Consider the following 115343-nt stretch of genomic DNA (forward strand, 5'->3'; position numbering starts at 1 on the left):
TGGAGCAGTTGGTGCATGGTCTTTTCTGCGACGGATGCAATAGTTGCTAAGATACAGAATTGGCTAAATAGGCAATAAATCATGACAGATTAATTAAATATTAAGCAACTTGACTCTTGGGAATAGCCTTTCTATATTTGGAAACCGCAACACAGATAGACCAGTTCGTCTAGGGGTTAGTACGTTAGATTTTCATTCTAGAAACAGGGATTCGATTATTCACTAATTAATAGTGTTCACGTTTCGTGAATACTATGGGGTAACTCCGTACCATAGTGGAAATTGACTTAGCCTTGTCGGATCGTTCTTCGATCGTTTTAGTGTCGCATTTCGCTGACGAGTGAAGAACAATCGAAGTGTGACTGAACAATGACTGGCTCTATGGCAAACAAACTGCGGGAAAAAGTAGTTATTGGATAGAAGTGAGGCGCTAGTGTGCCAAATAACTATGAATTGGCTCACCAAAGGTAAGCTAGGTAGCCGTCGATTTTATGGTTAGTGTGCAACGGGAACGTGTCTTCGCGCTATGGCGGAGAGGTTTCGACGGGCGACGAAAGCGTTTAGACCTACGTCTAAGTGATTCAGACGCGAGGGGAAATGGCTTGGACAGTCGGGGAAATGGAATACACCAGTCACTGTGTGGTTCCGCACTGTGGCGGAGAGGTTTCGACGGACGACGAAAGCGTTTAGACCTACGTCTAAGTGATTCAGACGTGTGGGGAAATCATTTGGACAATCGGGAAAATGTAGCGGAATGGTATCTGAGTGATTTTGCTATGTGGCGAAATAGTAAAGCTCGTCGGGGGATTCGTTCCGCCATAGCGCGAAATGTGGGTCTTTACGACATTGGCCCGGAGCTTTGTTGCTCACAGGATTCGTTATGTGAATGAAAAAGGTTATAAAAACCTCTTTTCTTACGAAAAAAATGGGGTGATAATTTTTTAAATGCTTATTTTACTAAATGTTTTTGCATTTATTTATTTCGTCCGATAAATATTCGTTTTCTTTTTTTTAGTTGGATGTAGACTGTGATAAATAGAGTCAGATTTTTGTAGGTCACTTGATAGATTAGTGAGTTTTAAATCAGGATAATATCTCCATAGGATTTGTTTGACAAATTTCAATTCTAATCCGGTACTACTAATGAATTCATCGTCTTTTATCAAAATTTCATCTATAATGAAAGGAACAGAAGGAGCATCTAGTAGTATTTTATTGTACTCACTATTTCTAGAATGCTTCATTTTTAAGAACTCGCGAAAATCTTTTGGAACAGTTTGTAGCTCGGTCGTAAATTTTCTAAAATCAGCAATAAAAAAATCGCATGCTTTTTGAATTGTATTTGGAGCAAATTCATAATTCTTTTCTCCAGCTAAAATGTATTCAAGCCATCTTTTTGAAACTTCTAATATGTTTGCAAATACTTCGATAGTTAATCCACTTTTTTCAAAATGATTCTTGATGTTTTCAGACGTTATTTTAGCATTGTAGGCTTTCATAACTACAAAAGAATACTCAATATCAATTAATAATCCGCAAATAGTTTCTTTTTATTAATTAATTTTGTTATTTTTGATTATTGATAATCAGATCAGTGTCTGATTATAGGTGTTGAGTACAAGAGTCTCTCGTGCAAATTCCGAGTTTTGCTAAGAACGAGACAGTAGGTCTTCAATGCCCGTAATGATATTTTGTGTATTTTTGATGCACACTATAGCGTTATGGGCCCTATTGTTTGTCGGTTCTATGGCCCTCGGAAGCCTGCACGGCGATAGCATAGGGCCTAGCTATAGTTTTTTAAGAGACTCGTTTAAATTAAAACTGCGAGTTATGAATTCTCAAAAACAACAATCAAAGAACATCATCAGCGCTCCCGAGTAGCTCGGAGGCGAGGTCATTGATATGACCATCCTATCTTGAAGCACGTGACGCCAATTAAATAACCTTGTATGAACTCTTTCAAACGTGCTTAGGTAAATCCAATTTCATTTTATTTTTTAACTGTTGAGCGTGGTGCTTGAGCCATAGATTTCTAGAGTCTATCGTACTTAACCATGCTGAACGACCAATCCTAATTAGCATGCAAGAAACTTGCAATAGGGAGAGCTATGTGCTGTCCCCAGGGGAAGAACTGCCTTTGTTTATGGCTGTTATAATATGTGTTCCGAGTAGTCACGGAAAACATATTATAACAGCTTTACAAGAACTAAGTTTAAGAGAAATCGAGTTGGAGCAGGCACAGAGGTGCCTAGGTGTAGCTTTGCTCCATCCTCAATTGCCACTTGGGCAAGAGGGAAGCTATTATTCATTATTGATCCACGCAGAAGGCGAGGGGAGTGCATTTACTGCAGTGGTGAAAAATGACCGTGCAGATACACTGCGTATATCGCTAGTCAACATGACGGTCTATGCATGCTACTTGTATGCATTATGTTATGCTTGGCTTAATCGATATGTTGGAAGCTTAAAGGGACGCAAGGAGGTAATTATAGATGTGGATGCAACGGATGATAGTACCTATGGAAAGCAGCAACTGTCCATGTTCAATGGGTATTACGGCCATTTTATGCTCAATGAACTATTTTTTCATGACGGTCAAACTGGGCAAATTATATTACCGGTTCTACGTCCAGGAAATAGCAATTCCACTAAGTGGTACGTTGGAATACTTAGAAGAGTAGTAAAGAAAATACGAGCTAGCTATCCAGAAATGAAAATTATAATCCGCACCGATAGTGGTTTTAGTTGCGCATCATTTTATAAACTTGTAGATGCTTTTACTCTTTATTTTGTAACTGGCCAAGCCGGCAACCCTGTATTTAAAAAGAAAAGTAGAGCGAAGCGTTCGTGCTGTTAAACATTTATATGTAGATCGAAATATAAAGCATCAGCACTTCGTATCTTTTGCTTACCAAGCTGGCACTTGACATAAAGCCCAAAGGGCTTATACCAAGGTAGAGATTACAGGTAAAGGACTGAACGTACGTCACTTTATCAGTAACCTAGAAGGCCAAGATGCAAGGGAGATTTACTTCGGTTTTTATGTAAAAAGAGGAGATGCTAGTGAAAATAGGATCAAAGAAGTAAAAAACATGTGCTTTTCAGACAGGTTATCTAATCACGGTTTTTTCGCTAACTTCTTCCGTCTTTTTCTTAGCTGCTTGGCTTACGAGATGTTCTTGCAATTGAAAAACAGAATCCAAAAAACAAAATCAGAAAAGGCTAAGAGGTGGCAAGTCAGCACAATAAGAACACATCTCTTAAAAATAGGCGCTACCATAAAAATTACTAAAAGACGAATATACTATCAATTATCCAAGGCCTTTGTTCATCAAAATTTATTCCGGGAGATAATTAATTGTAATCTTACCCTAACTAGCTACACCCAAAACTAAAAAATTCCAATCAGTGACCTCCTCCCAATTTCAGGGACATTGGAAAGTAGAAAAATTTGCTATTTTGACCTGATTTTCAATAAACATTTGAGGTGTTAAATCCCCTAAACAGCTATGGGGTCTGAAGGTATTATATTCGTTTCTCCAGTCTTCAATTTTCTGCTTGGCATCCTCCAACGAAAGGAACCAATTGGTGTTTAAGCATTCGTCTCGGAAGCTTCCGTTGAACGACTCAATATACGCATTATCCGTTGGTTTTCCAGGTCTTGAAAAGACAAGTTCAACTTTTTGTTCGTAGGCCCACCGATCCATTTTCTTTGAGATAAACTCTGATCCGTTATCCCCCTGAATTTTCTTTGGTTTAACTCCTTTAAACAACCTCAGCTCTTCCAGAACTTCTACAACCTGATAACCTTTTATCCCCTGTCCAACATGGATTGCCATGCATTTACGACTATAATTATCCACTATAGTTAAGCAGCGGATTTTCTTCCCATCGAACAGTGCGTCTGCTACGAAGTCCATGCTCCAGCAGTCATGTAAATTGGAAAACGAAGGTCTTTCAGAACGATTAGAGGCTGCTCTGCAGCGTCTCGGGCGTTTACTCCTTAAATTCAGACCTTCTTCCTTATAGATCCGATATACACGTTTATGGTTATCAGGCCAACCTTCACGACGTAAAAGAATATAAACACGCCAGAGACCATAACGCACGCGTGTTTCGGCTATATTACGTATCCTTAAGCGTAATGGAAGATCTTCGCGACGGTGGGCTTTATAGTACCAAACAGAAGTACTTAGTAGTGATACTTCGCATGCTTTCCGCAATGAAACCCGATAGTCCGCAATTAATCCCTTCACTATTTTTCTGCGTTGGGAAGGTCTCAATACTTTTTTTTAACACATCCTGTAACATCTGCTTATCCAAACTCAGATCGGCGACAAGTTTCTTCAATTGGATATTTTCTTCTTCAAGTTGGCGTAGTTTTCGGAGTTTAGAAATCCCAAGCCCTCCGTACTTCTTCTTCCAATTATAAAATGTAGCCTCGCTGATACCCATCTTACGGTAGACTTCCTCCACCCTGGTGCCCGTCTCGGACTGCTTGATCGCAAAGGTAATCTGAGCTTCGGTAAACTTCGATCTTTTCATCGTTTTTCCTCCTATTTAAAATTAGTAATTCTATCCTGAATTCTCTACTTTTAAATGCTCCAGTTTTTAGGGGGGAGGTCATAATCAGTACGCTTTTAAGAGAAATCTTAAAGGCTATGGGATACATATATCTTGTGCTCAAAAAAGTTATTTTTAGGGTAAAATCAATGTCTTAGACAAATGAAATTATACTTGAAAACATTGTTTGAAACTCAGAATCTATTGGAAAAAAGCATCCCAGAAATAATATCACCTAAAAACTAGGTTAGCAAAATAGGCGTGAATAATGAGGGTTAAGAAGTTCTTCGGTATTGAACCCACCAACGGCTCTTTTTAGGTAAGACCGCACTGTATTCTTACTCATTCCTAGACTGCGGGCAATTGTCTTTATGCCATTGCCGTCCTGATACAATCTAATTAATTGTTTTATCTGACTCATTTGTTTTGGTTTTCCAACCATCAGTTATCCAAATTATTTGATCACTAACTAACAAAAACTACTCGCAAAGGGGTCAGTATGCGCCAGCATATCCACCTAACTTCCGCACGCTCAGTTATAAGTCAAATTCTCTAGATATAAATTTTAAAGATTGTTTCTTTTTCTTTGGCTCTATTTGTTTGTTATAAAATACAAAGTCATCTATTCCTAGTTTGTACCTTAATTCTTCAATCTGTTCACGAAATAAGGCAATATCTCCATAGATTTCATTAAAAGAATTGACGGATTCCTTTTTTTTTATTAAACTCCATTTATCATCTATATTTATAGAACTTTTGAAACAAGCTCCGGCAAAGGCCAGACTAATCTTCGGGAGAACATTTAAGCGTTTTATATAAACTTCTCTTATTTGGTCAATCTTTAGAGCCATGGATTCTATTGTAAGATGTGGTGTATGAAAGAATGACAAACAGTAATTTAATCTCGATAACTGATAATCTTGGATTTCTTGTGGTAATGTAGTGCTTAAATACCATAGCTCAGGGAGTCTGCCGTCAAATGGAGGGATTAAAAGTTCAGGTCTACTTTTAATCTCTTCAGAAGAGTGGCGATAATATTCCATTAATTGTTCAAAATTATGATTAAATTTTTGGGACTGTAACAGTAGGCCATTTGTCGATCCTGGAGCTAAAAGACGTTCAATCTCGGGCTCTATTCCTCCTTTCGCCAGTCCAAGATGAATCCTGTCTGGAAACAAACTGCTAAGCATCTTATAATCTAACAAAGTCTTATAAACATTTCGATAAGACAATAATATTCCAGCTGTACCAATTGATATTCTATTTGTAGAGCCTGCTAACAGTGGTAAAAGAATATCAGGATTATACCACTGCGATCTCGCTAAATAATGCTCGCCTATCCAAAATCTTGAAAATTTATATTTATCAGCTTGTTGTGCATAAGGAATAATGTCATTGACAATGCTTTGTATCCCACTAAAAGATCCTAATTCCAATATACTGAGTGTTATTTTTCCCATAATTTTTAGATAGCTTCATTTGTAATTTAGTTCAAACAGATTAGTTAATATCTTAGTAAGGATTGAAAGTGTTCGAAAGATCCTCCCTCACTATATAGTAAAATATATTTGCTTGCTTTGAATTTTTATAAATATAATAAGTATTTCAACAAATTTATATTAAAGAAAAGGCGAATATTTGATACGTATTGCTTCTTAAATATTTGCCTTACATCAATTAACTACATAAAAAAAAAGAGAATACTTATCGTTATAATCAAAAGGATCAATCCATTCCCTTTTTAGTTTTCTCCAAAGGGTTTCGGCTACATTCAATTCCAGAAAATAAGTAGGCAGATTGAAAAAATAAAAATCTCTTTTGCGCCAACATTCAAGACGCTCTTTTACTTTTTTTCAATGATGAACTGAAGCATTATCCCAAACCACACAAGTTGGTTTATTGATTTCCAATGGTAAATTCTCGAAAAAATCAAATAAAAAATTAATGTCAATATTTCACTGAGTTACTCAAGAGTCATATTCGTTATCCAGACTTATGACTCCCAAAACGTTGACTTTAAAACCCTCTTATATAGGAATACATACCTATTTATCTGGAAATTTCTAACCGTAAGGAACATAATCTTCGCTACTAAAATGGCTCTCATCTCCATTATACAGATCGATATTCTGATTCTTTGAGAGCTTTTCCAATTCCAAAATCTGCTCTTTTTTAATTGCATATAAAACGGTATTGGCACTCCCCTGGATATTGTTTTTATGCATTTGTACCGTGCGTCAAAGCATTTAAAAACCGCTGAAGTGTGATGTTTGAAAGCTGTATCCCACCTCTTTTTCTATTGTCAGCCTTAGCCACAGAGAGTCTTTATCTGTTACTTTTTACTGTTTCAATCACTAAATCCGTATCGTTTTCTTTGCTCAAAATGGACTTTCTTCCTCAAAAAGATTGTATCCGAATACTCTTAGCATTGAATTTTGCCGTCCAATTATTGACGCTCATCGAACAGATTTTTAAAATATCGCGAACTTTCTGAGAACTTTGCTCTTCTGATTTCAATAAAATCAATTGGTAACGACTTCAAAAGAAATGATTCTTATCGCTCCGATAAGTTTTTTCTAACTTTCTTTTTAATTCTTCGTCCAAAATTGACCGATTGCTTCTACCCATTCTAAAATACAAAATTCTCTAATATATTTTAGAGGAAATACTTGAACTAATTAAGTTAAATGTATTTTGAAAGACTATTAATGAAATATTTTTTCATTTCTTCGATTAAATTCATTATTTTCAAAGCAAGATTAAAATTTATTGAAAAATTAATTATATGATTCCAAAAATATTACATCAAATTGTTGGTAAAAAGTCTTCAGATTTGGTAAAGGAATGTATGGAAAGTTGGAGAAAGCTAACTAACTATGGCTTCGAAATAAAATACTGGGATGATGATAAATTGCTGGAGTTGATTGAACTTAGATACCCATCTGTTCTCAATACTTTCAAATCTGCAAGAAATCACGCAGAAGCGGCAGATATTGGGAGATACATTATCGTTTATAATGAAGGTGGATATTACTGCGATTGGGACATAAATTTGAATGATAAAGATCAATTTCTTGAACTTGTACAGCAAACACCTTCAGGATATTTATTATTAGATCCAATCAATAACGTCCCAGCTGCCGAACATTTTTCTGGAACTAAAAATGAACCATTTCTTCTATCTGTCATCAACGATATTGTTGAAACTTTTAATAGAGGAGAACAGGATCTAATGTTTACTCCCCAATATTCTGGTCCGTATAGGATGCTAAACTCTTTATTAAGACATAAGAATTCTTTACAGGATCTTCTAAACGTAAAAGAGGTGTTCGAATATGATTACATAGAAGCAAAATCCGCGATCGAATTCCAGAAATCAGGAATAATGACTCATTATTGGGAGCATTCGTGGTTTTAAGTAATACGCTGTCAAAAATCATTCCTTTTGTTTTTTTTAATATAGATATTTTGGTCTATGGATTTGTCCGTTAATACTTAAATAGTCCGAGGGACTAAAAATATTCAAAATGATTTAAGTGAAGATTACGAGTGACTTATAGCTAAATGAGAAACCTTTCTCTGTGTTGAATAAATAATTATTTCACTGACAAAAATAAAAATAATAGACATGATATTTCATCCTTCCGGATTAAGACAGGTTACTTTTGAAAGTAATGAAAAAGAAATTCAATTCCTAAGAACTCAATGGAAATTATATATGACTAATGTTCCAGATTATCCTAAATTTAAATATCGAGGAAAAGGAATTGTGTATACTGCAGGGGGAATTACATATACAATTTGTGCCTGGGTATCAATTTCTAGTCTAAGAAGCCAAGGATGTTTTCTTCCGATAGAATTGTGGTATATGGGTAATGAATTATCTACAGAAATGATTTATTTGTTTAAATCTTTAGATGTTGAATGTAAAAATTTTCATGATTATGGCGTATTCGAAGCGAAAGGATTTATTCTTAAGCCACTTGCGATTCTCTATTCAAATTTCGAAGAAGTACTCTTTTTAGATGCGGATAATATTTGTTATGGATCTCCTGATACGCTATTTGAAGATAAAAAATATAAGGAATTTGGAACAATTTTTTGGCCGGATTATTGGTATACTGGCGAAGATAATCCTATATGGAAAATAGTAAATTCTCCATACGATCAAATACATGAACAGGAAAGCGGACAAATATTGATTAACAAAGCAAAATGCTGGAATGCACTGAATCTTTGTATACACTTCAATAAATTAGGTGATGAATATTATTATAAAATGATTCTCGGTGATAAGGATACTTTTAAATTTGCTTGGATTGCTCTTGAAACAGAATTTTACATGGTTGAATATTATCCTGATTCTTGTGGTATAGTTTCTGAGGACGGAAATTTTTATGGAAATACAATTGTGCAATATAATTCAGAAGGAGAATTGTTTTTCCTCCACAAGAACTTATTAAAATGGGATATAACACTTGACTATGAAATTACCTGGCAACAAATCAAAAGTTTTAAACACGATGCGGAAATACAGCAAACTATCTTTGTTAAAAATAATACAGGTTTGATATCGCTTGATTTAGTTGGAGATGTTGAACTAATAGATTTCAGGGAGAATTATGGGACAATTGAAGATAATTGCAATGTGCATTTAAGAAATTTGAGAAACTTGCCCGAATTTTATCGTTTTGTCCAATATTCTCACTTTGCTACAAGACGATATTTGAATGGAATTAAATCTTAACAAGCAGATGCGATATTTTTCTAATAGGAATTAAATCCACAATTTACTAAATCATACATCTCATAGCGTTTTAAAGCTTTGAGATGCTTTTGGATACCATTTATAGCAGGAATCTAAATTTTAAATCTATAAATTTAAAGACTTAGTGAACGGTATTTTATTGCGAATAATTTTTTCACCTAGGTACTGCTCCTCTCGATTAATATTATGATCGTTATTAGGATGGAGTCTATATTCATACAATACATTTTCAATAAATCGTATTCTGTCAAAACCAGCAATTTCCATAAGTGGAAATAACAAAGCCATGTCATATGGCATTTTCAAAAAGTCTAATTTCGAATTTTTCAGATGTATAAAGTTTGGATCTAGTCTTTGAAATTCTTTAAATAGTTTATAGCGAAATGTCCGTAAATGTGACACTTTCCATTCACTTTTTCTTAACGTAGAAAAATCCTCAATAGAATACGCATTTCCTTCACAAATATAATTACCTAGGACTCTCACCGAACCATAAGTAAATAACAACGATTTATCATTGTATAGTTGATTAAGTATAGAAAACACATAATCGTGGGGAAGTTTATCATCAGCATCTATCAAACAAATAATATCGTCATCATCAAAGTCTTGATTTAAAAGTGTATCAACTATGCCCTTAAGGGCAAACTGTCGTATTGTACTTTCATTTATAGAAAACCTGGAATCCGTTATATAATTGCGTACCCCGCCGTCTGTGGAAGCGTCGTCTATAAGATGAACTTTAAAATTGGAATACTTTTGTTTTACAATAGAAGAGATATATGGCTCTATAAATGTTGAGACGTTTCTAAAAGGTGAGATAACATGAATTTTAAACTTTTTAAAATTGTGGGAATTATGCGCTAAAATAGCGATTGAATGCGGAGCGAGATTTTTGCAAAATGATAGCCAATCCTGGTTTTCCAGATTATCTATATGTTCTATTAGTGAAAGGGCGAAATTGAAAATAGGCCTAGTCAATATAAAAGAAGAGATCGATTTGATATCACATACTACTGCAATATTTTCATCAATCGATAATATCGACCCATATTCCACATCTATATAATATAGGTATATCTCTTGATCAACCAGATTAGTAATGATATCCTCCCAAGAAATCGACTTGGACAAGTTGTTTTCGTCATCATTTACTTTACAAAAAATAACGTCTTCTTCCATATCAATTGCCCAGAGAATTGAAGATTTCAATTTATGAAGAATAGTTCGCATATTTTTTTGGTTTTGCCTCTCTTTGGATGGAGAATTAATAGCAGAACAGTTTAATTTAACTATTGGAATCATCTTATTATTTAATTTTGTAGTGGATAAAGTATGCTGGTTTCAACATTTAGGTTAACCTAATACGCCTTTAGAATTCATGAATTCTAAAGTGAAAATTTTCTACCAAAGAGTGAATTTAAAGAGTAGGGTTTTTTAAGTAGAAATAATATAAACTATTTTGATATTGTATTTGTCTTACACTTACTCAAAACAAACATATGAATTCCGTTGCTAAATTAAAAGCTTTTTCTTCGCAGAGAAAAGATTGAAAATGGTTTTATGATATCTCATAATTACAATACCTTTATAAGAATATATTAAATAATCATAAGAACAAAGTTTTTTGTAGTAAATTTTGTTAATTAATGTTAAGAATACATTCGATTGATATACTTAATAATAAGATTCTATAAAATATTATACCTTTGGGATTATTTTAAGATGTGCTTTTACTAGAGATTTAGACTGACTGTTATGAAACTCGATCTTTTATTTTTAATCCCAATATTACAGTACAAAAGATTGTTAAAGTCAAGTGGTTTGAAATTACCCATAGAGGGTCAATCAATAATTTTTTAGAATATTATAACCCTTCTCCTGCAAACATAACTTTACCAAAGAACTTTGCTAGAAATAAATTATATGCAAAAAATAAAAATGATGAACAAAATTTTACTGCTGATACTTCTTAGCTGCGCTTCAATACAAACAACATTCGGACAAACGGTCAAGCATAGTTTAAAGGGGAAATTGTCGAACAATAATATTCCAATTTCTTCTTCTACAATTAAACTTAAGAACTTATTAAATGAGCAATTAGTTAATGGTGCCACTTCGAACGAAGAAGGTGATTTTAGTATCGATGGCATTTTATCAGGACAATTTTTACTTAGTATATCGTCTTTAGGATTTAACGAATATACGGACACTTTAAAATTCTTAGGAGATATTGATCTAGGCACAATTAATCTAGATGAAAGTTCAGAATATATTGATGAAGTGACGGTTTCTGTAAATCGTCCCAAATTTCACAGAGAAAAAGACAGATTAATTATGGATCTCTCAAAAGAGATTGTAGGAGTAAGTTCTCTCGTTTTATTGAATAGGCTACCGGGTGTTTTTGTACTTGGAGAGTCGATTTCAATAAAAGGAGTCTCGGGCGGGCGAGTTATGGTTAACGGTAAATTAATTAACTTGTCTGGTGAAGATCTCATGCAATATCTTTCAAGTCTACGTTCAGAAGATATAGAATCAATCGAAGTGATATATCAGGCTTCTGCAAAATATGACGCCAGTGGCAGTGGGGGAATAATTAATATAAAGCTGCGAAAAAATATCGAAGAAGGGCTGAGTGGTCGGATAGGTCTAGACTATTCAAATGGAGTAGGTAAATTTCCTGGATACTCTCCTTCAACTTCCTTTCAATATAAGAGGGGAAGATTTTCAACGAATTTAAACCTATCTTATTTAAAAGATAAGCAGTTTGAAAAATTAGACCAAAGTAGAAATATGCTTGATTCTTCGTTCTACCTTGCGAATAATTATGATGAATCAATCTATAGGAAAAAAAATATCAGGTTTTCAACTAATTATGCGATCAGCGAAAGAATTAATATTGGAATTGAATATACTGGAATGTTTAGTGAGCTAAGGGATACATTATCTTCAAATTCGCAATTACAGATGAAGGATAATATTAATTCTTTAGGTATCTTTTCGAGCTTGTCAAAAACAAATTTCTCCAATATAGGTTTAAATTACACTTGGGAGACAGATAGCTTAGGGTCAAAATTACAAATATTGAGTGATTTTGTCTATAATGGAAAAAGAAATAGAAATGAAACTATGAGTAGTCACTATCAGAACGAAACACATCTCTCTGATACTGCTTTTGTATTTTCAAATCCAAATAATGTTAAAATTATAACTGGAGATTTAAAGTATGATAAGATAATAGGTAAGTCATCAGTTTTATCTTTGGGATCTAAAATATCAAATACTAAAATTGAGAATAACAATTCCTACGAATTTCCAAATCTTAATAAAGCAGATTATAGTGAATTAAACTTTACTTATAATTACAATGAACTTATAACATCTGGTTACCTATTGCTAGAAACTAAATTTAAAGGAATTGATTTTAATCTAGGTGTAAGGATGGAAAATACAGAAGTAAAGGGTAAGGTTTCTGGAGCCAATCAGGACACGTCGATAACATCATCTTATTTAAACTTCTTTCCTTCATTTAGTAGTCAGTATGAGTGGGGAGAAAATGCTAAAAATGTCCTGATACTATCGGCCAATAGAAGAATAGACCGACCTTCGTATCTGGAATTGAATCCTTATAGATATTTTATCGATAATTATACGACTCAAACTGGTAACCCATATCTGACTCCGCAATATACCACATCTGCTGATTTAGGATATCTTTTTAGGCAACGCTATTATCTCTCATTAGGAGTTTACAAAACGAAAGATATTATGAATCAAGTTTTTATTACTAATACTAATGATGCAACGATGCTTATAACAAAGCAAAATGCTGGTGAAAAGAATGGAATGAATTTGACTTTAAGTATACCACATGACTTTTTCCCTTGGTGGAATTCATATAATAATTTTCAACTAAATAGGGCAAAGGTAAATTCATCTAACTTTTCATTTCTAAACAATTCATTTTTAATACAGACCAATCATGCCTTTTCCTTTCCGAAAAATTGGCAAGCGTCTTTGAATGCATTTTATACCAATGGAATGGTTGAAGGTAATATTGTTACTGATGATATTGCAAGTGTAGATTTAGCAATACAAAAGCGGACATTTAAGGATAAACTGCTTATAAAGGCGTCCGTAAGCGATTTATTTTATACCAGTGGTTATTCTGCAACTAGTCTCTATAATAACGATGTAATAAAAATAAAAAAGAGACATCAATCTAGGGTTTTCACAATTTCCTTATCTTATAATTTTAATTTCGGTCAGATTTTTGAATTTAAAGATGTAACCAAAAGCAATGATGATGAAAAAAATAGATTATAAAAGTGGAAGGCAGTTTTATAAATCTCATTCAAAGTTACGGTCAGTAAACGTGTGCCTATATCAGTGTAAATTTATTAAGATGAGCTACGCAATGTTCGGACATCGCTAAATAATTTACAAATGAAAATTATTGTATCAAAAAAATTACAACATTAAAGTTAATAAATTTTCATTTTTTGTTTTTAGGAATTTATGCTTTAATGCACCTATAGGACTTTAAAATTGCTTATTTCTTTATTATCAATAATAAATAGATTAAATGTGTGGAAAATAATCTCAGAGAATATAAATATTTTTTCTATATTAGAATAATCCACAAGATTAGTGGTAAGTAATATAATTATTTCTAACATTTAAATTTATCTTATGAAAAATCAAGAGAAAAAAAAGCTTGTTCTAAACAAAAGAAAAATTGCAAATTTGTCTAATGACGAATTAAGCAACTTGTACGGTGGTAATGCTGCTCCACAAAAGATAAGTATCTATACTTCAGCGATTTCTATTAACCCTAGAACAACTAGTAATAGATGCTAATTGAACTGTGAAGAATATCGTCATGTTTCTGTTGTTATAATTGCAACATGACGATATTTTCTAGTCCTTACCCATTCCTTCTTATTATGCCACTTGAAAATCAATTAATAGTTGATTATTTCTTAGATTTAGTCTGTAGAGCTCCATTAACATTTTCATCTAATTTATTAGATGGAAATGGATTAACGGCAGTTAATCTTTTGCATATTTCTGAATATTTAGACAGTAAAGAGCTATATAATTTTGGATTTGAATTGTTTGAATTGTGCATTTCCCGAGAGTTATCAATTTCAGCAAAGCATAGTTCTCCTCTTTCATTTCTTAACGGTAATATTGGGATTTATTTTGCTATTACCCATTTAATTTCGAACGAAACCATTGATTTTGATTTAATATCGTTGAACAAGCCCATCATTGATAAGATTCACCATTACATTGATTCCAAAAGTATCACTGATCGAGATTATCAAGGTTTGGCATATTTGATCCATGGATATCACAACTATGCTATGTTAAATCAAAGTTTGGCTGTTAAAGAGCTTGCAGATAAAGCAAAACAAATTTTGTGCCATAAAAATAGTAAGGGATATACGGATTTTTCCTTTCCTTTGAAACTAGATATATGTAAAATTGATTTGCCGAACTTCCATTTTGAAATTTTACAGTTTGCGGCTCGCCAATATCAAACGAATATAATAGACCTTAATTCAAAAAAAATAATCACAGAAATTTTTCAAAAAATTTTCGGTTGTGATCTGTTTTTATCAACACAAGATAAGCTGTTTTATTTAAACCAAATGATTTTAGCAATCTGTGGTAAGAGTAGTTCTTTCGATTTTTTGTATTGGAATGCTTTTTTAGAGAGTGTTACTGATCAAAAGTACCTTAATATATGTCAAGAAAAAGAATTTTCCTCTTAGCTTCAGTAGGTCTAGGACAAGAATATGGATTAAAGACATATTTTAAAACTTTGACGAACGAGGCTCGAAAATATAGATCAAAGATTGAATTAATCATAATAAATATTAAATTCAGTGACTGTTTAGAACCTATTGAAATAAATATACAAGAAAATATAAACCATGTAGTTTTTCCTGTGCTATGTTCAGAAGCTGATTTTTGGGATGAACCGATTTATTCAAAAGGTTTTTTGGCTTGGATGGACAATGAGTTTTCGATCAAAAGCAATGATATCTTCCATTTTAATTCATTTTCCGCGTTAGATATTGCTTTTCTGCTAAAGAACGAATGTGGAGTAAAAATCATCTATACAGTTCACTTCTCAACATGGAAAAGTTATTTTAAAAACGAGAAAGAACTTGAATTAAATTGGATTAAAGCTTCCAAAATTGAAAGAAGACAATGGCATTATCTAGAGATTGAGAATCAAATGCTAGAATTATCTGATAAAATCGTTTGTCTTTCAAAAGAAACTGAGAGGATTTTATCTAGTGTATTCAAAATTGATAAGAAAAAACTTTTACATCTGCCAAATTTCCTCCCGATAGAAGCTCAGAAATTTGCTAATAATCCGTTATTGAAAAGCTTAAGTCCCGATGCCAAAATTATTTTGTACTGTGGAAGAATGGACGATGATAAAGGAATTAGAGAATTGTTTGAAGCGTGCAATAATTTATTTGTCACAAAAAAAAATTGTACTCTCCTACTTGTAGGTGGGGGAGATATCAGTCATCTATTAGGCAGTCTTCCAAATCTATGGGAGCGTTTAATCTATACAGGTTATATTGCGGATAGAAACGTTTTGGAAACTATAATTGCTCTTGCAGATATTCAAGTCCTAATTTCAAGGCACGAGCAGAGCAGCTTCACACTTTTGGAGGGATTGAGAAGTAAAAATGCGATGATAATCAGTGCAATCCCTGCATTCGAAGATATTGATGATAGCGTTTGCATGAAGATAGCAGAAAAGAAATCCGGTTCAATGGCGAAACAATTGGAAGAAAAGCTCAATATCCTTTTGGAGAATACTGATTTGATGGAGGAATTGGGACATAAAGGATATTCTTTCTTTATAGAAAATTTAACAGCAGATAAAAATTTTCCTGTTCTTTGTAAATATGCTTATGGAGTCCGAGACTTGGTCGATTAAACTAATGATTTTAATAAAACAACGATTATGAGAAGATTTAGGCACTATGGAAAAGCTATATTACGCGTTCCGCTAAATAGCTTCCTATTAAGTAATAATTTATTAGATTACAGTGATAATAAACTTTTCATGGAAGGTGTATATCTTTCTAGCAAAGAGTTTTACAAGATGATCGCTACCAATACTCATACAGTCAATGGTAATGAGGGAAATAGTCAGACTAGACAATCTTTGTTAAAATACTGGAATCGGAGCTGTACCCGCTGCACTCCCTTTGGAACGTTTGCTTCTACATCTATAATTGATATACTCCCCACAGAAACTCGTATTATCCTTGATCCTCAAAAGCGATATCGAAGATCTCGGATTGATATGGAGTACTTATTCTCTATTATTGAATCACTTCTACAAACTATTGAGTCTAAAAGAAACATTAAATGGTATATCAATGACAGTCTTTATAGAGGGACTAATTTTCTTCGATATATTGATTGGCATGTGAAAAATAATAATCGGACATATGGATTAAATACTGTAGAAACAACTGATTATCTTGACTTTATTATAGAATTGGCTGCATCAGGTTTAAAACTTGATGAATTAATTAATGCACTGAAAATAAAGTATGATTTACATTCCGAAGAAATTTGGGAATATATTGATGAATTGATTAATGCGAAGATCCTTGTTCCAGAAATCGGGGCACTGGTAATTCAACCTACCCCTTTCTATTTGCTAGAGAAAATAATACAAATAATACCGGATGATCAAGGGAAAAATGCAATTAAACAGTTGCTTGATATCCTCAAAAAACTGGAATTTAATGCAGAAATTGACGATTACGAAAATATCAACAATATTTTAAGAGACATTTCGCCAGATTTAGGAAAAGTCGAAAATACGATTCAGACCGATATGTTCTTGCGTGTTGAAAATGGATCATTGAATGAAAACGATATCGGTAAGATTATGACCCAAGTAGAGGAAACCATGGCCTTTTCAAAGGATTACAGATCATCCACATTGGATGAATTTATGAGACGGTTCACGGAACGGTATGAAGATAAAGAAGTCTCTTTATTACATGCATTGGATTCGGATATTGGGATAGGTTATGGAGCTCTCTCAGATTTAGCTATTGGCAGTTCAGATATTTTAGACAATCTTCCAGTTTCTTATCCTACAGTAGAGGGAGGTTCCGAGTCTGCTATCGATAAATTTGTAATTAAAAAATTCAATGACTTTCTGAATGGGAGCGATAATATCATAAATATCCGGGAGGATGAACTTAAGGAGTTAGAATCTGAATTAGATAAAGGTAAAAGTCTAGATAGTACTTACATAATGGGTACTTATTACCTCGAAAAAGAGCAAGGGTTCAAATTTGACCTAACATCGATCGGCGGATCATCAGGAGCAAATTTGCTTACTAGATTTTCTTATGGAGGTAAAGATTTTTTGGAATTAATAAAACAGATCACAGAAAAAGAATCTGAATTTATAGAAAGTCAGAATGCCTCCAATGCTGAAATCGTTCATCTACCTGATTCTCGTTTAGGTAATATTTTAATGCGACCGTCAATCAGAGATTTTGAAATTACGTTTTTAGGTAATTCAACCTCAGATGAAAGCATTAAAATCAAACTTTCCGATTTATATGTTAGTGTTCGCAATGGTACAGTGTTTTTGAAAAGTAAAAAGCATAATCGTTATATTGTTCCTAAATTAACCAGTGCACATAATTACCAATATAAAAGTCTACCGTTTTATAAATTTTTATGTGACTTGCAACAACAAAATAGATCTATTCCAATAGTTTGGGACTGGGCTATCCTATCCGATAATCGATACTTACCAAGAGTAGAATACAAAAATTTAATTCTTGCCAAGGCTAGATGGAAAATTATTTTTGAAGACATATTCGTTGGTAGGTCTACTTTCCCAGAAGTAAACGTGCAAAAACTTAAAGATTTTATTGTTACTGCAAATATACCAAAGAAAACTTTACTAGTTGAGGGTGATAATACTTTACTGCTAGATTTTGAAACAGAAGATTGTATCGATATACTATTAAAACAATTAAATACAAAAAAACAGGTGATTCTTTGTGAATATCTATCAACAGTCGAAAACTCCATTGTAAAAGATAACAGGACATTTTATTATAATAATGAGGTTATAATACCAATTTATAGTTCAGCTCCCTCTCAGGAGTTCTTTCCTAAACCAGCAGTCAATACAACTGTAAAAAGGAGATTTTTAATTGGCGAAGAATGTCTTTTTATTAAAATTTATGGTGGACCAGAGAGTCTAGATCAAATTCTTATAGACAGATTAGCCTCTTTTATTCTAGCCAAATCAAAATACTTTGAGAAGTTCTTTTTCATTCGTTATAAAGACGAATTTAACCATTTAAGACTTCGCTTCTTTCAAAGTGACAAAAGAACCCTTTCGGAATTTCAAGACTCTTTAACGATATTTCTAAATAACTTAGTTGATACTGAGTTTATCCACTCATGGACAATTGATGTATATAATCGAGAGTTAGAACGGTATTTACCTGAAAATATAGATATTTCTGAAACCTTATTCCATTATGATTCGTTAACCGTTCTGCACGCTTTAAAATCGGTAAGAGGGGAACCCGACGAAGAGAAATACAGACTATTGATTGGACTTTTAGGTTTTTTAAATTACTTAGACATGTTCAACTTAAACTTAAATGAAAAACATGAGTTTGCTAAAAAGGGAGCAAACGATTTCTACCAAGAATTTGGCGGTCAAAAAATACTCCAAAAAGAAATCAACAAAAAGTATAAGATATTTCAAAAAGATATTTTGTCTTTTCTTTCGGATGAGACAAGTGAGGAATACGGATTTTTTTTGAAAGAAAATTTCAACCTATATTGCGAAGAACTCGGGCTTATTACAACGGAAATATTAAAGAATATTTCTAATCATAAATCAATAGATTCTATAAAAAATAATCTAATTTCTAGCTATGTACATATGTTCGTAAATCGACTATTTATAAATCAACAAAGAAAATGGGAAATGATTATCTATCATTTTATGGAGCGGTATTTTCTCTTTAAATTAAAAACTAATCCTGATGAGTGAAAGTATTACAAATTCGCAGGTGGTAAAAACTGTCTACAGAATAAAGGACACATTGCAAAAAAAAAGGTTTAAAAATATTTCATTAATGGATGGACTTCCTGGTTCTATTTTGTTTAATTTTTACTTTGGACAGGTATTCAATTGCAACGAAAGCACTGCATTTAGTGAAAAAAGTGCTGCATACCTAGTAAATAAATTCAATGATCTGGAAAGTTTCCCTTTCGGTTACGGAAATGGTCTTACGGGCGTTTTATCTTTCTTTAATTATATGTCTGACAAATCAGACATATATTCTGGTTTGTTAGACGAGTCATTAGATAGACTGGTTGCCGGGTATATGATGGAACGGTATAAAAAAGGGGATTATGACTATATGTTTGGAGGAGCAGGAGGCATGAAATATCTCTTAGAAAGATATGCAAAGAATCAGAATGAATATCTGAAAAATTTGATAACGCAGGGTGTAACAGTTCTATTAAATGATCTTCTGATAGATGAGAATGAGGAAGTTGCTTTTTGGAATATTTCAAAACGAGAAGATATTAATTTGATTTCAAGTAAGCCCATTAATATTGGTTTTGCGCATGGGATCCCTGGAATTATATCGCTATTATTAGATTGCGTCCAATTTGATATCTGTAAAATTGAAATTCAGAAAATCTTGGAGAAAGTCTTTAGATTCATTTTGAAATATCGAAATATATCTGGTTTATCTCAGTTTCCGAAATATGCGAATATAGTGAATGGAAATGATAATTTCTCACCTCTAGCATGGTGTTATGGTGATATAGGCATCAGTATTAGTTTATTGAAATACGGAGCTGCTTGTGCTAAGGATGAATTCTTTGAAATGGGTACAAATATAGGACTTCAAGCTTGTAATCGACGTTCTGTTCGAGAAAGTGGTGTATTGGATGCAGGTTTCTGTCACGGAACCTCAGGTCTGTCTTGTCAATATAATATATTACACAAATATACTGGTCATTCGGATTTTTTAAAAAGTCAGGAGTATTGGCTAAAAAAAACGATTGAATATTCTAACTTTGACAAACATAGTGTTGCAGGGTTTAGAATGTATATTGATGACGATTTATGGCAACCGTCATTTGGCCTACTTAATGGCATCGCTGGTATAGGATTAACCTTCTTGAATTATATAGAGCCTGAAATCGTGGATTGGAGAACATTTTTTAATTTGCCTAAATTATAATGGGTATCGTTATTGAAAATTTCTGTTGATGAGTCTTTTTAAAGTTAAAAAATTCCCTCACTTCAAGCAGGCAAACGAGATGGATTGTGGAGCGACTTGTTTACGAATAATCTGCAAGTATTTTGGTGTAGTTATTTCGACTACCAAACTCCGAGATCTATGTTTTACGACCAATCGAGGGGTGAATATGCTTGGTATTGCAGAAGCGGCAGAGGAACTCGGGTTGGAACCAGAAGCGAGCCAATTGTCAGTAGATAAGTTGGATCAAGTAGGACTACCTGCAATTTTACATTGGAAGCAGAATCATTTTGTTGTACTTTATAAAATCCAAAATGAAAAATTCTATATTTCTGACCCTGCAAATAAACTTATAAAATATAGTCGCGAGGATTTTGAGAACAATTGGTATCCTTCTACTGAAATTGGAAAAGGGGTGCTTATTTCATTATCTATACCTACACGCTCAAAACACAATTTTGGAAAGTCCAATTCGGAAAATAAATGGAAAAACATATTACGATACTTTTCTGGTCACACGAATCTCTTTATTCAGCTATTTATTGGATTAATTTTAAGCGGAATTTTTGAATTATCTATACCATTTTTAACCCAGAATGCTGTAGATCTTGGGATAAACCAAAAGAATATTGATTTTTTATATTTTGTTTTATTTTCACAACTTTTATTTTTTATTGGACAAATCTCTATTTCTGCTTTTCGATCTTGGACTCTCCTTCACATAAGTACTAGAGTTAATATTGAAATTTTAACCGATTTCTTAATTAAATTAATGAAATTACCTTTTTCATTCTTTGACAAAAGAACGAGTGGTGATATTTTACAACGAATGGAAGATCAGCAGCGAATTGAGGAATTTATAACAAAATCATTTCTTGATGCAATATATTCTATTATACATGTTATGATTTTTGGTTCTATATTATACTTCTATAGTGTTCGAATATTTATTGTGTTTTTTGTCTGTACAATTCTTTATATTATTTGGATATTAATATTCATGAGATCGCGGAAAGAAATTGACATTCGACAATTTGATCTCTCTTCATTAAATAGTACATATACGGTTGAAATGATTCAAAGTATAAGAGATATTAAACTAAATAATGCTGAACAACAGATCAGATTGATATGGGAAGATATCCAAGCACGAATTTTCAAATTAAAGGAAAAATCACTTTTTGTTTTTCAGGCGCAATCTATTGGATCAACAGCTATTAATAGTATCCGAACTATTTTGATTACCTTTTTAAGCGCGAGAGCTGTTATAGATGGAGATATAACCATTGGAGCAATGATGGCTGTTCAATATATAACGGGCAGTATAGATACACCAATAAAAAACGTTCTAGGTCTCATTCAGTCCTATCAAGATGCATCATTAAGTGTTGAAAGGTTAAATGAGATTTATGAAGCCGGAGAGGAGCGTGTTTCAGTTGATAACTATACTGAAATTATTCCCTCTAATGCCTTTATTAGATTTGAAAATGTTACTTTTAAATATTTTGGATCTGGCAACAGACCAATATTTACAAACTTGAACATGCACTTTCCTGCAGGAAAAACGACTGCGATAGTGGGTGAAAGCGGGAGCGGTAAAACTACTATTTTAAAGCTAATTTTGCGATTTTACGATTTACAAGCTGGAATCATAAAAGTGGGTAATTGTAATTTAGAAAGAATAGATTTTAAAATATGGCGTGATGCATGTGGTTGTGTTCTTCAAGATAATATTATATTTTCAAATACAATTGAAGAAAACATTTCGATAGGCAGCGATCAAATCGATTATGAAAGGCTAAATGAAGCAATTAAAATTGCCTGCTTAGACGATTTCATAAATGAACAACCTTTTGGCTTAAAAACAAAAATTGGAAATGCTGGCAAAGGAATAAGTCAGGGACAAAAACAAAGAATATTGATAGCGAGAGCAGTCTATAAGCAGCCTAAGTTTATTTTTTTAGATGAAGCAACAAATGCCTTAGATGCAAAAAATGAGAAAAATATTATAAATAATCTAAGTTCTTTTTTTAAGAACAGAACCGTAATTGTAGTGGCACATCGGCTTAGTACTGTCAAAAACGCTGATAATATTATTGTGATGGAAAAAGGTGCTATTATTGAGCAAGGCACCCACTTGCAATTGGTTGCAAAAAAAGCAACGTACTTTCATCTTATTAAGAATCAATTAGAATTAAGTGAATAGGACAAAGGAAAAAAATATCAGGATCCATAGCAGTGCTATTACTGATTTTATGAGTAAAAAGCCTGCTTTGCTTTTAAGAATTGGGCCATCACTCATAATGGCAATTTTAATTGTTTTAGGTATTCATTTTATATCTAGAGATAATTATAAGATTCAATGTTCCATTCTTAAATCAGGACCCGATAGCTCTAATGTGGAAATTTTTATCAACAACTTGGACTTTGATAAAGTAGCTGATGTTACTTACATTGAGGTTTTTGCTAACGAACTAAACTTGTCATTCAGAGGCAAAATTATCAACTCTTCAATACAACCGGAAAGAATGGTTTTGTTTATAAATACTGTAAATGACGAAAGCATTTCAACACTACCAAAAAATATCTCATTAAATGGTTTTATAATACCCAAGTCAAAACTAACTTTAATAATTGAAAATATTAAAGCTTCTTTTAAAAGCGGATAGCCAAATGTAATAAGAAATTATTTAACATTGGTTTTCTTAAAAGATTCGTAGCTTTCTTGTACATATAGATACAGATCATATGTGTTCCATATCTTTACCTGCTCAGCAGTAGGTCTATATTTTTCAATAAAACTCATTATTTCGTCGTCTTTTATTGAAACAATTTTCTTTATGGAATTGATATTAAAGACACTATCTATTTTGCTTTCCAATTCTGTATCTTTAATATTTTCCTCCATTTTTCTAGCTTTCCTCCCATTTTTACTGAAGAGTTCATAGAAAAAAGTTATAGGTTTTCCTCCGAAAGGGTTCAAGAGGGCAATAGGTGGCCTTCCTCCGTAATATATTCCTCCTTTTTTGTTTTTTTCCATTTGTATTGCCTTTAGATCTCCAATTTTCGTGTTATGCCTATTTCCGGTTATTACGACTTCTTCAAGTATTATACTCTTCTTATTTAAGAAAATAGAATCCTTTAACTTTTCTCTATAGATTAATTTCGTCTCCCAATGATCATGTCGGAATTCAAGCGTATCGCCGAATCTATAATCAACAACAAAATTGCCATATATATCAGAAAGCGTGTGACTCTTAGAATTCAAATTTATTATGTTAATCCCTCTTAACAATAATTTTGAATTAGCCGATAAAATAGTACCTCTATATTCATTTCTTGTTTGACCATTTACCATTGTGATACAACTTAAAATGGTAATAAATATTACTGATAAAGACTTATGTAAATGTTCTCTAATGTTATAATTGATATTCAATATATTCATGTATTAAAAAATTATGCGGATAAATATGACCTATTACTACTTATAAATACTTGAAAATAATTTTTCCTGGAACTATTTTTTTCGTAAATGTCAGGCTCATAAATTCATTTAAGTTATTGACAATTGCACCTATAGGAACCTCAAAGTTTCCCATTTCAAATTCCCTCAACGCTTTCTGTAAATCTGCGGTGCTTCCCAAACAATTTCCAATAATTGTTAAATTTTTCATAATAATTTTACTGAAAAAATCCGTTGCATCAATTGAATGTTGCTGTGTAGAAAATTGATTAGCAATCCCACATGTTACATATTTTGAATTCATCCCCATGAGATCTATAATCCTAAAAAGATTATTATCAGCGAATGGGTCTATGATAAAATCGAACTTCCCATAAATCTTAATTTCCTCATAAATCTTATCAATTTGTGATAATCTTTTGACATCATCTGAAATTATTAAAGATTTTTCGTATGGGATATCGTATTTATAATCAACTGGACGCCTACTGCCTATGTAAAGATCTAATTCTCTTGACTTTAAAATATTATATGCGAACAGAGCTGTATTTGAAGGAAAGCCCAATATTAATCCTTTTTGTTTTCTTTTAATATTTAGTTTTTTTTTCATTGAAAAGGCAGTTTGGGCTCCAATAGTAAAACCAGCTCCTTCTTCAAGACTCATATTTTCAGGCATTTTAATAAGTTGACTTTTATGAAACAACTCAAATTCCAAACTAGCTTTATTTGTAGGGAGCCCGATTATTGAAGGTTCTTGAGGATTATTGGGATAATTCCCATTAGGGATTACCCTATCTTCTAGTTGTAAATTTTTAACTGATTTACCTTTATCAATGACTACACCTGAAAACTCGGATCCGAATGGAATAGTAGTCCCCATGTGAGTTGCTTCGTTTTTATTCATTAACATAATTGCTATATCCCTATAATTACACGAAAAAGCTTTTTTCTGAACCAGGACATGATTTGGAAAATTATCCAGATTAAAATCAGGCAATTTATCTCGGATCAGGGCACATTTTATGATTTCTCCTTGTATTTTAAATTCTCCATTTTCAAGAATCTCTAATTGATTTAAATCATTATTCTCGTTATATACTACTAAAGACCTCATTATTATGATATTTATGAATTTCTATAATTTATAAATTATTTTTAGTTTATGAAAGATATTTAACAAAGTTTTACATCTTAATTTGAGCTACTTAGGAGAAAAGTTTGCCTTTCACAAACTGGGTAGCTGCATCAAAATTGGCGAAGAACCACCTAAATTACTAAAAGTTCTGACGGGGTATTTACCAGTTACAATAGTTCGGTAGGAGAAAAGCCTGTGTATACGACGATAGTATTTGCTCTAGTTTTGTAAAGACTCATCGCCCACAGAGAATCCTTTGACTGGATTACCTTTATCATCTATACCAATCAGAACCCGTCCACCTTTGGTATTGGCACAAGCAGATAACGATTCAATAACGCTATCATTAAAAGAGCTTTTAAATTCAGTATGTAGATTTTCTTTTAGGTTCTTTGTCATTATTTTGGTTCGCTTGGTCGGGTGACTTTTATTTACTCAGTTTCACTGACTATTTCGTTATCTTCTTGTTTTAAACGAAGCACATCTTTGCCGACTTCGGTAGTGTAGTAAGTCTGATTAGGACTGTTTTTAGATTCCTTTGTTTGTACCAGCCATCCATAATAGCTTTAATTGCTCGCTTTTAATAAATTATCGATAGCATGATTACTAATATTGGTGCTTGTTTCAACCATTTTCTGGAAACAAGAAATCCTTCTGGCACATATCTCTTCTAGTAATTTTCTTCTAATCGGATTAGACGCCATGTTTACACACTTTAATTATAACGGAACTCTCTAGCTGAATCGTGGTGTATTATAGAACGGAATATCCATAAAGAAGAGGTATATCTGATTTTTTTTACAGTATTTTTCAGCTACTTCTGATTTAGTTTTTCTTCTAGTTCGACAATGTATTTCGACTGAATTTCAATTACCCTATCTTTCTCAACAAGTAACTTCTTAAGTAAGGAACTTTCTGTTTCAGATGTTTCATTTATGGTAACAGTGGCATTATTGAAACCAACTCTATTATTCTTTATTTCCCCAATATATACGTTGTCCTCAGTGTTTAGGAAATCCTCAATTGGTATTTCAAGAATTTTAGAAATTTGTTGAAGTCGCTCAAGATCAATTCTTGTAATGCCATTTTCAATTTTTTGCCAAGTTTTGATATGAATATTTAACATTTCAGCCATATCGGCTTGTGTATTTCCACTAACTTCTCTTATTTTTTTTATTCTTGCGTGTATTGCTCCCATTTTCAACTATTTATAGGTACTATTAGTATACCCAAAGATACTAATAGTAGGTTGAAAAAGGAAAAATATATGATTAACTTTGGTTATCAATACTTTGAATGACGCAATATGATATTGACTCTTCAAAATTAGTGTTAATTGATAAAAATGAATAAATTTGAAAACTTGATAGTCTAATACTAGACACTGTTTTCCTAAAATATCCTCGTTCACGAAACCGACTAATTTCAAAGAACACGAGAGATGGATAGGTAAAGCGCTGTCCCTGACCATATTTTTATGGCTAAGGGGGTGGCGTCCTATCTTGATTCGTGTTCAGGCCTTTAGTCGGTGCCCCGTGAACGGTCAAGTGGGATGTCCACCCCCTTAGTTGTTTAATGGTGGACGCCCGTTTGGAATGCTAATTAATTTTATACACCAACGGTTAATGAAAAAACAATTCGAAAAAAATCTTATCTCAGCACCGGAGTAGCTCTGGTGTAATGGACATCTATGATGGCCATTCTTATCTTGAAGCACGTGTCGCCAATTAAATAACCTAGTATGAACTCTTTCAAACGTGCTTAGGTAAATCCATATTAATCTTATTTTTTTAACTGTTGAGCGTGGTGCTTGAGCTATAGATTTCTAGGGTCTATTGTCTGTAACCATGCTGAACAACTAATCCTAATTAGCATGCAAGAAACTTGCAATAGGGAGAGCTGTGCGCTGTCCCCAGGAGAAGAACTGCCTTTGTTTATGGCTGATAAATGTGTTTCGAGTAGTAATTCAAAGCATATGATATCAACTTTACAAGAACGAAGTTTAAAAGAAATCGAGTTGGAACAAGCACACACACGCCTAGGGCCAGCCTTGCTCCGTAATCAATTGCCGCTTGGGCAAGAGGGAAGCTATTATTCATTATTGATCCGTGCGGTAGGCGAGGGGAGTGCATTTACTGCAGTGGTGAAAAATGACCGTGCAGATACACTGCGTATATCGCTAGTCAACATGACGGTCTATGCATGCTACTTGTATGCAGTGGGGCTGCCTGCCGACTTCCCGGTCGATCGAATACTGGTATTAGGAGGGTCGCGTGCCGCTTATATTCCGGATAAGGGTAGTGATGTACCAGATCTGTACAGCTATGAGCTTGTGGTGCCTGCAACGACCGATAGGGAGGAATACCAGCAGCGGATATTGAACGATCTGGATGCACACTTTCAACTGGAAGTACGTTCCGAGATGCTTCATATTGTGAAAGGTAGCCGTGCTGTAGCCCACTTGGACCACGAAGATGTCGAGATCATATGGGGCGAGCAACTGATGATGATCATGAAAAGTAAAAAAGGAGCGAAAGTGGATAAAAGCTACCCGTTATTAGCAGAAAACAATTAAAAGAATCTAAAAAGGTAAAGTTTTCTATTTAACGATTCTTGTTCAACGTTGGTCTGAATAGGGTAAGCTTTACACAAAAAATTTAACATTATGAAAGAGCATGAATTATATATAAACAGCTTTTGGAGCGCTATCCAAAAGCTGATGCGGCTAAGCGGCGAAAAAAATTGTAGAAAAGGGAGGAGAAGGTCAGGAGTAAGGGCTATGCTTTTATTGGCGCTTACAGTTTTTCAAAATTTTAATTTTTCTTTAACGGCATTGAAGAACATAAGGACTTATTTCTTACTAGTCCTTATGTTTCATATGTTTAGTTTATCAGCTCAGACGCCCATTAAGGACAGCGGAGCTGATGGGAAAACAAAAGTTATTCCACTGGTTGTTGGCCAAAAAGTTCCTGACGATTTCTGGACGATAGAGCATCTGATCTATGTAGATGGGGATACTATCAGGAAAAACCTCTCGGAATACAAAGGAAAGCCCCTGATACTAGACTTCTGGGCCACATGGTGCGGGGCATGTCTACATAATTTTAAGAAACTCGAAGAGCTAAAGAAGCAACACGGCAATGAGCTCGCAGTTTTACTCGTAAATCCGAGAAAATACCGGGACAACTATGAAAAGATCCATAGGGTCTTTTCCCAGGCACTTCCGCAATTAGGAGTCAAACAGCTATCATCTATCCTATATGACGATTATATAATGGAACTATTTCCACATCTGGGTATCCCACACTACGTGTGGATAAATGCAAGGGGAAGATTTACTGCCTTCACTGACACCGGTGGTCTGGAAAGTAATTCGGTCAGGTATCAAATCATGAATCCTTATTAATATCAACAGTATGAAAAAGATTCTTCTACTTATTACTCTGTCATTATTATATGGACATTATATTATAGCACAGCGTCTGATAAGAGGGAAAGTTGTAGATTCCAAAAATTACGGAATAAGAGGTGTGACAGTACACGACAATGTTTCAAAAAACACCGAGGTAACAGATTCCGTTGGGCTATTTAGAATTCTGGCCACAGGAAACGTACTGACATTCTCTCATTTAATGTATTTGCATCTAAAACTTGACCTGCTGAATAAAAATGAGCTATATGTTCAATTGTTGGAACACGAGAACTCATTGGATACGGCTACAGTATTTAATACGGGATATTCAAACATCCCCAAGAATAGAGCTACGGGATCATTTTCCATTATCAGCGGAAAGGATATCCAAAAACGCGTAACGGACAATATCTTCGATAATATTGAGGGGCTGGCGTCAGGACTCCAAATGGACAGAAGAACTGGAAGCCCGGAATTGAATGTCAGGGGGATCAATACGCTTACACCCAGTATGCTCGGCCCCTTAATCGTGGTCGATAATTTCCCTTTTTCAGGCGACATCAGCTCGCTCAATCCATTGGACATTGAATCCGTGACCCTGCTCAAGGATGCCGCCGCTGCGAGTATCTGGGGAGCACGGGCCGGCAATGGGGTACTGGTAATCAGGACTAAGAAAGGTCATAAGAAAAAAATGAGGCTTTCATTTAACAGCAATCTCCGGTTCAGTGAAAAGCAGGACCTTTTCTACTACTCTGCGATTTCGAGCTCAGATTTTATTTCGCTGGAACTGGACCTTTTTGAAAAAGGTTTTTATGATGCAATGTTATACAGCACCTATGCAAAACGTTTCGTGTTTTCCCCTGTAGTACAGTTGCTCCAGGACCAGAGAAATGGAATTGGTAATATGAAAGACCTCGAAAAAAAAATAAATGCCTGGAATGGGTCAGATTATCGAAATGACCTTATGCAGCGTTATATGCGCAACGGGCTATTTCAACAATATCAAATTTCCATGGAAGGCGGGTCACCACAAATTACCCAGAGAACCTCTATAGGATATTTAAAAAATCTTGAGGGACAGAAAAAGAACAGCCAGAATAAGATCAATATCAACTGGAATATGTCGTTAACGCCAAACGATAAATGGCAAATAGCCACCTCTCTGATGTATACTGTTCAAAGGGTACAGAGCGGTGGAGGAATAGATTATCCCATCAATCCCGATGGAGAACGGTCCATACTCTATCCATATGTAGACTTGGTTGCGGACGACGGTACATATCTCGCGGTTCCCAAAGGATATAATCCGAGATATCTTGACACATTGAGCGTATCGGGAATCAAGGATTGGCGCTACCGTCCACTGGAAGAAATCAACTTGTCTGACGGAAAATCAGATAGGAGAAGCCTCAATGCCAACCTATCGATCGGATATAAGATTACAGAATCACTTACGGTAGACGGACTCTATAATTATGAGCGATGGGACGGTGAACTTAACAGTTTACATGGGGAACAATCATATTTTGTAAGGGACCTCTTCAACCGGTTCGGATATCTGAAGAATGGGGAATTCAAAAGCCAGATACCCGAAGGTGCAGTCCTTGACCGGTCAAACTCTTCTTCACAGGCCCATCGTGGAAGATTGCAGTTAAATTTCGATAGATTGGTAGGAAAACATGGCATTTCTGTATTGGCAGGGGCAGAAATTTCGGACAGGACTGTCAGCACTTCAACTTCGAGGCACTATGGATATAACGATTTACTAGCCACAATACTTATCAATCCTAATGAACAATATCCTATTTTCGACGACCTAGGAGGCTCTAGTACTATTCCTTTTCCGTACGGTCTGGGCAAGTCAAAGGAAAGGTTTGTTTCATTCTACCTGAACGGATCCTATGAGTATATGGAAAAATATGTTGCAACGGTTTCGGCTAGGAGAGACGCATCCAATCTTTTCGGCGTGAAAACAAACGAAAGATGGAACCCTCTGTGGTCAACCGGGATGATGTGGAATACAAAACGTGAAAAATTTATGCAAGCGAAAAAATGGATCAACGAATTTAAGTTGAAGTTCACGATGGGACACAGTGGAAATGCGGGCGGGGTTGCTAGTACGCTGCCTATCCTTCAGTACAAAACACCCTCCTCCATAAATCTCTATACCATAAAAAGAGCCGCAGTTACGACTCTTCCTAATCCGTCGCTGCGATGGGAGGAAGTCAGTATGCTTAATCTGGGGGCAGAATTTTCCCTTTTTGGAAACAGGTTTAGGGGTTCCTTTGATTATTTCCTGAAAAAATCCTCGAACCTCCTTTCTGCTGATCCGCTTGATCCGACAAACGGATTCAACACCATCACGCGGAACGTAGCGAAAGTCCGCGGCAGAGGTTTCGACCTGATGCTGTCATCGCGGAACTTAGAAGGTGAATTTGGCTGGACGACTTCTTTTCTCCTGTCCAGCACTAGGGATAGGGTGACAACGTTCTTTGGAAATACTCCCACAACCTCCAGCCTGGTCTCCTACACAGGACGTAGGCTAAACCCGGTAGAAGGTTATTCACTTTATCCTGTTTTTTCATACCGGTTTGCGGGACTTGATCCGCAGACTGGAGATCCCATGGGCTACGGGCTGGATGGTCTGTCGAAGGAATATGCCGCCCTCCTGAGAGATTCCATCCAATATCTAAAATATCATGGTCCAGCACTTCCGGTATTCCATGGCTCTCTTCAGAACACTCTCTCCTATAAAGGGGTCGAACTATGGGTGAACCTATCTTTTAAATTTGGACATTATTTCCAGAAAGAAACGATTATGTACAATGACCTTTTCAATTCCTGGATTGGACATAGTGACTACGGGCGCCGATGGAAGGTACCGGGCGACGAGAAGTATACAGATATTCCCTCCATGATATATCCTGCAAATTCAAACAGGGATGATTTCTTTGCACATTCCGAGGCTAATATTTTGAAGGGAGATCTCATCCGGTTACAGGATTTAAGGTTATCCTATGATATATTCTCCAAAATAAAATCCCCTAAAGGAATTACCTCTATGAATGTATCAATGGTTGCCAGCAATCTGGGAATACTCTGGAAGTCGGCTGGGGGAAAGATAGACCCCGACTATTATCAGCTTCCTACTCCGCGGACATATTCACTGGGTTTACAAATTACATTCTAACATGATGAAAATGAAAAGATATCTATGTTTTTCACTGGTACTTTGCTTTCTGCAAATGACAATGTCCAGCTGTGAATCATTTTTGGAGGAAAAACCGGAAGCGAATCTCACGACGCCCCAAAATCTGATGGACCTTAGGTCCTTGCTTGACGATGAATCCATCATTAACCGTAGTTTTCCTGGACTTATGGAAATGGGAACGGACGATTATTACCTGGACTATACGGACTGGGCCTCAAGACCTGCCTACGAAAAGAGCATTTATTGCTGGCAGCCTGTTGCGATGACCACAACAGACAATGTTTCCACGTTCTGGACCAACCCATATAGGGTAATATCGACTGCAAACATTGTCCTTGAAAGTTTGGAAAGATTGGGACTCAGTGCTACCGAAGAAGGACAAAAACTCGCCGGTGAGGCATATTTCATTAGAGGTTATATGCATTTTAGCCTTGCGCAGATTTATGCCATGGATGAAGATACTGACTCCGGCCCCATGGGAATCCCGATAAGGCGTTCATCCGATATTGATATTAAAACGGTCAGAAGCTCCGTTGCAGAGACATACAATACCATCCTGGAAGACCTAGAAACGGCCACCCGGTTATTGCCCGAATCGACTGATTACCTGACTCGTGCGGACAGAACAGCTGCCTTTGCGGCACTTTCAAGAATATATCTATTTCGTGGTGACTATGACAGCGCACTCCGCTATGCTGAAAAAGTACTCGAGAAAAGAAACATACTTCTGGATTATAACAGTATAGATGTAAATAGCAAAAATCCATTTCCTGTCAAGAGCAATCCTGAAATACTGTATTTTGGGATAAGCTCTTCTGCAAGCTCGCTTTTAGCCGTCACCAGAAGTAATGTTGACAGCCTTCTTTATCGTTCATTTGAGAATGATGACCTTCGTAAACAAGCATTTTTTACAAAAAAAAGAGAGAAGGTTTTCACTTTCAAGGGCTTCTATAGCGGGGCGGAAGTATCCTTCTTTTATGGACTGGCTCTGGACGAGGTTTATCTGAATAAGGCAGAATGTCTGGTCCGACTACAGAAGGTCAATGAAGGGCTCAGTGTATTGAACAAACTTCTTGAAAACAGATATAAACAGGGAAGTTTTGTTCATTATACAGATTTGGGATATTTGGACGCATTGAAGATCATCCTGACTGAACGGCGTAAAGAAATGTGCAGACGTGGGGTCAGGTGGTCGGATCTGAGAAGGCTAAATGCCGATTTCGAATTCCGTAAAAAATTGAAAAGAAGTATCGTGCAGGCAAATGGTTCCGCTGAAGAATTTGTATTGGACCCTGACAGCAAAAGTTCTGTTTTTTTTATACCTGATGAGGTTATTTCGAGGACCGGTATCGTACAGAATCCCCAATAAACAAAGTTATTACACCACAATTCCCCTAACAGAGGGGAATTGTGGTGTAATGCATTATTGATCCCTAAAAGATTTAACAGTAGCATTATCAGTTTTGGCATCCAAGGCATCCTGAATATTGTTCTTAGCTGTCGAATCAAGTACAGGATGGGAAGGATCCGCTGTATTTGCCGGAGCCTGTATCTCACAAATTACCACAACACCGTTTCCACAATTAGGATTAGGCGTGCTCGAATAGCTCGAGGGGAGGGTTGGATCACCACTGGTATAATACCATGAAGGATCAATGAGACTATTACTGGTAACATTTTCCTTCTTCTCCATTGCTTTCACAACTACAAAAATACCAAATAATAAAATGAATAATGCTAGACAGGCACGTAGCCCGTTATTTTTTAAAGTACCCATAAGGCAATTTATGCACTTGAAGATGAGTGCGAACTTTAGTCTGTAATTTTGTTTATAACCGTTGCATGTCAGTTTTGCCTCACAGTTATGCGCTTGAGGGATCCGTATCGGTCATGCATTTCTCCCCTGAATGCGGTTGACCATTGATTGTATCTTTGGCTGTTCAGGCCTGAATAGTGCAAATTTGCGTGGGAACCAGTTCTTGTCTTTAACTCTCTTTAGGGCTAAGGATAGACAGATAGGGGTACTGTATAGTCCTTTGAAAAAAAGCACTTGTCGGTACCTGAACTGAAAGACAACCAATCCATACAGCTTTGTCCATAAAGACTGTAACACTGTCCATATTGATTGGACGAGTCGTTCAATTTTGTTTTTTGCTGTTTGTAGACTTTTCATCTTCGTTCATTTTACCTATCCATAACCTGTTGCTCAGCGGCACATCCTTGGCGCGGCCTGTCCTCTGTTTTCTCTTTGCACTTTGTCGCTGTACCCGCGTCCCTATTTGTTGCTCCAAATACCCAATCGCCATTAACAAGCGTACCATACGTACCTGAAGCGATCCGTCGGGAAAGACGGATATGGACCCAACCCTGGTACGCTCGCCATTTCATTATATTTATCGTTGTTATCTTACATCTTTATCATTTCGTATTTATACCATAGCTAACATGGATTGATAATTCCATTGCTTGAAAGCAAAAGAAATACAATCTTCATTTCTTTCCATATTAATTGGTTTTTATTCATTTTTTGGATAGAAATAAATGAGAAAACTTGAAAAACATCGAAAATATTTGCTTTTTAAACTTATTTTTAATAAACTAGAGATTCGTATGGGGTAATAAACCAGCCAATTAACCACAAATATTGCTATTATGGAAGCCAATAAAGTTATCGAAGAAGATGAGGATTGCGATCTGTCAACACGTGATCATTGGAAAGCAAGAATATCTTGGATACTTATTTTTTCACTTTTCAATGCTTTTTTAGGATATCCAATAGGTGAGGGCTGGAATATTTTAGAATATTGCCTTTCGAGTTCTAATTTCTATATTGATTTTTTATGGAGCTTTGTTTATCTGACCATGATGATGCTTTGGACTATAGAGGTAACCGCATATTTTGATAAAAAGCAGTTATGGAAGGACGGATTCTTGAACCGTCTGATTGCCCAGCTATTATTCGCATTTTTACCTTCAATGCTATTTTTAGAGATGGCAGATCAGTTATATACTCAGGTAAGTGCAAGAAGATTGTTTCGGATAAACCAAAACATAAGCCAATTTCCTTTCTTTTTTTGGGTATCATTAATTTACACGTTATTCTATAGTCTAATCTCACTTTTTGCTGAATATATGAACAGCGTAAATAGAACTGGAGCAACTATGATGGATAACTTGATTTCCTCAGGTGCTAAAATAATTGATGAAGAGAGAAAGGTCGATAGTCAAAATAATGATAACAGTAATCCTGTTATAACCATTCGAGAAGGAAAAGAAATAAGATTGAATGATCTGGACATTGTTTGGGTAAGCAATAGTAACGGGATGAATATCATCTACGAACGGAATTATGATAACCCACCAGTTCAAGACGGTCATCCGTTGAAGTTTTGGGTTGAAAGGCTCGATTCGAAAGATTATTATCAAATATCTCGTTGGGATTTGGTGCATCGAGATATTATAAAAGGTTACACCATAAAACCCGATAAAAATTTTAAAATGGAACTGGACTATCCTGGCGAGCATCAGCTTATACTCAATAAGGATAAAATGGATGATTTTGCAAAATGGTTTTCGAAGGAGCTGTAAATAGATAAGCAGACGATGAAGCAGTATAAGGACCTTTTTATTCAATTAATTACATGGTTATTTTGTGTTGAGGTAAATTCTCAACCCTTTAAGTTTCTTTCATAAATTTTCAATATAACTTTGGTGAAAATATGGGAAAGTTGACGAACTTATATTAAATTGTGTAAGGATGTTTCCACGGTGCACGATAAGGTCTTCTTAATAATTTGGTTGCTTCCGGATCATCAATACATATTTTTTTGATAGGGTCATAGACCAGCGGTCGTTTTAATAGCATGGACAGATTGGCCAGAATACAACTTGCTGTAGATATGTGTCCCTCTTCGATATCAGCAACGGGTAAATGATCATTTTCAATTGCCGATAGGAGATTCAGCATGTGCTGCCGCGTTGCGGGAGCTGTATGTAATTCAATGCGGGGTTCTTTTAGGTCCTCTGGGAATTCTTCTTTTTCAAAAACGACGTCCATTGCGATTCGTTCTCCTTTACCAACCGGAATAAACTCATACTTCATCACACTTCCCTTTAAAGTACCCTTGTCTCCATAGATAATAAATGCCCATGGATATTCGGGGTCAGCTGGCGTACCCCAAGAACGCATTTGCCATACGCAGTTGAGGTCAGGATATTCAAATATGGCAGTCTGCGTATCCGGCACGTTCGACTTCCCCCCCTTTTGCACAAAGATACCACCTGTTGCACTGATTTTATTCGGCCATTTAAGTTGGAGCAACCAACGGACAGCGTCGAACATGTGCATGCCCATATCGCCCGTAATACCATTCCCGTATTCCATAAAGGTTCGCCACCAACCTCCATGTGGCAAGCTATCATAAGGGCGCAAGGGGGCGGGACCAGTCCACATTTCGTAATCCAGAAAATCAGGGACCGGCTGTAATGGTGGATTACCATTCTGTCGCATATGGTAGTAGCAACACATTTCTACCTGTGATATTTTACCGAGTAGACCTTGGTCTATCACCCTTTGTTTAGCGTCTAGGAGATGGGAGGTACTTCTCCGTTGTGTCCCTACCTGCACTTTTTTATTGAGCTTTCGAGCAGCTTGGAGTATGGCTTCTCCTTCCAGTACATCAATACTGACAGGTTTTTGTAGATAGATATGGGCACCAGCACGCATCGTGTCAATCGCCTGTCGCGCGTGCCAGTGATCGGGTGTGCCGATAAGCACGAGATCGAATTTATGCTCCGCCAGCATCTTCCTATAATCCGTATAGAGCGATGGTATCTTTCTAGATACTTGTCGTTCGCTGATGAGTTTGCCAGCTTCCTGTAGATGGTTATTGTCCACATCGCAGATAGCGACAACATCAATATCCCTGACCTGCATGAGTCTAAATAGATCGCTTTTTCCGTACCAACCTGCTCCGATCAATCCGACACGCAAGTTTTTACTTGGATTTGTAAAGGCTAGCCCATTAGTCTGCAATGCAGATAAGGTTAAAACGGCACTTGTATTTTGAATGAATTTTCTACGGTTTAGGTTTAAGTCAGCCATATATCTGTTGGTTTATTGGTTGTTATGAGGAAGAATAACATATGAAGATACTAATTATTTGACTATTTCTGGTCTAAAGATCTATTTAAATAAGAAGATTTTAGTTGATGTTTTTATCTGATTCTCTTCCCATTACTTATAGAAGCGACTATATACGGAGGCTATAAATTTGAAAAGAAGTTGAACTTGGATAACTGGTGCCAATTTCAACTTCATCTGTGTTATTAAAGATAAATTCTCAATTATTTCTTTCTAGTCAAGAAATCTATTCAAAATAAGTAAGCGTATCAATGGCTCGATCCTTTTGTCGGTATTAAAATATTGACGCCTGCTTGAACTGCCATTCCACCGAAACGGCTTTCTGTAGCAAAATTTTGCGTAATACGAGCCATAGCCCCAATTTTTTTAGGGACAATCCAATAGGAAACAAACCCACCAACACCAGCAGTTTGGTCAGAAAGAAAACTACCCTCCGTTCCCTTGTCGTCCGAGACCTGTTTGGTGTAATGTCCAAATACACCCACTTCATCACCTCGCGAGTTTAGGAGATACGAACCTCCCATGTCGACCGTAAGATGGCTGCCCTCTTTGAAGTCCGTATCTTTTTGCCATTGGTTGATCTCTAAAGTTGGTGCTATACTTAAGTTGATTTTGGGTTGCGGTTTGTATTGCAAAGCCCCACGTATATTGTGTGACCAATAACCATGGCCACCATTATCTAAACTATTATGTTCATATTTCCCTGTTGGTGCCCATACTCCATAATTTAAGGCATATTTAAAGTTACCATCTTTCCATGATAGCCAGATGGGTTGGATGTACATGTCGCCAAAGCCGATACTTTTATTGGTGAAGTTATAGCGACCTGAACCTGTCTGTTGCGAATAGTAATCCAATGCGATACTGGCGGTAGGACTATTCAATGTCGGTATGATCATCATTCCCCAATCTGCATTTAGAATTTTTCCTTTACCGCCATATATGGCCATTAAAATAAATGAATGCGTTTTGACATTTTGTTCGATATTGAGCGTGGTCGGATTATTAGGTGTCGGATTGATCAGTTGATCCGATTTATTGCCCTGTTTATTATAATAGTTCATATTGGCATAACCATACCATACCGGTATAATAAAGCCAGCATGAGGGGCAAAATAATCATTAGGGTTAAAGGATGAACCATTGTAATGACCTTGCGCAAAACTACTGATACTGATCATCAGTAACAGCAGTAAATTGAGGAGCTTTTTCATAAGGTATGTTTATCTTTTAAATACTGTTTTTCCTTCTTTGATTGTTTCTAAGACCTGAATGGATCTAAGCTCTTTCGGGTCGATGGTCAATGGATCTTTATTCAAAATAACCAAGTCCGCGAGTTTACCTTCTTTTAAAGAGCCTTTTATATCTTCTTCATGGTACTGATAAGCAGCGTTGATCGTGATTGCTTTTAATGCATCGATTACTTTTATACGCTGTTCGGGACCTAAAACCATCCCAGAACGCGTTATTCTATTCACCGCAGCGTACACACCAGTCATCAAATCGGGAGGTGTAACAGGGGCATCGTGGTGAATGGTGAACGTAATCCCAGCATCTTTAGCTGCGTTTACGGGACTAATAAATGCGGCCCTTTCGGGACCAAAAACACTGCTATAATGCCAGTCTCCCCATAGGTATACATGTGCTGAAAAATAAGAAGGGATGACCCCTATATCTTTAATTTTTGAAATATGATCAGGTCTACTATTTTGTACATGAATAAGCGTGGCACGAAGCTCTGGTTTATAAATTCCTTCTTGCCTCAATTTTCCGATTACACGTAATGCTTGATCAATAGCTGCATCACCATTTACGTGCAGTTGAGCGGTTATATTTTTCGAGAAGATTGTTTTTAAATCATCGTAGAGTACCTCATCCGTAAAGATGGGAAATCCTTTATAGTCTTTGCTTTGTCCTTCAGGAGGGATCAAGTAGGGCTGTGTTAACCAAGCTGTTTTACCTTGAGGAGAGCCATCATCAGAGAATTTGAAACCTCCAAATTTGAGGTTATTTTCATATTTCATGTAATGAGGTAAAAAAGATTCCCATTCTTTTTTGTTAGCTTCAAAATCAGGGAAATAAACGATATCAGCTTTTATCAATTTTTTTGCAGCAGCCTCACGAAGCAACGTAAGTCCCACACCCATGGTTCTACCGTCGCAAATCGTTGTTTGTCCATAACTGAACCATTCGTCTTGCGCAGCTAAAAAATCTTTGAGTGACTGCGATAGACCAGCAGTTTCAGGTGGTTTTGGTAGCAGTGCTGTTAGTTTCATGAGTGCCATAAAACTGGCATTTTCCTCTAGCTTTCCGTTCAATCGTTTGGTTTTAGGATCTCGCCTATAATGTCCACCTTCTGGATCTTTTACGTCTTCTGGGATTTGCAATAATTTGAGCATGGCACTATTGACCACACTAGCATGTCCAGAGGCATGTATGACGATAATGGGATGGGTAGTGCTCACGGCATCCAGTTCTTCACGAGTAGGATGTCGATGTTCTTCCATAATGGCATCATCATAGCCATTTCCCATGACAGGTGTAGTAGGATCCAATTGATACTTGTTGATGTATTCTTTTAACGTTGTCTGTAGCTCAGGAATATTATTGACTGTACCGTATGGGCTTGGCGAAAGATCCACTGCTTGCGACATACCTGCTCTGGAAGTGATATGTCCATGTGCGTCAATAAAACCCGGCATGAGGGTCTTATTCTCTAAATTGATCTGATTTGTATTGTTGCCGATAAAACGCTTTGCATTTTGTTTGGAACCTGAAAATAGAATTTTTCCATCTTTTATCGCAATCGCTTCTACCTGCGGGTTATCATCTTCCATCGTTAAAATAGGACCACCATAATAGAGGGTATCGGCATCATTTTTAGCGTTTTTGCAACTTGTTATTACTAGGAACAACAAGATGATTTTTAGGTTATGTAATTTTAACATAGGAGATCTTTTTTCTGTAAAAAACTCGTAATTAAGCGGTTATTTTGCTGGATTAGCTTCTCTATATAAACTTCATTTTGCTTGTAATGTTTTGAATAATATTACTGAAGTACAATAAGAATACATCGTAGTGAACGGATTGTTTATTCAAAATATGAACTGCTCTAAGTCAGTTTATATTTATGTCAAGTTTCATATTTACAGAAAGTTACAATTTTTGTTATTTAGGTTGGTTAGGCGGTTAATCTACGTATAGAATTGGTGAACTTTCCATGTTTACCGATTATTTGTTGGAATCGATTTAATTAAAATCACAGGAATATGTGCTGCTCTACGAATATGGGGTAACCAGAGAACAGTATGAATTGATCCATATGGATAGAGCGCTTACCATAGACAGATAAACGCTCTTTTTAAGGGTTTTTTATTTCCAACCTCCACCGAGGTCTCGGTAGGTATTGGCTACCGTATTCAATTGATCTCTTTTTGTCTTGATGAGTTCTAATCTTGCTTCAAGCGCATCTCTTTGTGTCATCAATACTTCGAAATAATCGACCCGAGCAGACTTAAATAGGTCATTAGCGATATCATTTGATTTTGTTAGTGCCTCCACTTGCTGTGATTTGAGATCATAACTTCTCTGTAGATTGCTGATTTTGGAGAGGTGGTTTGATACCTCGGCATAGGCACTTAATATCGTCTGCTGGTAATTGTACATCGCTTGTAGCTGTATGGCACTGGCCTTGCTAAATTCAGCTTTAATACCATTTTTATTGATCAAGGGCATCGCAAGTTCTCCCGCTAGTGAGTACAGCATAGACTCGGGCATCTTCACAAAATAGGAGGGTTTGAAAGCTTCTAATCCTAAAGTTGCAGAGATGTTAAAAGATGGATAGAACTCTGCCCGCGCAATTTTAACATCTAATTTTGCAGCAGCTAGATCCAGTTCTGCTTTTCTGATATCTGCTCTGTTTGCCAATAACTGCGAAGGAATACCACTATGGACTGCAGGCGATAGCATGGTTAAAAAGCTGTTTTTATCTCTGGGAATCTGCTGTGCATATCTTCCCAGCAGGAGGTTCATCTTATTTTCAGATTCTTGTATATCCTGCTTGATTTCATACGCCAAGCTCTGTGAATTGAGCATTTCCGCCTTGAATTTCTGGACCGCTAGCTCTGTCGAGCGTGCAGCCTCTTTTTGTGCTTGAATAACCTCTAACGCATTCTGCTGTAGTTTAATCGTTTGTTGCACTACATCCAGTTGATTGTCCAATGCTAGTAATTCATAGTAGCTATTTGCGACCTCGGCAACTAAATTGGTCAGGACAAAGTTCTTGCCTTCCATGGTTGAGAGATAACGGGCTATTGCCGCTTTTTTTTGATCGTGCAGTTTTCCCCAGATATCGATTTCCCAGTTTCCCGTGAGGGCAGCTTCGTAATTTAGGAGTGGATCAGGGAATTTCTTTCCGGGTGCGATGTCCGTACTTGCATCTCCCGCACCCTGACTGGTATAACGACCTACTTTTTCGACCCCAGAACCAATTCGAGCCTCTACTGAGGGGAATAATTGACCTTGCTTGAAACGAACCTCGCTTTTCGCAATCTCTATTTCTTGGAAGGTGATCATAAGCTCTTGATTATTTTTTAAGGCGGTATCGATCAAACTGCTGAGGTAATGGTCCGAAAAGAAATCACGCCACGGCGTGACGATCATGTTTGAACTGTCTTGTGATGCTGCACCTGTGGTGTCATTAAAAGCAATTGGCACCATTTTATTCTCTTTTACAATAGGAATAGCAGGTACTTTACAGCTCACGACCGAAAAGCATAGGAAGCTTATTCCAATCCATTTTTTTAACTTGATATTATACATGGTGATCGATTTCTTCTGATAATGGGTTTTCGTCTTCATAGCTCGTTAACTTGCTTTTCGAGGCGATTTTTCCGAAAATATAATATAGTCCAGGTATGATGATTAATCCAAATACGGTTCCGATCAACATACCGCCAGCTGCGGCACTTCCTATGGTTTTGTTTCCTATAGCTCCAGGGCCTGTAGCAAATACCAATGGAATCAGACCAGCAATAAATGCAAAGGAAGTCATTAAGATAGGTCGAAACCGAACTCCTGCACCTTCTATGGCCGCCGCAAGGACAGAACTGCCGGCATTGTGCTTCTGTACAGCAAACTCGATAATCAATACGGCATTTTTACCTAGAAGACCGATGAGCATGACCATGGCTACCTGTGCATAAATATTATTCTCAAGCCCCAATACTTTCAGTAATAAGAAGGCTCCAAAAATACCCGCAGGTAATGAAAGCACAACGGCTAATGGTAAAACAAAGCTCTCATATTGCGCAGCTAGGATCATGTAAACGAAGGTCAGACAGATCAAGAAGATATAGATGGCTTCGTTACCGCGGGACACTTCATCTTTCGAAATTCCGGCCCACTCAATACCATAGCCTCTAGGCAGCGAAGCTTTGGCAACCTCTGTAACGGCTTTAATCGCTTCGCCACTACTATAACCTGCTGCAGAAGCACCACTTATTTCGGAAGAGTTGTACATATTGTGTCTGGTGATTTCAGATAGACCGTATACCTTTTCTAGCGTCATAAAAGAGGCATAGGGTACCATTTCGTCCCGATCATTCTTCACATAGAGTTTGAGGATATCGTCTGGCAATGCACGATACTCCGGCAATGCCTGTACCATGACCTTGTACTGTCGATCGTACTTAATGAAACTTGTTTCATAATTACTACCTACTAATGTGGAGAGCGTGCTCATGGCATTGTCAATCGTCACGCCTTTCTGTTCGGCTTTTTCGTTGTCTATATGCAACATATATTGGGGAAAACTTGCGCTATAAAAAGTAAAGACAGACGCCAGTTCAGGACGTTTGCTGAGTTCCTTGACCAGGTCTTTACTCACCGTTTCCATTTTTTTAAAATCTCCCGAACCCGCTTTATCCAAAAGGCGTAATTCGAACCCACCTGCTGCACCATAGCCCGGTACTGCTGGTGGACCAAAAAACTCAATCGTAGCACCGGTGATGTCTTTTGATTTTTCTTCTAGTTCGTGCATCACATCTTGAACGGAGTTTTTACGTTCTTCCCAACTTTTTAAATTGATCAGACAGGTTCCAGAGTTGGCTCCAGTACCTTCTGTTAGAATTTCATAGCCCGCTAATGAAGAGACAGATTTTACGCCATCAATATGCATGGCTATGCTTTGCAGCTTTTCTGCAATTTGATTGGTGCGTTCCAGCGTGGACCCTGGGGGTGTTTGAATAATGGCATAGAACATCCCCTGATCTTCATTGGGAATAAATCCAGAAGGTAGGCTGTTGTTTAAAAAGAAAATCGCAGAACAGAATGCCGCTAATAGCACGAATGTGATGAGTCTTTTATTGACGATCTTACGCAACAAATCTTGATAGCGATTGGCACCTTTTGTAAAAAGATTATTGAATCTCGTTAGAAATTTATTTAAGAGTGTTTGTTTCTTTGGTTGTCCATGTTCATTTTTCAGGATCATGGCACACAATGCTGGGGTCAGGGTCAATGCGACTACGCCGGATAATATAATGGCGGTAGCCATGGTGATGGAAAACTGTTTGTAAAATATACCGACTGGTACTGACATGAAGGCTACAGGGATAAATACAGCAGCCATAACGAGTGTGATTGCGACAATAGCACCGCTAATCTCATGCATCGCTTCTTCTGTTGCTTTTAATGGCGAAAGGTTTTTTTCTTCCATCTTGGCATGTACAGCCTCGATGACGACAATGGCATCATCCAAGACCACTCCGATAGCCATGACTAAAGCAAATAGGGTAATGAGATTGAGGGTAATCCCAAAGATGGACATGAAGGCAAATGTCCCAATCAAGGATACTGGTACTGCCATAGCGGGTATGAGTGTCGATCTCCAATCGCCTAAGAAAAGAAATACGACAATACCAACTAGGATGAAGGCCTCGAGTAAGGTGTGAACGACCTTTTCAATAGAGGCATCCAAAAACTTGGAAACATCATAACTGATCTCGTAGTCCATACCTTTTGGAAAACTGGTCTCTTTGATTTCAGCCAATTTGCTTTTGATGTTTTTGATGACATCACTTGCATTACTTCCATACGATTGTTTAATGACGATGGCGGCAGATGGTTTGCCATTCAACGTGGAGTAGATATCGTACATGGAGCTTCCGAACTCCACTTCGGCGACATCTTTTACATGCAGCATTTCGCCATTTGCTGTTGACTTCAGGATGATGTTCTCATAACCTTCTTTTGTATTAAAGCGACCAGGATACTTGAGTACATATTCAAATGTCTGCGATTTCTTGCCCGAGCTTTCACCTGTTTTACCAGGAGAGGCTTCTAAACTCTGTTCATCGAGTGCTTTTAATACTTCGTCTGCAGAAATCTTATAGGCTAGCATCCGATCGGGTTTTAGCCAGATACGCATGGCATATTCTCTATTCCCTAGGATATCGGCATCACCAACTCCATCGATACGTTTCAGTTCGGATAAGATATTGATGTCGCCATAATTGAATAGGAAGTTTTGATCGGCTTTTGGATCTTTACTGAATAAGTTGACGTAAACGAGCATATTTGATTCTTCCCTTGTGATCTTTACACCTTCGCGAACGACTAGGGGCGGTAATTTATTGATGACGGAAGAAACCCGATTTTGCACGTTGACGGCAGCGAGATTGGGATCGGTTCCTAAGTTGAAGATAACTTGAATGGAAGCCTCACCATCATTACCTGCATCGGAGGTAATGTATTTCATGCCAGGTACTCCATTGATTGCGCGCTCAAGGGGAATCAGTACCGATTTTACCATCAGTTCGCCATTGGCTCCGGGGTACTCCGCCGTAATGTTTACTTTGGGAGGAGAGATGGAGGGAAACTGGGTGATAGGGAGTTTGAGCATCGATAATACACCAAGAAATACAATAATCAAGGAGATCACGATGGACAGCACGGGTCTATGGATAAATTTATTAAACATCGTTGATTTTTTTGTGGTGAATTATTGTGCGTGTATCTGTAAATGTGACATCACCTCTTGTGGCGCTATAAATTGGAATTTTATCTTATCGTCATCTTTGACCTTTTGAACTCCATCTATCAGTATTTTATCTGTCTGGGATAGTCCTGAAGAGATGGCATATAAGTCTGGGAGGTCATTACTGATGGTGATATTCCGAGATTTGACCATTCCATTTTTATCAATGACAAAGACATAGGTTTTGTCCTGAATTTCGTAAGTGGCTTTTTGTGGGATTATCAATGCGTTTCTAAGTGGAACTTGCATCTGTACACGTCCAGTTTCGCCATTTCTAAGTAGTTTGTCTGGATTGGGAAAACGTGCTCTAAAGGCGATGTTTCCTGTTTCATTGTTAAATTCGCTCTCTATGGTCTCCACTTTTCCTTTGTATGGTAGCAATTGATTATTGGCAAGAAGTAAATTCACGTCACTATTGGCTCTATTTTGCGTATTGGTCTGATAATCGAGGTATTCAGGTTCTGAAACGTTAAAATAGGCATAAACTTGACTGTTGTCGGATAAAGTGGTGAGGAGCTGACCTTCGTCGACGAGGCTTCCTAGCTTTAAGGGAATACGATTGATGGTACCGGAGAAAGGAGCTCTAATTTCGGTCGCAGTAACGTGTAGTTTAGCTAAGGACATTTCTGCTTTGGCCTGATCAACTTTAGCCTCTGCTAGTGCCAATTCATTTTTAGACACAATGTTTTTGTCGGACAGCGCTCTTGTGTTTTCGAGTTCTATTTCTTCTGCTTTTACTTGTGCTTGTGTTTTTAAGTATTCAGCTTCGTAAAATTTGGGCATTATTTTAAATAAGAGTTGTCCTGCTTTCACGGTCTGACCTTCGTCTACGTAGATCTGTTGTAAGTACCCTTTCTCTAGACCCCTGATCTCGATGTTACGGATAGACTGTATCTGTGCTACATAATTCTTGGAGAGGGTGGTGTCCATCGATAGCGGGCTGGTTACCTGATATTGGACGTTTTCAACCTTCTCTTCTTTTTTAGGGGAGCAGCTTGTTTGGACCAGTAAGACATACAAACCCATGAGCATGCCTGTGCTAATTCTTTTCATGAATGAAATTTTATTGATGTGTTGATAATAAATAGGATAATATTCCTGTAGGAGAGGACACTTCAGTTGAGCTGATGTCAAAAATTAAGACATACCGTTATAGCGAAATATAACGCCATGGCGCATTTTTCAGGTCTTTAAATACTGAAGGTTGTGGCATTTCACAGGCGAAGAACGCGCTGTAGGATATATTTGTTGGTAGAGGTGAAAGGTTGTTTTCTAAAAATAGATAGGCGACTATCTAAATTTTTGAGGATAAAAATGAGGGCTAAGGCATAGCTAATGAAGGCGATATCTTTGAAGATAATAGTGGAATATGATTCAAAAATAAGTTCGTCCTCAACGTCATCTTCAGTCAGGTTATAGCTCCGTTCAGTTAACGCTTTACTGAGTAAGGAATTGACATGAATGGAGTTTATTTTTGAAACGACTGTGTTTCCTGTGGTAGCGCTGCTCGTATGAATTGCTTTTTGCAAGGAACTGGTCGAAACAAGCCCATCTCCCTGTAAAAGGAATAAATTGAAAATTAGAACCAGTAAATATAGCGCTCTCATATTTGCCGTAAAAGTAGTGTCGAGAATGATATGTTAGCTGATATTAACATTTTTTAACAGTCAGCTTTTTGTCAAAAAAAATAGATTGTTTTTATCTTAAATAGGTTGCTTGCCCATTGGATGTTTCAGTTGTATGCATGTGTTATCTGGCATGAATGGAGGAGATGCTCATTATCAGCCTTTTCTATAGGGAGGAAATCTTGACGGCAGTATGGATATTGATAGCTGTGACGCAAGCATAGTGGGTCAATTTATATTGTATATAATAAAAATTTAGCTTAGTTTGACGGCAATGAAAATCGGGAAATATCTAATCGTAATTCTTGCTAGTGTAACTATTCTTATTGTCATGGGTAATGTTTATTTAACGAGGCCTCTTTTTGGAGGGAATATCGCTGGGGAGCGTTTGGAGCGCATCAAGAAATCACCTAATTTTAGGAATACGCAGTTTCAAAATCTGGAGCACACGCCATCACTAAAAGAGGGGGAGAGCTTCGTGGGGGCGATGTATGCTTTTATGTTTAAAGATCGTGCTATCAGAAGTCCTAAGAGACCGCTTCCTGTCGTACAACAAGATCTTAAGAACCTACCTTCTGATGATCTGATGATTTGGTTCGGTCATTCTTCTTATTTGTTGCAGATAGACGGAAAGATAATCGTAGTCGATCCTGTCTTTTCTGATAATGCCTCGCCTGTACCTGGCAGCAATAAACCATTTCCTTTGTCCTATACTTATCAGGCTAGTGATTTTCCTGCTATTGATATGTTGTTGATCAGCCATGATCATTACGATCATTTGGATTATAAAACGATATTACAATTGCGTGCACAGATCAAACATGTTGTTTGTGGCCTTGGTGTCGGTGCCCATTTTGAAAGATGGGGGTTTGCAGCAAATCAGATCACGGAATTGGACTGGTTTGATGAGGCAAGAACGGAAGATGATTTTACTGTAATTGCAACACCTGCACGTCACTTCTCGGGAAGAAAATTTAAGCGTAATACCACCCTTTGGACATCTTTTGTGTTAAAAACAGCAACCTATAATCTGTTTTTAGGTGGGGATAGTGGATATGGTAAACATTTTAAAACGATAGGCGATAAATACGGTCCATTTGATTTGGCTATTTTGGAGAATGGTCAGTATAACGAAACTTGGCGTTATATCCACTCCATGCCTGATGAACTCCTAAAGGAGGTTGTTGATCTGCAGGCTAAACATTTTCTGCCGGTGCATTCGGGTAAGTTTGCTTTAGCACTACACGATTGGAAGGAGCCTTTATCTCTTGTAAGCCGGTATGCTGCGGAAGCTAATATCCCAGTTTTGACTCCAAAAATGGGTGAAATCGTTTATTTAAAGCAATTGGATAAACCGTATGAGAAATGGTGGGAAGGTCTTCAATAAGGCTGTTACTTATTCTTTTCCGCAATCCACAAGGATAGGTATTTAGTACTTTGTAGGGTGTGGTGTAACAAGAGTTGCCCCATGAAATTCTGTTGTCGATGTGCTTGAAGTTGTGCTTTGATGAAACGGATACTCATTAAAAAATCGTCTTCAAACTTGGTACGTGCGTAACGCTGATTTAGGATCGCTATGCCGTTACTTTGCGCTTCTTGCCAGCGTGTTTTATTGTTATAGAGTTCGATTGCTTTTTCAATAAATAGCTGCGGTTCATTAGCAATAAAACCGTTCCAAGGTAAGTCGCCACACATGGCTTCGGCGCCAATGCTGGTTGTAACGGATGGTGTGCCGGTTTGCATGGCGTCTATAAACTTGCCTTTTACACCTGCTCCGAATTGGATAGGTGCCAAAAGGATGCGATGGTCAGCCATTGTGGTCTGGGCATTTTCCGTCCTTCCATGTATAAAGAAACGTTCTTTCGGATTATTGAGCTGCAGTACCTTTTGACTTGGGTAAGCTCCATAGATGTTTAATTTGGCTTGAGGAAGTTGTTTCCTAAGCAGGGGCCAGATCTCTTTTTTTAAATATTGTACCGTATTCCAATTGGGTTCGTGAATAAAATTGCCAATAAACATAAAATCTGCGCGCTCCTCGTAGGTTTTCCATGAATCGATGCAGGCATGGTCAATTTCTTCTTCTAAAAATGGTAGATAATAGAGGATAGCGGGGCTGATGGCAAATTGATTGGTCAACAATTGCATCTCAAGTTCGGAGATAATGATGGAGATATCCGATCGTAAGATTGCGGCTATTTCCCTTTTTGCGATATCGGAGTAAAGCAGTGTCTGATCAAACTGTTCCCCAGTTTTAGCATTGGACTGTCGGGCATGTCTTAGGAAGTGTAAATCCTCGGTATCGAGTATACGTACAGCATCTGGACATTCTTGAGCCACCCGCCAACTGTATTGTTCTTCGGTCATAAAGCGATCGAAAACAACGATTTGAGGATGAAGGTCGCGGACGAACTCATTGAATTGATCATCGTTAAGTTTGATTTCCACTTCTTTTATACCCATTGCTTTTAAATCGGCACTGTATGGCGATTTGGATGCAGCACTTGCGAATGTGATGGTGTTGTTATTTTTTTGAAAACTTTTCAGCAATTGGACCATGCGAAATCCCGCAGCTGAAGAACTCGGCTCCGGCCATACTAAACCGATAAAAAGTATTTCTTGTTTTTCCATCGATGGAAATTTACACAAAAACCCCAATAATATCTTCATTATATTTTCAATCGACTGGCTACTAGATTGTAATATTTACGTTTTGAAAAATAATAAAAGACAAAGAATACATGAATGAATAAGCAGGTCATTACTTTAAAATTAATGATGAATCATAATTCCATACTGGGTTAGCAGCGTAATTCCAAATTGTTTCTGTGGGAATAGGCATTGATAACAAAGGATAATTGCTTAACGTCCAAGAGGGGGGATGTCGCTAGATGTCAAAAGATATTAGGGTATAAAGCAGTAATTTATTTTGATTTAAAACAAGGATTACAATTTCTTTATTTAATGTGGGTAAATACTTTTTATATTTATAGTAGATAACGGCCATCATCCCTATGAAGAAATCATTGTTAAGCGGTATACAAAAATTCTCCCCTAAAACATATTGGAAAGAACTGTTAGCTGTTTTTATCGTGTTGTTGGCATTTGTTTTTTTTAGGAGCGAACGTAAGGAGATAGCTTCAATAGGCCCGCAGTTGGCCACGGCGGACTTCAATTGGCTACTCGTCGGACTTGCCGTAACCCTCCTGTATATCCTATTGCAGGGGGTGATGTACATCTTTAGTTTTCGAACGATTGGATTGAAGTTGAATTTATGGGATGCGATTGAATTGTTTTTGAAAAGAAACCTACTGAGTGTCTTTCTTCCTGCAGGGGGAGTGAGCTCATTGGCGTATACAACTTCGCAGTTAAGAAAGAAACAGCTCAATTCAACCAAGATCCATCAGGCGGGAGCGATATATGGTTATGTAGGGCTTTTGACCGTTTTTATTATTGGGGTGCCCATCATTCTGTATACGGTCTTTGATCATAAAAATTTTGATAATGCTTGGATATCACTGCTTGTTTTGGGCTTATTGCTCGGTTTATCTTTTGTTTTCTTTTGGTCGATTAGGGTAAAAAATGGGCTGTACCGTTGGCTGGAACTCAAATTTCCTAGTTTAATAGCCAATATACACGACATATTTTCTGCTCATATTCATAAAGGCTATTTATGGACCACGATCCTCATTTCAACCGGTATAGAGCTCTGTGGTATCGCGCATGCTTTTATTAGTATGCATGCGCTCCAGACGCATGTATCGTTTGAGGCTGCTGCAGTTGCCTATACCATTACCGTGGTATTGATGATGGTATCACCCTTTTTGAGAGGACTAGGGGCCGTAGAGTTTACGATGTTGTACATATTGACTTCTTATGGCTATACGCAAGAGGAAGGCCTAGGTATTACCATCATCTATCGTTCATTTGAATTTTGGCTGCCTTTGCTATTTGGAATCATCTCCTTCATTTGGAGGGGACGACAGATTATCGCACGTATTTTACCTGCAATTGCTATTTTCTTTTTAGGGATCATCAACCTCATCTCTGTGGCTACCCCTCCTTTGATGGAGCGTATGCAGCTTGAGAAATATTATCTACCGATTGAAGCTATGCATGCTTCGAAGTTGATGGTTCTGGTCTTAGGGCTTGGACTAATGGTGAGTGCAGCATACCTGATTAAAGGATATCGGTCTGCTTTCTGGATTGCGCTTACCTTTTCTTTTTTATCCTTGTTGGGTCATATTGGAAAAGCACTGGATTATGAAGAAGCCTTGGTATCCTTATTCATCATCATTTTATTGATCACCAACCAAAAGCAATATCGTATAAAAATCAATAAAAATTGGATGCGAATCGGTTTCGCTACTTTTTTTATTGCCTTGGCTGGAGTTTGCTTGTTTGGTTTTGTTTGTTTTTATGTCATTGATAAAAAGCACTTTGGTGTTGATTTTACATGGGAGCAATCCCTATACTACACCATGCAAAGCTTTTTATTGTTTAATGATGAGCTAAGGCCGCATACAGCGTTTGGTCAAGAGTTTTTGAATATCACCCATTTTTTGGGCCTTTTCTCATGGATACTATTACTTTACACGTTTTTATGTCCGCGGATCATTCATGAAGAGGATAAGGAACAAAATGTGTTGGATAGGGCAAAACGCTTGCTAAAACTATATGGTGGTTCACCGATGGATTATTTTAAAATTGCCGCAGATAAGCAGTTGTATTTTTCTAGGGTAACAGACGGCTTTGTAGCTTATCGCATCGGTCAAGCTTTTGCAATTGTTTTAGATGGGCCTGTATGTGCTATTGAGGATAAAGAAGAAGTAATTGTCGAATTTGAGGGTTATTGCTCTTCTCTGGGGCTTAAGTCGGTGTATTATCGTGTAGACGAAGATAGCCTATCCTATTTTAATGCGCTTCGAAAACGTAAAATTATTATTGGACAGGAGGCATTGATGGATGTTTCTTTATTTTCCTTAGAGGGAAAAAATCGAAAATCGCTTCGAAACGCTTTGAATAGTTTAGAAAAAAAGGGGTATACCACTCGGATTGTACAGGCTCCTCATGCTGCTGTGTTCATAACGGAATTGAAAGAGGTGTCTGATGAATGGTTGCGTGTATTTGATAAAAAGGAAATGGTTTTTTCGCAAGGACAATTTGATCCTGTAGCAATTTCTGAACAAGATGTAATCGTGGTACAGGATGAACATCAAAAAGTCGTATCATTTCTAAATATTATTCCTGATTTTACAGAGGGTGAGTGCACCTATGATCTGATTCGGAAAATAGAAAATGCTCCAGGGGGATGTATGGATGCTTTGGTTGTGAAATTGGCGGAATATGCACGAAATAAGGGTAGGAAATATATCAATTTGGGTATGGTACCCATGAGTGGTATTGAATCTCCGGAGAGCCCTGCCGAACAAATTATGAAGTTTGCCGCAGATAAAGTTGGTTCTTTCAGACATTATCAGAGTCTGAGAGATTTCAAAGAGAAGTATGCGACTATTTGGGAAAATAAGTATTTAATTTTTGGCAATGATTTTGACTTATTACAATTGCCGCAAGCTTTGTCTAAGGTAATGAAGCCAGATAATGAATAAGATACTCATGAAAGGAAACCGGTTAGGGCTATTTATACTCTTGTTTTTTATCAAAATAACAGTAATGGGACAGCAGAACGATAATATACTTAAGATTTGGAATAATAATGGACATAGCCCTGTTGTCCTTTATCTGAGTGGAGATGGTGGATTCAATAGTTTTTCAACGCGTTATTGTGAACTTTTGGGAAGGGAAGGATATACGGTTGGTGCGGTGAATTCAAAAAGCTTTTTTTGGGATAAAAAATCACCCGATCAGATTGCGAAGGAATTGAGTGGTAGCCTTGATAAATTGTTGGTAGGTAGAAAGAATCAAATGGTTTATTTTGTGGGCTACTCCTTTGGGGCAGATGTCATTCCTTTTCTTGTTAATAAATTGACGGGAGAATGGAAACAAAGGCTGCAGGCTGTTGCTCTCTTAGAACCCTCGACTTCTACTGATCTGGAAATCCATGTGTCAGACTTATTTGGGCGTAGTAGTGTTAAGAGAAGTATGGATGTTATAGCAGAGATCAATAAGATGGTTGGTGTGAGAACTGCCATTTTACTGGGTGAAGATGAAATCAGCTTTCCTATGAAACACATTCGTTTGCCAAATTTAGAAGCAATTTATTTGAAAGGGAACCATCATTTTGATGGCAATGCCGCGGATGTAGTGAAAGCTACGGTAAAGCATTTTTCATTCAAGTAATTTGCCTAATAATGGGTGCTTGCTATTTTCGGTGTTATTGAGCGCGTTTTACTCGGTATAATAATAGGTTTTTCTATTGTGTTATTGATTTCGTTCCTTCGATTAAAGGATAATGAGGCTATCATATCAAATTCTTTTATGTATTTATTTGAATCTTGTGTTTATGATAAGATCTGTTCCATTCAGTCTGTTCGCTGTAGGTTTATGGTGGTTACAAATAACACTTTTTACATTTTTATTGTTGTAGGTCAATTTTTTAGCGGTTCAAAATGGATAAGTTTGTAGTATATCATTTAAATAAAAGAATATGGAATTAGGAATAGGTATGTTTGGCGATTTGCATATTGATCCCAAAACAGGACAAATACAATCTTCGCAAGAAAAATTGCATCAAATTATTGAACAAGTAAAGTTGATGGATGAAGTAGGCCTTGACTTTTTTGGAATGGGTGAACATCATCGTCCGGACTATGCTGTTTCAGCTCCAGAAATTATATTAGCGGCGGCAGCTTCTGTCACTAAGAACATAAAATTAGGAAGTGCTGTCTCTGTATTGAGTTCTGCAGATCCTGTTAAACTCTATCAGGATTTTTCTACAGTTGATGTTTTATCTAATGGTCGCGCTGAGATTATGGCGGGAAGAGGATCTTTTATTGAGTCATTTCCTTTATTTGGCTATAATCTGAATGATTATGGTGCATTGTTTGAAGAAAAGTTAGATTTATTGGTGAAGTTGAATAATCAAGAGACGATTAGCTGGACGGGTAAATTTCGACCTACATTAGTCAATCAGCAAATATTTCCACGTCCTGTTCAACCCAAATTGCCGATATGGGTGGCTGTGGGTGGCACCACCTCATCTGTTATCCGTGCTGGGAAATTGGGTTTGCCCGTTATGTTTGCCATAATTGGAGGAACTTTCGAAGCTTTCAAACCTTTAGTCGAAATGTATCAACAGGCGTATGCCGATAATGGTCATGATATGTCCAATTATCAAGTTGGTGTACATGTGCATGCTTTGTTTGGTGATAATTCGCAGCAGGTAGCAGATGCTTATTACCCTATTTATGCAGCACAGATGAATCGCATCGGTGGTGATCGCGGCTGGCCTCCTTATCAACGGACCCAGTATGATTTTGGACGTTCATCTCATGGTCATTTGATTATCGGGGATGCCGATTATGCTGTGGATAAGATTTTGAAAATCCAGGAGGCTTTAGGGTTGACACGTTTCTCTGCGCACATGGATGTGGGAGCACCTAGTCACCTTGATATGATGAAAGCAATTGAGGTTTTTGGTTCGAAAATCGCTCCGCAAGTAAGAGCTGCTCTTAAAAAAGGAGAATAAGGCTATCGCAAAACTAATTGCGAATATTTTTATATCGCTTGGATATGCTTAACTTTGTGTTTTAAAAATAGAGAGGACAAAATGTTAGGATTGAAATTGTTAACGGATCCAAGGTGGGCAAATATTGCAGAAGGAAATTTAGAGGAGATACTGACTGATCACGCTTGGTGTGAGCAAAAGGCAGCTTCAAATGCGATTTCTTTAATTATGTACAACTCTGAACATGAAGAGTTGGTACACGAATTGACAGCGATTGCAATTGAGGAAATGCAACATTTCCAAATGGTCATCGATATTATTAAAGAAAGAGGCTATACCCTAGGTAAGGAGCGTAAAGATGATTACGTGGGGCAGTTGATGAAATTCAATAAGAAAGATGGTTCTCGTAATATGGCTTTTATAGACCGTTTACTCTTTGCCGCAATGATTGAGGCGAGAAGTTGTGAACGTTTTAGGGTATTATCTCTAAATATTAAAGATGAAAAGTTAGCGAAGTTCTATTATGACTTAATGGTTTCCGAAGCAAATCATTACACAACGTTTCTTAATTTTGCACGTCAATTTTCGACAGATGTGGATGTGGACAAGCGTTGGAAAGAATGGTTGGATTTTGAAGGAGAACTGATACAGTCTTATGGCACTAAAGAAGCAATACACGGATAGATTCGTGCTATTGGAATAGTAAGATCCCCATTTTCAGTATTGAAAATGGGGATCTTACGTTATATCAAGGTTGATCTTCGCTCTAAAATACAGTTGTCCATCCAGATGCCCTTTAATTGTGCAACTTGATGTTGTGTGCCCAGTAGTCGAAACCCAAATTTTAGATGGAGCGCTATACTTTTTTCGTTCTCAGGAAAAATAAAGGACATAATCGTCCATATACCAGCTTTCTCAGATCTATCAATGATATGTTGCATGAGGATTTTTCCAAGTCCTTTGCCTTGATGATGTTGATCGATATAAATGCTGAGCTCCGTGACACCCTGATATCCTGTTCGCTGCAAAACGGGAGATAATGCAACCCAACCTATTACAACGTTGTTTTCAATAGCGACAAACCGCATCGCGGGCAGATGATCTTTATCCCATTCTTCCCAAGTACTTGTCTTTGTCGCTAATGTGATATTTCCGGCATCGATCGCCTGTTGGTAGATGCGTGCAATATCGGGGTAATGCCTTTGTTCTAGATGCTGTATTTCTATCTGTAGCATATGATGGTGCTTTATGTCTTTTTTACTGCTGTTGCGGTATCTCTTATGATGATTCAAAACTAGGAAAAGTTTTGAAGGCTATTGCTAGATTATTCTTGTTTTTTTAAGTAAACATGGTTTTTCTGAAATGACCATGATCTTGTTTTTCATTTAGTTAAGTAGACTTGTCATGCATTTAGTAGGATCTGAAAGAGGTACTATGCTCTTCTTCTTGCTGAATTGGTATAGCATAACTAGAAGTAATAATTTAGGATTCAGATAGTTCTGCTTTTTATGACATTATAAAAATAAGATTTTTATATAAATAACCTTACCTTTGTCGTGTGACTGAGAAAAGTAAAATAATTGATATTCGTAGTCTGTCGATAGATCAGATTAAAGAGAAGCTTACTGAAATGGGTGAGCAAGGTTTCCGTGCAAAGCAAATTTATGAGTGGATTTGGGTAAAGTCTTGTATAGATTTTGATTTGATGAGTAACCTCAGTAAACCTTTGCGTGAAAAGCTGAAAGAAAATTTTGTTATTCGTGCAGTCAAGGTTAAGGAATCGCAGATCAGTTCGGATAGAACAATCAAGAGCAGTTTCGCTTTGTACGATGGTAACATCATTGAAGGTGTTTTGATTCCTGCTCCTGAGCGTATGACAGCATGTGTAAGTTCACAGGTAGGCTGTAGTTTGACCTGCAAATTTTGTGCGACAGGCTATATGGACCGTAAACGGAATTTGAATGCGGATGAGATATATGACCAGGTTGTTTTGATTGCAAAACAAGCAGAAGAAAAATATAATCTACCATTAACCAATATCGTGTATATGGGTATGGGTGAGCCGCTATTGAATTATGCCAATATGATGAAATCGGTAGAAAGAATTACTTCTCCTGATGGTTTGAATATGGCTGCAAAACGCATTACAGTATCTACTGCAGGTATTGCTAAGATGATCAAGAAGCTAGGTGACGATGAGGTCAGGTTTAATTTGGCCCTTTCATTACATGCTGCAAATGATAAAAAGCGTAATGAGATCATGCCTATCAATGAGCAAAATTCATTGGAAGCACTTGCGGATGCATTGAAATATTTTTACGCGAAGACTAAAAGCCCAATTACATTTGAATACATCGTTTTTGACAATTTTAATGATGAGTTAGAAGATGCAAAAGAGTTGGCCAGATTCTGTAAACATGTTCCTTGTAAGGTTAATATAATTGAATATAACCCCATCTCATTAGCGAGTTTTGTAAATGCTGATGCAGATAAGATTGAGGTTTTTGCTAATTATCTAAAAAATCAGGGTATCATTACCAATGTGCGTAGAAGTCGTGGAAAAGACATCGATGCGGCATGTGGTCAGTTAGCGATTAAAGATAAAGAAGCTCAAGAAGCTTAATAATAAGTGATTATCCTGCTATTTCTGTTACTGAATATTCCGTGATGGAAGAGGATAATGCAAAGCAATCATGAATGCCTATGAAATATAGCTGCTAATGAATCAGTTTGTTTTATTTACAATTTTAATTGTAAATAAAACAAATTTAGCTAAGTTCGTATAGGCATAATCATGATGAACAACCAATTTAGCCAGTATTTATCGGACTTTTTAGCACTTTTTTTTCCTGAAATTTGTGCGGGTTGCGGTCATGTCTTAGTCCGTCAAGAAAAACAACTCTGTACTTCCTGTTTATTTCACTTACCGATTACGAACTTTCATTTGGATTTAAACAATCAAGTCGCTCGTCAGCTGTGGGGGAAATTTCCATTTGAAAACGCAACGGCCATGTTATTGCTGAAAAAGGAAACGCGTGTTGAGCGGATTTTGTATCAGATAAAATATGCTAATCGGCCTCAACTAGCTTATTTCCTTGGAAGACAGTATGGAGAAACTTTAGTTAAAAGCCTGGTTTTTACAAATGTGGATGTGATCATCCCTATTCCTTTACATAAAAAAAAGCTTAAGAAAAGAGGCTATAACCAATCATTTTATTTGGCAAAAGGTATTGGAATGGCGTTATCGAAACCGGTTTTAGAACATGGGCTAATACGGGTGGGCGAGTCGGTAAGTCAGACCAAGAAATCAAGATTAGAACGCTATGACAATGTCCAGAATGTGTTTTTATGCGCAGATGGGCATAGTTTGAAAGGTAAACGTGTGCTATTGGTGGATGATGTGTTGACAACGGGAGCTACCCTTACTGCTGCTGCAGAGCAACTTATTGCCGCAGGTTGTACGATATCTGTTTTAACTTTGGCTAGAGCTTAGCTGTATTGATATCCTAAGGTTTCAGAGTAGTGTTGTAAAATGTGTATTCTTTAGCTACAAGGCGGGGACTGTCCATCCCCATAAATCTTGTTTTATTTTCGTCTTACGTAAAAAAGCAAATAGGCAAAACCTGACATTCCAATACCCACACTATCTGCGAATAAATCCCACCAATCACCGGTTCTGTAGGTGAAAATATAAAGTTGTAAAGCTTCTGTTAATAAAGCGAATAGGATCCCTAAAATGCTCACAACTATGACGGGTACCCATCGAGATGGACGACCTTTGAATTGAATTAATACGCCATTATAAATTAATGTACAAAACACGAAGAACATCCCTGCGTGTACAAGTTTATCCATTCCTGGATAAGATGGTACTTTTTCAAAATTTTGTCCCGGCATACAACAAAGTAGAATCACTATTACTGCCCAGAGCATTACCCATTTGTAATCTAATAATAATCTTATCATGCTCTCCTTATAATCAATTTTCGTGCTAAAATAGGGATAAATTTGAGAAATAGTGAAATATTGACGTTAAATGATAATTAAAATTATTGCGCTGATTATCAGCATGTTGAGAAATACTTTGCTACTAACATAGTACTGTGTATTGCATAGTACATAATAAAACATATATCTTTGTATTGTTATGATAGCTGAAAATACACAAATACAGATGCGGAAGGGAATACTTGAATATTGTATTCTTTCTATTATTTCCCGAGGGGAGATCTATGCATCAGATATCATCAGCGAACTGAAGAAAGCGCAGCTCTTGGTCGTAGAAGGTACATTATACCCTTTACTAACAAGACTTAAAAATAACGGTTTGCTGAGTTATATATGGAAGGAATCAACATCTGGTCCTCCACGTAAGTACTATGAGATTACGGAAGAAGGGCTTCAGGTTCTGGAGCGCTTGGATGTGACGTGGAAGGAACTGCTGTTTGCAGTGGAGATATCCTTAGCAGATAGAATTAATAAAATCGATAAATCAATATAACCTATATAACCATGAACAAGACTATAATTATCAATATAAATAGTATCGTTTTTCATATAGAAGAGGACGCATATGATGTGTTGCGCAATTATATGATTGATATTAAAAAGCATTTCGGAAGTTCGGAAGATAGCAAAGAGATTTTGGAGGATATTGAAAATCGCATTGCAGAAATGTTTACGGAGAAGATTCAGCTCGGAATTAAAGAAGTGTTGAATATGGATGATGTCAATGCTGTAATCGCCCAGATGGGCAGTGTCAGTGATTTTGAAATCAACGAAGAGGATCAACAATATACTGGTCAAAAGACTAATTATACAGAAAATAGCTTTAGAACAGGTAAAAAGCTGATGCGTGACCCTGAAGATAAAGTGATCAGTGGTGTGTGTAGTGGTTTAGGGCATTACTTTGGTGTTGAGGCACGATGGATCAGGCTTTTATTTGTCTTATTTTTTGTAATCTTTGGCTCAGGATTTTTGATTTACATCATTTTATGGATTGTAATGCCGATTGCGGTGACCAGAGCAGACCGTATGGAAATGCGTGGAGAGTCGCCTAACATTCAGAATTTTAAAAGAAGTTTTGAAGAGGAATTGAGTGGCCTAAAAGAGAATTTTTCGGGTGTCGGTAATACTTTTAATAAAGGTGTTTCATCGGCAGGTAATGCGTTTGGAGAAATCATCAAGCTTTTCGCTAAAGTAATCGGTTTAATTGTCGCCTTTACAATTGGTCTAAGCTTGATATCATTGCTGATTGCGCTTATCTTTTTTAGCTTGGGGATTGCAGGGATAACAGACCGTGGCGTGATAGAACCCTTAAATCTGATTGATCCAACTCAGGCTCCATGGGCGCTAGCAGCGGCTTTTTTAGCGGTTGCGATTCCGTTTGCAGGTTTGTTTTACCTGATCATACGTCTTTTGTTTAACCGAAGATCGATGAATAATTATCTGACAACTTCTTTGTTTTTAGTATGGCTTATTTCATTGGGAGCTATGGTCTATTATGCAGGCTCAGTAGCGAAGGACTTTAAAGAAGAAAGTAGAATTGTCGAAGAAAAACCATTGGAGGTTAGGTCTATATATCGTATTAACGAACGTGATGTAAGGGTAATTAAAATTAATGGGGATGAGGGCCGTTCAAATCTGAAGATAGGCACCAATTTGTCGGAATATCTACAGGACGATATCCGTATCCGTTTTGAACGCATTGATTCTACTCAAGCACCTTATATCAAATACGAATATGCCGCTAAGGGTTCTAATTATAATCTAGCAACTAAAAGAGCTTCTGCCATCAATTACAAAGCTGTTCAGGATAGTGTAAATATTGTTTTTGATAGTCACTTTAAATTGGGTGAAAAAGAGTTGTATCGAGATCAAAAAGTAAATGTTACCCTGTATCTCCCTGTTGGAGCAAAAGTAGTATTGAATAGGGATCTGCAACGTAATTATGCTGATATCTCATATTATGAATGTTTTAATCGCTATGAAAATAATGATGTTAAAGAAACAGAATGGGTCATGACGAATCTCGGTTTGAAATGTGCGCTTCCGGAGGTGGTCGAGACGGACGATAAAAATGAAGAAGATGTTGTGGATGATACAACAGTGATTAAGCGCGATACCATCATCAGTATTACTCCAAGTGGCGTCATTGTAGAAAGCAAAGAAAAGAAAAAATAAAATCTGGGTGCATAGCACTCAGATTTTTAAAATAATCTCTTGAAGTTGTAACATTATTTTAAAAATGTATACTAATCAATCATAGATTTCTATTTCGATAGAAGAAACCTAAACCATAAAATGAAAACGAAATTATTACTAACGGTCTTATTTGCAATCAGTACACAGCTACTCTGGGCGGCTATTGATGTGACTGGTAGGGTTGTGAATGAAAAAAATGAACAAATGAGTTCAGTGACTACTTATTTGATTCATAGTGCCAATAATACCATCTTGAAAACAGCCGTTACAAAGGAAGATGGGCAATATTCTTTTGAAAATATTGCTGCTGGATCTTATTATGTCGAAGCACGAATGATTGGTTACGATGTAAAGCGATCGGCTATTTTCAACTATAGTAATACGAAGCAAGTGTTGGCTGATCTGCAGTTGGCGCCAAGTACAAATACGTTATCTGAAGTGACCGTAGAGGGGAAAAGACCTCTGGTTGAGAATAAGCAAGGAAAACTGATTTTAAATGTTGAAAATTCTCCTTTAGCCGCAGGCAATAATGGATTGGATATTGTACAGCGCGCTCCAGGAGTTAGCTTGGATAATGATAATAATCTACAGCTCATGGGGCAGTCTGGTGTTAAAGTTACGATCGACGGTCGTCAAACTTATATGACTGGTGAACAATTGGCGACGCTACTTAAAAGTACCGATGGTAACCAGATTAAGGCTGTTGAGGTGATCAAGTCGCGTAGTGCTAAGGATGATGCCGAGGGTGCTGTAGGAACGATCAATATTGTGATGAAGAAGAGTCGGATGGAGGGTTTTAATGGTAATTTTTCTGCTACTGCTGGATTAGCCGAGAAGTTTAGAGGTAATACAGCATTGTCCCTTAATTACAAAAAAAATAACACCACTTATTTTGGGTCTTACTCGTATAGTGATGAACGATATATAAACCGAATTAATTTAGAGCGTATTATCGCAAACAATGGTGTGGAGACCGCATTTGATCAGAAATCAAATCTACATATCAAAGATCGGACACACGCATATAAAGTAGGAGTGGAACAGCGGACATCTGAGCGTAATGTGATGTCTTTGCAGTTTAATGGGAGTAATAATGTAGAGCTTAACGATAATGATAGTAAATCTTTTATCGGACCAAATCTGACTACGCTAGATTCTACATTGACCTCAATGTCTCAATTCAGGGAAGGATTTAATCGCTATTCTTTTAATTTTAATAATGAGTTTAAGATCGATTCGACCGGTAAAAAATTGGTCTTGGATTTGGATTGGAGTAAATTTAGAAATAGCAAAAAAGCAGATTATGACAATAGATTGTTTGATCTGAATAACGAATTAATAAGAGATCCAGAATTATTACGAAGTCAAATGCCAATTGGTATTGACATTTATGTCGCTAAGCTCGATTATAATCAACCGCTAAGCAAGACCTCTAACCTTGAAACAGGGGTGAAGTATTCAAATGTAAAGTCGGATAATAACCTCTTATTTGAGGAACAGCTGGATGGCGCTTGGACTGATATTGTCAATCGATCGAATCACTTTGTTTATACCGAGCAAATTACTGCAGGTTACATTGATTATGATAATCAAATCGGTAAATGGGGTATTAAGGCTGGTTTAAGAGGGGAATATACGCTATCCGATGGACACTCGATCACAGAGAATAAACAAGTAAAAAGAGATTATTTTGATTTGTTTCCATCTGCAAATTTGAGTTATGATGCACATGAAAATCATATTTTCTCTTTAGGGTATTCGAGAAAAATCACAAGACCCAACTACCGCCAGCTTAACCCTTTTGATTATTTTATTGATAAATATACTTCAGAGCGTGGAAATCCGTACCTAAATCCGCAGTATGCAAACGAATTGAACTTGAATTATACCCTATATAAGAAGTATACAGTCACGTTGGGCTATAATGCACAGACTGATGCGATCGTTGAAAGTATGGGGCAGGATTCGGTTAAAAACACAACATGGGTGACACGTGAAAACCTTGGGAAAAGCAATTCAGCATTTGTGAATCTGAGCCTGCCAGTTCAAGTGGCGAAGTTCTGGTCTTCTTATAATAATATCACGGCTGTTTATATGAATTTTGATGGGGCAATAGCAGGGTCGGTCGTTAATAACACAAGTGTTCTGTTCCAAGTAAACTCGATGAGTTCTTTTAAACTGTCGCCGTCGGTTTCTGCAGAGATGAATCTTCGTTATTTCTCTCCGTTTACCTATAATATATATAAATTGGAAAGTCGCTGGGACGCACAAATTGGTATTACCAAAAACTTTAAAGATAAAAGAAGTTCGCTTAAACTTGCTGTTTCTGATATTTTCAATACCAGTAACCAGAATCTGTCGACGAATTTCTCATCGTTTAATACGAAGATTAGACAACATCAAGATCGTAGGGTTGCACGTTTGACCTATACCTATAAATTTGGGAATTTGAAAAATGTAGTTAAGAAAAAGAGTACAGATAATGAAGAAAAGCAACGTGCACAATAAAAATTAGCAGTTTCAATGTTTATTTAATATGTAGGCCGTAAGTATGAAAGTACTTGCGGTTTTTTTTATTCATGCTGTTTACGCTTTAATATGCAGAAGATAAATGGTATTTGTAACTTATGGTTTGTAGAGAGTCATCCTATGGGAAAGGAGTAACATGTGGCAATAGCTAAACAACTTTAAACAAAAAAAGGGGCAAAGCCCCTTTTTTTGTTTAAAAGATGTATTTGGTACTTAAGAAATTGGAGCTATTGCTACTTACAATTTCGTTCAGTATTTTTTTGTTTTCATCCGTGAATTTCGCTGCGACAAGTGAACGAATCGAGAATGCACGTAATGCATCAACAACCGATAAAGTGCCTTCGGCACTATCTTTACGGCCAGTAAACGGGAAGTTGTCTGGTCCTCTTTGGCATTGACAATTAATATTTACACGACTTACTTGGTTCACTAGTGGATCGATTAAAGATGATATCACAGCTGCATTGTTGCTGAAAATACTTACTTGCTGACCATGAGATGATTCAATCAGATATTCAATTGGTTCCTCCAAGTCATCAAATGGAACTACAGGGATAACTGGGCCAAACTGTTCTTCTCTGTAAAGTTTCATATTGGCATTTACGGGATACACAATTGCAGGATATACAAATGATTCCGCAACTTGTCCGCCATTTGGATTAATGACTTTTGCTCCATTCGCAATCGCATCTTCGATACACTCCGTTAGATAAGCAGGTTTATTCAATTCAGGTAGTGGGGTCAACGAGACTCCTTTTTCCCAAGGCATACCAAACTTCAGTTTCTCTACTTCAACTGTCAAGCGTTTCAAGAATTCCTGAGCAATACTGCGGTGTACATACACTATTTTGATTGCTGTACAACGTTGCCCATTGAATGATAGTGAACCTAGCACCGTTTCTGATACGGCCAAATTGAGGTCTGCATCTTTTGTAATAATCGCAGCATTTTTGGCATCTAAACCTAAAATGGCACGAAGACGATTTACTTTTGGATGTAGTTTTTTTAATTCATTTGCGACCTTACTAGATCCAATTAAAGTTAAAACGTTAATTTTTCCAGACTGCATCAAGCTCGGAACAATATTATTACCTCTACCATAGATGGTATTGACCACACCTTTAGGAAAACTTGTTCTGAAGGCATCTAATAAAGGGTAATGTAATAAAGTACCATGCTTAGGTGGTTTGAATAACAGCGTATTCCCCATTATCAATGCCGGTATTAGCGTGGTAAAGGTTTCGTTCAAAGGATAATTGAACGGCCCCATACAAAGTACTACACCTAGTGGTGAACGTCTGATCTGCGCAATGATACCTTGTTCTATCTCGAATCTTGATGATTGTCTATCGATATCTTTTAAAGCGTCGATAGTTGCATAAATGTATTCTACTGTACGATCAAATTCTTTAATAGAATCAGTGAATGATTTTCCGATTTCCCACATGATCAATTTGACAACGATGTCTTTCTTCTCGATCATTTTTTTCGTGAAATTCTCGACACAAGTAATGCGATCAGCGACACTCATTGTTGGCCATTCTCCGCGTCCGTTATCAAAAGCATTAACAGCAGCATCTAACGCAGCCATTGATTCTTTTTCTGTACATACAGGGAAACTACCGATGCGTTTTCGTTGAAGACCATCCTTGGTCTTAACACATATCGGTGAAAAAACTTCATTGATTTGACCTTCCCAAGGAATCATTTCCCCATCAGAAAGGAACTCGCGTTGATCGACTTGTTGTTGAAGCGTAAATTCAGGAGGGATGTTACTCTCCTCGTAGAAAATACTTTCTAATTCTAAGTTCATTTTAGAGTTTAATTTAATTTTGGATTAGGTGTTGAATTATTTATATTATAAAGATACAATATTTTATAAATCTACAAAATTTCCGTTATAAATTTACAATTTTCATTTTTGGAACTAATGCCTTCATGACTACCCACGCAATAAGATAGGCAAAAGCACAAAAGGAAAAAATGATGAAATAACCCGCAGCCTCTCCATTGAACCCCATAAATTTCATTTGTGTTTCTTTAGCATAATCAAAAAGAACACCTGATATTTTGTTGATGATAAATGCACCTAAACCTCCTGCTAAACCACCGATGCCGGTTACTGTAGCAATAGCTTTCTTTGGAAACATGTCGCCGACGGTACAGAAAATATTAGCCGACCAAGATTGATGTGCAGCTCCCGCTATCCCAATAAAGATTACTGGAACCCAATAGGAAATATAGCCTAATGGTTGTGCAAATAATACTATTAATGGAATAAATGCAAAAATTAACATCGCTTTCATTCTGCCATCATAGGGATTCATACCTTTCTTTTCAACAAAGAGTGTGGGCAGATATCCGCCGTAGATGGAGAATAGTGTAATCGCATATAAAACAAAAATAGCGAGTTGTCCCTGTGTATCCGACGACTTAATGTCATACACGCTACTGAGGTAAGCAGGCATCCAAAATAGAAAAAACCACCACACACCATCTGTCATAAATTTTCCAAAGGCAAAAGCCCATGTTTGTTTATGTTTAAAGCATTCGAGGAAAGAGACTCTTATCTTTTCATTGGATTTTTGTTCTTCTGTATGATGAGCAGAGTCTTGTAAGATGTAGGTTAGCTCACTTTCATTAACCTTAGGGTGTTCTTCAGGTTTTTTATACATAAATACCCAAAATCCCATCCATATAAAACCCAGCGCTCCAATAATAATAAAGGACATCTCCCAACCATAGTGTTTGGCAATTGTGGGTATGGTTATGGGTGCTACTAATGCGCCGATGGTTGCCCCTGCATTAAAGATACTGGTCGATAAGCCACGATCTTTTTTTGGGAAATATTCTGCAGTTGCTTTAATTGCCGCAGGAAAGTTCCCCGCTTCTCCTACTGCTAATATAAAACGTGCAAAAATGAATAAGGTGACACTTGTACTGATTACTAAACCAACATCATTAACCGTTGCTATTGCTGCTTTGGACTCCTCGAAGTTAAAAATCCAATTTCCCGTCAGTTGCCCCGCTGTAACGATGCCGCAGAATGCATGAAGAATAGCACCAATTGACCAAATACCAATAGCCCAAAGAAAGCCTTTTTTTGTATCCATCCAATCTACGAAACGTCCTGCAAATAACATGCTTACGGCATAAAATATGGAAAATAAAGCCGTAATGTTTCCGTAGTCGTTGTTTGTCCAGTGAAACTCGGGGCTGATAAAGTCTTTCCAAGTTAAAGAAAGTACTTGCCTATCTAAATAGTTTATAGTGGTAGCAAAAAAAAGGAGGGCACAAACGCTCCAGCGATACTTTGTTGGTTTATTATTGTTCATCTTTTTGGTTTACTTTTTCTATATATTATTGGTATAAAGAAAAATAAGTTTATTGTTTTAACTTCCTAAACAAGTGTATCCATATCTATTGGCAAGTAATTACTTGTTATTTAGGTTGATAAATGGTTATAGATATACGTTAAAGTTAAGGCTTCTAATAATAAGTTGGGCAAAAACAACAGCTTATATTTACGAAAACGTTTTCATTGATATTTTCTTTTAAAGCTGTACGATCTGTAGTCAGTTGTGAAAATTTAGCGTATTTTTTATGAGGTTTCAACAAATATATTCGATAATTTGCTTCTGATTTGAGGAGATATACAGATGGTTCTTTTATGCTTCATATTGGGTTGAGATTAAAATCCAACCATTATTAAGAGCTGTAGCTTAAAAAAATGGTGTAAAGGGATTTGTACCTGTAGCACTTATGTTAACATCAGGAAATGAATGAAAATTTAGAAATATTGAAGAATTGTTTTTGGCTTATTGTTTTTAATCTTTTGTTCTTGTCTAGTGTTGCTCAAGAACAATTAAAGGTGGATACCTCGTTTACAATACAAAATACTTTTGTCAAGGAAAGCAAGAAGAGAGCCTATATTTCTTTGGCGGAAAAAACAGATACTCATGTTTTGAAAATTCGTCAGATTCCTTATAAAAAGACCGTGGATAGGATATTATCATTGGACGCCTACCTCCCTCAAAATTTTGACAGTATTTATCCATGTCTCATTTTGATACATGGTGGAGGATGGCGCTCTGGCAATAAAGAGATGATGGCTACGATGGCGAAGGCCCTGGCTGATAAATATGTGGTGTTGAGTGTAGAATATAGGCTTTCGCTAGAAGCGAAATTCCCTGCTGCTTATGACGATCTGATCGATGCCATTTTATGGGCTAAAAGCCAAAAGCAATTGCCTATTGATATGAAAAGAATTGGGGTTGTCGGCACCTCCTCAGGTGGACAATTGGCTAGTTTGCTGGGGTCAAATACACATAGTAATAAAAAATCATTTGTTAAATCTGTGGTCAATATTGATGGGATTCTTGCTTTTGACCATCCTGAGTCGGAAGAGGGGGAAATGGCTTCATTTTGGTTGGGGGGAACATATCAACAGAATCCTGCACATTGGGACGACGCATCTCCTTTGTTCAAAGTCAATTCGTTAACTGCTCCGACATTATTTTTGAATAGTGCTATTCCTCGTTTCCATGCAGGAAGGAGTGATATGATCAGTAAGATGAATGATTTTGGTATTTATTCTGAGGTTTTTGAATTTGAAGATTCACCACATACATTTTGGTTTTTCAACCCTTGGTTTGGACCAATGGTCGATAAAATGATTGCTTTTTTAGATAAAACACTCTAATTAGCAATTTACCTACATAGATCAGCTGTCCTAGCTGTATTTCAGCTCGATCTAAATCAAGAATAAGGATTGTTTAATTATACTGATTTTTACTTGTTATTATATTGGAATTTTTGTGCTGATTTATCGTTTTCTAAATCATTATATTTGTTTGATGATTGTGATTTATTGCCGTCATCATGAAAACGTTTTTAAGAATGGAATTGAAAGCATTATATCACTTATTTAAGCAATACCCTGTTGTATCGACAGACACACGCCATATTTTACCTGATTCACTTTTTTTTGCATTAAAAGGTTCGAATTTTAATGGGAATGAATTTGCAGAGCAAGCTTTGGCATCTGGTGCGGCATATGCCATCATAGATGAAGAGCAATATCAGCAAGATGATCGGTTTGTATTAGTTGAAAATGTATTGGAGACGCTACAGGCCTTAGCGCATTATCATCGTCGGCAATTGGATATTCCATTTATTGGTGTTACGGGTACTAATGGAAAGACAACAACTAAAGAATTGTTGAATGCTGTTTTATCAAAGAAATTTAAAACGTACGCTACCCATGGTAATTTAAATAACCATATCGGTGTACCACTGACTTTGTTGGCTATAGATCAGCACATTGAAATCGCTATTATTGAAATGGGAGCAAATCATGTTGGTGAAATTGATTTTTTGTGCCGGATAGCCGAACCGACCCATGGACTGATATCTAATGTAGGGAAAGCGCATTTAGAGGGATTTGGTTCTTTCGAGGGTGTAAAGAAAACAAAGGGTGAGCTTTACGATTGGTTGCAAGACAATAAGGGGGCATTATTTTTACAAGCTGACAATCTTTTTCTTACGGAAATGGCTGGACGACGCCAGTTTAAACAGGTGGTGAAATATGGTTTTTCAGACTCTAATGCTGTTATTGGTCGTTTGATTAAAGCAAATCCATTATTACAAATTGAATGGCATCTTCAGGGATCGGAAGATCTTTTTCAAGCAGATACACAACTGACAGGGGCATATAATATTGAAAATTTTTTAGCGGCTATTGCTATTGGGCATTATTTTAATGTTCCACTAGTGAATATCAATGCGGCTATTTCTGAATATAAACCAACAAATAATCGATCCCAAATTACGAAAACTGATCGTAATACGGTGATTTGTGATTATTATAATGCGAATGCAACGAGTATGGAAGCGGCATTGGCGAATATGAGAATCGTAGAGGCAGAACACAAAGTCGTTATTTTGGGCGATATGTTTGAGCTCGGAGCTGAATCTTTTGATGAGCATAAAAAAGTGATTGCGTATGCTAAAACCATTCAGGATGCGCGGTTGATTTTTGTGGGAAAGGCTTTTTGCGAACATAAAGAAATCGGAGGAGAATTTTTTGAAACTACAAATGATGTCAAGATGTCGTTAGCAAATGAACCCATCTCTGATTCCACCATACTCTTAAAAGCATCGAGAGGGATGGCCTTTGAAAAGTTGCTGGAAGTATTATAATCTATCAAAAACAAAGGGCCTAAAGATGATTAGGCCCTTTGTTTTTGATATAATCGTTATTGAAATAATAAATCTACAATTTGCTTCGCCTCTTTCACGTCGTGTACACGAAGTAATTGGACTCCTTTACTAAGGAGCAGGGTATTGAGTACTGTTGTTCCATTTAATGCTTCTTGAGGATTTAGTCCCAGCTTCTTATAAATCATAGACTTCCTGGATATACCCCCGAGTATCGGAAGGCCAAAGTAGTGCAATTCATCTACACGGTAAAGGAGCTCATAATTTTGTTCTACATTTTTTGCAAACCCATAACCAGGATCAAGAATGATATCCTTGATTCCAAGGCTCCTTAATGTTGCAATCCGTTCTCCAAAAAAGGTTGCTACATCAGTAACTATATCTTGATATTGTGTTAATTCTTGCATATTTTCAGGAATGCCCCGCATATGCATCAATATATAGGGCACTTGTAGTTTTGCTACAGTATGAAACATCTGGGGATCGATAGTACCGCCTGATACATCATTGACCATATGTGCACCAGCACGAATAGCGGCTGCAGCAACATCAGCCCGGAAGGTATCAATGGATAGTATGGCATCTGGAAATGCAGCCACGATTGCTACAATGGCTGGAAGGGCACGGTCTAATTCTTCTTGGGAAGTAATCAGTGTAGCTCCCGGTCGTGAGGAATAAGCTCCAATATCGATGATATCTGCACCATCATCAAGTAATTGTTTGGCCTTGGTGAGCGTTTGCGCTATATGGTTGTGTTGTCCTCCATCAAAAAAAGAGTCTGGGGTAACATTTAAAATCCCCATAATGATTGGGCGGTCAAATGTCATGATCCGACCTTTCAGGTTGATAGATTGAGCGGGGGTAGTTTTAATCATTTTCATCTTCTGCAAAGATATCAAGCATAATTAATAAAGAGATGCTATACCTAAAAAAGGCTATTCTCAGTATTGAAAATAGCCTTTTTTAGGTATTAAATGTTTTATTTTACAACTAAAACGCCATCTGCTATAAATGTAATCTCATTTGTAGATTCTTTTACTTTTGCATAGCCATCCAACACGACATTTTTGCCAATTAGATCAGCGGGTACAAAATAACTATAGTCGGTAAATCGAACCATTAGTGGGTCTTTCTCTCCAGTTCGTTGAAGTGTTAAAAAGCACCCTTTTTTTGTACAGACTTGAACAACTTTTCCGCTTACCTTACCGGTGAACTTTGGTGATTTTTCTAAAGATTTTTCAAGCTTTTCAACCGTAATTGCTCCAGCTTTATCAACCTTTTTACCATATTGAACACCGATTTGAGCAGGAGTAATTTCCTTTTGCTGTGCTTCACTAGGCAATGAAATGCCAAATGCTAAAGCAGCTAGCAAGATTATTTTTTTGATACTCATCTTATTTTCGAATAAATTCAAACTTTCCACTGGGATCTAATTTCATCAGACTTGAAGATTTACCATCACTTATAACCTGTTGACCAAAATTGACAATATAGTCAACATGATCTTTAATCTCTGCACTGATATCATCAAAACATGTTGGTGAAGGATCTCCGCTTAAATTGGCGGATGTAGAGACAAGAGGTTTTCTAAAGCGTTGTAAAAGCTGCTGACAAAAATCATGTTTCACAATACGAATGCCTATTGAACCATCTTCAGCAATAACATTGGGCGCTAAATTTTTAGCTGCTGAATAAATTATGGTCAATGGTTTTTCTGTATATTCAATCATTTGATAGGCTACTTCTGGTATTTCAGTGACGTAGCTTGCCAATTGATTTTCATTATGTAGTAGAATAATGAGGCTTTTATCTTTCGCTCTTCCTTTTAATTGAAAAACTTTTTCTACAGCTTCCGGATTCGTTGCATCGCAACCTATACCCCAGATGGTATCTGTGGGGTATAAAATCAAACCACCGTTTTTGAGAACTTCTAAAGCCTGATTAATATCGTTCCTATCTACAAATTGCGCCATTATTTTTTATATTATCTTATTATACGGCAACATTATGGTCGCGTAACGCATCGTTTAACGATGTTTTCTTATCCGTTGATTCTTTACGTTTTCCAATGATTAATGCACAAGGAACTTGGTATTCGCCAGCCGGAAATTTCTTGGTGTAAGAACCTGGGATAACCACAGAGCGAGCAGGTACATATCCTTTATATTCTACTGGTTCTGGACCTGATACATCGATGATTTTAGTTGAAGCGGTCAATACCACGTTAGCACCAAGCACTGCTTCTGATTCTACACGAATACCTTCTACAACGATAGTACGGGAACCTACAAAAACATTATCTTCGATGATAACTGGAGCAGCTTGTACGGGCTCTAATACGCCGCCAATACCAACACCACCACTTAAGTGTACATTTTTACCGATCTGTGCACATGAACCTACAGTAGCCCAAGTGTCCACCATAGTACCTTCACCCACGTAAGCACCAATATTGACATAAGATGGCATTAAGATAACGCCTTTAGCTAAATATGCACCTAAGCGAGCGGAAGCTCCAGGTACTACACGAACGCCAATTTCTTTGTAGTTCGTTTTTAATTTCATCTTATCATAATAAACGAATGGGCCAGCGCTTGATTCGCTCATTTCACGAATAGGGAAGTATAAAATAACTGCTTTTTTGATCCAATCATTGACATGCCATCTCGTACCAATTGGTTCGGCAACTCTTAATTCACCTGTATCAAGCTTTAATATAACGGTACGAATTGCTTCCGCATATTCTTTATATTCAAGAAGTTGTCTGTCCTCCCAGGCGTCTTCAATAAGTTTTTTTAATTGTTCAAGCATCTTTTATAAATCAAAAATTCATGGTTCTTATTACTTAAGAACAAATATGTTAAAATTTGTTCAATTTATAATGTATAATCAGCAGATTTTAAGTCAATATGACTATTTTTGTACAAATGGCAACAGAAACTGAAAAACTTCGAATCGATAAATATTTGTGGTCAATACGTCTTTTTAAAACACGTAGTTTGGCAACTGAAGCTTGTAAAGCTGGTCGTGTAAAATTAAATGGACAGAACATAAAGGCATCCTATGTTGTGAAAATTGGAGATATTTATCAGGTGCAAAAGGGAATTGAACGTAAAATTATTAAGGTATTGGGACTACTCGAAAGGAGGGTCGATGCTAAAACATCCGTTCAATTTTATGAAGATCAAACTCCTGAAGAAGAAACATCTGCATACAAATCTGTTTTCAATGCCCCAATATTAAAGCGAGATCGTGGTGCTGGAAGGCCTACTAAAAGAGATCGTCGTGAAATTGACGATTTAAAGGAAGATTGGTGGGAAGGAGAAGGATAAGTTTATCATATAGATTTTAAAATAGAAAAAGCTACTTAAGTAGCTTTTTCTATTTTAAATAAGTAACAAGATCGTCGAAGTCAATTTCTCCATGTGAAGCATTGAAAATACAAGTATCTCCTTGCAGGATCAACAATTGAGGCGACTGATGCTGTATATGCCAGATGGAAGCTATTTGATTAGAAATTTCTCTGAAGGCTAATAAATCCAAATAGTAAACATCGTAAGACTTATCCGATAAATTAGCAAAACGCTCAAAGTTTTTCTTAGCCATACCACTGATACCACAGGTAGTACTATGTTTGAAAATGGCACATACTTGTTGACTATCAAGTATCTGTTGTAGTTGGTCTAAATTATTTAGAGGAACCCAGTTAATCATATTATAAATCAGTAAATTTTGAAGATTCTACGTGTTCGAATGTAGAAACAGTTGTAAATGTACAGCTTTTCTTTTTATTATTGACGGCATTGAATGAAGTGGGCAATCGTAACCCTGATCCCGCATCCTTATATTGATCAATTTGATAGTCAATCGATTTGATGCTATTTTCAAAAGCATTTATTTCACCACTATTGGCATTAATCAATATAGTCCCATTTATTGGACTACCATAAAAATCCCCATCGTATGCTACAATCGTGCTTAATTGTTTCTCATTATTGAGCAATTTCACTTTTGTATCAGAGAAGCTTATTCCTTTGAGATCTCCTATTGTCGGTAGTAATAGGAGATAGAGATCTTCATTGATTTGATGACGGATATCCTGCTGTAATGCTGGATCTATCGTCGCTACCTCCACAGCATTGATAAAAAGTTTGAGGGGCTTATTGGTCGTGAAATTGAATAAATAGACAAGTTGTTCATTTTTTTTAGATTGCGCTTCAAAACGGCACTCACCGGTCTCTCGATTCCAAAGTAATGATCGCTCGACATCGCTATTCAATACATTTGAATTGTCGTTTCCTGAGCAAGAAAACAGTAGAAATTTTGTGTCCTGCCAATTGTCTGCACCCCCTAAAGAAGCCCATAGCTTACTTTGGATATTATTTTCTTGTGCTATTCCTAAGGCAAAATTTAATTGCACGACAAGGTATAAGAAAGCAATTCTTATTATAGTTTTCATAATATGAATCTTTATAAAAGATAAAATCGACTTGCGCATCTTATACAGAATGCGTAAGTCGATCAAATACTATATGATAACAATATTATTTTATTCTTGTTTGATAAGCCCATATGCTAAATTGGATATCATCTTTAATCTAACCGAAGACTATGCTAATATCCTAATCCTTTTTATACGAGGAAATGAGGCTAATTTTGAGCACTAATCTGTGCCATCTGTATAGCAGTGATTGCTGCTTCCTCACCTTTGTTACCATGTTGGCCGCCAGCCCTATCTAATGCTTGTTGTTGATTGTCTGTCGTTAGAACGCCAAAAATAACAGGTTTATTGTATTTTATGGCAACATTACTGATACCATTAGCAACGGCATCACAGATGAAATCAAAATGGCGTGTTTCTCCTTGAATCACGCATCCTAAACAAATGATTGCGTCAAATGAGTCATCACGTAATAATATATCAGCTCCAGTAATTAATTCATAACTACCAGGTACTTCTATGATTGTTATATTTTCTTCTTGTGCTCCGTGCTTTTCTAATCCAGAAACTGCTCCATTTAGTAGAGCTCCAGTTATCTCTGCATTCCACTGCGCTACAACAATTCCAAATTTAAAGGGACTTGCGTTTGCAACTTTGATGTGAGAGAAGTCGGATAAATTTTTAATGCTACTTGCCATATTAAAACAAACTTAGATAAATTTGCGTAGATACGCAATATAATTATGTTGATATAAAAGTATTCGTATCTTTTGTTGGCACCTGTGAAAGCTAGGCTGCTATCGTTCGTATTATCTGCCTATGATGTGTTTTTGCTGAGCAGATACCATAAAAAAAGGCTGCCTTTGAGAGCAACCTTTAATATGATTAATAAGTATTGTATGCTATAAATGTGCTTGAGCACGACCAATAAGAGCATCGATCATAGCTGCTTCTTGACTTTCAGGGAAATCTAATTTGATTTTTCTGTATGTATCCGCGGCTTGTTTGAACTCATTTTGTGCTTCATATACTAATCCTAGTTTTTTCAAAAATAATGGAGTAGTATACGAGTTTGTGGATTTATCCGCTGCCTCTTTGTAAAATGAAGCTGCTTTTTTATAATCTTTTAATTCAGAATATACATCACCTTTTAATCCAATTACCAATGGATCTAGAACTGCGCTACCTGTTGCCGAGTAGTTCTCTAGCGCTTCAATGGCTTCATTGTATTTTCCTTGACGTAAGTATAAACCTCCTAAATAAGCATTTGCGATGTTAGCCGATTTCGTGTTTGAATATTCATCTGCGATTTCTTTAAATCCTAAGAAAGAGCCGTCGCCTTCAATAGCACGATTTTGTAACGAATCTATTGTTGCATATTCTTCCGCTTTAAATATTTCATTAGCTGCTTTTTCAGCTCTTGGTTGTAAATAAAGCTTTTGATATCCAAAATACAATATAATTAACACAAAAATACCACCTACAATAAAAGTGATGCTTTTTTGATTGTCCTGAAAAGATGAACCTTGTGAAGGTTTATTCGCTTGTCCAGCGTTATTTTGGTTTTGATTTTTAGACATTATGATTCAATGAAAAAAGATAGATTGCAAAAATACAATTTTACTGTAAATATGCAAGCATTTGTAATTATAATAAACGTTAAACTCTATTTACTAAGTTTCTTTCGGCTTCAATTTCTTTATCTATTTGTTCATAGATGGAGTTTTGGCTTTTAAATTCAGGTACAATTCTTTTCATTTCTAAAACGACATCATGTCTGTTTTGTACCCTAATACCCTCTATTAAGTTTTCTAGATGCGTATTGACCTGTTGAAAATCATTCTCTCTGACTTTTGCAATCATGATTTTTTTATGATGCGTAGGCATTGTGTTTTCTAAATCGTTGAGAAGTTCTTCATATAATTTTTCACCAGGACGAAGACCTGTAAATTTGATTTCAATATCCTCATTAGGGATATAGCCTGAAAGTTTGATCATCTTATTGGCCAATTCAATAATCTTCACCGATTTACCCATGTCAAAAACAAAGATTTCACCTCCTTCACCCATAGATCCGGCTTCTAGTACCAACTGGCAAGCTTCGGGAATGGTCATGAAATAACGTGTGATCTCGGGGTGGGTAACCGTTACTGGCCCCCCTTTTTCGATTTGATCTCTAAATCGGGGTATAACAGAGCCATTCGATCCTAAAACATTGCCAAATCTCGTGGTTATGAATTTAGTCTTCGCATTAATATGCTTATTTGAATGTAAGAAGTGGTTGAAAGATTGTACATATATCTCGGCAATTCTTTTTGTAGCACCCATAATATTTGTGGGATTAACGGCTTTATCGGTTGAAACAAAAACAAATTTATCCGCACCAAATTCAACCGCTAAATTAGCGATGTTTCTTGTGCCAACAACATTCGTATGTACCGCCTCTAAAGGATGATTCTCCATCATCGGGACATGCTTATATGCAGCAGCATGGTAAACGTAATGAGGCTTGAAAGTCTCGAACATCAGTTTCATTCGGTCAAGACTACGTACGTCTCCAATAAATGAATGATAGACCTGCTGCGGGTACTCGTCCTGTAGATCCAGTTGTAAATTGTGTAGTGGTGACTCCGCTTGGTCACAAAGAATGATCATCTGCGGCTCAAATCTACCTAACTGTCTTGCAATTTCGCTACCAATAGAACCAGCAGCCCCTGTTACTAAGATCCGTTTACCCTTAAGTTGACTTAAGATATTGGTATTGCTGATTTTTATAGGAGACCTTTCAAGGAGATCTTCAATTTTTATTTTTTGTATCTGATTGGGATTTAACTCCCCATTCATTATTTTCTTGACGGGAGGCAACGTTAATATCGTGACCTTTTTTGCTAAACAGATGTCGATGACATCATTTTTAGATTCCAATGGTATATTGTGAGAAGCAATGATGACCTCTTCAATGTTCAAGTCGATGATGACTTGACCTAATTTCTTTGGGTCAAAAATTTTGATGCCATCAATCACTTTCCCAATCTTTTGCTCATTGTCATCTAAATAACCAACAATGGCATTTTTTGATCTGATATCATGGTCTAAGGCTCTTTTAACAGTAATGCCTAAATCTCCTGCACCATATATGAGCGTGTTGCGTCTTTCACTTCGTATATTTTTCGTGTAAACAAAGAATATCTTGATAAATGTTCTATAGGTGGTGAGCAATAAAAAGCAAAATAGCGCATATAAAATAATCAAGGAGGCGGGTATAGTATGCATGTCTCCTGTCGCTAAAAACACAGTTTTAATAATCAAGAAAACAAGAACTGAGAAAACTATTGCTGTTAGAATACGAATAGAATCTACAGCACTGGTATAGCGGATAATACCGGTATGCATCTTGAATAAATAGAAGGAAGTTGCAGTGACACCCATTGCGTAAAGCAGTCTAATCGCGAAATCGCTTGTATGTATAAAAGCAAAATCAAAACTGTAAAAAATGATATTGGCTAGGGTAAAAGCGCATACTGCGGTAAAAATATCTAATATAAAAATAATCCAGCGAGGAACGATATTAAGTTTATTAAACATAGTTTTTTTTTAGTGCTTATGTGCAAATGTACCTTTTTTTTCTAAAGACGAACCTATTCAACTGCTTAATTTCTTTTGCTTAGCTTAAATAAAAATAGTAAATTTAAAAAGTAATGTATATAATAAATGAGTGACTTAAGTAAATTGGCAAGTCAGGCGATGATACAGCCACAAGAGACTTTGTTAGCAAATTCTTCTCGGGAAAAAAGACTGTTTATTGGTATTCCAAAAGAAATAGCTTTTCAAGAAAGAAGGATTTGTTTGACACCTTTATCGGTCGGTCTTTTAGTAGAAAATGGTCATGAAGTTGTTTTGGAAACTGGTGCAGGTATTGGTTCTAACTTTATGGATCATCACTACAGTGAACAAGGTGCTCGCATTGTCTCCTCAGCCGAGGAGGTATATCAAGCAGATTGTATCGTGAAAATATCGGCTCCAACCTTAGTTGAAGTTGGTATGATGAAACAAAATCAGATTTTGATGTCTTCCCTTCAACCATCATTATTGGAGCTACCGGTTCTTCGTGCGCTAATTCAAAAGAAAATAACGGCTTTATCTTATGAATATTTACGTGATGAAGGTGGCTGTCTAGCTGTTGTTAGAGCAATGAGCGAAATCGTTGGCGCTACCTCTACGCTAATAGCTTCGGAGTACTTAAGTAATAGTTTTGGGGGCAAGGGTCTTATGCTAGGGGGTATTACAGGTGTGCCGCCAACAGAGATGGTTATAATAGGTGCTGGAACGGTAGGGGAGTATGCTGCTCGAACCGCAATTGCCTTAGGCGCACAGGTGAAAGTCTTCGATAATTCAATTTATAAATTGCGACGATTACAGAATAATTTGGGAAGTCGCGTGTATACTTCCATTATCCAACCGACTATTCTTAATAAAGCAGTTAAAAGTTGTGATGTGGTTATTGGTGCCTTGCGTTCAAAAAATGGAAGAACACCTTGTATCATATCCGACGAGACCGTTTCTGAGATGAAGCCTAATGCGGTTATCATAGATGTCAGTATCGACCAAGGAGGGTGTTTTGAAACTTCCCGTATTACGACTCATGATAGACCAACCTTTATTAAGTACGATGTTATCCATTATTGCGTACCCAATATCGCCTCTCGAGTTGCGCGATCCGCTACGTATGCTTTGACTAATATTTTTACACCTATATTATTGGATATTGCAGAGCAGGGAGGAGTGAAAAATGTCATTTGGAGAAATGCAGGAATTAGATGCGCAACCTATCTATATCAAGGAGTATTAACAAACAAAGATATTGCCTCGAAATTTGATATGACTGCGAAGGACTTAGATTTAATTATTGTGACCAATTTGTAGCTTATGGAGCCATTAGGAGCGTAAATCACTCAAAGTATCGAGCTGAATTTAGTTTGCGAGTTCACGAAAGAATATTTGGCTCATAATAGCTTCAACACCGATAAAAAACAAATTATATTCTGATGAAAAGTATTTTAATAATGATTATTTTCTCTATTGTGTTTCAGGCGAATGCTCAAGAAAAGTTTGCGCTATATGAAGATAGTATCCCAAATTCCATAAATAAAGATACGGCAAGGTTTAATCGTAATATTCCCGAAATATTCGTTTATAAACCTGAGCTCAATAAAGATAAGGGAATTGGTGTTTTGGTAATTCCAGGTGGAGGATATGCGCATATTGCCATAGATCATGAAGGGCATGATGTGGCAAAAGAATTGACGAAAGAAGGTTTTACAGCATTTGTGCTAAAATATAGATTGCCTTCTCCAAATATCATGGTAGACAAAAGTATTGGTCCCATACAAGATGCACAGCGAGCGATGCAGTTTATCCGAAATGGTTATCCGACTTTGAAAAAGGTGGGAGTGATCGGTTTTTCAGCAGGTGGACATCTTGCTTCTACTTTACTGACTAAATTCAATCACCCATTTATTGCTAATCCTACTGGTGTATCCTTAGCTCCAGATTTTGGAGGATTGATTTATCCCGTCATCTCAATGGTGGATAGCATCACACATAAAGGTTCTAAAATAAATTTGTTAGGTGAGCATCCCTCTTTAGATAAGATTAATGAGTTTTCATCTGAAAAGCAGGTAACTGCTGAAGTTTGTCCTGTATTTTTTGTACATGCCAAAGATGATAAGGCCGTGCCTATTGAGAATACTTATTTGATGATTGAAGCACTCGATGCTGCCCATGTAAAAAATAAATTGTTGACTTATGAAGAGGGTGGCCACGGTTTTGGGTTGGTTAATAAAACAAGTCCCATAGCTTGGTTGGATAGTTTTATGGAGTGGGTCGATTAATTCGGCTTAGGATAGCTTTAAGCTTAGTGGAGAGCGCCCATTGACTCCATTTGTATTCGGTAATTAATTAATGAAGTGCGAAGGGCAAGCCTTAAATGCCTTCGAAAATTGAAAGATTAAGGAATGATACAATCCGCATGTGTCGAGCGTATTGATGCATCGGAAGTATTATCCTGTTATAAAAAAATATGCGGATGAAAAATATTTTAGGTCTTATTCTTAGCTTCCTGTTTTTTGCTGCAGAAGCACAGACGTCTGATAGCGGATGGAAAGTACAGCTAAATGAAACAGCTCCCACCTTTGTAGTTCCTGGTAAGGATAGTACATTGGTTTCGAGTGCAGATTTAAAAGGAAAGGTTGTGCTACTTAATTTTTTCGCAACTTGGTGTCCGCCGTGCAGAGAAGAACTTCCGAGGTTACAAAAGGAAGTTTGGGATAAATACAAAGATCATCCGAAGTTTTCACTTTTGGTGTTAGCCCGCGAACAGAATTGGGATAAAATTGATCCTTTTTTAGCTGAGCATAAATTTACTTTGCCTATTTATCCTGATTTAGAACGAAACGTATTTGGTTTATTTGCAGACCAAGGTATTCCACGCAACGTCATTATTGATGGTGAAGGTAAAGTCATCTACCAGTCCATCGGCTATGAGGCAAAAGAGTTCGATGAATTGATTGCTCTCTTGGACAGTATATTGCTTAAAGACTGATATATTGTTGGATTGTTATTGATACTGCTGCACCTACCTGCATATTGACGGGATCTGTGGTTATGGCATGCAGATGTAGTTCGCCAGATGAAACGACCAATTCATAATAGAACCCTCTAAAACGGATATCTACTAACGTGAATTGATGTGCGCTATCTGAAGGATGGACAGACACCCATTCCTGATGTATGATGATGGTCGATCCGCCTTGGATATCGAGCAATTGAGCTTCGGAACTACTTAGGATATTGCTTTTCGCCAGTAGTTGTGCTGTGTACGGATTTGTAGGTCTTTCATAAAGGTCGCGGGGATGTCCTTGATCCAGAATGCGACCATCTTTCATGACAATAAGATCGTCCGCCAAGGCAAGAACTTCTGTCGGGTCATGCGATACGAGTATAATCGTCAGACCAGTATCGACTACAATTTGCTTGATATCTTGTTGTAAGGTGTCCCTAAATGAAGCATCTACCTGATTGAAAGGCTCGTCCATTAATAGAACTTTAGGATCATTGACAAGTGCTCTACAGATGGCTACGCGTTGTTTCTCACCACCACTGATGTCAGCAATTCTTTTTTTTGCGAGATGGTCGATGCGCAATCTTTTCAAAATTGCAGCAGTTTTATTGTGCTTAGCTTCTAAATTCGTGTTTGGCAGTTGCGAAGCAACATTATCCCAAACATTTGCAAATGTGTTTAAATCATCAAAACCTTGAGATACCAGTTTCATATCTTGATGACCTGGTATTAATTTATCTTTTCTTGTGGGCACCAACCACCCTTTATAGCGAACTTCACCTTGTAAGGGTTCCAGTAAGCCATAAATCAATCGAAGAAGGGTACTTTTCCCACTTCCCGATTCTCCAATAATGGCTGTGATTTTACCTTCTTGAATTCCTAGGTCTGCCTGATCTACGGCTAAGATTTCTGCTTTTTCTGAAAATGAAAAACTGAGATTTTTAGTATGGATATAGGGAAGTCCAAGGACCTCTTTATCAAAGGGTACGTATTGACAAGAAGATTGTAACATATTTTTCAAAATAAAAAAGCCGAATTTTTTGATTCGGCTTAAAATTAAGCATAATAATATTATTCTTCTCTAAAAACCTAGTGTTAGACCAAAAGTAAAGTTATTCAGACCATCTTGATTTGGGCTATTTTCAAACATATCGTTGAAATAGTATTTGACAAAAACTCCCATAGAATCATAACCGAGCCTTGCAAAGGCCCCGTATTGGAAACTCGCGAGGTTGTAGTTGTCCTTAAATTTTTGACTTCCTTGCGCACTACTTTTTAGACGCTGACTTCCTTTTAATAAGATTCCGGTCATTGCGCCAACGGCAAGTTTGGCGCGATCACCATTTTTGAATTTTTTACTTCTGAATTCAAATGTTAATGGAACACGTAGGTATGTGGATGTGAACACATTTTTCTTATAATTGATGTCCTCAGGATAGGAATAGTCTAAAGGTGTGGCATCCTGATCTAATAAAACATTGTGTTTTAATCTTAAATAATTCCATTCGAACCCTGTCGATATATATGTTTTGAATTGATCACTAAATCTAAGGCCAAATTGCGCAATATCGAAACCAAAATTGGATGCTTTTTTATATTCTAAAAACTCGTTATTTTCATTTAGGGTAAAACTACCGTCATTGATAAGTCTTGAAAATCCCCAATCTATACGAGAAAATGTAATTCCTCCGAATGTTCTTGGATATTTGGATACAGCAGGTTTGTCTTTATCGTCGGCTTTATCGCTATCTTCTTTACCTAAAATACTCGTTGAAATATTTATTTTTTTAGTGCTATCTTGTTGTGCATGAGATTTTCCTATCATGCAGCAAATTAGGATACCGGTGATTGCGAACGATACAATATATTTTTTCATATAGAAAGAGTTTATAAGGTGTTACTTTTTTCTTTTTTTATTTTTAACGAGGCTATTCAGGAGGTCAATCTGTAATGATCCTTCGTCATCATTGCTGAACTGAACTTCTGGACCATTCCCTTGATTAATGGTTTTGCTGAGGATATTGAGCACTTTGGTTACAACAGTTTGCGAGTTTGTGTTGGTAGAAGCCATCATACTATTCTCTTCTTCAGGATTTTCAACCAATGGTTTGATGGGTATGTATTCAACTACACGAGTAGCCTGTGTTTGTGTGTCTACCACAACTATGATCGGTTGCTCTTTGTCCACTTTTAATCGTTGAAATGCTTGCTGTTTTTCAGACGGAATGACTTCCGTGTATGATGCTATAGGTTGCACTGATTTGTTTTCATGCGGGTTGGCGTTGTTTACAGATTTGCCCGAAAACTGCACCTGTTTTTCTATAATTACGGGTGCTACCTTTGGTGTTACTTTTTGCGGAGTTATAATTTCATTATCTATTTTGCGCTCAGCATATCTTATATTTTCAGCATTATTGCCAGACTGGTGTTGTAGTAGAAAACTGGCAATACCTACACAGATTAAGATTGCTGCTGCTGCAACTATTGCTTTCAACCAACTTGTTTTTTTCTTTATTGGGACGACCTTTTGTTCATCAAGTTCTAGTACTATTTTTTTCCATACATCCGTGCTCGGTTGTATGTCAAGGTTATCAAAATGATCCCGTAATAATTTATCTAAATCTTGATCTTTCATAATGTTAATGCCTCAATTTTTAATAATCTTGTTTTTAACCATTGCCTTGCCCGAGATAACTGTGACTTTGAGTTTCCTTCACTTATGTTGAGCATCTCTGAAATTTCTTTATGAGCATATCCTTCGATGGCATAGAGATTAAAAACGGTACGGTAACCAACAGGTAATTGATGGACGAGAGACATGAGGTCTTTGTAATGTAGCGGATCACTATGGGTGGTATTCGTTATTTCAAGAACACCATCACTTTCAAGTGGTTCTACAAAACTAATTTTATTTTTGCGTTGTGTTTCAATTGCGGTGTTGACCATAATCTTTCGTATCCATCCTTCTAAAGATCCATTTTCTGAAAATAGATGCGCTTTAGAAAATACTTTTACAAAACCGATCTGCAGTATGTCTTCAGCTTCTAAGCTATCTTTAGCATAGCGTAAACAGACGGCATACATTTTTTTAGAGAAAAACTGGTATAAATCAAATTGTGCTTTTCTATCTCCTAGGAGACATTTTTTCCATATTGAATCTATACTTAGGTTTTCCAAAATTTAATCAGTTTATATTAGGAAGACGTAAGATAAAGGATAAAGGTTGCGTGGGGTACAACTATTTTATAATTATTTTTCGACTGCTTGGAGAAGTGATCTCAATTTCAATTATTTTAGCATCTTCAGGAAGTAGGTTTGGGATTTTGTTAGGCCATTCAATGAAACAATAATTCCCCGAGTAGAAATAATCTTCATAACCAAAATCGTAAGCTTCTTCTTCTTCTTTTATCCTGTAAAAATCGAAATGGAAGATTGTACCTTGAGCCGAATGATATTCATTTACGATAGAAAATGTGGGACTAGAGGTGTTGTCTTCCACCTGTAAGGCTTCGCAAAGGGCTTTAATAAAGGTGGTTTTTCCTGCACCCATATTTCCATAAAAAAGAAAAACACGATCATCAGGAAAGGATTTTAAAATTAATTCTGCAGCATGACCTAATTCCGATAGTTGATTGACTTCGATTACCATGCTGCAAAATTACTTATTTGGAAGTATAAGTAGCGAAAGGAATGATCATTTCTTCCAATGAAATGCCTCCGTGTTGGAAAGTTTCATTAAAATAATTGACAAATTGATTGTAATTATTAGGGTATACAAAATAAGAGTCTTCTTTGGCAAATACAAAACAAGAGCTCATATGAAGCTTAGGAAGTTGTGCATCATGTGGGTTTTTAATTAAAAAAACGTCCTTTTCTATGAAATTTAAGTTTTTGCCTTGTTTATAGCGTAGGTTGGTATTCGTATTTCGATCCCCAACGATTTTACTCGGTTTTTTCACTTTGATGGTACCGTGGTCAGTCGTTATAATGACCTTTACGTTGCGTTGTGAAAGCCATTTTAAAGCTTCGAACAATGGAGAGTGCTCAAACCATGAAAGCGTCAAAGAGCGGTATGCCGCTTCGTTATTTGCCAATTCACGAATCATCGCCATATCTGTCCTTGCATGCGAAAGCATATCTACGAAGTTGTAAACAAGTACGTTTAGGTTGTTTTGCATGAGATTACTCAGGTTGTCAACAACATCTTTACCTTGATCCAAAGTCAATACTTTTGTATAGGAATGCTTAATGGGCTTACGGTAGACACGATTAATCTGGTCTTCTAAAAATTTATCCTCATATAAGTTTTTACCACCTTCGTCCTCATCGTTCTGCCACATTTTAGGAAATCTTTTTTCCATTTCTAAAGGTGTTAATCCACTAAAAATGGCGTTACGAGCATATTGTGTGGCAGTAGGCAAGATACTGTAATAGGTGTCTTCTTCCTCTAATCTAAAATAATCGGTAATAACTTCGTTGATTACTTTCCACTGGTCGTAACGCAGATTGTCTATTAAAAAGAAAAATGTAGGTCTATCCTCCGTTAATTGGGTGAATACTTTTTTCTTAAATAACTGATGTGATAAAATCGGAGACTGATCTGGATTTTTCATCCAGTTCAAGTAATTACGTTCGATAAATTTCGAGAATTGAACATTAGCTTCCGATTTTTGCGTGGTCAAGATTTCGTGCATTCCTGCATCTTCAAGCTTCTCGAGCGAAAGTTCCCAATAGATTAGTTTTTTATAAGCTTCGGTCCATTGTTTATAGCTTAAATCATCATTCAGTACCATACCTAGATTTCTAAAATCCTGTTGGTAGGCCATTGATGTTTTTTCATTGACAAGCCTTCTGTTTTCCGTTAGCTTTTTAATCGTCAATAGAATTTGCTTAGGATTGACAGGTTTTATCAGGTAGTCGTCTATTTTAGAGCCAATGGCATCTTCCATGACATGCTCCTCCTCATTTTTAGTCACCAGTACGGTCGGAACTGTGGGGTTTATGGATTTTAATATGGCCAATGTTTCTAGACCTGTTAATCCAGGCATATTTTCATCTAAAAAAACGAGATCAAAAAGACCTTCTTTGAAAGCATCTACCGCATCATTACCATTATTTACTGTTTTGACCTTATAGCCTCTCTCCTCTAATAAAAGGATATGAGGTTTTAAGAAATCAATCTCATCATCTGCCCAAAGTATATGTGTTTTTTGCATGTTGTTCTATTTGCTATAATCAAAATTGATCGTATCCCAATTGTTTTATCTTTCAGGGAGTTGGTGGGATAGTCAGTTGTTATTTTGATTTATTTTCGTAATATATACGAACTTAAATAAAAAAGGGACTCCACCTATTATTTTTAACACTTGTTAACGACTTAAACTAATTATATTTGTGGTAATATTTAACATCTACAAGAGGAAAATAAGTAGACTCAGCTATTCATTATATCAAGAACAATGGTATTGAATTATTGTTTCGCAGTATTAACAGCAGTAATACATTCAAAATTTGAATAAGAAAAAAATAATAAATGACCCTGTCTATGGATTCGTTTCCATTCCATCGGGCTTAATTTTTGACCTTATACAGCATCCTTACTTTCAACGATTACGGTACATCAAGCAAGTGAGTATGACGCATTTGGTTTATCCAGGAGCATTGCATACACGTTTTCAGCATGCGATCGGAGCTATGCATCTCATGTCTCTCGCTATCGTTACCTTGAAAGCTAAAGGTGTCGCAATTAGTGAAGAGGAAGAAGAGGCCGCATTGGCCGCGATATTGTTACACGATATTGGGCATGGACCATTTTCACATTCTTTGGAACATACGATTATTGATGGTGTTTCTCACGAACTACTATCGTCTTTATTAATGGATCGTATCAATAAGGATTTCGAAGGAAAATTGGATTTGGCGATTATCATGTTCAATAATAAATATCAACGTAATTTTTTCCATCAGTTGGTTTCTAGTCAACTGGATACCGATCGAATGGATTACCTCTGTAGAGATAGTTTCTTTACAGGAGTTTCGGAAGGGGTTATCTCTTTTGACCGTATTATTGCCATGCTCTTCGTTGTTGATGATGAACTTGTTGTTGAACAAAAGGGAATCTATTCGGTCGAAAAGTTTCTGATAGCTAGGAGATTAATGTATTGGCAAGTATACCTGCATAAGACAGTGGTAGGAGCAGAGCAACTATTAATCAAAATATTGCAACGGGCAAAGCAGCTATCTAATAGTGGTGTGTCTATGTTTGCAACACCAGCTTTCAGTTGGTTTTTAACCCAAAAGATTGATAAAAGTAATTTTTTGGCCGATGAGTCACATCTAGACTGGTTTACACGTTTAGATGATACTGATATTATGTCGGCAATCAAAACTTGGGTACAGCATGAAGATAAGATACTGCGCGTCATGTGCCAAAAGTTGATGAGCCGGGAGTTGTATCGTACCGTCATGAGTAATGAGCCTTTTTCAGAAGAATTGATGGCTGAAGTTTACCGTCGAGTAAGAAGTCATTTTCATGCGAGCGATGATGAATTGCAATATTATGTCTTTACGCAAGCCATTCATAATAGTGCATATGACATTCACCAGGATACCATTAAGATATTGATGAAGACTGGGGAGATCAGCGATATCGCTGAAGCTTCAGATTTGTCAAACTTGGAGGCTTTGGCAAAAAAAGTACAGAAGTTCACGCTTTGTTATCCGAAAGAGCTGGGATATATATCAATTCCAGTTAAAATATAATTAAAATATAATAAAAAAACATAGCTTTGTAGCATGCAATTTACTGCTCAACAAATAGCATCCTTATTAAATGGATCAATAGAGGGGAATCCTGATGTAGAAGTTTCAAATTTAGCGAAAATAGAAGAAGCTTCTTTAGGGGATCTTTCGTTTCTATCGAATCCTAAATATGAGCAATTTCTATATGAGACAAATGCCTCTATAGTAATCGTTAATGAAGATCAACAAATTTTATCGGCTCCTAAATCAACATTAACGTTGATTCGTGTAAAAAATGCCTATAGTGCGTTTTCTACATTATTGAATATCTATAATGAAGTTCGTTTAGACCGAAAAGGTCGAGAAGAGCCTTCGTATATACACGATAGTACCGAAATAGGGGAAGAAGGCTATATTGGCGCTTTTGCTTATATCGGTAAGGGAGGAAAGATTGGTAAAAATGTGAAAATTTACCCGCAAGTTTATGTTGGAGATAATGTCATCATAGGTGATAATACAACCTTATTCCCTGGAGTTAAAATTTACCAAGATTGTATCTTAGGTCGTAATGTAACTATTCACTCGGGAACCGTTGTTGGTTCTGATGGATTTGGTTTTGCTCCGCAGGAGGATGGCACCTATACTAAGGTACCTCAAATTGGAAATGTAGTTATCGAAGATGATATCGAAATAGGGGCAAATACGGTCATTGATCGCGCAACTATGGGCTCTACAATATTGCGTAAAGGTGCCAAATTGGATAACTTAATCCAAATAGCACATAATGTCGAACTAGGTAAAAACACCGTAATTGCAGCTCAGACGGGTGTGTCTGGTAGCAGTAAGATAGGAGAAAATGTTATTCTAGGTGGACAGGTAGGCGTAGTAGGTCATATTACTATTGCAGACGGAAGTCAGATACAAGCACAGTCTGGAATAAATAGGTCGATAACCGAAGAAAATAAAAAATGGGCTGGTAGTCCTGTTTTGGGTTATCAATCAAATATGAGATCGCATGTTATTTATGCAAAATTGCCAGATTTGGAAAAACGCATAAGAGAATTAGAGCGATTGTTAAAGGAAAATTTGAAATCTTAAAAGAACCTTATGGTCGTTTTTGATTAAATATATGTTAGAAATGAATGTAAAACAAAGAACCATCAAGCAAGATGTGGTCATATCTGGAGTCGGTTTACATACAGGTAAAACTGTTTCGATGACAATAAAACAAGCTCCTGAAAATCATTGGTATAAGTTTAAAAGAATAGATTTAGAAGGTCAACCAGAGGTATTGGTTGATGCTGATAATGTTACAGATACATCAAGAGGTACTACGATTTCGCAAAATGGCGCAAGTGTAAGCACCATCGAACATTTGATGGCAGCTTTAGTCGGTTTACAGATAGATAACGTATTAATAGAGATTGATGGACCAGAAGTTCCTATCTTAGATGGTAGTTCTGCGATATTTATAGAAAAATTTGAAGCTGCAGGTTACGAAGAGTTAGATGCTGATCGTGATTATTATGAAATACCTAGTAATATTCATCATATAGAAGAAGACCGTAAAGTAGAAATCATGGCAATGCCGTTAGATGGTTATCGCTTAACGTGTATGATTGATTTTAACTCTCCTGTGTTAGGAAGCCAGCATGCTGCCATCAATACAATTGAAGATTTCTCCAAAGAGATTTCATCGTCACGAACATTCTGCTTTTTACATGAGTTGGAAATGTTGGTGGATAACGGTCTGATTAAAGGAGGCGATTTAAGCAATGCAATCGTAATCGTTGATAAAGAGACTTCACCTGAAGAGCTGAAGAAATTATCACATTTATTCAACCGCGATGATGTTACTGTTGCAAAAGAAGGTATCTTGAGCAATATTCAGTTACGTCATCAAAATGAGCCTGCCCGTCATAAATTATTAGACATGGTCGGCGATTTAGCATTAGTAGGCAGACCATTGAAAGGTCATGTTATGGCAGCACGCCCCGGACATGCGGCAAACGTTGCTTTTGCGAAAAAAATTAAAGAACAAATACGGAAAGATAAGAATACAAAAAAGATAAAGGTATACGATCCTAATATGACTCCTGTGTATGACACGGTGCAGATTATGAAGATTTTGCCTCATCGTCAACCGATGTTAATGGTTGATAAGATTTTGGAGTTAACCGAAAATCACGTAGTAGGCTTGAAAAATGTGACAATGAATGAAGATTTATTCATGGGACATTTTCCTGGTGCTCCGATATTTCCAGGTGTTTTGCAAATTGAAGCAATGGCGCAAACGGGTGGTATTTTAGTGTTGAATACTGTACCGGACCCTGAAAATTGGTTAACTTTATTTTTAAAAATAGAAAATGCACGCTTTAAGGTGCAAGTTAGTCCAGGTGATACGATTATTTTTAGATGTGATTTGACGGAACCTATCCGTAGAGGCATAGCAAAAATGAAAGGTGTTGCCATGGTAGGTGAAAAAGTTGTTTGCGAAGCTGAGTTAATGGCTCAGATCGTGAAAGTAAAATAATAGGAGAAATGATACAGCCGTTAGCTTATATTCATCCAGAAGCAAAAATTGCTCAAAATGTTGTTATAGAGCCATTTGCTACGATTCATAAAGATGTAGTAATTGGAGAAGGAACGTGGATCGGTTCCAATGTAACAATTATGGATGGGGCACGTATTGGGAAAAATTGTAAAATTTATCCAGGAGCAGTGATTTCAGGTGAACCTCAAGATTTGAAGTTTGACGGAGAGATTACAACTGCAGAAATTGGGGATAATACGACAATTCGCGAATGCGTTACAATCAATAGAGGTACAAAAGATAAATTTCGTACCGTAATAGGGAAGCATTGCTTGATACAAGCATATAGCCATATTGCGCATGACTGTACAATAGGAGACTATTGTATATTTTCCAATAGCAGTACATTAGCTGGACATATCACCGTTGGTGATTATGTTGTTTTGGCAGGAATGGTCGCTGTTCATCAATTTTGTACTATCGGATCGCATGCATTTGTGACAGGTGGTACACTCGTGAGAAAAGATGTCCCTCCGTTTATCAAAGCAGCTCGTGAGCCTATTTCTTATGCAGGAATAAACTCTGTTGGCTTAAGAAGAAGAGGATTCACAGAAGAGCAAATTGCGGAAATACAGAATATTTATCGTGTACTGTTTATTCAAAACAGGAATTTAACAAAAGCAGCAGCTATTATCGAAGCTGAATTTCAGGCTACTGAAATTCGTGATGAGATTTTAGGTTTTATCCGTAATTCAAACCGTGGGGTTATTAAAGGATTCAATCAAAGAGCTGTTTAATTAAAAGTAGTTTGAAAGTTACTTTAACAGATGTAGGTAGACGGTATAATCGGGAATGGATTTTTAAGCATATTCATTATGAATTTGAATCCGGTCAGTCATATGCCATACTCGGACCTAATGGTTCAGGTAAATCAACCTTGTTAAAGGTGCTTTCTGGAAGCTTAAGTCCATCTGCAGGGACTATTCTTTTCGAAGTGGATAATAAAGCAATAGCAGTAGAGGATATCTTTGGATTTCTGTCTTTAGCTACGCCTTATGTTGAGTTAATCGAGGAATTTACATTGCGAGAGCAAATACAGTTTCATTTTAAATTTAAGAATTATTTAGCGGGGTTTACGGAGCGTGAGGTCGTCCAGTTATTGGGTTTGGAAAAAGCGATAGACAAAGAGTTGAAGTATTTTTCCTCCGGAATGAAGCAACGTGTCAAACTGGCTTTGGCCTGTTGTAGTGATTCCCTTCTTGTTTTATTGGATGAACCAACCAGTAATTTGGATGCAGTAGGAGAGGAGTGGTATTTGGAATTGATCAATAAAACAAAACATGAAAATCGATTGTTTATCATTTGTTCAAACCAAGAAAAGGAGTATCATTTTTGCGACCATAAATTATCTATTTCGGATTTCAAAAGCTGATAATTATTAGATTTTTATAAAAAGATTAGATTTAGTAGTTTTGTAACTCAGAAAATAATCATAAAAGTTTAAATCATGGCAAAAGCATCAGACGTTAAGTCAGGAAATGTTTTAAGATTCAATGGTGAATTAGTAGCTGTTGAGGAATATATACATCGTACACCAGGTAATTTACGTGCTTTCTATCAAGCGAGAATGCGTAATGTCAAAACTGGTAAATTAGTAGAATACCGTTTTCGTGTTGACGAAAGTGTTGAAATTGCTCGTGTTGAGACAAACGATTATCAATATTTATATGAAGAGGGAGAATTCTTTGTAGTCATGGATAACACGACATACGATCAGTTCAATATCCCTAAGTTTTTGTTTGGAAATTCGGCACGATTCTTGAAAGAGGGTATGAACGTGATTGTAGCTTTCGAAAGTGAGGAAGCAATCATGGCACACGCTCCGAAGAATGTGGAATTAGAAATCACATATACGGAGCCAGCAGTAAAAGGAGATACATCAACAAATGCATTGAAAAATGCGACAGTAGAAACTGGTGTTGAAGTGAAAGTACCTCTTTTTATCAATCAAGGTGATAAAATTAAAATTGATACGCAAACAGGTGAATACGTCGAGCGTGTCAAATAATATAAAGATTTAGGTTTAGGTTGATTATTCGGTCTTGTTAGCACCCAGCTGCAAGGCCGTTTTTTTTTACTATGATGACTAAAACTGAACTGCGAAAGCACTATCGAGATCTTAGATCAAACTTGTCTGAAACAGATGAGGCAGCATTGAATTTGGCTCTGTTGAATCAACTCAAGAGTTTAGAATGGCAGCATGTGAAATTTTGTCATGTTTTTTTGCCAATTTCCAAATATCATGAACCTAATACGTTTTTGTTGATTTCTTATCTCCAAGAACAATATCCCCATATTCAGCTTGTCGTTTCAAGATCGGACTTAGCTTCAAATGTCATGAGTCATTATCACTATAGTGATACGGTAACTTTAGTGCATAATAAATGGGGGATACTTGAACCAACAGATGGCATTTCTGTAAATGAAAAAAGTATTGATATGGTACTCGTCCCATTGCTCATATCGGATATTTTCGGACACCGAGTTGGATATGGAAAAGGTTATTATGATCGATTTTTAGCACTTTGTAGACCGGATGTTCAAAAGGTAGGGTTATCGTTTTTCGAGCCTATAGGATTGATTGAAGATATTGATGTACATGATATTCCTTTAGATATTTGTGTGACACCAACCGCTGTATATCATTATTAAAATAAGACAGGAGCTAAATAACGAGCTCCTGTCTTATTTTAATTAATATAGTATTCTGAATTTAATTGTATTCTGTACCTTCTTGAGTTGTTTGATTAAGTCCTTGTCGTATTCACCTCTAATATCCGTAACGGCATAACCGATATCAGATTTGGTCATCAAAAATTGGGAAATAATGTTAATGTCATTTTGGGCGTACACCAGATTGATTTGTGCCATAATCCCTGGAACATTTTTGTGGATATGCAGCAAACGAGTGACATCCTTTACCTTAGGTAGGAGTAAATTTGGAAAATTGCGACTCATATAGGTATCTCCATTATTAATGAAATCGGCCATTCTTCTCGGAATAAATTCTGCATTTCTTTTCTTGTCTTTTTTATCATCAAAGACAACGATCCCCTTTGCATTACAGATTTCTTTACTGAGATGACTTTTTGCATCTCCTATCACGCCGATTGTTTTTAATTTATCTGCGCGGGACAATTGCTCATCAGAAACTTTGATGTCTTTCCCGAGCAATAACATACCCACATCTTTGGTATACTTTTCTTCGAATGTATCTTTCGATCGTATCGAAAAACCATCCCTTTTGAGGATATGTGCAGCTATTTCGGGTACATCACCAACAATCAAACATAAGATTCGGTTTTTTGGATAAGATATGGCACGAGGTAAATTATTAACGTATAGAAATTCATCAAAGCTAGGTGTGATGAAATCTGCTCTTTCAGTCACAGTTTTTCTGGAGATGTTCTCCGTAAAGGCAAAGAATTTTTCAATGAGACCTGACTCTTTTAATTGAAAATCTGAATAGCCATCACCAATGCCGTAGATGGTTCCTTCTATTTTTAACTCTTTTAGTAATTTAACTTTTCCACCCTCATCCGATAATGGATTCGATTCATCAAATCCAATGATATTATCATGCTCATCAAATATAAAGGTGTTGGCATAAATATTCTCCTTTTTGATATTGTAAGGAGTCACGACTGGTGTAATGAATTCTTTAAATCCACCGGACACAATCCAAGCAGTATCTGAATTTTTCTTAAAAAACTCTCTGTTTCTTGAGAAAGAGGTAGACACCTTCTTTTTGAGGTGGGTAATGAGTTTGTCGAGATGACTTTTGTTCGCTTGAAGGAGTTGAACACGACCTGCCAGCGCTTCACGAAAAGATAGTTTTCCCTCCATCGCAAGATTTGTATACCGTTCGATTTCGAGATATATTTTTTCGCGATCAGGATGATGTTCAAGTGAAATTTTAGCTAATTCGTCCAAAGCCTCTACCTGCGTAAAGGTGCTGTCAAAATCGATAATGTAATAATTTTTCACGGTTTAGTTTGTTTAGGAGTTAGATTGTTGATTGACTATACTGTTGAGCGATTTCTTTTAATGTTAGGTCTAAAGATTTATATTTAAAGGGCAAAACTTGCTGTAATTTGGCAGCTGAGTAGGCGAGTTTTTCACTAGAAGCCCTAGCACTATCCTTGGTCAGTGTCGACTTTTCGTTCTTGATAGCTGCTACCCAAGTAGCTAAAGTTGCAGCGATATGTAATAGTGTTGGAGATACGGCTATTTTAGGAGCTGCTTTGCCCATTACTGCACTAGCCTTTTCGAGCAATTCTTTATTACTAAGGTTGACATTATTGATGATGAACCGTTCGCCAGAGATTGATTTTGTAGCCATTAAGTAACGCATGATGTTGGCGACATCTTCAACATCAACTACACCAACGGTCCCTGTGGGATAATATTTTAGACCTTTGTTGATGAGTGAAAATATTGCACCCGACCCTTTACTACCAGATGATGCGCCAATGATAACTGAAGGATTGACAATAACTGCATCTAAGCCTTCAGCAATTCCTCTCCATACCACCATCTCACTTTCATACTTAGAAATGGCATAGTTTGATAAGGTCGGTTCATATTCCCAATAATCTTTCTCGCTAACTGGTGTTTGGTTTTTGCTCGACCCTAAAGCAGCAACGGAGCTCACGTGGACGAGCCTAGCGTTATGCTCTAAGCATAGATTGACAATATGCGAAGTACCATCCCTATTTACATTTATCATGTTTGCAGCGTCTTGCTTTTGGTAAGATACGACAGCAGCACAATGGTATACCTCTGTAATATTGCAAAAAATCTCTGCCAATTCAAAATAGTTACAAATATCGGCATTCACCCATTGGATTAAAGACGAAGATAATAGCTGTTGTGGAATGATTGAGCTGGAGCGTTTTATTGCTATTACATCAATGCCCAAATCGATCATCTGTTTGATCAATGTAGCGCCTAAGAATCCGGTTCCTCCTGTTATTAATATCACATGTTAAAGATAACGTTAAAAATAATGTTTTCAAAAGTAAGTTAATAAATGGATATTTGTCTAAGACAAGGTTTTCATTTTTGATTATCACCAATACAAATTTATCATATGTCATTATCCGTTTTTTTTAGCCCAATTGTTGCCAAAGAGCTCCTCCCCGATGAAGGGTTTTTACGCTCGCAGTTTGGGAATGTTCTTCGTATTTATGACAATCAGTTCCCAAGTTGGGATAAGGACGATAAGCCTCAATTGGCAATAATCGGGGTAGAGGAAGATCGAGCAGCGGTGAATAACCAAGGCTGTGCAAAATCTCCAGATGCCATTCGTAAACATTTATATAAGCTCTATCAGGGAGATTATGCAATCAATGCAGTAGATTTAGGGAATGTCAAAGCTGGAGCTACGTTGAAGGATACTTATGCTGCATTAAAAGCTATTGTAGAGGAGTTAATTGCTGAGGAAATCATTCCTATTATTATAGGTGGTGGTCATGATTTGACTTATGCACAATATTTGGGCTATCAGAGTATGGGACAAAAGGTCGAATTAGCGGTTATAGATGCTAGATTTGATCTAAACCAAGAAAGCAGTGAGCAGGTAGCATTGGATTCTAGGTCGTATTTGAATCACATTATTTTACATGAGCCAGATTATTTATTCAATTTGAATAATATCGCCTATCAGACCTATTTAGTCAGCAAGGAATCTTTGAGTATGTACGATAAGTTATTCTTTAATGCAACTCGTGTTGGCGCTATTGCTGGTCGTATGGATCAGTCTGAGCCTTTAGTGCGAGCAGCAGACATGGTCAGTTTTGATATCGGAGCCATTCGTTCATCAGACGCATCTGGCAATGCCAATGCTATGCCAAATGGATTATATGGTGATGAGGCTTGTCAGATTGCACGCTATGCCGGAATGTCAGACAAATGTTCGTCTATTGGTTTTTATGAGTTTAATCCTGACTACGATCCTATGCAACAGACAGCGATGTTGGTTTCGCAAATGATCTGGTGTTTTATCGATGGGTTTTATAACCGAAAACAAGATACTCCCTTGTTGCCTAAGTCTTCCTATATCATCTACCGGACCACCTTGGAAAACGAGGATCATGAGTTGGTATTTGTTAAAAGTAAGAAATCGGATCGCTGGTGGATGCAAGTTCCCTATTTTGGGTCACGATCTGTAAACGAACGTTATCACTTAGTTCCATGTCGATATGAAGATTATCAGTTGGCAGTAACGGGTGAAATGCCCGATTTATGGTGGCGTACCCATCAAAAATTACAATAATCTGAATGGTCTGACAAGACCATTTTTTATTTCTTAAAAAGAGTTTATGGAAACAATGTATATTATTATCGTTATTATTTTATTGGTCGTTCTTATCGTGATTTCATTGAAGAAGAAAGATCCAATTCAGGATGATAGCCAATGGCGTCGTGAGAAGGAGCTGATGTCTATTGAATTGGCTAAAGTACAACAACGCGAACAGAGTTTATTGCAAGAAAGAGCAATGTTACGTGACGAATTAGAGAAAGAACGGGAACATGTATTGATCGTAGAGCGTTCTTTGGAAAGTACACGTTCTTTTTATGAAGCGCAACAAGATAAATTTCAAGAACAGAAAGTTGAAATCGCAGCGATTAAAAGTCAGTTTAATGCTGAGTTTCAAGTCATCGCAAATAAGATTTTAGAAGAAAAAACGCTTCGCTTTACCGAAACTAACTCGAAATCTATTGGACTTATCTTAGACCCTTTGAAAGAAAAAATCAAACTTTTTGAAGAAAAAGTTGATAAAACATATTCGCAAGAAGCTGCTGAGCGTAATTCTTTAAAAGGTGTCGTACAGCAATTGATGGAACAAAGTTTACGAATCAAAGACGAGGCAACAAATTTGACTCGAGCCCTTAAAGGTGATGCAAAGAAACAAGGGAATTGGGGAGAGGTAATCCTAGAGCGGGTTTTGGAACGCTCGGGTTTGGAGAAAGACCGTGAATTTAGATTGCAGGCATCTTTGTTGGATATGGAAGGCAGACGTATGCAACCAGATGCGATCATTGATTTACCTGAAAATAAACATCTGATTGTAGATTCGAAAGTCTCATTAGTCGCGTATGAACGTTGGGTAAATGCAGAAGACGATATAGAACGAGCAACTTTTGCGAGGCAACATATTTTATCTGTTGAAAATCACGTTAAAGATTTATCTGCAAAAAATTACCATGAGTTATATGGTATAGAGTCACCAGACTTCGTATTACTTTTTATGCCAATAGAATCGGCTTTGAGTATGTCTGTTTCAGAAAAACCCGATCTTTTCAGCGATGCTTGGGACAGAAAAGTTGTTATTGTAAGTCCTTCGACTTTATTGGCTACCCTGCGTACGATTGCTAGCATTTGGAAGCAAGAGCGCCAAACGCGTAATGTCATTGAAATTGCAAAAGAAGCCGGGGCCTTATACGATAAATTTTATGGTTTCTTAACCGATATGGACCAAGTACAAGCGCAGTTGCACAAGGCTTTGAAAAGTCATGAAGATGCTTCCAAAAAGCTGTCTTTTGGACCAGGAAATGTCATTAGAAGAGTAGAGAATCTGAAAAAATTGGGCGCAAAGGCTAATAAACAAATCGATTCAAAATATTTAGATGAAGAGGTAGAAGAAGATTAAACTTCTTCTATTTCTGCATTCATTTTTTTAAGTCTTTTGTTTATGCTAATATCTACTGAAGCATCCTTTAAATGATCAATAGCCGCCATTTCGGTCGTTGTATATACGTCAGACTCATATTCATCGATTGTCTTCTGATTGCGAATCTGTCGGTCATAAGCATCTCTACCGGAAAGCAACTTCACAAATACGGGTAAGCATTCTAAAAAAACAAAGAGCAGGCCTATGAAAGTAACCGCATTTTCTGTTGCTTGATCCACTTTGCCGTTCGCTTTTATTTTAAGATTACCCAATGCTGAGTTTCGGTCTGCAAATCCTGCTAAATTAACAGCACTATCCAAACTAGCATTTGAGAGTCCTTTTTGATTTAAAATACCTTCCACGCGCTGTTTATCACGAATATTGTTTTCCTGGGCCATAACTTTACTTCGTAATGTATCCAGGTATACCGTAGATTTTTCCAATTCGAGCTCTTTTCGCTTTGCATAAGGTCCGTAGCCTATCACACCTGAGGTTTCAGTTGTTTTATTTCCGAAAATTTCATAGTTCAGCTTTTGGCGGTCTGTTTTGATGTTAGCATCTAGGGAATCTCGCTCTGCTATCAAGCCCTTAAGCTGATTAAGCTCGAATGCATACTTTTTATTGAAAATGATATTTAAACTATCAATTTTTGCACGCTCGTTGGCAATGTAAGTTGTTTTAAGATTTTCCCTAATTTCCTTGTCAAATATTTTAAGTTCCAAAGGCCTAGAAATGACTACTCCAATTAGTATGGCCAATAAGATACGAGGTAAGGCTTGTAGAAATTGGAACGACCCTGTCTTTGATTTGTTGATGCTTAGGACAATATATCGGTCCATATTAAAAATCATCAACCCCCATATTAGGCCGAATACAATTGCTAAGAGCCAATCCAAATAAGTTCCACTAAATACAAAATACATAGCATAACCGCCAGAAAGACTGGCAAATAATCCTGTGAAAAAAATCGTTGCTCCTATGGCGACATATTTATTATGTTCTTGAGGATATTTACGCAGGGTTTCTTCATGTATGCCAGCGCAATACAGAAAAAAATGGTTGATACTATTCATTTATTCGAATTTATTGGTAAAGAGACAATAAAAATAAAAAATTGTTTCATTACTTTTCTGGTTATTACATTATTGTGATAAATATAGTTACTTATTTTGATCTTTGTAAAAAGGATTACTTGACCAAATATTTGTAACTTTGCCCAAATTATTGCGAGAAAAAAAAATTATATAATGAAGAAAAAACGACTTTTGCCATTTTTTTTGATTGTGGCAACTGCCTTTGTTGGTTGTGAAGAAAAAAAACAAATGACTGATAATCCGCTATTATTAGCTTATGATACCCCTTTTAATGTTCCTCCATTTGATAAAATTAAGGATGAACATTTTAAACCTGCTTACGAGGAGGCCATTAAAGTTCATAATTTAGAAATTGATTCGATTGTAAATAATACAGAAGAACCGTCTTTTAAAAATACAATTTTAGCGATTGAAAATGCAGGAAGTTTATTGAGTAATGTATCGCGTGTATTTGGCAATTTAAGTAAAGCGAATACAAACGATAGTATCAGTGCTTTAGATAAGGAATTGGCACCTGTATTAACAGGCCATTACGATGATATATCGATGAATAGTAAACTATTCGCTCGCATTAAAACGGTTTGGGATAAGAAGGCATCATTAGGTTTAGATGCTGAAGATATTAAACTGTTGGAAAATACCTATAAGAATTTTGTTCGTTCAGGCGCTAATTTAAATGATGCGGACAAAACGAAGTTAAAGAAAATCAATTCTGAATTAGCAGGTTTAACCGTAGAGTTTGGTCAAAATGTATTAGCAGAGACCAATGCGTTTGAAATGGTTGTTGATAGTGCTAGCCAATTAGAAGGTTTGCCAGAATCATTAAAATCTGCTGCTGCTGAAGATGCAATAGCGAAAGGAAAAGAAGGCAAGTGGTTGTTTACTTTACAAAATCCTTCTGTTATGCCATTCTTGCAATATGCTCAGAACAGAGATTTAAGAAAGCAGATTTGGGAAGCTTATCAAATGCGCGGAAATAATGATAATGCGCATGATAATAAGGAAGTCTTAAGAAAGATTGCTAATCTACGTTTAGAAAAAGCAAAATTATTGGGTTATAATTCTTATGCTGCATACGTCTTGGAAGAATCAATGGCTAAGAATCCAACCAACGTATACGAATTGCTTAATAAACTGTGGACTCCAGCGCTAAGTAAAGCAAAAGGTGAGGCTGCAGATATCAATAAAGAAATCAAAGCACAGGGTGGCGATTTTGAGGTGGCCCCTTATGATTGGAGATATTATACAGAGATCATTCGCAAAAATAGATTTGCATTAAATGAGGATGAGATTAAACCTTATTTCAGCTTACCTACTGTAAGAGAAGGTGCATTTGCAGTTGCTCATAAACTATATGGTTTAACTTTCGTTGCGTTAAATAATGTCCCTGTTTACCATAAAGATGTAGAGGTTTACGAGGTTAAGGACAAAGATGGTTCGCATTTGGGATTATTATATGCCGATTTCTTTCCTCGTGCATCGAAAAGCGGTGGTGCATGGATGACTTCTTATCGTAGTCAAAGTAAAAAAGAAGGAAAACGCAATGCTCCTGTAATCTCCATCGTTTGTAACTTCACAAAACCTGTTGGCGATCAACCTGCGTTATTAACTTTTGATGAAGCAAGTACTTTGTTCCATGAATTTGGTCATGCTTTACATGGCTTATTATCCAATGTAAAATATAGAAGTTTAGCAGGGACCTCGGTTTCCAGAGATTTTGTAGAATTACCATCTCAAATTATGGAAAATTGGGCGGCTGATGCATCAGTATTGAAAGAGTACGCTAAACATTATAAAACAAAAGAGGCGATTCCAGATTCTTTAATAGCTAAAATGGAAAAAGCAGGAACCTTTGATCAGGGTTTTGCAACAGTGGAATACTTAGCAGCATCTTTACTTGATATGAACTATCACGCTGCTACAGCTCCAATAAAAGGAGATATCAATGCATTTGAAAAAGAATCTTTGAAGAAAATGGGTTTAATCGATGCCATTATCCCACGTTATAGAAGCACTTATTTCAGACATATTTTTGAAGGGGGATATTCTGCGGGATATTATGCCTATATCTGGTCTGAGGTATTAGATTCAGACGCTTTCGCAGCTTTCAAGGAGAAATCATTGTATGATCAAACTACGGCAGATTCATTCCGTCGTAACATCTTAGAAAAAGGTGGAACTGGAGATCCAGCAGAAATGTATAAAGCATTTAGAGGTGTTGATCCAGATCCAAAATACTTGCTAATAAAAAGAGGGTTGAATTAATTAGTCGACCAAAATAAAAACAAAAAAAGGAGCAAAATATTTTGCTCCTTTTTTTGTTTTTATTCGTTAGACACAAAAATAATTTTTACATTTGGTTATTGTTTATAATTAGTCTAAATAATAATAGTGGTATTCATGTTTTAATATAAGCGAATTATATGTGTCAGTCAGTTGTTCTCAGTCATAAAGGTAAATCCCATATTAGTTATTGCATCAAATGTAAAACATTTTATATTTGGCAGGATTCTTATCTCCTAAGTTTGGGATATCTAAAGTTTGAGGCATTTGTTGCAGCGACTATGCAGAGTAATATCAAAAGTAATTATTTTAGCTTTCCTGATGGAGAAATGAGGGTGTTGATTGATACTCCTTGTCCAGAGATTGTCTTTGTATTCAACGAAGATGAATGGAATGATTTTTCAGATGCACTTTCGGAATCAAGCTATATGAGCGAAATATATCAGATGATTTCTTAGCAGATAAAAAGTCCTGTAAGCCTTTTCAATTTTCTTCTTCTATTCTTTTAAAAGGTATTACAGGCACTAATAAATCTGATTGATGTTATACTCTAAATGTATAACGCTGTCTTTCAGATGACCTCACGCTATGTTAGAGGTAGGGTGTAATAAAAAAGGGTTGTTCGCGAACAACCCTTTTTTTATGATGCCAAGAGTTATTTCCCAATGGCATAATAATTAAAACCTAAATTTTCTAAATGCGATTTATTTAACAATTTTCTGCCATCGAAAATAAAAGATGGTCTTTTCATCTGTTTTTTGATTATAGACCAGTCGTAATCTTTAAATTCATCCCATTCTGTCAACACTGCAATAGCATGTGCATCTTCGCAAGCTTGCATAGGGTCATTTACGACCTTTACAAGTGCTCTATTTTCTTCAGGGCTTCTCGTATTCAAATAATCAAGGTCAGCATATATACGTTCAGCAGATACTTTTGGGTCATAAATCGTGATTTCCGCTTGTTCATTTAATAAATAATCAGCAACGTATATGGCTGCAGATTCTCTAGTATCGTTCGTGTCTTTTTTGAAAGCCCATCCTAAAAACGTGATTTTCTTTCCAGAAACAGTATTATATAAGGTTTGAATAATATGATCTGCAAATCGATGTTTTTGATGATCATTCATGATAATCACTTGGTCCCAATAATCTGCAACTTCATTTAGCCCATAGCTTCTGGCAATGTAAACAAGGTTTAAAATGTCTTTCTGAAAACAAGAACCTCCAAAACCAACTGATGCTTTTAAAAATTTTGCACCAATACGGGTGTCCATGCCAATTGCTTTTGCTACTTCGTCGACATTCGCTCCTGTTTTTTCACAAAGTTCTGAAATGGAGTTGATAGAAGATACACGTTGTGCTAAAAAAGCATTTGCCGTTAATTTAGATAATTCTGATGACCACAGATTTGTAGTCAATATTTTATCATTAGGGACCCAGTTTTGGTATATACTTACAAGTGTATCAATAGCCTCCTGATTTTCTCCCCCAATTAGTACACGATCAGGAGCTAATAAATCTTGAATAGCCGTGCCTTCAGCTAAGAATTCTGGATTTGACAGGATATGAAAATTGACACCATTACCGGTATGGTCTAGAATACTTTTTAATGCGGCAGCGGTACGAACAGGTAGGGTGGATTTTTCCACCACTATTTTATCTGTTTTAGCAACAGCAGCAATTTGTCTTGCACATAGTTCAATGTATTTGAGATCAGCGGCCATACCTTTTCCTTTCCCATAGTTTTTCGTTGGGGTATTGACCGAAATAAAGATCATATCTGCCTCATCGATGGCTTTCTCAACTTCTGTAGAGAAAAATAAATTGCGACCTCTCGCTTCAGCAACAATTTCTGCCAATCCGGGTTCGTAAATGGGTAGGTTGTCTAGATTTTCATCGTTCCAGGCCGCAATACGGTCTTCATTGACATCTACAATAGTGATTTGGATGTTAGGACATTGTTGGGCAACCACAGACATTGTAGGTCCTCCGACATATCCAGCACCAATACAACAGATTTTTTTGATATTAAATGACATAGCTTTCTATTCAAGCATTTTTATAGTAATACAAAAATAACAAAATATTTAGCTTGGGTAGCAGGAATGTAGATCAATTTGATGTTGTAATTGCTTATATAATTATTAATTTTACTGAACATAAAGGGATACGAAATTGATCAAGCAAGAGATAATAGATAAAGTGTTGGATGCAGCTCGCATTGAGGAGGTTGTAGGGGAATTTGTAGACTTGAAAAAGAGAGGGACATCGCTTATTGGGAATTGTCCTTTTCATCATGAGAAAACGCCCTCTTTCCACGTTTCTGTCTCAAAAGGTATCTATAAGTGCTTTGGTTGTGGTGTAGGAGGAGACTCGTTGAAGTTTGTGATGGAGTTGGAGAAATTTTCCTATCCAGAAGGCATCCGATATCTTGCCAATAAATATAGCATCGAGGTCGAAGAAGTAGAACGATCGCCTGCGCAATTAGCGGCGCAAGATAAGCGAGAAAGCTTATATGTACTCAGCGGTTGGGCAAGTAAATTTTTTAAAGAGCAGATGTGGACCACAGAGTTGGGACAGGTTATTGGATTGCATTACTTTAAAGAACGCGGATACCGTGAAGACATCATTAAGAAATTTGAACTCGGCTATTCTCCCGATAATTGGACCGCTTTTGTTGATGCTGCCGTAAAGGCTGGTTTTCATCCGGACTATCTCAAAGAAATTGGTCTCGCCATCGAGCGGGATGATAAGAGCCTGTACGATCGATTCCGTGGACGTGTCATGTTCCCAATTCATAATCTTACAGGAAGAGTTATCGGTTTTGGAGGCCGAACTTTAAAGACTGATAAGAAAGTTCCCAAATATGTAAATTCGCCGGAGAGTGATATCTATCATAAGTCAGATGTGCTTTATGGGCTTAATTTCGCCAAAAAAGCAATCATGGATGATGATAATTGCTATTTGGTCGAAGGTTATGCAGATGTTATATCCACGCATCAGGCAGGGGTTGAAAATGTGGTGTCTTCCTCAGGAACATCATTGACTACCGCTCAGATTCGGTTGATAGCACGTTTTACTAAAAATGTCACGATACTTTATGATGGAGACGAAGCAGGAATAAAAGCGTCCCTTCGTGGAACAGATATGTTGCTTGAAGAAGGTTTGAACGTTAAGATTTTGCTATTCCCTGATGGGAATGACCCAGACTCTTATGTGAAGAAATTTGGATCTTCGGCATTTAAAGCTTACATCAAGGAAAATCAACAAGATTTTATTTTTTATAAAACAAGGATCCTACTTCGTGACACGAATAATGACCCAATCAAACGAGCAGAAGTTATTCGTGATGTAGTTGAAAGTATTGCACTGATACCTGATGAAATTAAAGTATCCGTATTTATTCGAGAGTGTAGCAATTTATTGGATATTGAAGAGCGAATCTTACTTTCTGAACTTAATAAAATACGAATTTCAAAAGCTAAAAGAGCAGATAAGGATTTTAGCAAGAAGAGCACACCTGCTATAGGTTCAGGTGTACCGCCAATGGACGGTCCGCCTGCAGATTTCTTCATGACAGATGAAGAAAGAGGTGGGGCAGCAGCACTTGTAGGTGAAACACCGACGCAACAAATTACACCAGAAATTCTACAAGAACGTGAGATAATACGTATCCTGATTAATTATGGAGATTATTTAGCGACCTGGGAAGGTGATGGAGATATTCCTGTAGCAGGCGTATTACTTAGTAATATTGAGGACGTTAATTTTGAGGATAAGGCTGCGGCTTATATTTTAAAAGTTTACCGAGAAGCAGCTGAAAAATATGAAATCCCCGAAGCAAAACAGTTTTATTCAAATCCAGATGATACTGTTGCTGAGCTTGCGATTAATTGCGTGGCATCAAAATACAATTTGAGTGAAAATTGGAACGATGATAAACGCAAAATTTATGTCACCCAAGAATACGAACACCTAAAAGCACTTGTTGTTACGGCAATTTACCGAATTAAGAAGCGGAAGATAACACGTGAGATGGATAAGATTAGGGAAGAATTAAAAAGTGAGAAAGACGACGTAAATGTAGAGGTATTAATTTTTAAATATCAAAAGCTTAAAGACGCAGAGAAGATGTTGGGAGGATTGCTCGGAAATACCGTAGTCAAATAAAGTATGGCCAAACATCTTGAATTTGGAAAATTAGGCGAATCATATGCTGAGAAATTTCTGCAGGATTTAGGCTGTGAAATTTTGTTAAGAAATTGGCGGTGTAAGAATTTAGAAGTAGATTTGATTGTCAAAGATATTGATATTTTGGTGTTTGTTGAAGTGAAGACACGACGTCAAATTGATTACGGTGAGCCATTTGAATTTGTCGATTGGAAAAAAAAGAGAAAATTGACAAGGGCAGCGGATTATTATTTAAAAAAATATAAGGTACAAGGAGAGATCCGTTTTGATATCGTATCCATCGTTATCGCGGATAAAGAAACCATACAAATAGAACATATCAAAGATGCGTTCTGGAATGAATAAAGTATATTTTATATGAAAAAAACAACGTATGTCTTTTTAGGATTAATATTTGGGCTTGGAGCCTGTAAAACTAAGAAATCGAGTAAGCTTGAGTTTGCGAAACCTGACACGAGTCAATCCATAGAGCAAGGAGAGCCCATTCAGTTGCAATTGAAATTTTCCTCATCAGATTTGGACTCTGTGGTGTATTATATCGATAATCAGGTGGTTGGACAAAAGCAAGATACAACAGCACTTCAAGTCGATAGCAAAAACTTAGCGCTAGGTGCTCGCAATATTTCGGCGAAGTTATATCAGGGAGCTAAAGTAGACAGTGCGAGTGAATATATTAGTGTGGTACCTCCTGCACCTAAGGAGTATGGTTTTGAGGTTGTTAATAAGTTCCCTCATGATACAACAGCATTTACACAAGGACTGCAATACGAAAATGGATTTCTATACGAGTCTACTGGTAGCGGAAATGGTACACTTACCTCATTGCGACGTGTCGATTTAAAATCAGGGAAGGTATTGCAGCGAAAAGATTTTGACTCAGAAAAATATTTCGGCGAAGGCATGACCATTGTTGGGGATAAAATCGTGATGTTAACATGGAGAAATATGGAAGGCTTCGTTCTAAATAAATCAAGTTTTGAATTGGAGAGAACATTTCCTTATCATAATAGCAAAGAGGGGTGGGGGCTAACATTTGATGGTAAACGTTTGATTAAGTCTGACGGATCACATAAATTATATTTCTTAGATCCAAATACGCAGGAAGAAATAGATTTCATTGAGGTATATGACAATAATGGAAAGGTTGCTGCATTAAATGAATTGGAGTATATCAATGGAAAGGTATATGCCAATGTATATGAACAAGATATTATTGTTATTATCAATCCGCAAACAGGAGTGGTAGAGAGTAGAATAAATTTGGTAGGAATCTACCAGCATGCACAATATGATAATGAGTTGAATGGTATTGCATATGATCAGGCGGGCGATCGTCTATTTGTGACCGGTAAACTTTGGAATACTTTGTTTGAAATTAAAATGATCGCGCGGTAAGTACGACCTTCTGAGAAAAAATGAAGAAGTCTTATGCGGTCAAGTATTGACAAGCATTATAAATTCAAAAAAGAGCATAAAATATAGTTTTATGCTCTTTTTTTGTCTTGAAATTTAAATGCGATTAATAATTTAAGAAATGCTCTTAAGTAAGGGCGGTGTTTTGTTGAAAGCGCATTCATATCAACTTAGTATCAAAGTAATACCTACTTCGATATTAAAACTGTTATTAGATAGAATTTATAGAGGGTTTATAGAGCTTTACCTCTACGAACCCTCTATAAACCCTGTATAATACCTCTAGTATAACTCTAAAAAATACCGAGCTGATACAAAGCAGGTGTTAAGTTGTGTGAATCTCAATCGAATTATAAACCGGTATTAAATCATTAAAAAATAATAGAGGTAGTTCTAGTTCTCGGGGTGTTCTTAAGGACGCAAAGCATGTGGTTTTATGAAAAATTCCATTTTTTCACTTAAAGGTTCAAACTCTTCTTTTTGCGCTTGTTCTACACGATCGGGATAAAGGATGCCATATAAGTGGTCAACTTCGTGTTGGAAGATGACTGCCGTAAATCCTTCAATATTTTCTTCCATTATCTTTCCTTCTTTACTGATGTGTTGCAGTCGAATTGTATAGCTTCGTAATACATCTTCCCTACGGTCGGGTATGGATAAACATCCTTCTACTCCTTTTCGCGTCAATTTTGATCTCCAAATAATCTTAGGGTTGATATAGCTTTCAAATGGTTCATGTTCTTTATCAAATCTTTGAACTACGATTAAATTTTTATTGATTCCTACCTGTGGTGCCGCGATACCAACGCCAGCATGCTCGGGATGTTGAACCGTGCTTAACATTCTCTTTTCTAATGCAGAAATTGAGGAATCATTATATTTAAGGTCAACTGATGGAGTTGTCAGTATAGCAAGGTCTTTTTTATCAGTTATTTGCAGTATGCGTAGCTTTTCTGTTGCTGGTCCACTAGTAATAATCTGTAAGTCTTCCTGATTAAAGTTCATTCCCGATTGGATATCAATAGGTCTTTCGTTTTTTTCTTTATGGAATGCTTTTTCTCCTGCCATAATCTTGGTTTCTAAAATGTTTTCTTGGGGTGGTACAGGGCAGCGATAGCCATTACTGTACGCACAATAAGGATTGTATGCGGTATTGAAATCGATGGTTGCCTTACCGCTTATGATATCTTCAGTTGATAAATCAATGTAACGTCCACCACTATAACTCTCTTCACCATTTGTTAAATCTAAAAAGGGTAAAAATAAGTGATTCTTGTACTGTGGATTTTGAAATAGTGCTGCACTTTGATAAACTGTCAATTGATAAGGTTTATTGTTCAAGGTGAAATTCAATATAGCGTAACGTTTATAGGGGTTGCTTGTGCCATCGTAGGTGGGCATTTTGAAGGTTTCCTCACCCAATAACAAAGTTACATCTGCTGTAACCCGGTAATCTTGATCGACTGGGAAGTAATCTAAAAACTGTACTTGATCTGCGGGTAAGGGTCCAAATTTGGACTTAGATAAGCTCAAAGCTTTTTCTTGCCTATCCTTTAGAACAAGCTCTTGGTAATCTTGCGCATTTGCTTTTATACTTGAAGCAGCCAAGAAAAGGCCAATTAGTATGGTGTATTTCATTCCTTTTGATTTAAAGTCTAGCAAATTTATAGATTATTTTAATCAATTGGGCATCTATTTACAGAAACAGATTTGTATTTTTGTCAAAATATTCAAGATAAGCATCAGTATGAGAGTAATGGCTTTTGATTATGGGACCAAACGTATCGGTATAGCGGTGACTGATCCCATGCAAATAATTGCAACAGCATTGACAACGGTGCATCCAGACGAAGTTTGGAAATTTTTAGAAGATTATTTTAATAATGAGCAAGTGGAGACTTTTGTTGTGGGGAAACCATTGCAAATGGATGGAACAGATTCGGAATCTGCCATACATGTGCTAGGCTTTGTCCGCAGGTTAAAGAAAACATATCCTACCATCACCGTGGTAGAAGTGGATGAGCGGTTTACTTCTAAAATGGCCTCTGCTGTAATTGCTCAGAGTGGTAAGAAAAAAAATAAAAGGCAAGAAAAAGGTATTGTTGATACAATTTCAGCAGCCCTTATTTTGCAGACATATATGGAAACAAAAGCATATTAATATGGCATTAAAAGATATCCTATTCTTTACTGAAGATGTTGATTTCAAATTAAAGGAAAAGGCAAAGATTAGAGAATGGATTATGAAAACGATTAAATCTGAAGGATTTAAACGTGTAGGAGAGTTAAGTTTCATTTTATGTTCAGATGTGTACTTGTTGGAAATCAACAAACAATATTTGAACCACGATACGTATACTGATGTGGTTACTTTCGATTCTTCGGAAGATGAAGATGTAATCGCGGGAGATATCTTCATCAGTGTTGAGCGTATTTCTGAAAATGCGGATAAATTTAAGGTCGATAGCAGAGAAGAATTACATCGCGTTATCATGCATGGTGTATTGCATTTATGTGGATATTACGATAAAAAACCAGAAGATAAAGCGTTGATGACCGCTAAAGAGAATGAATATCTTGGTAAACGAGATTTTTAGAAATGAAAAAGGCGTTCAACTTGTATGCTGAACGCCTTTCTTATGATTTTGATTAAGACTAAAATCTCTCGAATTGTGAGAAGAAGAAAGATCCTTCGATTTGTGCATTTTCATCAGAATCAGATCCATGAACTGCATTCGCATCGATAGATTTTGCATATTTGTTACGGATAGTACCTTCAGCAGCATCAGCTGGGTTAGTAGCACCGATCAATGTACGGAAATCTTCAACAGCATTGTCTTTTTCTAAGATTACAGCAACGATAGGACCTGAAGTCATAAAGTTTACTAATTCTCCATAGAAAGGACGCTCTTTGTGTACTGCATAAAATGCACCAGCTGTTTCAGTAGACAATTGAATATATTTCATTGCTACGATTTTGAAACCGCCAGCAATAATATCATTCAAAATTGCGCCGATGTGACCATTTGCAACTGCATCTGGTTTGATCATCGTAAAAGTTCTGTTAGTTGCCATTAATGTTATTTTTTTTGCAAAAGTAATGATTTCTGCCAATAACTGAAAGATAAGCGCGTTATATTCTTCTATTCATCACCTCTTGTCACATTTTCTTTGAAAAAAGTATTTTTCTAGAGTATCTAGAAATGATTAACTTTGTATTATTATGGCATTAAATCTAACAGTTGATATTGATAAAGATTCAGGGTTTTGTTTTGGTGTAGTCTATGCGATAGATATGGCCGAAGAAATCTTGGAAGAAGATGGTTATTTGTACTGTCTAGGTGATATTGTACATAATGATGAGGAGGTAGCCCGCCTTAAAGCGAAGGGCCTACGTATTATCGCTCATGATGTGTTGCCAACTTTGCAGCATGAGAAAGTGCTCATCCGTGCCCACGGCGAAGCCCCCGAAACTTACAGGATTGCATTAGAAAATAACATTACGCTGATTGACGCCTCTTGTCCTGTTGTACTCAAGTTGCAAAATCGAATTAAAACCTCCTTTGATCAAGAGGAAAAGATATTAATTTTTGGTAAGCATGGCCATGCCGAGGTTGTTGGTCTTCAGGGACAAACGAATAATGAGGCATTGGTGTTCCAAGATATTGCAGAATTGGATGATGCTGATTTACCAGCTTCCTTTACCCTTTATAGCCAAACGACGAAGAGCGTTGATCGGTTTTATGAAATTAAAGAGGAGTTGATTAAAAGAGGATATGAAGTCAAGGCCAATGATACCATCTGCCGCCAGGTTTCAAACCGTTATGAAGATTTAGTACACTTTGCTAAAAAGTACGATAAGATTGTTTTTGTTTCTGGAAAGAAATCTTCTAACGGTAAGGTACTTTTTGAAGTATGTCTTAAAGAAAACCCCAACACTTATTTCGTTTCAGAAATTAGCGAGATTAATATTGCAGGCTTTAACGAACACGATAGCGTGGGTATATGTGGGGCAACATCAACTCCGATGTGGCTTATGAAAGAAGTTAAAACCTTTCTAGAAGCCCTGTAGATCCAAAATTTCGCGTCATAAATATTTCATTTTGTCGTAGATAGCCACTATCTACCGTGTAATTTCCGTAGTTTTGTGTTAAATGAGTAAGAAAGCTACCAAAGGAATTTTATTAGTTCAGCTGGGGACTCCAGATAGTCCTGCTACATCAGATGTTCGAAAATATTTGACAGAATTTTTAATGGATGGAAGAGTAATTGATATTCCATATATCAATAGAACTCTTTTAGTTAAAGGGATTATCGCTCCAACCCGTGCTCCAAAATCAGCTAAGATTTATGAAACAATTTGGGATAAAGAGACTGGTTCTCCATTGATGTATTATAGCCTAATGCAACGTGATCTTTTGCAAGAATCATTGGGTGAAGATTATCATGTTGAACTGGCTATGCGTTATCAAAACCCTTCCATTGAAAATGCGTTGAAAAATTTGGAGGGTATGATGCTAGATTCGATTCGTGTTATACCTTTATTCCCACAATACGCTTCCGCCACTAGTGGCTCGGTTATCGATCGTGTGATGGAGTTGATCCGTAAATGGAACTATCTGCCAAGCATGAGTTTCGTAAGCAGTTATTGCCAAGAACCTTTGATGATTGAAACATATGCCGATCACGCAAGACAACATGATATTGCTAGTTTTGATCATATCGTCTTCAGCTACCACGGACTTCCTGTCCGCCAATTGGGGAAAGTTGACCCGACAAAGCAGTTAAAATGTCCGGAGGATGGATGTGATTCATGTAAAATTAACGTCAATTCTTTCTGTTATTTGTCACAATGTCATGCAACGACGCGCGCTATCGCGGAGGATTTAGGATTGCAAAAAGATCAGTATAGTATCTGTTTTCAGTCAAGATTAGGTAAAGAACCTTGGATTCAGCCTTATACATCTAGTTTATTGGAGACTTTGGCTAAAAGTGGAAAGAAGAAACTTCTAGTATTTAGCCCAGCATTTGTTGCGGATTGTATTGAAACAATTGATGAAATTGGCGTGGAATATGCTAATGAGTTTAAGCATTTAGGAGGCGAGGAGGTTCAACTTGTTGAAAGCCTAAACGGTGACCCTAAGTGGATTGAGGCTTTAAAGCGATTGGCTTTAGATGCTTAGTACTAATTTAAAACAACGATGTTAATAGTAAATGTAATTATACTTCTGATATTAGATTTTTATATCTTTTTTGCATTAAAGGCAACGAAGATCAAGTTTGCAAAGACTAAAACTTTTGGAATTCTTTGGTGGGGTTATTCAATTTTACTTTCTCTAGGGGTTCTCATATCTTTTAAATTCAATATCCCACTTATAGTTCGTTCTGTTTTTTTAGTTGCATTTTTTCTCACTGCAGCCTCTAAGTTTTTCTTTTTCTTCGTCCTTATCCTGGATGATTTGAGAAGAGGGGGACTATGGCTATCAAGATTGGTAACACCAAAAAAAACAGTGAAACAAGCGGTCAATGTATTGGAAATGCCAATAGCTGAAGAGCCTGTCAAAGGAATCACACGATCGGATTTTTTAACGAAAGCAGGGATTTTGGTTGGTGCATCGCCACTGGTACCTCTAAGCTGGGGAATTATTTCTGGCGCTTATGACTATCGGATACGCCGTCAAAAGTTATATTTGCCGAACTTACCCGCAGCTTTTCATGGTATGACAATCGGGCAAATTTCCGATGTCCATTCGGGGTCATTTTACAATAGAAAAGCAGTTAATGGTGGTGTCGATTTATTATTGAATGAAAAGCCCGATGCAATTTTTTTCACTGGAGATTTGGTCAATAATGTCGCGTCAGAAATGCGTGATTATCAAGATATCTTCTCTAGGCTGAAAGCTGACTTAGGTGTTTTCTCGAGTTTAGGAAATCATGATTACGGTGATTACTATTTTGGAAAAGAAGATTCAGCTGCCAAAAGAAAAAATCTTCAGGATTTGATCGAGACGCATAAAGTTATGGGCTGGGATTTACTGAACGATGAAAATCGCATTTTAAAGGTTGATAATGAAGAATTGGCTATAATTGGGGTTCAAAACTGGGGCACAGGTCGCTTTCCTAAACATGGCGATCTACAAAAGGCATTATTAGGTACAGAAGAGCAGTCTGTTAAATTGCTCCTTTCTCATGATCCTTCACATTGGCGTGCTCAGGTATTGGATACAGATGTTGATGTGATGTTTGCAGGACATACACATGGTATGCAATTCGGTGTTCGTCTGAAAAATGTACAATGGAGTCCGGCTAAATATGTATACAAAGAGTGGGCTGGCTTATATAAAGAAAAGGAGAATAAACAACTCTATGTAAATGTTGGCTATGGTTTTCTAGGCTATCCCGGACGTGTGGGAATATTACCTGAGATTACTATTTTTGAACTTATAAAAGGGAATGACCCAAAAGCGCGTGTATAATAAAAAAATTATCTATCCTACCTACTAGGAAAAGTGGTCATATTGGCAATAAAAAAAATAAGCACTCAATCGAGTGCTTATTTTTTTTATTGCCATTTTCTTTAACGGTCTAATTACTATCTTTAGGGACTAAAATTGTGAAATAATAATATTATCATGCAACAATCATTCGAAATTAATTCGGATCCCCATACTCGGTTGAATATTCTTACAGGAGAACGTGTTCTGGTTTCTCCACATAGAAGTAAAAGACCTTGGCAGGGACAAGTAGAAGATGTAAATCAAGAACAAAGACCAGCATACGATGAGAAGTGCTACCTGTGTCCAACAAATAAGCGTGCGGATGGTGATGTCAATCCAAATTACTCAGAAAGTTTCGTTTTTGTAAACGACTTCTCTGCACTTTTGAAGGATACACCATCGGCAGATATCAACGAAGAAGAGCTGTTCATCGCGGAATCGGAGAAAGGTATTTGTAAAGTTATTGCATTTTCTCCGCGACATGATCTGACGCTTCCAGAAATGACTGTTCCAGCTATTAAAGCTGTTGTAGATGTATGGCAAGCAGAATTTGCAGACTTGGCAAAGCATGAATGGATAAAGTATATTCAAATATTTGAAAATAAAGGTGCCATAATGGGATGTAGCAACCCCCATCCCCATGGTCAAATATGGTCGCAGAATCATGTACCCGTAGAGCTTCAAAAAGAGTCTAAAAATCAGAAACAATATTTTGATAAGCATGGGAGAACTATGCTTGGCGCTTATGTAAATGCAGAATTGAAAAAGCAGGAGCGAATTATCGACGAGAACAACTCGTTTGTGGTATTAGTGCCTTATTGGGCTTCTTGGCCATACGAGACAATGATTGTGAGCAAAAGACCTATTCAGAATATATTAGCTTTTACAGAGGAGGAAAAGGAGGATTTGGCTGCAATTTTGAAATTGCTGACGACACGCTATGATAACCTTTTTAATACATCATTTCCCTATTCCGCAGGTATGCATCAGGCACCAGTGAATAGTGGAGATTTCCCAGAATGGCACTGGCATATGCATTTTTATCCACCATTATTACGTTCTGCAACCGTTAAAAAATTTATGGTAGGTTACGAAATGCTTGCAAATCCGCAACGTGATATTACACCTGAATTTGCGGCTCAACAATTAAGAAAGTGCGCTACCACTCATTATAAAAACGTTTAAAATATGATCACAAAAGAATTAATACAAAGTAAATTTAAATCTATTTTTCAAGCAGACCCTATTGTTGTACGCTCTCCTGGGCGGATCAATATCATTGGCGAGCATACGGATTATAATGATGGCTTTGTGCTTCCTGCAGCAATCGATAAAGCGGTCTATATCGCGGTTTCTAAGAGGGCAGATAATTTAATTTCTTTATATGCTGAAGATTATAAAGGAGCATATGAGGTTGAATTGGATCATATTGCTCCTACGGATCTACATTGGCCAAATTATATTTTAGGAGTTGTTGATCAAATTCAAAAAAGAGGCTTTGAAATTGGTGGATTTAACCTTTATATCGATGGTGATGTCCCTTTGGGAGCAGGATTGTCGTCTTCTGCAGCAGTTGAATGTGCTACGACATTGGCGTTAAGTGAACTATTTGAATTACATATAGAGCGCTTGGAGATTCCTAAAATTGGACAATTGGCAGAGCATACGTATGCCGGTGTTAAATGTGGTATTATGGACCAATTTGCCTCGACTTTTGGTAAAAAGGATCATGTGCTAAAATTAGATTGTCGTTCATTGGAATATGAATACGTTCCATTGGTATTGGATGGTTATACCATTATTTTGTTGAATACAAATGTGAAGCATGCTTTAGGTGACACAGCTTACAATAAACGTGTGGAACAATGTAAAAAAGCAATAGCGTGGATAAAGGAGAAATACCCTACAGTTGTCAATATGCGCGATGTTTCGGTTGCTATGTTGGACGAAATGGTGAAGGATAAGGATGCTGAAGTATACACAAAAACGCGTTTTGTCGTAGAAGAAAGCGAGCGTGTTCATGAAGCATGCGAACATTTGAAGGCTGGTAATCTGGTTGCATTAGGTCAAAATCTGTTCGCTTCACACCATGGCTTGAGTAAAGAATATGAAGTAAGCTGTGAGGAGTCCGATTATTTGGTGGACTTTACTAAACAATTCCCACAGGTATTGGGCGCACGACAAATGGGAGGTGGTTTTGGAGGTTGCACGATCAATCTTGTAAAAGACGATTTTGTATCTGAATTCATCGCTCAAGTATCTCCCCAATACTTAGCGCACTTTGGAAAAGAATTGACCGTAATTCAAGTGAAAACGGATGATGGTACATCGGTTTTATAGCATTGATTTACTAAAAAGGGTTTCTATCACAAGATAGAAACCCTTTTTAGTAAAATAAATATGATAACCTTTATTTTAAACCATTTCTTTTAAAAGCTTTAAGGCATAGCCAATACTATTGACATTGCTTAAAGCTAATCTTAACTGTTTTTTAATTTCTTTCAGATTGCTAATTTCTGGGTGTTGTTGGACAAATGA

Annotated in this window: 101 protein-coding genes (1 of these 101 running past the window's edge); 55 read left to right on the forward strand and 46 right to left on the reverse strand. The window is 36.7% G+C overall.

The window, feature by feature from the left end; genetic code table 11:
- Positions 1-491 precede the first annotated feature (491 nt).
- Positions 492-890 (forward strand): hypothetical protein, encoded by a 399-nt coding sequence (locus tag KO02_RS01345; protein ID WP_038695172.1) that lies wholly within the window; start codon positions 492-494, stop codon positions 888-890.
- Between the two features lie 87 nt (positions 891-977).
- Here the strand turns inward: KO02_RS01345 and KO02_RS01350 are convergent, their stop codons facing one another.
- Positions 978-1499, reverse strand: a complete 522-nt coding sequence (locus tag KO02_RS01350; RefSeq protein WP_038695174.1) for a hypothetical protein — start codon at positions 1497-1499, stop codon at positions 978-980.
- Between the two features lie 581 nt (positions 1500-2080).
- Between KO02_RS01350 and KO02_RS24220 the strand changes: the two genes are divergently transcribed.
- Together KO02_RS24220 and KO02_RS24320 are read left to right on the forward strand one after the other, a co-directional pair.
- The gene (locus KO02_RS24220; protein ID WP_081918279.1) at positions 2081-2857 is read left to right on the forward strand and encodes a transposase; all 777 of its coding nucleotides are present in this window, start codon (positions 2081-2083) and stop codon (positions 2855-2857) included.
- Between the two features lie 118 nt (positions 2858-2975).
- On the forward strand, positions 2976-3395 hold the full coding sequence (locus KO02_RS24320) for a transposase (protein WP_410528207.1): 420 nt from the start codon (positions 2976-2978) through the stop codon (positions 3393-3395).
- A 30-nt stretch (positions 3396-3425) separates the two neighbouring features.
- Here KO02_RS24320 and KO02_RS23145 read toward each other — a convergent pair.
- The 4 genes from KO02_RS23145 to KO02_RS23700 form a co-directional block, all read right to left on the reverse strand.
- Positions 3426-4545, reverse strand: a protein-coding gene (locus tag KO02_RS23145) for an IS3 family transposase (RefSeq protein WP_200878596.1) whose coding sequence is annotated in 2 segments (ribosomal slippage) — positions 3426-4293 and positions 4292-4545 — 1122 coding nt in all. Because the reading frame shifts where the segments join, the coding sequence is not laid out codon by codon here.
- Between the two features lie 265 nt (positions 4546-4810).
- Positions 4811-5005 carry a helix-turn-helix domain-containing protein gene (locus tag KO02_RS01375; RefSeq protein WP_038695180.1) on the reverse strand — a complete coding sequence of 65 codons (195 nt, stop codon included), beginning with the start codon at positions 5003-5005 and terminating at the stop codon, positions 4811-4813.
- A gap of 94 nt (positions 5006-5099) precedes the next feature.
- Complete coding sequence (locus tag KO02_RS01380; protein ID WP_038695183.1) at positions 5100-6023, reverse strand: LLM class flavin-dependent oxidoreductase; 924 nt, start codon at positions 6021-6023, stop codon at positions 5100-5102.
- A 603-nt stretch (positions 6024-6626) separates the two neighbouring features.
- Positions 6627-6788 carry a hypothetical protein gene (locus tag KO02_RS23700; protein WP_158500254.1) on the reverse strand — a complete coding sequence of 54 codons (162 nt, stop codon included), beginning with the start codon at positions 6786-6788 and terminating at the stop codon, positions 6627-6629.
- Between the two features lie 560 nt (positions 6789-7348).
- Here KO02_RS23700 and KO02_RS01385 point away from each other — a divergent pair.
- Positions 7349-7981: a glycosyltransferase family 32 protein gene (locus tag KO02_RS01385; RefSeq protein WP_038695184.1), complete on the forward strand. Its 633-nt coding sequence runs from the start codon at positions 7349-7351 to the stop codon at positions 7979-7981.
- Between the two features lie 210 nt (positions 7982-8191).
- Positions 8192-9310: a hypothetical protein gene (locus tag KO02_RS01390; RefSeq protein WP_051959722.1), complete on the forward strand. Its 1119-nt coding sequence runs from the start codon at positions 8192-8194 to the stop codon at positions 9308-9310.
- Between the two features lie 126 nt (positions 9311-9436).
- On the opposite strand, the gene KO02_RS01395 is transcribed toward KO02_RS01390, so the two are convergent.
- On the reverse strand, positions 9437-10564 hold the full coding sequence (locus tag KO02_RS01395) for a glycosyltransferase family A protein (protein ID WP_158500255.1): 1128 nt from the start codon (positions 10562-10564) through the stop codon (positions 9437-9439).
- Positions 10565-11257: 693 nt separating this feature from the next.
- Between KO02_RS01395 and KO02_RS01400 the strand changes: the two genes are divergently transcribed.
- From KO02_RS01400 to KO02_RS01430, 8 genes are all read left to right on the forward strand, one after another.
- The gene (locus KO02_RS01400) at positions 11258-13657 is read left to right on the forward strand and encodes an outer membrane beta-barrel protein (RefSeq protein ID WP_038695190.1); all 2400 of its coding nucleotides are present in this window, start codon (positions 11258-11260) and stop codon (positions 13655-13657) included.
- A 366-nt stretch (positions 13658-14023) separates the two neighbouring features.
- On the forward strand, positions 14024-14191 hold the full coding sequence (locus KO02_RS23705) for a class I lanthipeptide (protein WP_158500256.1): 168 nt from the start codon (positions 14024-14026) through the stop codon (positions 14189-14191).
- A gap of 47 nt (positions 14192-14238) precedes the next feature.
- A complete protein-coding gene (locus KO02_RS01405; RefSeq protein ID WP_158500257.1) occupies positions 14239-15111 on the forward strand; it encodes a hypothetical protein in 873 nt (290 codons plus the stop codon).
- Positions 15084-16301 carry a glycosyltransferase family 4 protein gene (locus tag KO02_RS01410; protein WP_038695195.1) on the forward strand — a complete coding sequence of 406 codons (1218 nt, stop codon included), beginning with the start codon at positions 15084-15086 and terminating at the stop codon, positions 16299-16301. The genes KO02_RS01405 and KO02_RS01410 overlap by 28 nt, the downstream gene beginning before the upstream one ends.
- Positions 16302-16430: 129 nt before the next feature.
- Entirely contained in the window at positions 16431-19421 is a 2991-nt protein-coding gene (locus tag KO02_RS01415; RefSeq protein ID WP_038695197.1) for a lantibiotic dehydratase, read from the forward strand.
- A complete protein-coding gene (locus KO02_RS01420; protein ID WP_038695200.1) occupies positions 19414-20631 on the forward strand; it encodes a lanthionine synthetase C family protein in 1218 nt (405 codons plus the stop codon). The genes KO02_RS01415 and KO02_RS01420 overlap by 8 nt, the downstream gene beginning before the upstream one ends.
- A 79-nt stretch (positions 20632-20710) precedes the next feature.
- The gene (locus tag KO02_RS01425) at positions 20711-22855 is read left to right on the forward strand and encodes a peptidase domain-containing ABC transporter (protein ID WP_038701959.1); all 2145 of its coding nucleotides are present in this window, start codon (positions 20711-20713) and stop codon (positions 22853-22855) included.
- A gap of 49 nt (positions 22856-22904) precedes the next feature.
- Entirely contained in the window at positions 22905-23318 is a 414-nt protein-coding gene (locus KO02_RS01430) for a hypothetical protein (protein WP_144243240.1), read from the forward strand.
- 17 nt (positions 23319-23335) lie between these two features.
- Here the strand turns inward: KO02_RS01430 and KO02_RS01435 are convergent, their stop codons facing one another.
- The 4 genes from KO02_RS01435 to KO02_RS01450 form a co-directional block, all read right to left on the reverse strand.
- Positions 23336-24007 (reverse strand): hypothetical protein, encoded by a 672-nt coding sequence (locus tag KO02_RS01435; protein WP_038695203.1) that lies wholly within the window; start codon positions 24005-24007, stop codon positions 23336-23338.
- 130 nt (positions 24008-24137) lie between these two features.
- On the reverse strand, positions 24138-25229 hold the full coding sequence (locus KO02_RS01440; protein WP_038695205.1) for an alcohol dehydrogenase catalytic domain-containing protein: 1092 nt from the start codon (positions 25227-25229) through the stop codon (positions 24138-24140).
- A 240-nt stretch (positions 25230-25469) separates the two neighbouring features.
- Positions 25470-25649 carry a helix-turn-helix domain-containing protein gene (locus KO02_RS01445; RefSeq protein ID WP_038695207.1) on the reverse strand — a complete coding sequence of 60 codons (180 nt, stop codon included), beginning with the start codon at positions 25647-25649 and terminating at the stop codon, positions 25470-25472.
- Positions 25650-26064: 415 nt separating this feature from the next.
- Complete coding sequence (locus KO02_RS01450) at positions 26065-26448, reverse strand: helix-turn-helix domain-containing protein (protein WP_038695209.1); 384 nt, start codon at positions 26446-26448, stop codon at positions 26065-26067.
- A gap of 675 nt (positions 26449-27123) precedes the next feature.
- Here KO02_RS01450 and KO02_RS01455 point away from each other — a divergent pair.
- The 4 genes from KO02_RS01455 (at position 27124) to KO02_RS01470 (ending at position 33242) form a co-directional block, all read left to right on the forward strand.
- Positions 27124-27825 (forward strand): hypothetical protein, encoded by a 702-nt coding sequence (locus KO02_RS01455; RefSeq protein ID WP_144243241.1) that lies wholly within the window; start codon positions 27124-27126, stop codon positions 27823-27825.
- A gap of 90 nt (positions 27826-27915) precedes the next feature.
- Positions 27916-28656 (forward strand): TlpA family protein disulfide reductase, encoded by a 741-nt coding sequence (locus tag KO02_RS01460; protein WP_038695213.1) that lies wholly within the window; start codon positions 27916-27918, stop codon positions 28654-28656.
- A 10-nt stretch (positions 28657-28666) separates the two neighbouring features.
- Entirely contained in the window at positions 28667-31852 is a 3186-nt protein-coding gene (locus KO02_RS01465) for a SusC/RagA family TonB-linked outer membrane protein (protein WP_038695214.1), read from the forward strand.
- 61 nt (positions 31853-31913) lie between these two features.
- The gene (locus KO02_RS01470) at positions 31914-33242 is read left to right on the forward strand and encodes a RagB/SusD family nutrient uptake outer membrane protein (RefSeq protein ID WP_038695216.1); all 1329 of its coding nucleotides are present in this window, start codon (positions 31914-31916) and stop codon (positions 33240-33242) included.
- A gap of 54 nt (positions 33243-33296) precedes the next feature.
- Here KO02_RS01470 and KO02_RS01475 read toward each other — a convergent pair whose 3' ends face one another.
- Both KO02_RS01475 and KO02_RS23500 read right to left on the reverse strand, forming a co-directional pair.
- Positions 33297-33650: a hypothetical protein gene (locus KO02_RS01475; RefSeq protein ID WP_038695218.1), complete on the reverse strand. Its 354-nt coding sequence runs from the start codon at positions 33648-33650 to the stop codon at positions 33297-33299.
- Between the two features lie 407 nt (positions 33651-34057).
- On the reverse strand, positions 34058-34261 hold the full coding sequence (locus tag KO02_RS23500) for a hypothetical protein (protein ID WP_144243242.1): 204 nt from the start codon (positions 34259-34261) through the stop codon (positions 34058-34060).
- A gap of 264 nt (positions 34262-34525) precedes the next feature.
- Between KO02_RS23500 and KO02_RS01480 the strand changes: the two genes are divergently transcribed.
- A complete protein-coding gene (locus KO02_RS01480) occupies positions 34526-35461 on the forward strand; it encodes a hypothetical protein (RefSeq protein ID WP_038695220.1) in 936 nt (311 codons plus the stop codon).
- Between the two features lie 154 nt (positions 35462-35615).
- Here KO02_RS01480 and KO02_RS01485 read toward each other — a convergent pair whose 3' ends face one another.
- From KO02_RS01485 to KO02_RS01515, 7 genes are all read right to left on the reverse strand, one after another.
- Positions 35616-36977, reverse strand: a complete 1362-nt coding sequence (locus KO02_RS01485) for a Gfo/Idh/MocA family protein (RefSeq protein WP_038695222.1) — start codon at positions 36975-36977, stop codon at positions 35616-35618.
- A gap of 287 nt (positions 36978-37264) precedes the next feature.
- The gene (locus tag KO02_RS01490; RefSeq protein WP_038695224.1) at positions 37265-38230 is read right to left on the reverse strand and encodes a transporter; all 966 of its coding nucleotides are present in this window, start codon (positions 38228-38230) and stop codon (positions 37265-37267) included.
- Positions 38231-38239: 9 nt separating this feature from the next.
- Entirely contained in the window at positions 38240-39964 is a 1725-nt protein-coding gene (locus KO02_RS01495) for an amidohydrolase (RefSeq protein ID WP_038695226.1), read from the reverse strand.
- 424 nt (positions 39965-40388) lie between these two features.
- Positions 40389-41876, reverse strand: a complete 1488-nt coding sequence (locus tag KO02_RS01500) for a TolC family protein (RefSeq protein WP_235212321.1) — start codon at positions 41874-41876, stop codon at positions 40389-40391.
- Positions 41830-44997, reverse strand: coding sequence for an efflux RND transporter permease subunit (locus tag KO02_RS01505; protein ID WP_038695230.1), 3168 nt, complete (start codon positions 44995-44997; stop codon positions 41830-41832). The genes KO02_RS01500 and KO02_RS01505 overlap by 47 nt, the downstream gene beginning before the upstream one ends.
- Positions 44998-45018: 21 nt before the next feature.
- On the reverse strand, positions 45019-46107 hold the full coding sequence (locus KO02_RS01510; protein WP_038695232.1) for an efflux RND transporter periplasmic adaptor subunit: 1089 nt from the start codon (positions 46105-46107) through the stop codon (positions 45019-45021).
- Positions 46108-46268: 161 nt separating this feature from the next.
- Positions 46269-46661 (reverse strand): hypothetical protein, encoded by a 393-nt coding sequence (locus tag KO02_RS01515; RefSeq protein WP_038695235.1) that lies wholly within the window; start codon positions 46659-46661, stop codon positions 46269-46271.
- Between the two features lie 292 nt (positions 46662-46953).
- On the opposite strand from KO02_RS01515, the gene KO02_RS01520 reads away from it, so the two are divergent.
- On the forward strand, positions 46954-48066 hold the full coding sequence (locus tag KO02_RS01520) for an MBL fold metallo-hydrolase (protein ID WP_038695237.1): 1113 nt from the start codon (positions 46954-46956) through the stop codon (positions 48064-48066).
- A 5-nt stretch (positions 48067-48071) separates the two neighbouring features.
- On the opposite strand, the gene KO02_RS01525 is transcribed toward KO02_RS01520, so the two are convergent.
- Positions 48072-49307, reverse strand: coding sequence for a glycosyltransferase (locus KO02_RS01525; RefSeq protein ID WP_081918283.1), 1236 nt, complete (start codon positions 49305-49307; stop codon positions 48072-48074).
- Between the two features lie 383 nt (positions 49308-49690).
- Here KO02_RS01525 and KO02_RS01530 point away from each other — a divergent pair, with 383 nt between their 5' ends.
- From KO02_RS01530 to KO02_RS01545, 4 genes are all read left to right on the forward strand, one after another.
- Positions 49691-52285, forward strand: coding sequence for a phosphatidylglycerol lysyltransferase domain-containing protein (locus tag KO02_RS01530; protein ID WP_038695241.1), 2595 nt, complete (start codon positions 49691-49693; stop codon positions 52283-52285).
- Entirely contained in the window at positions 52278-52976 is a 699-nt protein-coding gene (locus KO02_RS01535) for an AcvB/VirJ family lysyl-phosphatidylglycerol hydrolase (protein ID WP_051959724.1), read from the forward strand. Before KO02_RS01530 ends, KO02_RS01535 begins: the two co-directional genes overlap by 8 nt.
- Before the next feature lie 307 nt (positions 52977-53283).
- Positions 53284-54324 (forward strand): LLM class flavin-dependent oxidoreductase, encoded by a 1041-nt coding sequence (locus tag KO02_RS01540; protein ID WP_038695243.1) that lies wholly within the window; start codon positions 53284-53286, stop codon positions 54322-54324.
- Between the two features lie 81 nt (positions 54325-54405).
- On the forward strand, positions 54406-54987 hold the full coding sequence (locus KO02_RS01545) for a tRNA-(ms[2]io[6]A)-hydroxylase (protein ID WP_038695245.1): 582 nt from the start codon (positions 54406-54408) through the stop codon (positions 54985-54987).
- A gap of 59 nt (positions 54988-55046) precedes the next feature.
- Here KO02_RS01545 and KO02_RS01550 read toward each other — a convergent pair whose 3' ends face one another.
- Entirely contained in the window at positions 55047-55538 is a 492-nt protein-coding gene (locus KO02_RS01550; protein WP_038701962.1) for a GNAT family N-acetyltransferase, read from the reverse strand.
- A 323-nt stretch (positions 55539-55861) separates the two neighbouring features.
- On the opposite strand from KO02_RS01550, the gene rlmN reads away from it, so the two are divergent.
- Complete coding sequence (gene rlmN / locus KO02_RS01555; protein ID WP_038695247.1) at positions 55862-56926, forward strand: 23S rRNA (adenine(2503)-C(2))-methyltransferase RlmN; 1065 nt, start codon at positions 55862-55864, stop codon at positions 56924-56926.
- Between the two features lie 171 nt (positions 56927-57097).
- Positions 57098-57796: a ComF family protein gene (locus KO02_RS01560; RefSeq protein WP_051959725.1), complete on the forward strand. Its 699-nt coding sequence runs from the start codon at positions 57098-57100 to the stop codon at positions 57794-57796.
- 92 nt (positions 57797-57888) lie between these two features.
- On the opposite strand, the gene KO02_RS01565 is transcribed toward KO02_RS01560, so the two are convergent.
- Positions 57889-58269 carry a VanZ family protein gene (locus KO02_RS01565; RefSeq protein ID WP_144243243.1) on the reverse strand — a complete coding sequence of 127 codons (381 nt, stop codon included), beginning with the start codon at positions 58267-58269 and terminating at the stop codon, positions 57889-57891.
- Positions 58270-58450: 181 nt separating this feature from the next.
- On the opposite strand from KO02_RS01565, the gene KO02_RS01570 reads away from it, so the two are divergent.
- The 3 genes from KO02_RS01570 to KO02_RS01580 all read left to right on the forward strand — a co-directional run bounded on the left by KO02_RS01570 (position 58451) and on the right by KO02_RS01580 (position 63015).
- Positions 58451-58804 carry a PadR family transcriptional regulator gene (locus KO02_RS01570; RefSeq protein WP_038695249.1) on the forward strand — a complete coding sequence of 118 codons (354 nt, stop codon included), beginning with the start codon at positions 58451-58453 and terminating at the stop codon, positions 58802-58804.
- Positions 58805-58815: 11 nt separating this feature from the next.
- Complete coding sequence (locus KO02_RS01575) at positions 58816-60486, forward strand: PspC domain-containing protein (RefSeq protein ID WP_038695251.1); 1671 nt, start codon at positions 58816-58818, stop codon at positions 60484-60486.
- Between the two features lie 120 nt (positions 60487-60606).
- Entirely contained in the window at positions 60607-63015 is a 2409-nt protein-coding gene (locus tag KO02_RS01580; protein ID WP_038695253.1) for a TonB-dependent receptor domain-containing protein, read from the forward strand.
- A 214-nt stretch (positions 63016-63229) separates the two neighbouring features.
- Here the strand turns inward: KO02_RS01580 and KO02_RS01585 are convergent, their stop codons facing one another.
- Both KO02_RS01585 and KO02_RS01590 read right to left on the reverse strand, forming a co-directional pair.
- Positions 63230-64849 carry an NADP-dependent glyceraldehyde-3-phosphate dehydrogenase gene (locus KO02_RS01585; RefSeq protein WP_038695255.1) on the reverse strand — a complete coding sequence of 540 codons (1620 nt, stop codon included), beginning with the start codon at positions 64847-64849 and terminating at the stop codon, positions 63230-63232.
- Positions 64850-64934: 85 nt separating this feature from the next.
- Complete coding sequence (locus tag KO02_RS01590) at positions 64935-66371, reverse strand: MFS transporter (RefSeq protein ID WP_038695257.1); 1437 nt, start codon at positions 66369-66371, stop codon at positions 64935-64937.
- 443 nt (positions 66372-66814) lie between these two features.
- Here KO02_RS01590 and KO02_RS01595 point away from each other — a divergent pair, with 443 nt between their 5' ends.
- The gene (locus KO02_RS01595; RefSeq protein ID WP_038695259.1) at positions 66815-67738 is read left to right on the forward strand and encodes an alpha/beta hydrolase; all 924 of its coding nucleotides are present in this window, start codon (positions 66815-66817) and stop codon (positions 67736-67738) included.
- 179 nt (positions 67739-67917) lie between these two features.
- Positions 67918-69237: a UDP-N-acetylmuramoyl-tripeptide--D-alanyl-D-alanine ligase gene (locus KO02_RS01600; RefSeq protein WP_316929682.1), complete on the forward strand. Its 1320-nt coding sequence runs from the start codon at positions 67918-67920 to the stop codon at positions 69235-69237.
- 56 nt (positions 69238-69293) lie between these two features.
- Here KO02_RS01600 and folP read toward each other — a convergent pair whose 3' ends face one another.
- The 4 genes from folP to KO02_RS01620 form a co-directional block, all read right to left on the reverse strand.
- The gene (folP, locus tag KO02_RS01605; RefSeq protein ID WP_038695260.1) at positions 69294-70136 is read right to left on the reverse strand and encodes a dihydropteroate synthase; all 843 of its coding nucleotides are present in this window, start codon (positions 70134-70136) and stop codon (positions 69294-69296) included.
- A gap of 98 nt (positions 70137-70234) precedes the next feature.
- Positions 70235-70648: a DUF4920 domain-containing protein gene (locus KO02_RS01610; protein ID WP_051959727.1), complete on the reverse strand. Its 414-nt coding sequence runs from the start codon at positions 70646-70648 to the stop codon at positions 70235-70237.
- Between the two features lies 1 nt (position 70649).
- A complete protein-coding gene (locus KO02_RS01615; protein WP_038695262.1) occupies positions 70650-71228 on the reverse strand; it encodes an L-threonylcarbamoyladenylate synthase in 579 nt (192 codons plus the stop codon).
- 19 nt (positions 71229-71247) lie between these two features.
- The gene (locus KO02_RS01620) at positions 71248-72066 is read right to left on the reverse strand and encodes a 2,3,4,5-tetrahydropyridine-2,6-dicarboxylate N-succinyltransferase (protein ID WP_038695264.1); all 819 of its coding nucleotides are present in this window, start codon (positions 72064-72066) and stop codon (positions 71248-71250) included.
- A gap of 116 nt (positions 72067-72182) precedes the next feature.
- Between KO02_RS01620 and KO02_RS01625 the strand changes: the two genes are divergently transcribed.
- Positions 72183-72587 carry an RNA-binding S4 domain-containing protein gene (locus tag KO02_RS01625; protein ID WP_038701972.1) on the forward strand — a complete coding sequence of 135 codons (405 nt, stop codon included), beginning with the start codon at positions 72183-72185 and terminating at the stop codon, positions 72585-72587.
- Between the two features lie 49 nt (positions 72588-72636).
- Here KO02_RS01625 and ytxJ read toward each other — a convergent pair whose 3' ends face one another.
- From ytxJ to KO02_RS01650, 5 genes are all read right to left on the reverse strand, one after another.
- On the reverse strand, positions 72637-72969 hold the full coding sequence (ytxJ, locus tag KO02_RS01630; protein WP_051959728.1) for a bacillithiol system redox-active protein YtxJ: 333 nt from the start codon (positions 72967-72969) through the stop codon (positions 72637-72639).
- Position 72970: 1 nt separating this feature from the next.
- Positions 72971-73714 carry a hypothetical protein gene (locus KO02_RS01635; protein WP_144243244.1) on the reverse strand — a complete coding sequence of 248 codons (744 nt, stop codon included), beginning with the start codon at positions 73712-73714 and terminating at the stop codon, positions 72971-72973.
- A 191-nt stretch (positions 73715-73905) separates the two neighbouring features.
- A complete protein-coding gene (gene ribH / locus KO02_RS01640) occupies positions 73906-74394 on the reverse strand; it encodes a 6,7-dimethyl-8-ribityllumazine synthase (RefSeq protein WP_038695268.1) in 489 nt (162 codons plus the stop codon).
- 204 nt (positions 74395-74598) lie between these two features.
- Positions 74599-75276 (reverse strand): tetratricopeptide repeat protein, encoded by a 678-nt coding sequence (locus KO02_RS01645; RefSeq protein ID WP_038695270.1) that lies wholly within the window; start codon positions 75274-75276, stop codon positions 74599-74601.
- Between the two features lie 79 nt (positions 75277-75355).
- Positions 75356-77281, reverse strand: a complete 1926-nt coding sequence (locus KO02_RS01650; protein WP_038695272.1) for a polysaccharide biosynthesis protein — start codon at positions 77279-77281, stop codon at positions 75356-75358.
- Positions 77282-77407: 126 nt separating this feature from the next.
- Between KO02_RS01650 and KO02_RS01655 the strand changes: the two genes are divergently transcribed.
- The 3 genes from KO02_RS01655 (at position 77408) to KO02_RS01665 (ending at position 80297) form a co-directional block, all read left to right on the forward strand.
- The gene (locus KO02_RS01655) at positions 77408-78619 is read left to right on the forward strand and encodes an alanine dehydrogenase (RefSeq protein ID WP_038695274.1); all 1212 of its coding nucleotides are present in this window, start codon (positions 77408-77410) and stop codon (positions 78617-78619) included.
- Between the two features lie 122 nt (positions 78620-78741).
- On the forward strand, positions 78742-79587 hold the full coding sequence (locus KO02_RS01660; RefSeq protein ID WP_038695276.1) for an alpha/beta hydrolase: 846 nt from the start codon (positions 78742-78744) through the stop codon (positions 79585-79587).
- A 194-nt stretch (positions 79588-79781) separates the two neighbouring features.
- Entirely contained in the window at positions 79782-80297 is a 516-nt protein-coding gene (locus tag KO02_RS01665) for a TlpA family protein disulfide reductase (RefSeq protein ID WP_038701975.1), read from the forward strand.
- On the opposite strand, the gene KO02_RS01670 is transcribed toward KO02_RS01665, so the two are convergent.
- From KO02_RS01670 to KO02_RS01695, 6 genes are all read right to left on the reverse strand, one after another.
- Positions 80287-81327 (reverse strand): ABC transporter ATP-binding protein, encoded by a 1041-nt coding sequence (locus tag KO02_RS01670; protein WP_038695278.1) that lies wholly within the window; start codon positions 81325-81327, stop codon positions 80287-80289. The genes KO02_RS01665 and KO02_RS01670 overlap by 11 nt on opposite strands.
- A 69-nt stretch (positions 81328-81396) precedes the next feature.
- Positions 81397-82191 (reverse strand): outer membrane beta-barrel protein, encoded by a 795-nt coding sequence (locus tag KO02_RS01675; protein WP_235212322.1) that lies wholly within the window; start codon positions 82189-82191, stop codon positions 81397-81399.
- 21 nt (positions 82192-82212) lie between these two features.
- Complete coding sequence (locus tag KO02_RS01680) at positions 82213-82950, reverse strand: hypothetical protein (RefSeq protein WP_038695282.1); 738 nt, start codon at positions 82948-82950, stop codon at positions 82213-82215.
- Entirely contained in the window at positions 82947-83492 is a 546-nt protein-coding gene (locus KO02_RS01685; protein WP_038695284.1) for an RNA polymerase sigma factor, read from the reverse strand. The genes KO02_RS01680 and KO02_RS01685 overlap by 4 nt, the downstream gene beginning before the upstream one ends.
- A 61-nt stretch (positions 83493-83553) precedes the next feature.
- Positions 83554-83964: a tRNA (adenosine(37)-N6)-threonylcarbamoyltransferase complex ATPase subunit type 1 TsaE gene (gene tsaE, locus KO02_RS01690; RefSeq protein ID WP_038695286.1), complete on the reverse strand. Its 411-nt coding sequence runs from the start codon at positions 83962-83964 to the stop codon at positions 83554-83556.
- Positions 83965-83977: 13 nt separating this feature from the next.
- The gene (locus KO02_RS01695) at positions 83978-85531 is read right to left on the reverse strand and encodes a PglZ domain-containing protein (RefSeq protein ID WP_038695288.1); all 1554 of its coding nucleotides are present in this window, start codon (positions 85529-85531) and stop codon (positions 83978-83980) included.
- A gap of 295 nt (positions 85532-85826) precedes the next feature.
- Here KO02_RS01695 and KO02_RS01700 point away from each other — a divergent pair, with 295 nt between their 5' ends.
- The 7 genes from KO02_RS01700 (at position 85827) to KO02_RS01730 (ending at position 92301) form a co-directional block, all read left to right on the forward strand.
- Positions 85827-87077: an HD domain-containing protein gene (locus KO02_RS01700; protein WP_038695290.1), complete on the forward strand. Its 1251-nt coding sequence runs from the start codon at positions 85827-85829 to the stop codon at positions 87075-87077.
- A gap of 33 nt (positions 87078-87110) precedes the next feature.
- On the forward strand, positions 87111-88154 hold the full coding sequence (gene lpxD / locus KO02_RS01705) for a UDP-3-O-(3-hydroxymyristoyl)glucosamine N-acyltransferase (RefSeq protein WP_038695292.1): 1044 nt from the start codon (positions 87111-87113) through the stop codon (positions 88152-88154).
- A gap of 40 nt (positions 88155-88194) precedes the next feature.
- Entirely contained in the window at positions 88195-89589 is a 1395-nt protein-coding gene (locus tag KO02_RS01710) for a bifunctional UDP-3-O-[3-hydroxymyristoyl] N-acetylglucosamine deacetylase/3-hydroxyacyl-ACP dehydratase (RefSeq protein WP_200878646.1), read from the forward strand.
- A gap of 8 nt (positions 89590-89597) precedes the next feature.
- The gene (gene lpxA, locus KO02_RS01715) at positions 89598-90386 is read left to right on the forward strand and encodes an acyl-ACP--UDP-N-acetylglucosamine O-acyltransferase (protein WP_038695296.1); all 789 of its coding nucleotides are present in this window, start codon (positions 89598-89600) and stop codon (positions 90384-90386) included.
- An 11-nt stretch (positions 90387-90397) separates the two neighbouring features.
- The gene (locus tag KO02_RS01720) at positions 90398-91021 is read left to right on the forward strand and encodes an ABC transporter ATP-binding protein (RefSeq protein WP_038695298.1); all 624 of its coding nucleotides are present in this window, start codon (positions 90398-90400) and stop codon (positions 91019-91021) included.
- Positions 91022-91096: 75 nt separating this feature from the next.
- Positions 91097-91657, forward strand: a complete 561-nt coding sequence (efp, locus tag KO02_RS01725; RefSeq protein WP_038695300.1) for an elongation factor P — start codon at positions 91097-91099, stop codon at positions 91655-91657.
- Between the two features lie 71 nt (positions 91658-91728).
- The gene (locus tag KO02_RS01730; RefSeq protein ID WP_235212323.1) at positions 91729-92301 is read left to right on the forward strand and encodes a 5-formyltetrahydrofolate cyclo-ligase; all 573 of its coding nucleotides are present in this window, start codon (positions 91729-91731) and stop codon (positions 92299-92301) included.
- A gap of 42 nt (positions 92302-92343) precedes the next feature.
- Here the strand turns inward: KO02_RS01730 and KO02_RS01735 are convergent, their stop codons facing one another.
- The gene (locus KO02_RS01735; RefSeq protein WP_038695302.1) at positions 92344-93636 is read right to left on the reverse strand and encodes an HAD-IB family phosphatase; all 1293 of its coding nucleotides are present in this window, start codon (positions 93634-93636) and stop codon (positions 92344-92346) included.
- Between the two features lie 19 nt (positions 93637-93655).
- The gene (locus KO02_RS01740) at positions 93656-94633 is read right to left on the reverse strand and encodes an NAD-dependent epimerase/dehydratase family protein (protein WP_038695304.1); all 978 of its coding nucleotides are present in this window, start codon (positions 94631-94633) and stop codon (positions 93656-93658) included.
- A 108-nt stretch (positions 94634-94741) separates the two neighbouring features.
- Here KO02_RS01740 and KO02_RS01745 point away from each other — a divergent pair, with 108 nt between their 5' ends.
- Both KO02_RS01745 and rmuC read left to right on the forward strand, forming a co-directional pair.
- Complete coding sequence (locus KO02_RS01745; RefSeq protein ID WP_038695306.1) at positions 94742-95926, forward strand: formimidoylglutamase; 1185 nt, start codon at positions 94742-94744, stop codon at positions 95924-95926.
- Between the two features lie 46 nt (positions 95927-95972).
- Positions 95973-97304, forward strand: a complete 1332-nt coding sequence (gene rmuC, locus KO02_RS01750) for a DNA recombination protein RmuC (protein ID WP_038695308.1) — start codon at positions 95973-95975, stop codon at positions 97302-97304.
- Here rmuC and KO02_RS01755 read toward each other — a convergent pair.
- Positions 97301-98398, reverse strand: coding sequence for a DUF4407 domain-containing protein (locus tag KO02_RS01755; RefSeq protein WP_038695310.1), 1098 nt, complete (start codon positions 98396-98398; stop codon positions 97301-97303). The genes rmuC and KO02_RS01755 overlap by 4 nt on opposite strands.
- Positions 98399-98572: 174 nt before the next feature.
- Between KO02_RS01755 and KO02_RS01760 the strand changes: the two genes are divergently transcribed.
- Positions 98573-100684, forward strand: coding sequence for a M3 family metallopeptidase (locus KO02_RS01760; protein WP_038695312.1), 2112 nt, complete (start codon positions 98573-98575; stop codon positions 100682-100684).
- Positions 100685-100944: 260 nt separating this feature from the next.
- Positions 100945-101160, forward strand: coding sequence for a hypothetical protein (locus tag KO02_RS01765; protein WP_235212324.1), 216 nt, complete (start codon positions 100945-100947; stop codon positions 101158-101160).
- A 197-nt stretch (positions 101161-101357) separates the two neighbouring features.
- Here KO02_RS01765 and KO02_RS01770 read toward each other — a convergent pair whose 3' ends face one another.
- The gene (locus KO02_RS01770) at positions 101358-102743 is read right to left on the reverse strand and encodes a nucleotide sugar dehydrogenase (protein WP_038695316.1); all 1386 of its coding nucleotides are present in this window, start codon (positions 102741-102743) and stop codon (positions 101358-101360) included.
- A gap of 136 nt (positions 102744-102879) precedes the next feature.
- Between KO02_RS01770 and dnaG the strand changes: the two genes are divergently transcribed.
- Genes dnaG through KO02_RS01785 form a run of 3 tightly spaced genes read left to right on the forward strand, consistent with a single transcriptional unit; the run spans position 102880 to position 106290 of the window.
- Positions 102880-104874, forward strand: a complete 1995-nt coding sequence (gene dnaG / locus KO02_RS01775; RefSeq protein ID WP_038695318.1) for a DNA primase — start codon at positions 102880-102882, stop codon at positions 104872-104874.
- A gap of 3 nt (positions 104875-104877) precedes the next feature.
- Positions 104878-105240: a YraN family protein gene (locus tag KO02_RS01780; RefSeq protein WP_038695320.1), complete on the forward strand. Its 363-nt coding sequence runs from the start codon at positions 104878-104880 to the stop codon at positions 105238-105240.
- Positions 105241-105252: 12 nt separating this feature from the next.
- Positions 105253-106290 (forward strand): glutaminyl-peptide cyclotransferase, encoded by a 1038-nt coding sequence (locus KO02_RS01785; protein ID WP_038695322.1) that lies wholly within the window; start codon positions 105253-105255, stop codon positions 106288-106290.
- A gap of 429 nt (positions 106291-106719) precedes the next feature.
- On the opposite strand, the gene def is transcribed toward KO02_RS01785, so the two are convergent.
- Positions 106720-107946: a peptide deformylase gene (gene def, locus KO02_RS23150; protein WP_081918284.1), complete on the reverse strand. Its 1227-nt coding sequence runs from the start codon at positions 107944-107946 to the stop codon at positions 106720-106722.
- Positions 107947-108055: 109 nt separating this feature from the next.
- Between def and ruvX the strand changes: the two genes are divergently transcribed.
- Together ruvX and ybeY are read left to right on the forward strand one after the other, a co-directional pair.
- Positions 108056-108469, forward strand: coding sequence for a Holliday junction resolvase RuvX (gene ruvX, locus KO02_RS01800; RefSeq protein ID WP_038701983.1), 414 nt, complete (start codon positions 108056-108058; stop codon positions 108467-108469).
- A 1-nt stretch (position 108470) separates the two neighbouring features.
- Positions 108471-108905: an rRNA maturation RNase YbeY gene (gene ybeY / locus KO02_RS01805; RefSeq protein WP_038695324.1), complete on the forward strand. Its 435-nt coding sequence runs from the start codon at positions 108471-108473 to the stop codon at positions 108903-108905.
- Positions 108906-108963: 58 nt separating this feature from the next.
- Here ybeY and KO02_RS01810 read toward each other — a convergent pair whose 3' ends face one another.
- Positions 108964-109383 (reverse strand): nucleoside-diphosphate kinase, encoded by a 420-nt coding sequence (locus KO02_RS01810; RefSeq protein ID WP_038695325.1) that lies wholly within the window; start codon positions 109381-109383, stop codon positions 108964-108966.
- Positions 109384-109531: 148 nt separating this feature from the next.
- Between KO02_RS01810 and KO02_RS01815 the strand changes: the two genes are divergently transcribed.
- From KO02_RS01815 to galK, 5 genes are all read left to right on the forward strand, one after another.
- Positions 109532-110380, forward strand: a complete 849-nt coding sequence (locus KO02_RS01815) for a 4-hydroxy-3-methylbut-2-enyl diphosphate reductase (RefSeq protein WP_038695327.1) — start codon at positions 109532-109534, stop codon at positions 110378-110380.
- Positions 110381-110462: 82 nt separating this feature from the next.
- The gene (gene hemH / locus KO02_RS01820) at positions 110463-111491 is read left to right on the forward strand and encodes a ferrochelatase (protein ID WP_038695329.1); all 1029 of its coding nucleotides are present in this window, start codon (positions 110463-110465) and stop codon (positions 111489-111491) included.
- An 18-nt stretch (positions 111492-111509) separates the two neighbouring features.
- Positions 111510-112784, forward strand: a complete 1275-nt coding sequence (locus tag KO02_RS01825) for a metallophosphoesterase (RefSeq protein WP_038695331.1) — start codon at positions 111510-111512, stop codon at positions 112782-112784.
- A gap of 156 nt (positions 112785-112940) precedes the next feature.
- Positions 112941-113990: a UDP-glucose--hexose-1-phosphate uridylyltransferase gene (locus KO02_RS01830; protein ID WP_081918285.1), complete on the forward strand. Its 1050-nt coding sequence runs from the start codon at positions 112941-112943 to the stop codon at positions 113988-113990.
- A gap of 3 nt (positions 113991-113993) precedes the next feature.
- Complete coding sequence (gene galK / locus KO02_RS01835) at positions 113994-115145, forward strand: galactokinase (protein WP_038695333.1); 1152 nt, start codon at positions 113994-113996, stop codon at positions 115143-115145.
- A gap of 75 nt (positions 115146-115220) precedes the next feature.
- On the opposite strand, the gene mfd is transcribed toward galK, so the two are convergent.
- Positions 115221-115343: the 3' end of a transcription-repair coupling factor gene (gene mfd, locus KO02_RS01840; RefSeq protein WP_038695335.1), read on the reverse strand. 3213 nt of this gene lie beyond the right edge of the window; 123 of the gene's 3336 nt are visible here — the last part of the coding sequence; its start codon lies off the right edge, out of view — the gene reads right to left on this strand; the stop codon is at positions 115221-115223.

This window comes from Sphingobacterium sp. ML3W (assembly GCF_000747525.1).
In the GTDB taxonomy this organism is placed as follows: domain Bacteria; phylum Bacteroidota; class Bacteroidia; order Sphingobacteriales; family Sphingobacteriaceae; genus Sphingobacterium.

Excerpts from the sequence above, each read along its gene's own strand:
- KO02_RS01345 (WP_038695172.1), top strand. The coding sequence starts at position 492 with ATGGTTAGTGTGCAACGGGAACGTGTCTTCGCGCTATGGCGGAGAGGT.
- KO02_RS01350 (WP_038695174.1), bottom strand. The coding sequence starts at position 1,499 with ATGAAAGCCTACAATGCTAAAATAACGTCTGAAAACATCAAGAATCAT.
- KO02_RS24220 (WP_081918279.1), top strand. The coding sequence starts at position 2,081 with ATGCAAGAAACTTGCAATAGGGAGAGCTATGTGCTGTCCCCAGGGGAA.
- KO02_RS01375 (WP_038695180.1), bottom strand. The coding sequence starts at position 5,005 with ATGGTTGGAAAACCAAAACAAATGAGTCAGATAAAACAATTAATTAGA.
- KO02_RS01380 (WP_038695183.1), bottom strand. The coding sequence starts at position 6,023 with ATGGGAAAAATAACACTCAGTATATTGGAATTAGGATCTTTTAGTGGG.
- KO02_RS23700 (WP_158500254.1), bottom strand. The coding sequence starts at position 6,788 with ATGCATAAAAACAATATCCAGGGGAGTGCCAATACCGTTTTATATGCA.
- KO02_RS01385 (WP_038695184.1), top strand. The coding sequence starts at position 7,349 with ATGATTCCAAAAATATTACATCAAATTGTTGGTAAAAAGTCTTCAGAT.
- KO02_RS01390 (WP_051959722.1), top strand. The coding sequence starts at position 8,192 with ATGATATTTCATCCTTCCGGATTAAGACAGGTTACTTTTGAAAGTAAT.
- KO02_RS01395 (WP_158500255.1), bottom strand. The coding sequence starts at position 10,564 with ATGCGAACTATTCTTCATAAATTGAAATCTTCAATTCTCTGGGCAATT.
- KO02_RS01400 (WP_038695190.1), top strand. The coding sequence starts at position 11,258 with ATGCAAAAAATAAAAATGATGAACAAAATTTTACTGCTGATACTTCTT.
- KO02_RS23705 (WP_158500256.1), top strand. The coding sequence starts at position 14,024 with ATGAAAAATCAAGAGAAAAAAAAGCTTGTTCTAAACAAAAGAAAAATT.
- KO02_RS01405 (WP_158500257.1), top strand. The coding sequence starts at position 14,239 with ATGACGATATTTTCTAGTCCTTACCCATTCCTTCTTATTATGCCACTT.
- KO02_RS01410 (WP_038695195.1), top strand. The coding sequence starts at position 15,084 with ATGTCAAGAAAAAGAATTTTCCTCTTAGCTTCAGTAGGTCTAGGACAA.
- KO02_RS01415 (WP_038695197.1), top strand. The coding sequence starts at position 16,431 with ATGGAAGGTGTATATCTTTCTAGCAAAGAGTTTTACAAGATGATCGCT.
- KO02_RS01420 (WP_038695200.1), top strand. The coding sequence starts at position 19,414 with ATGAGTGAAAGTATTACAAATTCGCAGGTGGTAAAAACTGTCTACAGA.
- KO02_RS01425 (WP_038701959.1), top strand. The coding sequence starts at position 20,711 with ATGGATTGTGGAGCGACTTGTTTACGAATAATCTGCAAGTATTTTGGT.
- KO02_RS01430 (WP_144243240.1), top strand. The coding sequence starts at position 22,905 with ATGAGTAAAAAGCCTGCTTTGCTTTTAAGAATTGGGCCATCACTCATA.
- KO02_RS01435 (WP_038695203.1), bottom strand. The coding sequence starts at position 24,007 with ATGGTAAATGGTCAAACAAGAAATGAATATAGAGGTACTATTTTATCG.
- KO02_RS01440 (WP_038695205.1), bottom strand. The coding sequence starts at position 25,229 with ATGAGGTCTTTAGTAGTATATAACGAGAATAATGATTTAAATCAATTA.
- KO02_RS01445 (WP_038695207.1), bottom strand. The coding sequence starts at position 25,649 with ATGACAAAGAACCTAAAAGAAAATCTACATACTGAATTTAAAAGCTCT.
- KO02_RS01450 (WP_038695209.1), bottom strand. The coding sequence starts at position 26,448 with ATGGGAGCAATACACGCAAGAATAAAAAAAATAAGAGAAGTTAGTGGA.
- KO02_RS01455 (WP_144243241.1), top strand. The coding sequence starts at position 27,124 with ATGCAAGAAACTTGCAATAGGGAGAGCTGTGCGCTGTCCCCAGGAGAA.
- KO02_RS01460 (WP_038695213.1), top strand. The coding sequence starts at position 27,916 with ATGAAAGAGCATGAATTATATATAAACAGCTTTTGGAGCGCTATCCAA.
- KO02_RS01465 (WP_038695214.1), top strand. The coding sequence starts at position 28,667 with ATGAAAAAGATTCTTCTACTTATTACTCTGTCATTATTATATGGACAT.
- KO02_RS01470 (WP_038695216.1), top strand. The coding sequence starts at position 31,914 with ATGTCCAGCTGTGAATCATTTTTGGAGGAAAAACCGGAAGCGAATCTC.
- KO02_RS01475 (WP_038695218.1), bottom strand. The coding sequence starts at position 33,650 with ATGGGTACTTTAAAAAATAACGGGCTACGTGCCTGTCTAGCATTATTC.
- KO02_RS23500 (WP_144243242.1), bottom strand. The coding sequence starts at position 34,261 with ATGAAATGGCGAGCGTACCAGGGTTGGGTCCATATCCGTCTTTCCCGA.
- KO02_RS01480 (WP_038695220.1), top strand. The coding sequence starts at position 34,526 with ATGGAAGCCAATAAAGTTATCGAAGAAGATGAGGATTGCGATCTGTCA.
- KO02_RS01485 (WP_038695222.1), bottom strand. The coding sequence starts at position 36,977 with ATGGCTGACTTAAACCTAAACCGTAGAAAATTCATTCAAAATACAAGT.
- KO02_RS01490 (WP_038695224.1), bottom strand. The coding sequence starts at position 38,230 with ATGAAAAAGCTCCTCAATTTACTGCTGTTACTGATGATCAGTATCAGT.
- KO02_RS01495 (WP_038695226.1), bottom strand. The coding sequence starts at position 39,964 with ATGTTAAAATTACATAACCTAAAAATCATCTTGTTGTTCCTAGTAATA.
- KO02_RS01500 (WP_235212321.1), bottom strand. The coding sequence starts at position 41,876 with ATGAAGACGAAAACCCATTATCAGAAGAAATCGATCACCATGTATAAT.
- KO02_RS01505 (WP_038695230.1), bottom strand. The coding sequence starts at position 44,997 with ATGTTTAATAAATTTATCCATAGACCCGTGCTGTCCATCGTGATCTCC.
- KO02_RS01510 (WP_038695232.1), bottom strand. The coding sequence starts at position 46,107 with ATGAAAAGAATTAGCACAGGCATGCTCATGGGTTTGTATGTCTTACTG.
- KO02_RS01515 (WP_038695235.1), bottom strand. The coding sequence starts at position 46,661 with ATGAGAGCGCTATATTTACTGGTTCTAATTTTCAATTTATTCCTTTTA.
- KO02_RS01520 (WP_038695237.1), top strand. The coding sequence starts at position 46,954 with ATGAAAATCGGGAAATATCTAATCGTAATTCTTGCTAGTGTAACTATT.
- KO02_RS01525 (WP_081918283.1), bottom strand. The coding sequence starts at position 49,307 with ATGGAAAAACAAGAAATACTTTTTATCGGTTTAGTATGGCCGGAGCCG.
- KO02_RS01530 (WP_038695241.1), top strand. The coding sequence starts at position 49,691 with ATGAAGAAATCATTGTTAAGCGGTATACAAAAATTCTCCCCTAAAACA.
- KO02_RS01535 (WP_051959724.1), top strand. The coding sequence starts at position 52,278 with ATGAATAAGATACTCATGAAAGGAAACCGGTTAGGGCTATTTATACTC.
- KO02_RS01540 (WP_038695243.1), top strand. The coding sequence starts at position 53,284 with ATGGAATTAGGAATAGGTATGTTTGGCGATTTGCATATTGATCCCAAA.
- KO02_RS01545 (WP_038695245.1), top strand. The coding sequence starts at position 54,406 with ATGTTAGGATTGAAATTGTTAACGGATCCAAGGTGGGCAAATATTGCA.
- KO02_RS01550 (WP_038701962.1), bottom strand. The coding sequence starts at position 55,538 with ATGCTACAGATAGAAATACAGCATCTAGAACAAAGGCATTACCCCGAT.
- KO02_RS01560 (WP_051959725.1), top strand. The coding sequence starts at position 57,098 with ATGATGAACAACCAATTTAGCCAGTATTTATCGGACTTTTTAGCACTT.
- KO02_RS01565 (WP_144243243.1), bottom strand. The coding sequence starts at position 58,269 with ATGATAAGATTATTATTAGATTACAAATGGGTAATGCTCTGGGCAGTA.
- KO02_RS01570 (WP_038695249.1), top strand. The coding sequence starts at position 58,451 with ATGATAGCTGAAAATACACAAATACAGATGCGGAAGGGAATACTTGAA.
- KO02_RS01575 (WP_038695251.1), top strand. The coding sequence starts at position 58,816 with ATGAACAAGACTATAATTATCAATATAAATAGTATCGTTTTTCATATA.
- KO02_RS01580 (WP_038695253.1), top strand. The coding sequence starts at position 60,607 with ATGAAAACGAAATTATTACTAACGGTCTTATTTGCAATCAGTACACAG.
- KO02_RS01585 (WP_038695255.1), bottom strand. The coding sequence starts at position 64,849 with ATGAACTTAGAATTAGAAAGTATTTTCTACGAGGAGAGTAACATCCCT.
- KO02_RS01590 (WP_038695257.1), bottom strand. The coding sequence starts at position 66,371 with ATGAACAATAATAAACCAACAAAGTATCGCTGGAGCGTTTGTGCCCTC.
- KO02_RS01595 (WP_038695259.1), top strand. The coding sequence starts at position 66,815 with ATGAATGAAAATTTAGAAATATTGAAGAATTGTTTTTGGCTTATTGTT.
- KO02_RS01600 (WP_316929682.1), top strand. The coding sequence starts at position 67,918 with ATGAAAACGTTTTTAAGAATGGAATTGAAAGCATTATATCACTTATTT.
- folP (WP_038695260.1), bottom strand. The coding sequence starts at position 70,136 with ATGAAAATGATTAAAACTACCCCCGCTCAATCTATCAACCTGAAAGGT.
- KO02_RS01610 (WP_051959727.1), bottom strand. The coding sequence starts at position 70,648 with ATGAGTATCAAAAAAATAATCTTGCTAGCTGCTTTAGCATTTGGCATT.
- KO02_RS01615 (WP_038695262.1), bottom strand. The coding sequence starts at position 71,228 with ATGGCGCAATTTGTAGATAGGAACGATATTAATCAGGCTTTAGAAGTT.
- KO02_RS01620 (WP_038695264.1), bottom strand. The coding sequence starts at position 72,066 with ATGCTTGAACAATTAAAAAAACTTATTGAAGACGCCTGGGAGGACAGA.
- KO02_RS01625 (WP_038701972.1), top strand. The coding sequence starts at position 72,183 with ATGGCAACAGAAACTGAAAAACTTCGAATCGATAAATATTTGTGGTCA.
- ytxJ (WP_051959728.1), bottom strand. The coding sequence starts at position 72,969 with ATGATTAACTGGGTTCCTCTAAATAATTTAGACCAACTACAACAGATA.
- KO02_RS01635 (WP_144243244.1), bottom strand. The coding sequence starts at position 73,714 with ATGAAAACTATAATAAGAATTGCTTTCTTATACCTTGTCGTGCAATTA.
- ribH (WP_038695268.1), bottom strand. The coding sequence starts at position 74,394 with ATGGCAAGTAGCATTAAAAATTTATCCGACTTCTCTCACATCAAAGTT.
- KO02_RS01645 (WP_038695270.1), bottom strand. The coding sequence starts at position 75,276 with ATGTCTAAAAATCAAAACCAAAATAACGCTGGACAAGCGAATAAACCT.
- KO02_RS01650 (WP_038695272.1), bottom strand. The coding sequence starts at position 77,281 with ATGTTTAATAAACTTAATATCGTTCCTCGCTGGATTATTTTTATATTA.
- KO02_RS01655 (WP_038695274.1), top strand. The coding sequence starts at position 77,408 with ATGAGTGACTTAAGTAAATTGGCAAGTCAGGCGATGATACAGCCACAA.
- KO02_RS01660 (WP_038695276.1), top strand. The coding sequence starts at position 78,742 with ATGAAAAGTATTTTAATAATGATTATTTTCTCTATTGTGTTTCAGGCG.
- KO02_RS01665 (WP_038701975.1), top strand. The coding sequence starts at position 79,782 with ATGAAAAATATTTTAGGTCTTATTCTTAGCTTCCTGTTTTTTGCTGCA.
- KO02_RS01670 (WP_038695278.1), bottom strand. The coding sequence starts at position 81,327 with ATGTTACAATCTTCTTGTCAATACGTACCCTTTGATAAAGAGGTCCTT.
- KO02_RS01675 (WP_235212322.1), bottom strand. The coding sequence starts at position 82,191 with ATGAAAAAATATATTGTATCGTTCGCAATCACCGGTATCCTAATTTGC.
- KO02_RS01680 (WP_038695282.1), bottom strand. The coding sequence starts at position 82,950 with ATGAAAGATCAAGATTTAGATAAATTATTACGGGATCATTTTGATAAC.
- tsaE (WP_038695286.1), bottom strand. The coding sequence starts at position 83,964 with ATGGTAATCGAAGTCAATCAACTATCGGAATTAGGTCATGCTGCAGAA.
- KO02_RS01695 (WP_038695288.1), bottom strand. The coding sequence starts at position 85,531 with ATGCAAAAAACACATATACTTTGGGCAGATGATGAGATTGATTTCTTA.
- lpxD (WP_038695292.1), top strand. The coding sequence starts at position 87,111 with ATGCAATTTACTGCTCAACAAATAGCATCCTTATTAAATGGATCAATA.
- KO02_RS01710 (WP_200878646.1), top strand. The coding sequence starts at position 88,195 with ATGAATGTAAAACAAAGAACCATCAAGCAAGATGTGGTCATATCTGGA.
- lpxA (WP_038695296.1), top strand. The coding sequence starts at position 89,598 with ATGATACAGCCGTTAGCTTATATTCATCCAGAAGCAAAAATTGCTCAA.
- efp (WP_038695300.1), top strand. The coding sequence starts at position 91,097 with ATGGCAAAAGCATCAGACGTTAAGTCAGGAAATGTTTTAAGATTCAAT.
- KO02_RS01730 (WP_235212323.1), top strand. The coding sequence starts at position 91,729 with ATGATGACTAAAACTGAACTGCGAAAGCACTATCGAGATCTTAGATCA.
- KO02_RS01745 (WP_038695306.1), top strand. The coding sequence starts at position 94,742 with ATGTCATTATCCGTTTTTTTTAGCCCAATTGTTGCCAAAGAGCTCCTC.
- rmuC (WP_038695308.1), top strand. The coding sequence starts at position 95,973 with ATGGAAACAATGTATATTATTATCGTTATTATTTTATTGGTCGTTCTT.
- KO02_RS01755 (WP_038695310.1), bottom strand. The coding sequence starts at position 98,398 with ATGAATAGTATCAACCATTTTTTTCTGTATTGCGCTGGCATACATGAA.
- KO02_RS01760 (WP_038695312.1), top strand. The coding sequence starts at position 98,573 with ATGAAGAAAAAACGACTTTTGCCATTTTTTTTGATTGTGGCAACTGCC.
- KO02_RS01770 (WP_038695316.1), bottom strand. The coding sequence starts at position 102,743 with ATGTCATTTAATATCAAAAAAATCTGTTGTATTGGTGCTGGATATGTC.
- KO02_RS01780 (WP_038695320.1), top strand. The coding sequence starts at position 104,878 with ATGGCCAAACATCTTGAATTTGGAAAATTAGGCGAATCATATGCTGAG.
- KO02_RS01785 (WP_038695322.1), top strand. The coding sequence starts at position 105,253 with ATGAAAAAAACAACGTATGTCTTTTTAGGATTAATATTTGGGCTTGGA.
- def (WP_081918284.1), bottom strand. The coding sequence starts at position 107,946 with ATGAAATACACCATACTAATTGGCCTTTTCTTGGCTGCTTCAAGTATA.
- ruvX (WP_038701983.1), top strand. The coding sequence starts at position 108,056 with ATGAGAGTAATGGCTTTTGATTATGGGACCAAACGTATCGGTATAGCG.
- ybeY (WP_038695324.1), top strand. The coding sequence starts at position 108,471 with ATGGCATTAAAAGATATCCTATTCTTTACTGAAGATGTTGATTTCAAA.
- KO02_RS01810 (WP_038695325.1), bottom strand. The coding sequence starts at position 109,383 with ATGGCAACTAACAGAACTTTTACGATGATCAAACCAGATGCAGTTGCA.
- KO02_RS01815 (WP_038695327.1), top strand. The coding sequence starts at position 109,532 with ATGGCATTAAATCTAACAGTTGATATTGATAAAGATTCAGGGTTTTGT.
- hemH (WP_038695329.1), top strand. The coding sequence starts at position 110,463 with ATGAGTAAGAAAGCTACCAAAGGAATTTTATTAGTTCAGCTGGGGACT.
- KO02_RS01825 (WP_038695331.1), top strand. The coding sequence starts at position 111,510 with ATGTTAATAGTAAATGTAATTATACTTCTGATATTAGATTTTTATATC.
- KO02_RS01830 (WP_081918285.1), top strand. The coding sequence starts at position 112,941 with ATGCAACAATCATTCGAAATTAATTCGGATCCCCATACTCGGTTGAAT.
- galK (WP_038695333.1), top strand. The coding sequence starts at position 113,994 with ATGATCACAAAAGAATTAATACAAAGTAAATTTAAATCTATTTTTCAA.